Below are 115,343 nucleotides of genomic sequence, written 5' to 3'. Positions count from 1 at the left end.
GACGCGCTCGGGGTGCTTCGACGCCTCGGCGATGCGGCCAATGGGAATCGACGACGTGTTCGTCGCGAAGATGGTGCGCTCCGGCGCGTGCGCTTCGACGTCGCGCACGATGGCGTGTTTGAGCGCCAGATCTTCGAAGACCGCCTCGACCACCAGATCGGTGCGCGACATCCCGGAGAAGTCCGTCGTGGCGGTGACTCGCGCCATCACCTGATCGCGCTCTTCGCGGCTCATGGCGCGCCGCTTCACGCGCTCGTCCAAGAGACCGCGCACGTGCTTGAGCCCACGGCCGGCGCCGAGGTCGTCTCGCTCTTTGATGCGCACCGTCAGGCCCGCTTGCGCCGACACGAAGGCGATGCCGCCGCCCATGAGGCCGCCGCCGAGGACGGTCACGTGGTTCACAGGCAGCGCCTTGATGTCCTTGGCGTCGACGCCACGATCCTTCTTGAGCGCAGTCTGCGCATGGAAGATTTCGATGAGGCGATGCGCCGTATCGCTCACGACGAGCGCGCCAAAGGCCCGTGCTTCGAGCTCGGCGGCGCGCGCCTCGCCGTGTTTCGCGTAGGCCTCAAGGACATCGAGGATTCGCTCCGCGGCCGGGTAGTTGCCGTGCGTCTTCTTGAGGGTCGCTTCGCGCGCCTTCTTGAAGAGCAGCGCCCGACCCATGGGCGTGTCTTCGAGGAACAGCTCCGTCGCTCGTGCCTGGAGCTTCTCCTTGCGCGGCGGCAGCGCCTCGCCACGGGCGAGCTTCTGCGCGATCTCGATGGCGACGCGGTCGAGGACCGCTGCCGGGCAAAGCTCGTCGGCCACGCCGAGCTTCTTCGCCTTGGAGGCGCGGAGGTTTTTGCCGGTGAGACCATGATCGAGGGCGACGGCAAGGCCGGCGCGCTTGGCGAGGCGCACCAAGCCACCGGCGCCAGGGATGAGGCCGAGCTGGACCTCCGGGAGACCGAGCACGGTCTTCTTGTCGTCGGAGACGACCAAGGCCTTGCACGCGAGGGCGATCTCGAAACCGCCGCCGAGCGCTTGCCCGTGGACCGCTGCCACGAAGGGCTTCGGCGATTGCTCGATGGCGAGAAGCAGCGCGGCGCCATTCGTGGCCAATCGCTCCGCGTCGCTGGCGGTCTTCGCGGCCGCGAGCATGTCGATGTTCGCGCCGACGATAAAGCTGTCGGGTTTGCCGCTCTTGAGCACCACGGCCTTCACGGCAAGGTCGTTGGCCGCGCGCGCGACGAGACCGCCGAGCGCTTCGCCGAGAGCCACGGTGAGCGTGTTGAAGACCGCGCCCTTGTCGTCGAGGGTCGCGACGAGGACGCCATCCTTGAGCTCCTCGCGAATGAGAGGGTTCGTGTCGCTGATCACGTTGGCGTCGCTCATGACTCGGCTCCTTCCAGGACGACGGCCACGCCGAGACCGCCGGCGGCGCAGGCGGTGCACAAGGCAAACTGGCCTTTCCGCCGCCCTAGCTCGCGCAGCGTCGTCGTGATCATGCGTGCCCCGGTGGCGGCGAAGGGGTGGCCGATGGCGATGGAGCCGCCGTGGACGTTGAACTTCGCGTCGTCGATTTCGCCGATGGCGGCCGAAAGGCCGAGCTTGTCCTTTGCGAAGGACGCCGAGCCGAAGGCCTCCACGTTGCAGAGCACTTGCGCCGCGAAGGCCTCGTGCATGTCGACGAGGTCCATGTCGCGGAGCGTGAGGCCCGCGCGCGCCAGCGCTTTGGGCGTCGCGTAGCTGGGCCCCATGAGCATCCAGCCGTTCGGATCGAGGGCCGCGTACGCGAACGAGCGGACGTAGCCGAGCGGCTTTCGGCCGAGCGCCTTGGCTTTGCTTTCGCTCATCAAGAGCAGCGCCGCCGCGCCGTCGGTGAGCGGTGACGAGTTGGCCGCCGTGACTGTGCCGAAGCGACGGTCGAAGGCGGGCTTCAGCGCTTCGTAGGCGGCAAGCGTTGAGTCGGTCCGCACGTTGTTGTCCGTGGCGACGGCCGTGTCGTAACGAGGCGCCGGCACGACGTGCATCACCTCGTCGGCAAAGAGGCCGCCCTGCCAAGCACGCGCCGCGCGCTCGTGGCTGCGATGGGCGAAGGCGTCTTGCGCCGCGCGCGTGATCCCTGCCTCGCGGGCCATCTTCTCGGCGCTCTCACCCATGGTGAGGCCCGTCGACGGCTCCTTCAATGCGGGCGGCACCGGCAGGAGGTCCTTGGCGCCGAGCCCCGCGAAAGCCGAGAGCTTCGCGCCCAGGCTCTTCGCCTTCGAGGCCTTGACCAACGCCGACGCCAGCTTCTTCGACACGGTGATGGGCACGTCGCTCGCGCTGTCGGCGCCGCCGACAACTGCCACGTCGTGATGGCCCGCGAGGATCGATTCGGCAGCGCTCGTCATGGCTTGAAACGACGTGGCGCAGGCCCGGCTCACGCTGAAGGCCTCGATGTCCTTGGGGAGGTTGGCGCCGAGGACGATCTCGCGGGCGATGTTCGGCGCCGCGATCGACGGCAACACCTGCCCGAAGACCAAGAGGCCGATCTCTTTGGGGTCGAGCTCGGTCCTTGCCACGAGCTCGGCCACCACGAGCTTGCCGAGGTCGAGCGACGACAGATCACGAAACTCGGTGCCCGAGCGAACGAAAGGCGTCCGCAGGCCCGCCACAATGGCGACGCGATCGCTGGAGACTGGCTTCATGGGTGGCTCCCGCAGGTGCTGGAATGAATGGCCATTCAGTTTGTGAGGGTGGGGACCAAGACGCGCTGCGTCAAGAGTCGCGGCTCGAAAGGTGGCCCGCAACTGCTCGAATCTCCTGTCAGTCTTGTCCTCCGAGCCCCGAAAGTGGTAATCGGCACTTCCCCCGGGTCTCGAAGAAGCGGGCGACCGCGCTTTCGCCTGGGAGGGAGGAGTAGCCCATGTCGACACTCGGAGAGATTCTCGAGGCAAAGAAGCCGGCCGTCGTGGAGGACTGCCTCCACATCATCGAGGCCGAGGTGGACGACAAAGGTGGGCTCTCAGGCTTTGCCATCAAGGCCGGCTACAAGACCGTCAAGGGCGTGAAGCCCGGCTTCATCAAGCAAGCCGTCACCGACCTGCTCCCGGAGTTCGCGACGGCGCTCGACCCGCTCTTTCAAGAGGCGAAGACCAAGGGCTCACCCGTGGGCGACTTCTTCAAGGCGCAGTCCGACCGTGTCGCTGACGCGCTCCTCGCGATCACCGACGCGAAGGCCGAGCGCTCCAAGAGCGCCGTCGTGAAGGGCACCTACGACAAGCTCCGCTCGAGCGCGAAGAAGAACGTCGAAGCGGCCGTGCCGCGCCTCGGCGCAATGGTTCAGAAGTACGCGAGCTGAGCGCTCGCGCTGACAACCTCGCTGACAAGCCTGGCAGCGGCGCCGGTTAACTTTCCACCTCCGCGCGGAAGCAATCCGGCCCTTCCGTTGCGGAGGTGCGACCGCCTCGTCAGATGGTCCCAGGCGGGCGCGCATCGTGAGCGCCTCGCGAGAGGGGTCATCCATGATGCGTGGCATTCTGTTCGTGTCGGTCGCGGCGCTCGGCGCCTTGTTGGGCGGCTGCTTGGCCGAGGACGGCGGTACCGGCGACGACGGTGCGACAGAGTCAGAGCTCTCGAGGCGAAAAGCCAAGGATCCCTGCACGAAGCATCCATGGCCCATGGTCTACGGATGCCGCGACCGACAAGGGCGCTCGACGGCGGTGGGGCCGACGGCGCCGAAGCTCGCTTGGCAAACTCAGCTTCCATCGAGCTGTGCGCCCCGTCATCTGGTCGTCGACGCGACGGGACGAGCTTTCGTTTCCCAGGACGCTTGCCGCGACAATGTGTTTCACGCCGGCAGCGCCCGCGTGAGCGCTGTGAGCGCCGACGGCGCGGTCAAGTGGACGGTGGCGTTGAACGGCGAGGTGCATGATCTCGCCATCGGCGGCGACGACGCGCTCTACGCGTACGTGACATCACGAAGGCCCGTGGGCGCCTTCCAGTCGGCGCTGGTGCACGCCTTCGTCCGCTACGACAGCGGCGACGGAACGAACGCGCTCCTCTTCTCCGAAGAGGTCGGCACAGACTTGTCCCGTCGCCTCCTCGTGCAGGCCGACGGGCGCGTCGTCTTTGGCGCACCGGAGGAGGTCGCGGAGGCGAACCCAACGGCGCCCAAGGCCGCCTCGAAGGTGTACGACCCGACGACGAAGGCCCTCTCGGCAGGGCCGCCGTTCTACACACCCTGGCTCCGCTCGGAGGTCGCTGGTGGTGGCTGGCTGTCGGCGGGCACCCGCTACGACGGCACGGCACTCAAGCGCGAGTTCTGGGTAGACCGTCGGACGACCTCCGGCGGCCTTTCGTGGACGGCGGCCGACGCGGCGCTGCTCGGCATCGGCCCCGGCGGCACGACCTTCGGCGTGCTCCCGAACAGCGCGCAAGGTTCGAGCGGGTGGGGTCGACCGGCGCTCTTGCAGCCGGGCGGTACCAAGGTCGCGCTCGCGGCCGCCGACTCCGCGATATCGCCGTACTCGCTCGCCATCGGCGCCGACGACTCGCTCGTTCTGGCGCTCACCCAAGGCTCCGCGCACAAGGTTGCAAAATACACAAAAGCGGGCGCGACCGTCTTCGAGGTGCCCGTGTCCCTTCAGGGAGGCAACGTCGTCGTCGACGGCGCCGGAACGATCTACGCCGGCGGCACCGCCTTCGATGCCCAAGGGACAAGGCTATGGACGTCTTGGTCGACGGGCAGTTGGCTCCCCGAGCTTGACCTCATCGCTCCAGCGCCGAACCGGACGCTCTACGCGGCGTGGTCACGCCCCGTCGGGGCCAACGGAAAACTGTTCGCGCTCCGCGACGCGGCGCCCTAAGGCAGACTGAAGCGGTGGCGCGCCCCGTTACCCCCGTTGACCAATTTGCGGTCGATGGGCGGCTAAAACCGACAAGCGGGGCCTTTGCCGCTTGCGGCGATGGGCTCATTTCGTAAGGCAAAGGCATCATGCTTCGCCGCGTCACGCTTGCGGGCCTCTTCGGGGTCGCGTTGGTCTTTGGTTCTCCCGCATGCTCCAGCGACGCGAGCCCCGCCGGCGACACGGGCCCCGCCAATGCGGCGCCGACCTCGTCCGCAAGCAAGGACGGAGGCACCACCGCGACGAACGACGGTGGCGCCGGCGATGGCGACGCGAAAGCCACGCCGACCGACAGCGACGGCGTTCTCATCGGCGGCCCCGGGCCTCTGCCCGGCGCCATCGCAGGCATCGCGTACAAGTCCGGCAAGTTCGAGGGCACGACCGACGCGAAGGGTACGTTCCACTACGAAGTCGGCGGCACCATCACGTTCTCCATCGCCGGCGTTGCGCTCGCGACGGTCCCCGCAAAGGCGAAGCTCTCACCCTTCGCGCTCGCCGGCGGCGCATGCACCGCCAACGACGCGCTCCGCCGTGTGCTCGTGACGCTCGAGACGCTCGACGCCGATGGCAAGCCCGAGACGGGCATCGCGCTGCCGCCCATCGCGGCCAAGGCCGGCGAGACACGCACCCTCGCGGCCATGCCGAGCGGCGACTACGACACGTGGCTCGGCGCCCTCAGCCAAGGCAAAGCGAAAGCCGACGAGACCGCCGCGCTGACGCGCTTCATCGAGCAGGTCGACGGCGAAGCGTGGGCGACGCCGGACCCGTTGGCCTTCGATACGGCGACGTCGGCGACGCGCTCGCAAGGCGTCGTCTTCGACGGCAGCGGCTACGTCTTCTCGTGGACGCTGGGGCTTCAGCGGACGGACACGAACCTCGCCGTCACGGTCAACAAGACCGCCGCCATTCCCATCGACATGCTCATCGGCGGCTCTTCGCACATCGGCGACGTCGACCTCCACCAAGGCACGCTCTACGCGCCCATCGAAGACAAGAAGTACGAGAAGCCGACCATCGTCTTGTTCGACCCGATGACGCTGAACGAGAAGGGCCAGCGCTTCGCGATTCCAACCTCGATCCTGTCGCAAGGCGTTCCATGGATCGCCGTCGACGGGAAGAAGCAGGTCGCCTACCTCTCCCAGTGGGATCCCATCCCGGCCATCGAGGTGTTTGACCTCGCCACCTTCGCCCACAAGACGAGCATCCCGCTGAGCAAGCCGATGGGGCGCATTCAAGGCGCCAAGGTCTCTGGTAGCTCGCTCTACACGGCCAGCGACGACGCGGAGAAGTCCGTGCACAAGATCGATCTCGACACGGGCATCGTGCTGCCGAAGCTCTTCGACTACGGCGGCGCGGCTGTGGTGAAGGAGCTCGAGGGGCTCACGTTCATGCCGGCGGCCGCCGGAACACCGGCGAAGCTCCGCGTGCTCGGCGTCGCGGGGACCGGCTCGAGCGTCACGTTCTTCACGCACGCGCGAACGCGCGCGCCGCTCCGCGACGACGTCTGCGGGCCGTAAAGACGCGCTCTCAGGCACTTCCACGGGCACCCCCGCCGCGGCGCACCGGGATCCCTTGGCGCGCGCCCGCGCTCCCGCTAGGAAGGGGCATGCACCTTCGCACGACCGTCTCTGCGTTCGCCATGGCCGCGGCCCTTTGCGCCACCGGCTGCGGCAAAATTCAATCGATGCTCGGCAAGGGCGACGCCGACGGTGGCTCAAGCGGCGGCCTCTTGAGCGGCCTCTCGAAAGACGACGGCCTGGCGTTCTTGAGCGCCTTCGAGGGTCAGATCGACATCGCCGTGAAGGGCAAGATGGCCAGCAAGGCGAGCCCGCAGAGCCCCGACGGCATGAACCTCGCCCTCATGGTGAAGGAGAAGAAGTTCCGCGTGGACCTCCCAGCCGCGCCCGGTCCGATGGGCCCCATGAAGGGGTTCGCCGTCGTCGACGCGCCGCAAATGAAGGCGTTCGTCGTGACCGACGTGCCGGAGAAGATGGCGCTCGTGTTCGACCTTAACAAGGCCGGCGAGCAACTCAAAGGCGGCGGGCGCCCATCGTTCGCCGGCGCACGCGAGCCGAAGGAGGCCGTGAAGCCGCCGAAGGTCACCAAGACGGGCAAGAAGGACAAGGTCGCCGGCTACGAGTGCGAAGACTGGGAGATCCAGAGCGACGACTCCAAGGTCAACGTGTGCGTCGCCCAGCAAGGCTTCTCGTGGTTGAAGATTCCGCTCCTCGGCGCGCCGGCCGAATACGCGTGGATGGGCGAGCTGATGGACGGCACGCACTTCCCGCTGCGCGCCGTCATGTTCGAGCGCGACGGCAAGGAAGCCGGCCGCCTCGAGGTCACCAAAATCGAGAAGAAGACGCTCGCGGCGAACCTCTTCGAGATCCCGGCCGATCACCCGCAGATGACGCTGGAGCAGATGATCGGCAAGGCGATGGCCGGCATGGCGGGCCGCATGCCCCCCGGCGCGATGCCTCCGGGCGCCTTTCCGCCCGGTGCGTTGCCCCCGGGGGCGATTCCGCCGCCGGCGCCCAAGGGCGCGAAGACCACCAAGCCGACCAAGTGAGCGACCCCCTAGCTCATGATCCCGCGCTATTCACCGGCTGAGTTCGTCGCCCTCTGGTCCGACGACACGAAATACAAGAAGTGGCTCGACGTCGAGCTCGCGGCCTGCGACGCCATGGAGGACGAAGGCCTCGTCCCTCGCGGCGTGGCGGCGCGCCTTCGCGACAAGAAGCTCGTCCTCGACGCGAAGCGCATCGACGAGATCGAGCGCACGACCAAGCACGACGTCATCGCGTTCTTGACGCACGTCGAGGAGCTGGCCGGCGCCGACGCGCGCTGGCTCCATCGAGGCATGACCTCCAGCGACGTCCTCGACACGTCACTGGCGCTCTTGCTCAAAGACGCCACGGACCTCTTGCTCACACACTGCGATCGATTACTCGACGCGCTCACGATCCGCGCGCGAGAGCACGCCGAGACGCCGCTCATCGGCCGGAGCCACGGCATCTTCGCCGAGCCCATCACCTTTGGGCTCGCCTTCGCCGGACACCACGCCGAGGTCGCTCGCGGCCGAGCGCGGCTCGCGTTGGCCCGTGACGAGATCGCGGTCGGCAAGATCGCGGGCGCCGTGGGCTCCTACGCGCATCTCACGCCCGGCCTTGAGGCGCGCGCGCTGGCGAGCCTCGGCTTGCGCGGCGAAACGGTCTCGACGCAAGTCGTCGCGCGCGACCGCCACGCGGCGCTCTTCTCCGCCATGGCGCTCTTGGCGAGCAGCGTCGAGCGATTCGCGACGAACGTTCGTCACTGGCAAAGGTCCGAGGTCGGCGAAGCGGAGGAGGCGTTCACGAAGGGCCAAAAGGGCTCGAGCGCCATGCCCCACAAGCGAAACCCGATCTTGAGCGAGAACCTCTGCGGCCTCTCGCGCATCGTGCGCAGCGCCGTAACGCCCGCCCTTGAGAACGTCGCATTGTGGCACGAGCGCGACATCTCGCACTCGTCCGTTGAGCGCATGATCGGGCCCGACGCGACCACGACCTTGGGCTTCATGCTCGAGCGCGCGGCCAGCCTCGCCGCGGGCTTGGTGGTCTACCCAGAGAACGCCAAGCGAAACCTCGAGCGCGCCGGGGCCCTCTACTTCTCCGAAGCGGTGTTGCTCTCGCTCGTCGAAGCTGGCATGGCGCGGCAAGACGGCTACGTGCTCGTGCAGCGAAACGCGATGAAGACGTTTCACGGCGAGGGCACCTTCCACGAGAACCTCGCCGCCGACGCGGACATCACCGCCAAGCTCTCGCGCGAGAAGCTCGACGCGTGCTTTGACTTGGCGCACGCCCTTCGTCACGTGCCAGCGCTCATCGAGCGAGCGCTGGCGTCGTAGTCGCGGCGGCGGCGACTCGGGGTGGACGCGGCGGTCGCTCAGGCTCATCGCTGCGCCGTGGGCACGGGCGCAGGTGTTGGCTGAATGGCGCGGGTCCGGATGATGCGGGGCTTCATGGCGTCCGTGAGGCCCACTTCGGTCCAGGGCACCACGTAGCCCGCAAAGCAGGTGTGCGGCCGCGCGTTGGGACATTGCTTCTCGGCGACGGCGTCGCCGATGGCGACAGGCATCTTGTTGGTGAAGTCGAAGTGGAGCCCCTCGGGCGTCATGGCGAACTCGCCGTCGAGGATGGCGATCTGCGCCCAGTCCTTCATCTCGCCGACGGTCGCGGGCCCGATGTCGCCTTTCTGCGTGATGATCTTCGAGAGCGAGCGCGCAAGCACCGTGGGGTCGCCGCCGACGAGGTCGCGAAGCGTGACTGGCTTGAGCGAGGCGAGATCAATGTTCTTGAAGGACGCCGTCAAGTTTCGCTGCGAGCCGAGCGCCTGAGCGCGCGTCGTGTCGACCTTCACCGCGACGGAGAGGAAGTCGGCGCTGAGGTACAGGCTCTTCGCCCCAGAGGCGACCGTCGCCGGCTCCTCACACGCGGCGCCACGTGCCGCGCTTTCGCCTCCGCTCATCGGTGCGTTGCCTTCGACGCGGAGGAGCTCGTTTAGTTGAGCGACCATCTTGGTCTGGTCGGCGTCGGCACGGCCGTTGTACTTCGCCGTCGGGACCGACAGGCTCCAGGTGCATTCGGTCATCTCGGCGCTCGGCGCTCCCGCGTCGGGATCGGCGGAAGCGAGAGCGTTTGACTTCGTGGCCCTGGCCGCCCCTGAGACGACCGCAATGTCGACCTTGACCTGATCCCCCGCGAGTCCCTTGGGCCCGCTCGCGTTGGTCGCCGCGCCCTCATCGGTGTCGACGTTCCCGTCCGCGCCCGCGGAGCAGCCCACCACCATTGCCAACCCGAAAATCAAAGATGCGGTCTTCATGATCATCACTCCTTGGTGAGAGTGACAGCACGCCGTGTGCCGGACGTCGGCCTGCCCAAATGGGCCAATTTCACGGCGAATGCTTCACGTCGCCAGCGGGACCTCTCGTCCCGCAGGGCCACGATGAGCGCGCCGGTGCTCGCAAAAACGGGAACGGTGACGGGGCCTGCACAAGATGCGCAACGTGCGCGCGACCTAGGTCCCGCTGGCGACCGCCTGACTCAATCGGCGCAGCAGCGGAAGCCCGTCGAGTAGTCGTGGTACGTGGGGCCGTGAGCGACGGTCTTGTAGCGGCAGCCGTCGCCGTTGAGCTTCGTGTCCAAGTAGTAGCCGCCGAGGAACGTCCCCTCGCGATCGGCGACCCATTCGTGGAGGTTACCCATCAGGTCGAAGACGCCGTCTTCGCTGGCGCAACCCTCGTGACTGCCGGTCGGCGCGACGGTGCCCGACATCTGGTTCAAGCGCGGGTCGTTCATGGCGCCCCATTGGTCGGAAGCGGCGTTCGGCAACGAGTAGTACGACGCGAGCGGCGCCTTTCCGCGGTCGTTGCACCTGCCGGGACGGCGCGACGTGCCATAGGGGAACTGCCGCTTGCTCGCGCCCATGCACGCGCGCACCCACTCGGCTTCGGTGCAGAGGCGCTTCTTGGACCGGCCGCAGGCGGCCTCGGCTTCGTTGCGTGAGATATAGCCTTGCGGCACGGCACCGGCCTTTGAGACCGCACGCACGACGCGTTGGCCGACGGTCTCGTAGGGAGAGAAGTCCGTCTCGCGACCACCGGCACCGATCTCCACGAGCGACGCCTCGTAACGATCGATGCAGAATCTTCGCGGGCCGTCTTGCACTTGCGCCATACCCGCCGGGCACCCGCCCGCCACCACGGGAGGACGCGCCGCGCACGCGGAGGCGCCTGCGATCAGCGGCGCAGCGACCGCAAGACGCACGACGAGAGCCATGGCTCGCTCGACGGCGCTCGGCATCGCTCGACACTACGCGGCTCGCGCGGTGAACCGCAAATCTTGGACGCCTCGAAAGCGTAAATCGACGAGCCCGTGAACGTGCGTTCGGCGCCGCGCGTGAGCGGACGTTGACGCCTGGCGGTGGTGGCGGCGCCCTTGCGGAGAAACGGGCCTCTCGTTCGCGGTACGCACCTTGCTCGTGGCGGCGCGAACTACGAGGTCCCATGGCTCTACATTCTTCGCTTCAAACGCCGACTCTCTACGGACTATTTGTCTCCCTCATGCTCGCCGCGTGCGGCGGCGGGACCGACGGCGGCGCCTCGGGCGGCGACGGCGGCAGCACCCAAGGCACCGCTGCGCCGGCGGGCGACGGCAGCGCGACGGTCGCGAAGAGCGGCGACGCGAACGCTCCCGGCAATCCAGACCTGCCGACCGGCGGCGCCTGCGAGGTCACGACCTCTACGTTCTGCCGGCAGGCGGGCGCGTGCAACGGGGGAGCGCCGCTCTTCGCGTACCTCTACCAAGACAAAGTCGTGGCGACGGAGGACCATCACTCCGTGGCCGACTGCGAGAACTACTACAAGTTCATGGGGTGCTCGAAGATGACCGGCGTCAACTTCGACCAGTGCAAGAGCGACCTTCTTACGGCGCTTTGCCAGCAAACCAACAAGGGTACGGCGCTCGGGCTACCGGACTCGTGCCGAGCGAAGTAGGCGCAGACGGGCGCGCGCGAGCAGCCACGCGATGCGCGCGACGTGCCACGGCCTGATGCCGCTCGGCTCGCCGCGATAGATCGGTTCGACGAACACCTCGCGCACGGCGATGTTTCGCTCGGCGAGCTGCGCGAGCAGGTCGTTTGGGTAGCCGTAGCGAGGCCAGAGCGCGTCCAAGTCGAGCCTCTCGCAGGCGGCTCGACTGAGCGCCGTGTAGCCGCATTGGCTGTCGCTGATCGAGAGCCCTGTGACGCGCGACGTCGCATAAAAGAGGAATTCGCCAACCGCACGGCGCGCGAACGGCATGGGTGTCGCCGCATCGCGAACGCCGAAGCGGTTGCCCTTCACGTAGCCAACCTCGCCGCGCACCACCGGCCCAGCCACGGCGGGCAAGTCGCGTGGCGACATCTGGCCGTCACCGGCCATGACGACGAAGCCGTCGCGCGGGTCGCCCACGTCGGCGAGCGCCGCGCGGTAGCCGGTCACGATGGCCGCCCCCACGCCGCGGGTCTCCTCATGACGAACCACCACGGTGCGCGGATCGCCCGGCTCCCGGGCCGCGTCACCGGTACCGTCGCGGCTACCGTCGTCGACGACAATGATGCGATCGACCAACGGTGGCATCGAAGTCACCACCTTGCCGATGCGCGGGGCCTCGTTCCGCGCGGGAACGACGACATAGATCCGAGCGCGAGGCGGCATGATCGCTCGCGCCTATAGACTCGATGGCCATCCGTGACTACGAATTCGTCCGTGACGCGCCGCACCGCACTCGTCATCGCCGGCGCCGCCGCGCTTTCCATCGGCCTCTTGGCGCTTCGAGCGTTCGTTCGCCCCTTCCCTCCCGACACGACGCCAGACGGCGCCTACCTCCGCATCGCTCTCGCGCTCTCCGAGCACCGCGAATCGGCCATCTTCGCGTACCTCGAAACCGACGCGCAGTGGGCGTCGTTCTCGGTGCGGGACATGCGGCGCGAAGCAGCGGGACTCGTCCGCTCAAGTTATCCGGACGGCGAGAGGCAGAAGCTCTTACCCACGCTCGAAGAGGAAGCGGCGGCGAAAGACGGCCCCGAGCTCTTCGCGCTCATGGCGCAGCGCAAGGGCTTCGCCGCGCGCCTCAAGAAGGACCTCTCCGGTGTGCAGGCGGTAGAGATCCAAGGCGACCGCGCCAGCGTGGTGACAGCACGCGGAACGCGCTACCCGTTTCGGCGCCGCGAAAACGGGATCTGGGGCCTCACGATCTTCACCGCCGAGCTGGTCGCCGAGCGAAACCGCGCGGCGCGCGACCTAGAGGTCATCCGCACCGCCGCGGAAGACTACGCGCGCGCCGCGAAGCGCGACGGGAGGCGCCAATAGCCGCGGGCTGCCCGAGTCGCGCTCAGTCGGCTTCGACGGGAAGACCTTCAGCCAACCACCCCGTCTCGACGACGCTGCCAAAGGCGTCTCGCACGCCGTCCCAGCCGGCGCGGCACACGGCGAGGTTCGCGTAGCCCTCGCGAAGGAGAGCTTCCGCTGCGCTCGCCGCGCGACCGCCGGAACGACACCCGACGACGATGCTCGCGTCAACGTCGAGGCGAGCTTTCACCGCCGATGCGAAGTCGGGATTCTTCTCGAGGCCGCGAGCGGCGAATCGAAGCCACGGCACGTTGACGGCGCCTTTCGGGCGACCCTCGGCGAACTCGGGCTCGCTGCGCACGTCGAGGTAGACGGCGCCTTGCGCCATCCGGTCCAAGGCCTCCTTGGGCGTGACGGTCACCATCGGCGGCCCGGCGACGGGCTCGTGGCAACCTTCAGCGGCATTGGCTCGGCTCCGCGATGGCGGCGGTTGCGGCGTCGCGAACCGAGGCCTTGCTCTCCTTGGACAGGAGCGGAGCAAGACGTCGCTCGAGATCAGCCGGATGAACGGCACCAAGCGCGCGCACCGATGCGATGCCCAAGTCGAGGTCGACCCGCTCCGGGTAGGGCAAGGTCAAGCGCCGCGCGAGCTTCGTGAACAGGTCGAGCGACGACGCGTCGCACATGCGACCGAGCGCACCGATGGCACGCGAGCGCACGTCGAGGTGCTCGCGGTCGTCCTCGGCGCGCTCCCGAACCGGCTCGGCGAAGGAGAGTGCTCGATGGCGCCCTAGGGCCTCGAGCGCATCGCCGCGAACGCGGTGAGACGCATCCGCGAGCGACGCGACGAGCGTGCGGTCGATGTCTGGCGCGGCTGGCATGGCGCCGAGCGCGGCGGCGGCGGCGGAGCGCACGAAGGTCCAAGGATCTTGGGCGAGAAGCGCGCCGACGCGAACGGCGGCAGCCGACACGCCGCGCTCCTCCACGGCGCGAAGCGCGGCTTCGCGGACGCGAGGTTCTTTGTCTGAAAGCGCTCGCAAGAGCTCGCCGTGCGCCGCCGGCACGGGTCCCGCGAGGGCGGCCACGCGGGCGCGCACGGGCCAGTCGGCGTCACCGCCAAGCATCGCAACGAAGCGACTCGTGGCCGCCATGTCGCCGGCGCGCGCCAGCTCACCGAGGGGCTCGGCGGCGAGGTAGCGCGCGGGAAACGAGCCGTCCTTCTCGAGCCACTCGAGGGCCGCCAGCGACGCACGTTCGCGCGCCTCTCCGAGCCGACCCGACAGAGCGCGGAGCAACTCCGACCTCGCCTCGCGCGGCACCTCGTCGAAGAGCGCCACCAACTCCCTCGCATCGGCGCGTTTTGCGGCCCGCGCCAGCGACGCACGCAAGAGAGCGCGATCACGCGCGGCGCCTTGCCCAAGCTTCAGCGCGATGGGTCGAAGCGCTCGGGACGGCGCCACGAGCGAGAGGACCGCCGCCACCTTCGCCCGCGTGGCTGCGTCCTCTTGGTCGAGCGAGACGAGCAAGGGCGCCGTCGCCGCGGAGCCGCAGCGGAGCAGGCCCTTCTCCGCTCGCTTTGCGACCTCGGCCGACGAATCAACGAGCGCGCGGACAAGGGCGCGCGCTCCGCGGTCGCAGCCACCGGCAGCCATCGCCACGTCGAGCGCGAGGAGGCGGCCGGCTCCATCGAGCGCGGGCATCTCGTCGGCAAGCGCGTCGACGGCAGGGCCGCCGGCGCGCTTCAGGATCTCCGCCGCAAGTTGCGCGTCGGCTCCGCCCGTCTTGAGGCTCCGTGCCAGGTCGCCGAGCGACGCGCCGGGCACGTCGAGCTCGCTGTAGGCGACGAGCTCGGCGATGGAGACCTCCGGCCTTGCGAGGCCGCGCGCGTAAGCTTCGTCGAGCACTACCGCAAGGCACGCGCCTTGGTGAGCCTCGGGCAGAATGATTTCAAAGGTGCTCTTCGTCTGCGCAGCGTCCTCTGGCAGCTCGACGAGGTAGAGCTTCTTCTCCGTGGCCAAGTAGAACGATTTAGGCGCGACGGCGGGCGATGGCTCGCTGCTCTTGGGCTTCTTGTCGTCGGCGGCGACGGCAGCAGCCGGCACCGTGACGACCGCGAGCCGCTTTACGGGGACGCGGCTCGGAGTTCGAAGCATCACCGCCTCGCCGGCGCCGCTACCGGAACGCACCTCGCTCCAACGGGTCCCGACGTCGCCGTCGACCATCATGGCGATGGCGGTGCGCGGATCGGTCGTGCCTTGAGCCACGAGGAGCTTCCCCAAGGGGGGCGCGGGCGGCTCCTTCTTCGCACGCGCCACGAGCTTCACCGCTGCCGCGCGACGCTCCGGCGAGAGCTGCTGGACGCTGGCGGAGCGGAGCGTCATCGTCTGCGGGTCAAGCGCGCGCGGCGCGACGAGCGTTCGCGGCTCGCCACAAAGGGTGGCGCTCTCGCTCACGTTGCCAACGACCAGATAGCGACCTTCGCCGCGCGCCCGGGCGAGCGAAACGACCGCTTCGCCACGCCGCTCGCCGGACTCACCGGCTGTGAAGCCAGTGGCACCGGCAAATAGGAGCTGACTCCCTGCGCCGCCCGCGGCACCGCCGACGCCCGGGGACGAGGGCGCCACGAGCGCTTCCCAGGTCGCTTCGCTCTTCTTGTCCTTGACGACGACGTGAAGCACTGCGCGTCCTTCGCCGAGCGGCACGTTGTCGATGCGGACGGCGGCGTCGGTGACGCCCGGTAGCTCGAGCTTGATGCGAGCACCGCCGGCGGCGTTGCAGGGAGCGGCCGCGCAGGCGCGATGCTCGAGGCTGCGCGACGCCCAATCGACGCGCGCGGCGACGGCACCGGCGCCGGCCGACGTGGCTTCGGCACTCTCGGCCGCGACCGCTGGGAACGCGGCGAGGGTCGCGGCGAGGAGGGGCACGACGCTTTCGACCTTCATCTGGTCCAGTTTAGGCGCGCCGATGGGCACGAGCGAGGGTCGAAGTGCTAGCGCGCCGGTTGATGCCTTCGTCGGCGAGACGACTCGCGGACGTCCGCGTAGTCCTCCGCCGATAACCAAGCCCAATGTGCGCCGTGAACGGTCGGTGCCGGGGTGCACGATTCGTTCACCCCCGCCCTCCGGTAGCCTATGGCAGCGCGGCGTGCTGCCTTTTCCAGGCTTTCCCGCATCCGAAGCGAGCCCTTCGCGGGTCGCCGTCGGCCCGATGGAACCGGCCCTGCTGGCCTTCGTCAATCCGCGCGTCGGGCACATCGGTTGCGTAGCCCTCCTCGGCGGAGGAATCGATGAGCAAGCGCACGCAACTCTCAGGGACGAAGGCGTCCGTTCGAACGAAGACTCGGTGGACGAGGACGGTGTGCACGAGGAGGGACCCTCGAAGCGCTTGGACGACGATGGCGGTCGCCGCACTCGGGGCGTTCGCGGCCGCCTGTTCGCCGAGCTACGACGAGCACGAATTCTCCAAGTCGCTGGTCTACGGAGCCGGCAGCGGAAGCGCGGGACAGGCGGCCGCCGGCCCCACCGGGCCCGCGCCGTCGCTGCCGTCGTATCCACCATCGTCGCCTTGGCCCGCTCCGTCGGGCTCGCGCAACGCCTCGCCGCCGCCGACGGCCTCCGCCGCGCAGCCGCTCGTGCCGCTCACCGTGTCGTTTGCCGGCAACAGCGGCGCGCGTGTGCACCGCGTGTGCAGCGACAACGGTGCGATGCGCGCCCGCGCGTCGATCTACCAGGCCACCGGCCTCGCCATCGTGCCGGTGGCTACACCGACTGGCTCGATCTCGCCGCTCGTCACGGACTCGGCATACTCCGATGCGCGCCCGACCCCGGTGACGCTCTCCCAGCTCAAGGGAAGCGTCTCGACCTCGGGCCAGATGACGTTCCCCGTGGACGTTCGCTACATGACGACGTCCCCAACGCTCTACGCCATCGTGGCGACGGGACCCGGCTTCGGTTCGCCTGCCGCGAGCGGCACAGGCATCGCGCTACCGCAGGACGGCGACGCGGAGAGGTTCCCGGAGAACAGCGGCGTCGTGGGCTACCTCGAGGCGCACTTCGACATGGGCTCACAGATGGTCGTCGCGACAGCGCGCTCCCAGCTCCTCTACGCCGCCAATCCGAAGGTCGTGAAGCGCGATTCTAGCGAGTGGGACGGGCCCGGCGACGGGTGTGGATGCGACGACTACGACTCGCCGCTCGTCTTCGATCTCTCGCCGTCGCGACGCGGCGTCAGCCTTGCGACGCCGGCGAGCGATCTTTTCGACATCGACGGCGACGGCACACGCGACCGATTGCCCTGGGTCTCGTCGGCCGAGACGCCGCTCCTTGCGCTCGACGCCAACGACAACGGTGTCGTCGACGGCATCGACGAGCTGTTCGGCAACCAAACGCGAGGGCCCAGCGGGCGACGCGAGAGCAAGAACGGCTTCGACGCGTTGGCCCAGCACGACGCAAACGGCGACGGTGTCATCGATCGCGCCGATGCGGTGTGGAGCCGCTTACGCCTCTGGTTCGACCGCAATGGCGACGGCCGCACCGGGCAGGGCGAGCTCGAGCCGCTCGCGGCCCGCGCGATTCGCTCAATCCCGGTGGGCTATGTTTCGGTGAACGAGAGCCTCGTCAGCGCCGGGGAAGTGCTGGGCGCGATTCGTCAGCGCGGCGCGGCGTACACGAGCGATGGAGTGGCGATTCCGGTGGTCGACGTGTGGTTCCGTCGCTGAGACGCGAGCGAGGAGGAGCGGCTCGTGAGCGTCCGTTGGACGGCCACGCGCTGGGAGCGCGCAGCGGGGGCCGGCGCCCCCGCGGCAGCCGATAGTTAGCATGCACAGTACGTAGCTCCGGCGCCGGCCGCCCCCCGCCCCCGCCCCCGCCCCCGCCCACGGCCCACGGCCCCGCGTCGCGACAGCCGCGTCATGGGGCTCCCGCGACGACGCGCAGGTGGTTCGAGCTTTCCTCGTGGCACGAGAGCTGCTGCGATAGCCCCTCATGCTGCATCGCTCCGTCGCTGCTTTGGCCGTGCTGGTCTCCCTCGGAGCGACGGCGTGCGTCGTCACCTCTTGCGTTGCCGAGGGCACGCTCGTGGAGACCCCCACAGGCCCGCGGCCCATCGAGGCGCTCGCCGTCGGTGACGAGGTCATCGTGTGCGATCCGACGACCGGCGAGACCGCGGCACGGCGGCTCTCGTCAGTTCTCCGACACGAGCTTCGACCGACGTTCGTCATCGATGCGGGTAGCGCGCATTTGCGCGTCACGGCTGAGCACCCGATTTGGGTCATCAACAAGCGCGCGTGGGTGCTCGCCGCGTTGGTTTCCGTCGGCGACGTGCTGCTCGTTCTTCACGGAGGCGCTCTGCGCGAGCGACGCGTGGAAGCTCTCCGCAACGACGAGCTCTGCGTCACCGTCTACGATCTCTCCGTCGATGGCGACGAGCACAACTTCTTCGCCGACGGCGTCCTCGTGCACAACAAGGAGCCGGGGTGCCAGCCTGACTCGGCTTGTGGTGCGTCGGGGCCGCGGACTCCGATTCTGGCCGATGCCAGCGTCGTCGACGACGCCAGCGTCGATGGCGCCGCGAAAGGTGCGGCGGACGCTGCGCGCAACGACGGAGGCATCGAAGACGCCGCGACGGGCGATGGGTCGGCCGATGGCCCGGCCGACGCTGCGGCCGATGGCCCGATCGACGCGGGCCCGGGTTGAGCTAACCAGCGTCGCCGCAAACTCGCTCGGACGGTCTTGGGCGGTCTCGGGGCGGCACCTGCACGCCACGGCCGCGCTGCGCTCGCCACGATGCACGTCGTGTGCAACGCGAGCCGACGCGCCAGCACGGTCGCGCCGCTTTCTCAGCAACGGAAAATTGCAGGCACACGGTCTGCGTCTTGCACCAGGGCTCGTGGCTGCGCGCTTCGCGCGCCAATGCGAGGGTCAGATGGACAAGCAGCGTGTTGGGCTCCTTGGGGTCTTGTGCACGGCCGGACTCGTGACGCTTGCGGCGGCGTGTTCGAGCACGGCGGCCGAGCAGCCGGCGGACTTCGAGGACGGCTTCGCGCGCTCCGCCGGCGACTCTGGCGCGGGTGCAACGCGCTTCGGCGAAGGCGGCGTTGGGTCAGCGGACACGAAAGCGTGCACATCGAACGGCGACTGCGGCTCCGGCGAATGCAACCCCGCGACGCGAACATGCGCCTGCGGAGGTCAGTCCGTGGCCGCCACTCGCGTGCAAGCGAACCTGCTCGTGGTGCTCGATCGAAGCTGCTCGATGACCGACGCGATCCCCAGCGGCGGCACGAAGTGGGCTGCCTCCGTCGCGGCGCTCTCGCAACTCATGACGAAATACGAGGCTGACATTCGCTTCGGCCTCACGTTGTTCCCCGACAAAGCGGGTGAGAACTGCTCGCAGGGGACCATCCCGTTCCCCGTGGGCTCGGCGGCACAGACGATGCGCACGCGCCTCACGCAAACGCTCAACCAAGGTGACCCGCTCTTTCCCAACGGGCCGTGCGTCACGAACATCGACACGGGGATGCTCCAGGCGAAGACCGACCCGTCGCTCTTCGACAAGTCTCGACCGTCCTTCGTGGTCCTCGTGACCGACGGCATCCAATCTCCCGACTGCAGCGCCGGCGGCGCTAACCTCGGGACCCTCAAGGCGGTGAAGGACCTTGCGCTCGCTGGCGTCGGCACATTCGTGGTGGGCTTCGGCGCCGGCGTCGACAGCTCGTTCCTCGACAGCGTCGCCTTGGCCGGTGGGCACGCGCGGCTGGGAGCCCCCCACTTGTATTTCGACGCGTCCGATCAGGCGTCGCTCGACGCGGCGCTCTTGGCCATCGGCGGCAGCACGCTCTCCTGCGAGCTGAAGCTCGCGACGCCGCCGCCTGGCGCCAACGCCGACGACATCTACGTGTTCTTCGACGGCAAGCCGACGCCGGTGCCGCGCGATCCAGCACGGAAGAACGGGTGGGACTACGACGGCACGACCCAATCGGTTCGGTTCTTCGGGGCGCCCTGCGATCTGCTGAAGAGCGGAGCCGTGCAGAAGGAATCCGTCGTCCTCGGTTGCGGCGCCGGCGTGGCGCCAGCACCGCGCTGAGAGACGCGCTCCGCTGGAACTACGCAGGTCGGAGCCAACGGTCGGCGTCGGCGTGCTAGTCCAGCGGACCACTCGTCAGCGTACGTCGGCGAGGCGCAGAATCTCGGCGGTCGGCGTGAATGCCAGCGCTCTCGGCGGCTTGCCGGAGGACCGCCCGGCCCGATCCGCAAGGAAGGTTCCGACGCGCATGCCGATCCAGCGCCTGCCGTCGGGGTGCCGGATCATCCATTCATGGAGAACCGCCGCGTCGGGCTGCCGGAGAACCTCGCGCGTCCAGGCCATGGCGTCGTCTGGAGGCTCCCCCCACGGCACCGCGACCTTCGCCGTGTCGCGCTCGAACGCCGTTGCGAGCCCCTCCGTGACGACGTGATCGAGGAGAGACGTCGTTTGCACACGACTGGCTCGCGCCAAGTGGTGAAGCTCGTGGAGAAGAGTGGCCCGCAGTTGCGTACGCACGATGGCGAGCGCGTCGCGATCGGGATCGAGGGTCCACCCAACGTTGCCGGGATACGCGGCCGCGCCAGTCTCACCGGTCTCCGCGATTACATCCTTGCCCCATCGGACAATGAGCGTGACCTTCGCCGGGAGCCCGTCGAGGTTCGCGCGGGCTTCGCGGAATGCTGCGTCGGCGACGCGCTGGAGCTCCCGTCGCTCCGCGCGCGTGAGTTGACGTCCCGATGCGGGGAATTCGACGTCGACCTCGCGCCGTTCGCAGGCCAGCAGCGTCGATGTGAGAATGAGCGCGCCGACGACCGCTCGGGCGCGACGTCCACCGCAGGTCAAGCGCGGAAGCTCACCTTCTCTGCCTTGCGTCATGGGCGCGCCCCATTGTCCCCTCACCCCGAGCGGCAACGCAGCCAATTTCCTCGAATGACGCGCTCGCCCCGGCCGTTTGTTTGGCCCAGCGCTGCCGACCATGCAATTCCCCTTGGCGAGGGTGCGCCGTCGCGTTCCCCGCACGTCCACGAGATCGCAGATGCTCAACACCTTCCACAACGAGGCGGTCTAACTCATGCGCCGATGGGTTTGGGGCGCGATCTCCGTGGCGGCCGCCGCCGCGCTCTTGTCACTCAAGCGTCCGTCGTCGGGCCTTTCCGTGCAGAGCGCAACGGCCGGTGAGATGCCTGGCTTGACCACCACGACCGAGGGCGTGGTCCCCCTGGCGGCCCGCCTCACGACCAGCGAAGCGGCGCCGTCGGCGCCGAGCCTCGCGGGCCTCGACCTGAACAAGGTCGGCGTCGACGACAGCGGCGTCATGGCTCCGCTCGCGGGCGGGCGCGTCGCTCGCCTGACGCTCGAGCCGGAACTCCAGCAGACCGCCATTCGCCTTCTCCGCGCGTACAAGCTGCCGGAGGCCTCCATCGTGATGGTGAGCCCCGAGACCGGCGACGTGCTCGTTTACGCGAGCCACGTCGAAGAGGGAAAGTCGCGCGATCTGGTGCTCGAGGCATCGGCGCCGGCGGCGAGCGTCTTCAAGGTCATCACCGGCGCGGCGCTCGTGGAGCAGGCGGGGCTCACGCCCGACACGCGCCAGTGCTTCTCCGGCGGCGAACACGACATTCGGCCCATCGATCTTGAAGACAACCCCCATCGCGATCGTTGGTGCACCTCCCTCTCGGGCGCCATGGGGCGCAGCGTCAACACGGTCTTTGCACGGCTCGCGCTCAAGCACCTGAAGACCGCCGGGCTCGAAGAGATGGCGAAAAACTTCGGCTTCGGCGAGCCGGTGCCCTTCGACCTGCCGGTCGCGCCCAGCACGTTGAAGTTCCCCCCCGAGCCCGTGGGCTTTGCGCGTACGGCGGCCGGTTTCTGGAACACCACGCTCTCGCCCATCGAGTCGGTTTGGATCAGCACGATCCTCGCGCGCGGCGGTGAAGCGCCACGCCTCCGCCTCGTGCGAGAGGTCGTCGCCGAGGGCAAGAGCGTCTGGACGGCACCTCCGGGCGGGCCCGCGCTGCGTCGCGTCGTCTCGCCCGAAACGGCGCGCGCCGTCACGACGATGATGGAACACACCGTGTCCGAAGGCACGTCGTACCGCGCCTTCCGGGATCGGCGCGGCGCGTCCTTTCTTCCGGACATCGCCGTGGCCGGCAAGACCGGCACGCTCACCGATCCGCAGACGTCGCGCTTCTACACGTGGTTCACGGGCTTCGCTCCATCGAGGCCGCACGGAACGACCAAACAAGTGGCTATCGCCGTGTTGGTCGTGAACAACCCCACGTGGAAGGTCAAAGCCAACGTCGTGGCGCGTGAAATGATGCGCGCGTATTTCGCGACTCAGAAGGTCGAGCGCGTCAGCAAGCCGAAGATCGAGCTGGTCGCGCGCCGCTGACTTAGCCGGCGTCGGCCTGCTCGATGACGCCAGCGACGAAACATCGGCGGCAGCGCGCCTCGTAAGCGGCGGCGCCTCCCACGAAGAGCTGCCCTTCGCTGGCCACGAGCCTTTGTGACCGGCTCGCCGTACCGCCGCAGGTGCTGCAGACCGCGTGGAGCTTCGTCACGAACTCGGCGATGGCCATGAGCTGCGGCATCGGGCCGAAAGGAAGGCCACGGTAGTCTTGGTCGAGGCCCGCCACGATGACGCGGATGCCGAGGTTGGCGAGCCGCTCGACAATCTCGACGACTTGCTCGTCGAAGAACTGCACCTCGTCAATGCCCACGACGGCGACGTCGCTGGCGACGCATTTGGCGAGCTCTTCGGCGCTCCCCACGGGCAAGGCGTCGGCGTTTGCCCCTTCGTGGCTCACGACCTTCACGGCGTCGTAGCGGTTGTCGACACGCGGCTTGAAGAGCTGGACTCGCTGGCGGGCGAGCCGGGCGCGCTTCAAGCGCCGGAGCAGCTCCTCGGTCTTGCCGCTGAACATGGAGCCGCACACGACCTCGATGCAGCCTACGCGCTGCTTGCCGAACGCAAGGTGCTCGCCACTTTGAATCATCGGCGCGGGGCTTAGCCCAATCGCGCGGCGCGGAAAAGCGACAGGGCTGCGCGGGGCGTGGCTCCCTGCCCCCCGCGTTTGTTTGCCCAGTCGCGGCGCCAAAAACGGAGCGGGCGGCGAGGCCATCGGCCCGCCGCCCGTAACGCCACCCCCTCCAGCCATCGCGGCAGGGAGCGGCGCGCCACCGCGCCTTCGGTGGTCAGCCAGTATTTTCGGCTACGGCTTCTTCGCGGTTGCGAACTTCGAGCCGGTACCGGCTATTGATGGTTTCGATGTAGAAGACCTCACGGCCCGCAAGGCGAAGGACACGCTTGACGGGAGTCGTCACGTACTCGTGCATCCCATCCGGGAACTCGATGACGACAACCGAGCCTTTGCGTGGCGCTCGAACGAGTCGACCAGCAACCGCCCTCGACCCCTTGCCTAACTTGCGCAGGACAACGTCCACACAGCGAGGCTAGCATCCTGAGTCCGTCCGTCTACTGGCGATGCGCTCCGTCGATCAGGTGTGGAGGACAAGAGACGACCTGTCCGCGAACGGTCTTGGGCTCGCCCGATTCGGCAAGCGTGGGGGTCTTTGCCCTCACACCACGACGCTCGGGCGTTGACGCGGCGGCCCATTCAGAGGCAATGTCCCGCCTCAGCTTTTTGGACGTAAAGAGAGGCCTCGATGGGGAATCACGACCGCCGTAATTCGATGAAAATGAAGCGCCGCAAGTCTCAGGCCAAGAAGAAGGCCCGGCTCAAGCGCCGCGTGGAGACCGCCAAGAAGGCCGGCACCGCCGCGAAGAAGACCAAGAAGGCCGCCGCGAAGGCGTGAAGCCTGGCTCGTGCGCGGACGAATCGCCGCCGCCGAGCCCAGCGCCGATTCGCCGCCGCGGGCCACCTCCGGCGCACAAGGAAAGCATTCCGGATCGGGCTGAAGTCTCAGCCTGGTCCGGGGTCTTGGCGTGGGCGCGGCTCGGGTCGCGAAAGACTTCCCGCTACGGAATCCGAATCGTCGGAAACTGCGCCGTCTCTCTAGGCTTGGGTGGCGCCTTGGGCGGCCCGTCGCCGAAGAGGCCAACGTCACCGTCGACGCGCTCTTCCGAGTCGAGGAGCCAATCGCCTCGCCGCGCCTTCCACTTCTGGCGCAGCACGGTGCCGCGGAGTTCTTGCTCGGTCACGTCGTACCAAGACACGCTGACCATGCTCTCCGCTTCCGTGTCCGCGTACTTGAGGCCCACGAGCTCCGCGTCGGCGACGCGCACGCGGGTGCCCCAGCTCCGGTGACGTTTCACGAACTCGTCCTTGTAGCCGTTGGTTACCTGCTCGACGACCAGCTCCATGCGGCCGAAACGCGCGTTCATGTTCAGATCGCGCGCCGTCTCCTGCATCTTCGCCGCGGGCGTTTGCCCCAGGCAGCCGGTGGCGAGAATGGCGCCGAGCGCCGCGACGATGAAAGCGTGCCTCATGGCCGGGAGGCTACGGGCCAGGGCAAAAGAGAGCCAAGTTTCATGCCTCCGCGCGTCGACGCTCCGCTCGTGAACGCGCTTCGACCTCAGTAAGGAACGGCGGCGACGAAGTAGAGCTTGTCGAGGCCACCGCTGGCGAGGCCACGCGCGTAGCCGAGGCGAAAGATGAAGCCCACGACGTGCGCGAGCGTCGTGTCGAACGCTAGCTCGCCGCCGACGCCCGTCTTGAATTTCGCCGTCTCGAGCTCGTTGAACGCGCTTCCGTAGTCGACGAACGCGGCGCCGCTGATGCGCTGAAGGAACACCGGCAACGTCGAGAGGCCGCGATCGACGTCGACGATGGGGAAGCGATACTCCGCGTTGAAGAGCGCGTTCGAGCGCCCGACGAGCGCCACCGGCGCGTAGCCGCGCAGGAGCACGCCGCCTTGTATGAGGACGTTGCGGACCATGTCGACCACAGGAAAGTCGACGAAGCCACCAACGAAAAACGGGCCCTTGCCTGGGAACGTGCCGCCGCTCGTGCCGAGGCTGCCGTGGAGCGCCACCGAGTGGTGACGAAGCCACGGCATCAGGAAATACATCGCGTGGTTCGCCGACGCGGCGAAGCCCGTGTAGTCGCTGGCGAGCCACGGGTTCGTGTAGGACACGTTCGCCGACGTGGAGAAGCCCTTCTCTGGTCCTACGGCCATCGCGAAGCGTTGCGCCGTCGAGTACGACCAGCCGACGTTCAGCGCACCGATGAGGCCGCGCACCGGCACCGTGGGCGTCTCGTAGGGGTCGAGCTTGCCGCCGGGGATCGGCAGCTCGCCGTCGATGCGAGAGGCCGAATACGAGAAGCCGATGCTGTGGCTCTCGAAGGCTCGAGACAGCGGGATCGATACCGCGGTGTCGATGCCGAGCGCCTCTTGCGCCCAGACCTGCTTCTCCGGTCCGACGCCGTAGCCCCCCCGCGGCGTGATCGAACGATAACCGCGCCAGCTGACGTCGAAGGGCAGCCGCCCGTACGTGTAGCCAACGTCAAACTGCAACGTCGGCCGCTCGACCTCCACGGCGAGGCTCGCGATGAACGCGTGGTGGCCCGCGATGTCGGAGCCGTCGGTCCCGACGGCGAGCCGCTGGCCGTAGTTGCCGGGCGTCGTCTGCAACGAGTAGCGCCGCGGCCTGAGCGTGTGGAGCGGACTGTAGGGTTTCGGCGTGAGCGAGAGCTTCGGCGGCGGGGGCGGCGCCAGCGGTCGGTCGTCGATGTACGGTTCGGCGAGCGGCGCGCTGTCGGGGGCGAAGGGCATCGCGTAGAGATCGAAGCCGTCCTTGGTGTAGCCGACGTACGCGAGCGTCTTCCCATCGGGCGAGACGGCCGGCTGGTAGGCGCCGCCCAAGACGTTCGTGACCTGCACGAGGCGGCCCGTCTTCGTTTCCCAGGCGAACACGTTGACGATCTTCGTGCGGTCCGAATGAAAGAGCAGCCATCGGCCGTCGGCGGTGAACGACGGCCCGCTGTCGATGGCGCGATCGCTCGTGATGTCGACGTACGTGCCCGCCAAGACGTCGACGTACCGAATGTCGCGATAGCCTCCATGACGCCAAACGCTGTACGCCACGTGGCGGTTGTCCGGCGACCACTCGGCGTGAAACACCTGCTCCTGGGGCGCGCTCGCCACGAGCGGCCGGATGTTGGTGATGCCCTCGGGGCCGAGATCGCCGAGCTGCATCGTCGCCGTGCCGCGCGTCTGCGTGGAGAACACGACGCGACGCCCGTCGGGAGAGACCGCCGGCGAGCGCGCGCGCATGCCTGTCGTGAGGCGCTCGCGCGCGTCCTCGAGGCCGCCCGTGCTCGTGACGCCGGCGGGAAGACGGAAGAGATCGCTGAAGTTGTAGAGCCGATTGGAGACCGCCACCGACTCGAAGACGAGGCTTCCATCGGGCGCGAAGCTCGCCGTGCTGGCGTCGCTCGTGCGCACGAGCAGCTCCGCCGAGCCCTCCGCCGGCTTTGCCGCGCCGCTCGCGTCGCGCTCGAGGTGCACGCCGTAGAGGCCCGCCGTCGAGTGCAGATCATCGCGAAAATAGACGAGCTCGCCGGCGTAGTCGGAAAAGCCGTTGGCGGGCACCCAGACGGGGTGTTCGGCGTTACCGCCGCGGTACGTGATGCGACGCCCCTCGCGGAGGCCCTTCTTGCGAACGGCGTCGACCTGCTTTCCAAAACGCGACCGCAAGCTCGCGACCCACTCGGGGTAAAGCTCCTCGTAGGTCTTGCCGGTGGCGCGCCGCACCGATCGGTTGAACCCGAAGGGCACGACCTGTCGTCCGTAGTCATCGATGATCGCCCGAAGGGCCTTCTCACCGTAAGTCTCGGCGAGCCACTGCAGGAAGAACGACCCGTAGAGGTAGACGATGTTCCCTTGAGGCCAGCGCCGCGGCGTCGACGAGAAGACGTCGAGCGGCGCCAAGTTGTTCTCGAGCACATCGGCCCGCATGAACATGTTCCATGTCGCTGAGCGGAGGCGCCCGCCGCTCGTACGCGCGCTCTCCATGTAGGTCGCGAGGCCTTCGATGAACCAGCGCGGCTGCACCTGGTTTGGCGCTGCCGTCTTGCCCAGGACTTTATTGTAGAGCGCAGGCAATCCGCGAATCTGGTCGATGTGGAGGGTGTGCGTGTACTCGTGCGTGAGGAGCGCCAGGTACCAGTCATCGACGTCGCCGAGCGGCGAGAGGTCGTCGGGCGCCGTCATGAACAGCTGGATCTCGTTGTAAGGCACGATGCCCGTGAGACCGTTGGCGCTGTCGGTGCCGTCGGTGATGGCGATCTCGACCTTTTCGAACGGCTCCCACCCGAGCGAGGGCGAGAGCCGCTCGTGAATCGCCTCAGCAACCTCGGCGACGTGAGCAGCGGCGGGCCCAGCGCCGTCGACGTAGCTGATGCGGAAGTGGCGCGTCTCGATGGCCTTCCAAACGACCCGCGGATCGGCGAGCGCCTGCGCCGAGCGCTCGTGCAAGACGAGGCTCACGACGACGAGGACTAGGAAGAAAAGGCGGAAAAGCCGGGCCACGCGAGGGGCCGAGAGTCTAACGCAAACGCGGGCCCCGGCCCGGGCCCAGATCATCAGCCGGCGCGGCGAACTTCAGGGGCCTTCGGTGACCGTCGACGTGGGTCCCGCGAGGACCGGCGCCGACCAATCGGGGTAGTGCACGCGAACACCGACTGGCTCGAGCCTGATGCGCGCCCTCATGATGACAGGGTATTTCGGCTCCTCGCGCAGCTGCGCATACGCGCCGTCTTCGCCGCGAGCGAAGAACGCCGTGCGCTCGCCTCGCTCGGCCATCAAGATCGTGGGCTTCACGGTCGACATCGTGCCGAGGAGCGTGAGCTTGTCAGCGCGGAGGCGCCGCGCGAACTCCGCCGGCGGCGACCCCGGCGAGAGGAGGTTCCACGCGGCGATGGTGAAGGCCTTGTGGTTGTCGCGAATCGTCTTCGCGACGAACGACTCGTTTTGCGCATGGACGAGGTTGGTCAGGCGACCGCGAACGAGCGGCACGACGGCATCCGGCGCGAGGCCGTCGAAGCCAGCCTCGACCGTGATGTCGCTCTCCTTCGGGTGGGCCATCTCGCGCTCTACCGCGAGGCGCGCCGAGCGAGGCTCGTCGAAGCCGGGCTTCTCGACGTAGCCGCTGGCGGTGGCGTCGAGCACGAGCCGATCGATGGCGCCGATATCGACGGCCGGCAGGGAGAGCACGTCCGACACGGAGCGAAACCAGCGCGGCGAGCCGTCCCGATCCTTGCGACCTTCGATGACGGCGGCGGCGGCGGCACGAGAGGCCCGCCCGCGTGACGAGCACCTCGGCGGTGACGTTTCGATCGTTGGCGAGGATGCGAACGCCTTCGGCTTCGAGGCTTCGTTCGCTGAGGCCGTTGGGCAAGGTCTCGAGGGCGCTCGCTTGCTCGTCGTCGGCCTCGGCGGCGTTGGCGGCGCACCCAAAGGAGACCGCCGCAATGCCCAACGCGAGAGCCAAGGTAACGGCGCGCATCCGTTTGTCTGACACGAAGGACATGCCCCGCAACCACCCGCCGATGGGTGGAGTTTGTTTCATCCAGCGGAGCGCCGAGGTTTTTCGCGGCGCGCGCTTGGCGGGTCCGAGAAAGTCCTCTCTCGGTCGTTGGTCAACGTCCGCCGCGCGCCGTGCGAAGGATGCGCATCGCGCGATTGATCTCCGCGAGGCGCGACGCGTCGCCGCCCCGATCAGGGTGGTGCGCGAAGACGAGCGCTCGGTGCTTCGCGTTGACGTCCTCCCATCCCGCCCCCTCGGCGAGCTCAAGGACGCCGAGCGCCTCCGCCACGGAGCCGTGCGCCGCGTAGCGCTCCCAAAAGGCATCGAGCATGGCGCGGAGATCGGCCTCCGTCGTCTCGTCGAGGTTCGCTCGATCGAGGTAGTACGCGGCCACCGGGTCGGGCGACGCGAGCGCGTGCACGTCACCCTGCCAAGGCCCGAGACGAATCGAGAGCGTCTCGATGACGAGGGGACCCTCTTGTGCGACGGCAAGCCGCTCACGCATACGGTGCAGCACGTGAAATAGGACGAAATGACTCTGAAACATTCGCATGGAGTCACGAAAGACCTCGCGGTCGAACTCCCGGAAGCCGCGCTTGGCGAGCTCCGCGAAGAGCGCGAACTCGCTCAAGCCCTCCGGATGGTCCAGGAGCAACCCGTGGATGACCTCTAGGAGCGCGGAGGGGTCGCGCTCACCACCGCTACCGCCAGCGCCCGCCGTCACGAGGGGACGAAGCCCGCGCCGCGCGGCTCTTCCGAGGGAACCGCGAGCACCTCGTCGTAGAGCGGAAGGACCAGCGACGCCGCCGGCGCGAGGGACCGCACCTCTGACGCGAATCCATCGAGATCGATGCCCGGCAAGAGGCGGAGGCCATCGTCGAGCGGCGAGAAAAACGCGTCGTGATGCGTGGGCATGATCACGCTCGGCCCGAGCGCGTCGACGAGTCGTTTCAGATAATTTCGCGTGCCGAAGCGCCCGGCGAGGCCGACAAGGAGGACGTCGGCGCGCACGCCCTCGAGCTCCGCGTCGATGAGATCGGCGCTGCCGTTGTGATAGAGCGTGACGCCGCCGGCGCGGACGTCGCGGCGTGGGCCGGCAGCTTCGGCGGTGCGTCGAGCTCACCACCGGCCAGATAGTAGCGACGGAAGACGAATCGCCCGTGCAGGCTCGGCACGAGGGAGAGCTCGATGTCGCCGACCTTCACCGTCTCGCCGAGGCGGGACACCACGCACAGCTGCTCTTCCGGGACGCCCGATGCGCGCGCGAGGTGGGCCGCCGTCACGGAGCCGACGAACTTGGCGCCCGTCGCGAGCGCGAGCGTCGGAGCGTCCATGGCGTGATCGTAGTGCGCGTGACCGCAGACGACGGCGTCGACCTTCGCGGGGAATCGTCTGCGGACCTCGACTCCGTCGGGCACGAGGCGCCGAAAGGCGACGTCGCGCAGCGCCGGCCGCGAGACGAACGGGTCCACGACGACGGTCGTGCTCTTGGTCGAAACAACGAAACACGCCGTGCCGAGCCAACGCACGCGCACGCCGGCGTCTTCCGGGCCGCCGCAGAAGACCGGTCGCCCGAGCGGGCCAGGACGGAAGGTCGGGAGCAGCCCAAAGCGGGACACGAGCTACCGACCTACCGAGCTGCGATCAGAGGTCGTCGTGGAAAAGCGGCTCGCGGTTGCGAACGTAGCGGTAGATGAGCTGCCGCGCTTCTTGCGTCACGTTCGAGAGCTGCGCGCCGAAGCCTGGCGGGGCGTCACTGCTCGCGTCGCGAACGTCGCGGGCCCAACGCACGATGGCGTCGGCCTCGAACTCGTAGCCGCCGGGAAGCGCGATCTTCACGCGGATGGGCGTGCCGATCTTCGGGATCATGTACGTCGACACGAAGATGCCGCCATGATCGACGATGTCGTTGCCGGCGAGGCCTTTGTAGAAGTTGGTCGGGCTCTGCGCGCCGAGGTCTGCCGTGATGACGAGCTTGTCGCTCGCGCCCGGTGCCGGTGCGCCCGGCGCGAAGGGATCGTAGCCAGCCTGAGGTTGTGCGGGACGCGCTTGCGGAGCCGCCTGCGGTGCGGCTTGCGGCGCCGCGTAGGCGGGCTGCGGGGGCGCAGCTTGTGGCGCGAAGGCTTGCGGCGACGCGACCGTCTGCGCCATCGGGGCCGCGTAGGCCTGCTGTTGCGGGGGCGGCGCGTATTGCTGCTGCGGCGGGGCAAACGGCTGCTGCGGGGCACCGAAGCCTCCTTGCTGTGGAGCCGCGACCGTTTGCGCCATCGGTTGGTGGTACGCCTGCGCCGGCTGCGGCGCGGGGGCTGCCGCGACGGCATGGGCGGGTGCGACCGCCGGCGCGGGCGCCGCGAGACGACCGAGCGCGTGCACCAATCCGAGCGACGCGGCGACAGACTCCATGGCAGCCGCGACGGCGGGATGCGAGCCGCCCTGCCCCTGGAGGCTCTGGAGCGCGTGCCGAACGTTGTCGAGCGCGAGCGTCGCGTGGGGGTTCAGCTGCGCCCCGTTGGAGCGCTCGATCTGGTGGAGCGCACCCATGGCTTGAGCAATGGGCGCTGCCAACTCAAGGAGCTGAGGGGGCAGGGAGGGATCCGACTGGAGCGCCGACAAACCTTTTGCCAAAGACTCTCGTGCGCTGCGTGCAGTCGATGCCGGATCGGACACGGTGCCTCCTTCGCGAAAAACTGAGATCGAAAACTGAGTAAAGCGAGGGCGGCCTCGAGAGGCCCGCCGGAAGTGAAACGAAGTCGATGCTATGCGAGTCGCGGACCTTCGGAAAGACGCGCGACGAGGTTCGCCAACTGGCCCTCGTCGAGGTCGATTTCCTGGTCATCGCCCACGAGGCGACCGGCCAGGAGCACGAGCCCGAAGTCGGCTGTTCGGACGACGGCGCGCCCGCGGTGAACGTAGGCGTTGGCCGGCTCGAGCGCCCGCGGCAGGCCGACCTCGACGGCGGCGCGCGTCACGACCACGATTTCGTCCTCCAACTGAAACCAGGCGCCGGGAAACGGCGACGCCGCCCGCACGAGGCGCACAAGCTCTTCGGCGGGCCGGCGAAAGTCGAGCCGCAGCTCCTCCTCCGTGGGCGAGGGCGCCTCCGTCGCGAAAGCGGGGTCTTGGGCGATCTCGCGGGGCGCGTCGCCGCGGGCGAACGCCATGACGACGTCGCGGAGGAGCGCCAGCGACGGCCGATCGAGCTTCTTCGCGAGCGTCCAAGAGTTCCAGTGAGGGGCGACCTCGAGGGTCCGCGAACCGAGCATCGCGCCCGTGTCGTAGTCACGCTCCAACCGGTGCGCCGTCACACCGGTCACCGCATCGCCGCGGAGGAGGGTCCAGAACGTCGGATCGGGGCCCCGATGGCGCGGCAAGAGCGAGGGATGCACGCCCACGGTGCCGAGCGGCGCGAGCTTCAGAAACGTCTCGGGCAACTTGTTGGTCCAATACCAACTCACGACGAGATCGGGCGCCAGCGCGGCGAGCTTGTCTTTGAGCTTGCCGTCGAGGCGCGGCACCCGCGCCACACGCTCGCCGAGCTTGGCCCGGAGGCGCCGCTCCCCAATGGCGGCCTTGCGGCAGAGCCCCGCGTAGACGAGCTCGTGCCCATCGCGGTCGAGGAGCAACGCCGCCAGCGGCAGTCCGAAAAACGCGATCTTGAGCACGCGGGCGAACGGAGGGCGCGCTGGGGTAGTGGCGCTACGCCGTGGGAACGACGAGCGGCGACACCGCTTCGTCGCCGAGCTGCTTAAGGAGCGCCGTGCGCATCGCGTGCTCAACGAGCGTCCAAAGCTGGGCGCGGTCCGTCGCGCGGCCGAGAAAGCCGATGGGAATGCGGAATCCGCCCTTGTCGCGGCGCCCGCCGCCGAAGGCGCGGCCGCGATCGTCGCAGCCGAACGCTTGCTCGAGCCACACGGCCGGATCGACGCTCGCCGAGTGCGTTCGCAAGGACCCCTCGATGAAGCGATCGCCCACGACGCCGTAGACGACGACCGTGTCGATGTCCTCGCGGCGAATGAGAAAGTCGGCCGCTTGCGCGATGGTGTCGCGATCACCTTCCGGCACGAAGCCGACACCCGACATCGCGAAGTTGCGGCGCACGACGAGCGCCGAGAGAGCGCGCGCGATGACGTCCATGGCGCTCGGCGCGATGAGGCGCCGACTGAGGTCTGTGAGCAAATCGCGATCGCACTGCTCGGCGATCTGCGCGGAGGCGCGGAAGTCGATGCCGCGCGCCAAGGTGAAGTCGTCAGTGTCGGTCGACAGGCCGTGCATCAGCGCCGTGGCCACGCGGCGGTCGTCCTCCGAGTCGGCGTCGAGCGGCGCCAGCTCCTGGAGGTACTCGACGAACATCGTCGCCGTGGCGCCGACCTCCTGCCGAATGTCGACGAAGCGAGCCTTGGGCGGGACGTGGGGCCGGTGGTGGTCGACGATGGTCAAGACCTCGATGCCGTCGGCGTGCGAGAGATCGGGGTCGACGTCGTGGGCGTCGACGAGCGAGAGGAAGTCGACGCCCGTCCCGAGCTCGCGGACGCTCTTGATCTTCCGCAGGTCGATGCCGAGCAATTTCACGAGCGCGCGGTTCTCACGATGCGAAAGGTCGTGGCAATAAGCGATGGTCGTTTGCCCCACGCCCAAGCGATGACCGATGTGCGCCTGGGCCAGCGCCGAGGCGATGCCGTCGGGGTCGGGATGACCGCGCAGCACGATGAGGACATGCTTCCCGCGGGCCAACGAGAGCGCCTCCGCGAAGGCCTTCGCGCGATCACCGGGCCCCGGTTGCGGAACCGGGAGCCGTCGAACTGGGTCAGACATCGGGTGATTGTCGCAAAGAGAAGGGCACGAGGTCCAGGTTGGACGCGAGTTCACCTGGTGCCGAGTAGGTCTCGGGCCCCCCGCGGCGCCAACGAGCCAGGACCGGCGAATGGATTTCCTTCATCAGCATCGTGGGTTGCGGTGTCGACGCCGAAGGGTCTGCTCCTTGCAGGTCCGGGCCGGTAGCGGGCGGAAATTGGAGAAGGAGCGACTCGACGAGGGCTTCTGGCGCGTCTAGGGTGCGCCGCTTTGCACGAGTCGTCGGCCCCCGCGGAGACCAAGCTCGGCCCTGTCCAGGCGCTGCTGGAGAGGTTCCTTGGTGCGCGAGCTCCGCTCCTTGCGGTGCGTGGACGACGCCTCGTTGAGCACCTGCGACGCGCGCTTCTCGTTCCGCTCATCGTGGCGCTGGCGCCGCTCGCGTGGGTCATCGACGGCACCGAGCGCGCAGCGCTCACGACGCTCGGTCGCGACCAAGGCATCTTCCAGTACATCGCCTGGGCGCTCCAGCGCGGCGACGTCGACTACCGCGACGTGCGCGACGTCAACGGACCGCTCACACACCTCATTCACATGCTCTTTTTGCGCTACGGCGGCGCCGACGAGCATCGCTTCCGCGTCCTCGATCTCACGGTCACGGGGCTCGTCTTTGCTTTCGTGGGCGGCTGCCTCCCGGGCCTCGTCACAAAGAAGAAGGTGGGGTGGCTCGAGCGCGCAGCCTGGGCCGCTGCCGCGTGGGTCGTCCTCGAAGGCCAACTGCTCCTCTACTTGTATTGGGACCTCGCGCAGCGGGAGACCTTCTTCAACTGGTTCATGCTCGCGAGCGTGGCGTTGCAGTTGGTCGCGCAGCGCGCCCTCTCCAAAGACGGGCGCGAAGGGCGCGGCGGCGCAGCGCTCATCTTGTTGGTCTTGGTCGGCGCGCTGAGCGTCGTGCCATGGTTCGGCAAGCCCACCTACGCCGTCTTCACGGTGGTGCAGCTCGTGACGTTGCTCGTCGATCGCGACCTTCGGCCCGGTCGCGTCAAGGCCGTCCTGTGGTTCACGGTGGGCGGTGCGCTGGGGGCCATCACGCAACTCGCGTTCCTCTTTGCCTACGGCGACGCGCGCGCCTTCTTGCGCATCTACCTCGTCGACGTCCCCACGATGTACCGCTTCATGCTGCCGCGCTCGGCAGCGGAGATCCTGGCGCTCCAGTGGGGCGGCGCCACGGCGGCCTACGCCTTCGTCACGAGCCTCGTTCTGCTAGGCCTCATCTGGGATCGGCAGTTGCCTCGGCGCGCGCTCGCTGTGGCGCTCGTGCCGCTCGCTGGCCTCGCGAGCGTGCTCGCGCAGCGAAAGGGCTTCCCCTACCACTTCCACCCTGTCACGGCGGGCATGCACGTGCAGTGGCTCGTGCTCGTCGTATGGCTGTGGGAGCGCTTTCGCGGGGTCGGCTCCAAGACCGACGACGCGACCGACGCCGTCGGACCGTTCCGATTCCTGCGCTTCGTGCCGCTGGCGGCTGCCGCGCTCTTGGCCATGAAGGTCGCCATCTCAATGACGACGTCGCCACACATCACGAACGTGTGGATCTTGGGTAAGGCGCAGACGAAAGAAGACCGCGAGAGCCACGACTACCTCGTGTACTTCCGCGATCACGACTTCTTTCCGTGGGAGATGCGCCAAACGGCCGGCTACCTAAAGCGGAACACGAAGGCGACGGACCGCGTCCAGATCTACGGCATGGACCCGTACGTGCTCTTCCTCGCCGAGCGGCTAAGCGCCACGCCGTACATCTACGCGTACGATCTGAACCCCGACGCGGCGCTCGGCGGCTCCTGGATTCCAACGGGCCTACGGCCCAACGGCCCCGAGGCCGATCGCATTCGTGCTCTGCATCGCGAACACGTCGAAGACTTCACCGCGCGTGTCTCCAAAGCGCTGCCGGCGGCGTTCGTCTTTTTCGACAAGTCGCCCCTCATTTCCAATGAGAGCGCGCTCGTGGACTTCACGGAGCAGTGCCGCAAGGTGGCGGCGCTCGTGAATGAGCACTACGTCGAGACGGCGGCCTTCGGCGAGATCCACGTTCACCTGCGCAAGGATCTCGCGAAAGACGTGTCGGGCGGCGAGTAACGTGCGCCCGACGGGGGCGCGGTTGCTGCGGTCTGCCCCCCGCAACGTTGAGGCAGCGATGCAGCACCGTTTGGGGTTTCTCGCGGCTAGTGTCGAACCTCGGCGTGGCCTGGTTCGTGCTGAACGCTCGCCCATGCGACGCACCTTCCCCGTCCTCCTTTCGCTCTTCCTGTTCGCTTGCGGTGGTCCACTCAAATACGAGGTCGCCTCTTCAGCCAAGGCGCCCGGCGCCGACGCGAAGGTCGTGGCCGACGTGAAGAAAGATCAGAACCAGACGCTGCTCGAGGTCGAAGTAAAGAACCTCCCTCCGCCGGAGCGTGTGGCAGACGGCAGCTCGGCGTTCGTTGCTTGGTACCGCAAGGGCTCAAGCGCCCAATGGGCGCGGCTCGCGAGCCTCAAGTACGACAAGGACGATCGAAAGGGCTCGCTAAAGGCCAGCGCGCCCGAGACGAGCTTCGATTTGCAAATTTCCGCCGAGAAGGCCCCCGACGTGGCCTCGCCATCGAGTGACATCGTCTTCTCGCAGCGCGTGAACTGACGGCTTCGTTTTCACAAGATCATCGCGGACAAGCCGCGGACGGCGCCAAAGCGTCCGTGGCGCGTCGCCCTCTTGCATCGTTGGCGTCTACTCGAAAGAGCTTCTGACGCTGCGTGACGGTGGCACCCATGGAACGCTCATCGAGTCGGTGACCGTGGTGGCGGTCCGCGACGACCCGCCCAAAGGCCTCGAGGCCGCGCCGAGTGCCCACGAGAAGCCCATGGTGGCGCCGCCGCCGGTCAAGGGAATCGCGCCTCCCGAGCGGCTGACGCTGGCCGCGAGGCGAGCGTTGGCCTCGACAACGAGCGAGATCGGGCCGGCGAGGTGTGCCTTGGCTCCGACGGCGAAGGTGCCCGCCAAGAACGTCGCGGTCGACGAGGCGTTTCCGAGCGCTCCGCTCTGAAAGAGCAGCTCCGGCGCCAGGGTTAGCTGGGGGCAGATTGCGCGACTAACACGACACAAGCGTAGGCCAAGAGGCAGACCTAGACCGAACGCGGTGTGCTTCGTGACCACGCTTCCGGTGTGCGGAGTCGCGAGCTCGAGGGACGAAGCATCGACCGTTGTTGGCGCCATCTCGTGGCCCGTCGCGCGAAGGGCCAGAGCGAAAGCCCCAAATGAGGAGGGCTTGCTGACGGAGGCGCTCACGTCGAGGCGGCGCCCCACACCGACCGCGACCGCACTGATGCCCGCGGCGACGTCGAACTCGACGCGGGCGCCCGGAGTTCCGTTCACGGCAAAGAGAGGCGCGCCATCCAGAGGGCGAGCGGTCGTCGAGACCGCGTCATGACCGTGCACCCTCGCGACAACAACCGCATCCTGGCGCGCCTCGGCGCCTTGCGCAGCGACAACGTATTCGCCGCCATCGAAGGGCAACGCGAGGAGCTTGTGCGCCGTCCCGAAGACGACGACCTCGCCTGCGACCGGGCGCAGCAAGGGACCGCGTCCGTCTTCAAGACGGAACGCCAGGTGGGCCGCGTCAAGCCATCGCGCACGCAGGCGGAGCGGCGGCGCGAGAGGGCTCGGCACGGGAACATCCAGCGTCCCGCCACCACGCATCGCATCGGTAGAGCAGCGGACGACGTGCGCCGCGACGTCGGCGAACCGAAAGGGCTCCGCCACTTTGGAGAGCGCGGCGCCATCAGCGCCGCAATAGAGTTCGCCCTCGGGAACAGACAGCGTGAGCTCGCCGCGTTCTGGACGACGAAGAGAAGTCCCCACCACGAGGCGCATCGCTGGGGCAAAGGGCCCCTCAAATTGATCCGCGTCGATGGCGCTAACCTGCGCGAAATAGACGCCTGGCGGGAGATTCTGGGCCTCGAGACGACGCACGCTTCCATCGACTTGTGCGTCGAGCACGAGGTCGTCGAAACGTGCATCTCGCGCAAGCTGGAGATGAAAGCGCGAGGACGCTGGCCCCACAGTGAAAGGTGTGTAGCCGATAGCGAGCGAAGCGACGCCGCCGGCTGGTGCAAAGGCCAGGGACTTGGCTTGAGCCTCCCATTGCGGTGCGCCCGGTAGCGGTGCGGGCGCGGTAGGCGTCTCGCCCTTGACGGCCTTCGAGCCGAAGCCTGCGGGCACGGGGACCTTCTTCTTCTTCGCCGTGATGCCGCTCCGCTCGCCGCTGTAGACGGCGAGCCGAGTGGCCGCACCCTCGTCGACAGCGACCTGCGCCTCACCGGCGCCGAGGTCGACTTGCGCCCCAGCCGTTGTCACCCGAGCCGCTTTCGCGGGACCGCCGGCGAGCTCTCCGAGACGCGCGCGCAAGTTGCCTGTCACAAGCGTCGTGTCGAGGCCCGTTGCCGGGGCCGCTGTCGACGTCGTACCGAAGATCACCACCAGCGTTCGCTCGCCCAGCCGAAGCTGCGTCTCGTCGCGAAACATGAGGCGCGCCGACGACGCGCCCTCGGTGCTCACCTTGTGGCCGCGAAAGAGCGGGTCATCGAGGTGGGCGCGGCGGGGTGCTGGCACGTGCACGTCGACGCGGTTGCGGAAGAACGCGACGCGCGCGTCAGGGCCCGATGGCGCGCCGGTGGCGACGCGCGGCAACCACAGCGATGTGCCTGGCGCAAGCGAGTGCGGCACCGGTCCCATCCCCGGATTTGCGATGTGGATCAGGTCCACGCGAGCCGAATCGCCGAAGAAGCGCGCCGCAATGCTGCGGCACGTGTCGCCCGGCTGAACTTCGTAACGGAAGCGTGACTCTTGTTCTTGCGCCAGCGAGGTGGACGCGGAGAGAAGAGCCGCGAGGGCGAGGACGCCGGAGCCGGCAACGTACTTCATGCGGGGTTCACCTTGGGGCGAGGGAGGAGGCGCGAAACCTTCTTGAGGAGCTGCGGCTCGTCGGCCTCGCCCAGCGTGACGTCGGACGCGCCTTCGCGAATCAACGCGGCCGTCTCGCCGATGCCGCGGCTGTCGAGCACCAATACGGGGACGGTAGAGAGGTCGCGACGCATGACGCGAAGGCGTGCCGAACCTTGATCGGTGGCGATGACAATGCAGACGTCGTGCGACTCCGGAACGTGGTCGCCGCTGTGGAGCGTCACCTCGAAGCCGTTTACGGAAAACAGATCACGGAGCCTCGTGGCGCGCGCCGTGTCGCCGGTCCACAGCACGAGGCGGTGTCTCGGACCATCGCTCTCTGGCGTCGGATGCTCGATGACGCGCTTGGTGATGGAGCGCTCGCTGCGGGAGAGGCCAGCGGCGCGGGCACGAGCCTCATCCGCGGCCCGACGCAGCGACTCCGGGTCTCGCCCACCCAGGACGAGCGCCAGCGATTCTCGCAGCTCGGCGGCCGACGGCCGGTCTTCGGTTCTCTTCGCGAGCGCCGCGCGGACGAGCCCGTTTAGCGCCGACGCGGCCCCAGCGAGCGGCGGGGCGCAACGAACATGTGTTGCGCCATCACGCTCGCCCGGTCTTCCCCCTCGAAAGGCAGGCGCCCCGCGAGCGCCTCGAACAACATGACACCAACGGCATATACGTCGGTCTTCGCGCCCACGTCGACCCCCCGACACTGCTCCGGCGACATGTACCAGGCCGTCCCCTGCACCCGGCCCGTCTCCGTGAGCTTCTCTTCATCGAGACCCGCCGTGATACCAACCAGTCCGAAGTCGAGGACCTTGACTCGCTCGCCGTCGGCCGTATCGGTCAGCATCACGTTGTCGGGCTTCATGTCTCGGTGGACGAGGCCAAGCCCGTGGGCGGCCTCGAGGACCGCAAGAATCTGCTCGAACCACGGGCCAGCGCGGTGCGGCGTGAGCGGTGCGAGTTCTAAGAGCCGCTCCGAAAGCCGGCGGCCTCGAACAAGCTCCATGACCATGTAGAGAGCGCCGTCGGATTCCCCGAAGTCGAGCAGTGAGACAACGGCAGGGTGGCGCAACCTCGCAAGGGCGACAGCTTCCCGGCGGAAGCGAGCGCGGATCTCACCGATAACGGCCCAGTGCTCGTGCAAGAACTTCATGGCGACGGGCTCGCCAAGGTCGAGATGGGTCGCTTGGTAGACAACGCCCATGCCACCGCGACCGAGGGCTCGTTCGATGCGGTACTTGCCCGCAACCACGCTGCCGATACGGACGTCGGCGGGCGCGCGGCCGCAGCTCTCGCAGGGCACGACCGGTGGGGCGCCGAAGTTCAACGAGCGCACCTCCGTTGCCACGGCGCTCGCACCACAAACGGGACACACCTTGGTCATAGCGTCACCTCGTGGATCTCCAGAGGCTCCGGTTGCCCTCGCACCGCATGGCGCCCAAGCGCAATGGTGGCGATCTCATCACCGAGCGCTGCGGCGACGGCAGCGGTCACGAGCGTCTGCCCCGATTGCGCCATCGACTCGAGTCTCGAAGCAACATTCACCGCGTCGCCGATCGCCGTGTATTCCATCCGTGCTTCACTCCCGAGATTCCCGACGACCGCCGGGCCCGTTGCGATGCCGATGGCGAGCCCAACCTCGAAGCCGTACTTGGTCTTCCACGCGGGCCGGTGCGTCTCCACGAATCGGTGCATGTCGCGGGCCGCGAGGACGGCGCGCTCGGGACCGTCGGCGCCCTGGAACACCGCCATGAGGCAGTCGCCGACGAACTTGTCGAGCATGCCCTGGTGACGAAAGACGACTTCCGAGAGCAGCGAGAAGATCTCGTTCAGGAGCTTGGCAACGGCTTCTGGTTCGGCGGTGGCCACAAATGACGAGAATTGGGCGACGTCGGCGAAGAGCGCCGTGACGTACCTTCGGGCGCCGCCGAGTTCGAGCGTATCGCGACCGCTAACGATTCGCGCAACCACCTCGGCTGGCATGTAGCGCGAGAGCGCCGCCTCGGTGCGCGCCCGCTCCGCGATCTCCAGCTCACTGCCCAAGAGAGCGCCCGCCATCTCTTGCATCGAGGCCCCCAGCACCTCGAGCTCGTCGCCGCTACGTACGGGGTTGGCTGCGGCGAAATCTCGGCGCGCATACGCGCGCGTCAGTGCGACGAGCTCGCCGATGGGGCGGACCGTTCGGAGTGCAAGCAGCGATGCTGCCAGAAAGGCCACCGCTGCCACGAGCGCCGTGGCTAGGACGAACGCGCGGCGCGCCCGGTGCAAAGACGCAAAGGCTTCGCTCGCTGGCCTGGCGACGGCGACGAGCCAGCGGCGATCGGGAATGGTGCGGACGGTCCCCACCATCGGCTCGCCCCGCGACACGAACTCCGTCGTGAGGCCAACCGGTTCACCGAAGGTCGCCGGCAGAACATTTAACGCCGAGAGGGCTTCGGCGACGAACGTGGGGCTCTCCCCGAAGAGGGAGCCGAGCGACTCGTCGACGACCACGACTCGGCCTGGTGCGGCGAAGCGCGCAACCGAAAGCTCATTGATCCGCCGTCCGAGTACGTCGACATCGAGGTCACCGCGAACGTACCCGGTCGTCTCGCCGTGGGCATCAAGGCGAGTTGTGAACGCAGCCCGGACAGAGCCGCCGCGGCGGAGCGTCGTCCAGCCGCCCCGCGGTGACACGGGGAGCTCTGCCACTGGCAAGTCGGCGCGGTCAACGCCGGGACGCCCGCCAGCGTTCCGCTCGAGGGCGTCGACGAAACGCCCTTCTCGATCGAAGACCGAAACGCGCATGAGCGATTCGACAGAGGCAAACGTGTCGCTGGCGAGTGCGAGGCGAGCTTCCTCAGCAACGCGCCTATCGACGAGGAGCGCCGCCACGCGCAACGTGCCCTCGCGAGCGCTGTCCATGGTCGCTTGGACGGACGTTGCGGTTTCGTCGACAACGGCGACTTCAAGCGCCTTCTCGACGCTCAAGAGGCCGCGCCTCAAGATTGCCGTGACGACGACAGCCACAAGCAAGAGCGGCACAAGGGCCACCACCAGAACAAGCGCAAGCCACTTGGCGCGGAGCGAGAAACGCCGCGGTGGCGCGTTCACGGGCGCCTCAAAAACCGGGGGCCCGCAAACATGACTATTCCACGGATCCCGACGAGCGGAGCCCGTAGCGTTGCACGAGGCGGTGCAGGTTCATTCGGTCCATGCCCGCTTTGCGGGCCGCGCGGCTTACGTTGCCCTGCGCTGCGGCCAAAAGCGCCGTCAAGTAGCGGCGCTCGAAGTCGGCGATGACGCGTTCCTTCGCGTGGCGGAACGGAAGCTCCAACTCGCTCTTGCCCGTACCGGCCACTGGCGAGGCCTCAACGGCATCCACGCCGGGAGGCGCCGGATCGCGAAGGATCAGCGCACGGTCGACAAAGTTACGCAGCTCGCGAACGTTGCCGGGCCACGAGTGGCGCTTCATGCCTTCGATGAGCGCCGGCGTGAAGATCTGCGCTGAATCGGCCGCGTCCTCGGCCGCGAGGAAGACCCTGAGCAAGAGCTCGATGTCTTCGACACGATCACGGAGCGGCGGCAGGCGCAGCGTCACCACGGAGATGCGGAAGTAGAGATCTTCGCGGAAGCGGCCCTGATTGACCTCGCGCTCAAGCCGCCGGTTGGTCGCGGCAATGATGCGAGCTTCGACGCGGCGCGGCTTGGTCTCACCAACGCGGCGAAACTCGCGGGCTTCAAGGACGCGCAGGAGCTTCGGCTGCATGTCGAGCGGCAGCTCGCCGATTTCGTCGAGAAAGACCGTGCCATCGAGCGCCGCTTCAAAGGCCCCGATCCGTTCTCTGTCGGCCCCCGTGAAGGCGCCTCGCGTGTGACCGAACAACTCGGACTCGATGAGGGTCGGGGAAATGGCGCCGCAATCGACGACGATGAACGGCTTGTTGGCCCGCGCGCCGCGGCGGGTGATTTCCGCCGCCACAAGCTCTTTGCCGGTGCCGCTCTCGCCTTCGATGAGGACTGTGCGATCGCTTGCGGCTAGCTTTTCCATTGTCGCGAAGAGCTGCCGCATGGGCACCGAGGTGCCGTAGAGCTCTCCGTAGTTCGGTTGGTCGAGGAGCTCCAAGTCGACCTCCGCGGCCAGCTCCCGCAGGCGAACTCGCGTATCGCCCAGCTCGAGAAGGCATTCTGGCGTCGGAAGGTCCGCGTCACGCAGCCGAACGCCGGCGATGCGGGTCCCGTTCAGCGATTCGTGGTCGATAATTTTCCAAGCCGAACGGCCGCGCTGAATCGAGCAGTGGAAGCCAGAGACGAGAGGATCGGTGATGACGAGGTCATTGCTCTCGTGGCTCCCGATACGGAAAAGTTCCCCATCGAGCGTCACGCGGCGGTCCGCGCGCTCTCCGGCTTCTTGCTCGACGCACAGCTCCCAGCGCGGCGAGCGCATCGTCACCACGTTTCGCGGCGCGGTGGGCCCGGGCCGCCCCGTCGGCGTTCGTGCTCCCGTCATCTCCGCGCAGATAGCGCGTTTTGCCGCCGGCCTGAACTGCGAACCGTCGCGCGCCGCTGCTGCCCCCAGGCAGCAGTTCGCTGTCGCAAGCCCTCAAGGGTCAAAGAAGGGCGCGCGATCGCGCCCACGTGGTAGAGGCGACGCGTGGCCCGGCGTTTGCCAGGCGCACCCGCGGGGGTTGGAGGACACATGAGTCGGACCGTAAGAATCGGTATCTTCGCTTTCGCCCTGACCCACGCCGCCAGTGCAGCCGCACAGGACGCCGCGCCGCCGGCGCCGACTGGTGCGCCCCCAGCAGACGCCAAAGCGCTCGCCGCAGGCCCCAAAGGTCCCGCCGATGCCCCGGTGATCGGAAAGCCCAGCCCGGACGGAACCACGGCGACGCTCTCGGCCGGTGGGATGCAGACCACGGGAAACTCGCGCACGCTCGCCCTGACGGGATCGGGCTCGATCGACACGCGTTTCGACAACAACGGCGTCGGTGGCTCGATCTTGGCCAACTACGGACAAGGCGCCGCCCCCGGAAACGCCATCGTCGCGACCGCGCAGAACATCCAGGGCCGCGTCCGATACGACCGCTACATCATCGACCAGGCCAGCCTCTTTCTCATCACCACCGGTCGCCACGATCGCTTCCAAGGCCTCGACTTCCGCCTCAACCTCGACCCCGGCTTCAAGTACCTGTTCATCTCCGACAAGGCCCAAGCGCTATGGGGTGAAGCAGGCTACGACTTCCAATACGACGTGCGGCGGGACGCATCGCGAGTGGTCCTCGACGCGAACAAGGCACCGGTGCTCGATCCGGCGGGGAACCCAAAGCTCCTCGACAAGACGGCGACGGATCACTCGGCTCGTCTCTTCGCCGGATACCGGCAAGCCTTCAACAAAGAGGTCACGCTGTCTTTGGGCGCCGAGTACCTGCAGAGCGTGGTGGAGACGCGACGCTGGCGCATGAACTTCGACGCGCTCTTGGCGGCGAAGATCGCCGGCGGGTTGGCCTTCGGCGTCGGCTTCAACGGCCGCTACGACCACGATCCTTTGCCGGGCAAAGAGACCTTCGACTCAACGATCAGCGGCAACCTGATCTACGCGTTCAGCGACGTGCCCGAGAAGAAGGAGAAGACCTGTCCGTGCCCGCCCGAGCCGCCGCCTGGGGCAAATCCGCCGCCGCCGGCCGGCGACGCACCGATGAACTCGACCGCGCCTTCGGGCCAAGTTCCTACGCAACCTGCGCCGACACCCGGTGGCCCCGCTGTGACGCCGGCACCAACGCCGGCTCCCGCACCGACGCCCGCCCCCACACCGGCGCCGTCCCCCAACCCCGCGGGCCTCTGAGCGCTTGAGCCCATGGCATTCGTAGAAGACTTCAAGAAGTTCGCGTTCAAGGGCAACGTCGTCGACCTCGCCGTCGGCGTCATCATTGGCGGAGCCTTTGGGAAGATCGTGTCGGGCCTCGTCGACAACGTCATCATGCCGCTCGTGTCGCTGGCACTGCCGGGTGGCAACTGGCGCGACGCGGGCATGTTGCTCAAGGCCGCTCCCGACCCGAAGAACAACGTGATGCTCAAGTACGGGGCCCTCATGGGGAGCATCGTCGACTTCCTCGTGGTCGCCCTCGTGCTCTTCATCATCGTCTCGAAGGTCGTCAACGCGAAGAAGGCGCCGGAACCGCCGGCGGAAAAGAAGCCGGAAGAGAAGATGGTCGAGCTCCTCGCGGAGATTCGCGACGGCATGAAGAAGAGCTGACGCGCGCGCTCGTTTTGTCAGCTGACCATTGCTGAGTGTCTCCCGAAGCCCAGGCCACCTGGGCTTCGGAGTTCAGGTTGATCACGCTCATTCATCGTGGGCGTGTGCCTTGGCGTTTCACACGGCGACATCATGATGACCCATCTCCCCAAAGCACTTCTAGTTCTGTCGGTAGCCCTCGCGACGGCGCCGGCGTTTGCCCAAAACGCAGGCTTCGGCGTGAGTCGTTTTGAACCCGCGGAGCGCGGGAGCGATTGGTTCGCGACCGACTCGCTCGACCTCTCGGGTCATGGGCGCCTGACGGTGGGGGCCGTGGGCGAATACCAATACCGGCCGTTGGTCATCTACAACGCCGACGACTCGGTGCGGGCGAGCGTGGTGGAGCACCTTCTGCGCATCCACCCCGGTGCGTCGTTCGTTCTTTGGGAGCGCTTGCGCCTCGGGGCCAATCTTCCCGTGGCGCTCTATGCCGACGGCGACGGCGGCAGCCTCCAAGGCGTTCGCTACTCGCCCCCCGGCAGCGCCCAGAGCCTCGGGGATCTGCGCCTCGGCGCCGACGTGCGCGTGCTCGGAGAAAAGGGCGACCTGGCGACGGTGGCCGTCGGGACGCAGCTTTGGCTGCCGACGGGAAACCGCGACGCGTACGCCGGTGACGGACGCGTGCGCATCGCCCCGAGGGCGATGCTCGCCGGCGAGGCAGGCGTCTTCGTCTATGCCGCCCAGGTCGGCGCGCAGTTCCGCCGCAACGCGACTTATGCGTCGGCGCCCGTTGGCAACGAGCTGACCTTCGCGCTTTCCGCCGGTGTGCGTTCCGACGACAAGAAGCTCGTCATCGGGCCCGAGCTCTTTGGCTCGACGGTCTTCGACGACGCCTTTGCACGGAAGACGACGCCTCTCGAAGCGCTGCTCGGCGCCCACTACCTCTTCGGTGAAGTGAAAGTCGGTGGTGGCGTGGGCACCGGACTCTCACGCGGTTACGGCACGCCCGTGGTGCACGTGCTCGCGGGCCTCGAATGGGTGCCCGCCCTGGCGAAGGTGGAAGCACCTTCCGACCGCGACAAGGACGGCGTCTTGGACGCCGACGACGCGTGCATCGACGTGCCCGGCGTCGCCTCCACCGATCGCGCAAAGAACGGTTGCCCACTCCCCCTCGACCGCGACAAAGACGGCATCCTGGACGCCGACGACGCGTGCATCGACGTGCCCGGCGTCGCCTCCGCCGATCGCACAAAGCACGGTTGCCCGGTCCCCGCCGACCGCGACAAGGATGGCGTCCTGGACGCCGACGACGCGTGTCCCGACGTGCCCGGCAACAGGACCAACGATGCGAAAACGAATGGCTGCCCCGACCCCGACCGCGACAAGGACGGCATCGCCAACGCCGAGGACGCTTGCCCCGATGAGGCCGGCAAGGCTGACCCCGATCCCAAGCGCAACGGCTGTCCGAAGGCCTTCGTGCAGGCGGGACAGATCCGGATCTTGGATCAGGTGAAGTTCAAGACGTCGAGCGCTGAGATCTCGCCCGGCAAGGACAGCCAAGAGGTCCTGGACGCGGTCCTTGGTGTCCTTCAGAAATTCCCGGAGATCAAAAAGGTCCGCGTCGAAGGGCACACCGACAGCCGCGGCAACGCCGGATTCAACAAGCAGCTCAGCGCGAATCGTGCCGCATCCGTCGTCAAGTGGCTCATCGGCAAGGGCGTTGCCGCCGACCGCCTGACGAGCGCGGGCTTCGGCCCCGAAAGGCCCCTTGATACCAACGAGACGGACGCCGGTCGCCAAAACAACCGCCGCGTCGAGTTCCACATCGCCGAGGAGAACAAGCCGTGAAACGCACCTTCATCTTCTTTGCGGGCCTCTCCTCGCTTGCGTGCGGCTGCGGCACGCCGGACGAAGGTCCGGCGGGGACCGCAGCACCGACCACCGGCTTCGTGACACAAGCCATCGAGGTCTCGAATGCCGCGTGCTCCGATGGAAAGGACAACGACCTCGACGGGCTGGTGGACTGCGTCGACCCTGATTGCAACGCGCTTCCCGCGTGCAACGCTGCCTTCTCCTGCGACCGGACGCCACGACTCTTCGTCACGTCGGGCGCGACGAGCGCCTTGACGCTCGTGTCGGCAGCGACGAACCCCTTCACGTTCACGGGCGTCGGGAACCTGGGCTTCACCATCAACGCCGTCGGGTACAACTTCCTCGATGGCCGGTTCTACGGCTATCGGCAGTCGGACAATCACCTTCTTCGCATCGTACGAAACCCCGCCGCCAACCCACCGTTCACGGTGACCGACATCAGCGGCACGAACGGCGACCCCACGGTCATCAGCTCCTTCGCCGCGGACGTCGATGACAACGGCAACATGTGGGTGCGCAACGGGACTTCCCTGTCGCGCATCGTCTTGGCAACCAAGGCCGTCACGACGACCGCGAACGCGGGCACGATCGGCGCGGACCTCGCCTACAACCCTGACAACTCGCGCGTCTATTCCTACGGTCGCGTCGGCGGCAACGGCGTCGTTTCGGTGTTCAACACGCGGACTCTCACCGATGAGACGGCCGCTGCGAACATCTCGTTTCCCGGCGGCTTGACCGGCGAGAACAACGGAAACTCCGCCTACGGGGCCCAGTGGTTCGACACCGGCGGCTACCTCTTGCTGATGCGAAATGGCGACGGCGCCGTCTTCGGAATCAACCTGGTCACCAAGACCTTCGCATTTCTTGGTACCGGACCCGCTTCCGCGGGCAACGATGGCGCCAGCTGCTCGTACATCGCCTCCCGCCTCGAGGTGTGCGGCAACGGCCTCGACGACGACGGTGACGGGCAGACGGATGAGTCCACGTCCGGTAACGGGTGTCTCGCCGTCCCCGACACCGACGGCGACGGCTCCGTCAACTCGTTCGACCTCGACGACGATGACGACGGCATTCCCGATGTGCTGGAGCGGGGCGACACGGACAACGACGGCATCCCCAATCGCCTCGACAAGGACAGCGACAACGACGGCATCCCCGACGCCGTTGAGGCGGGCCACGGCCGCGGGGTTGCAGCCAATTCGTCGATCGCTTGCAATGGCTCGGCGGCGACGGTGGGCGCCAACGGCGTTTGCAACGTAGTGGAGTCGGCAGCCGATTCCGGTGAGCTCAACTACGCACTCCGAGACACCGACAACGACGGCACGCCGGACTTCCTCGACACCGACAGTGACGGCGACGGCAAGACCGACGCGGCAGAAGTGGCGTTGGGGCGCGACGCGAACAACGACGGGCGCTACGACTGCGTTTCGGGTGTCGGGGCCAACGGGCTCTGCAACAACGCCGAGACCGCCGCCGACAACGGGGTCGTCACCTACGACGGGAACAACACGGGGCCCGACGCGCCGCGCGACGCCGACGGCGACGGCGTCCCCGACTACCGCGATCGCGACAGCGACAACGACGGCATCTTGGACGCGCTCGAGGTCGGTGACACCGACGGTGACGGCATCCCTGACTACCGCGATCTCGACAGCGACAATGACGGCATCCCCGATTCCGTCGAAGCGGGGCACAACGCCTCGACCACGGGTCAGGCGCGCGCTTGCGGGCCCGCGAGCGTTGGCGCCAATGGCGTCTGCAACAACGTCGAGACCGCCGTCGATTCGGGGATTCTAAACTACGCGCTCCGCGACACCGATGGCGACGGTGTCCCCGACTACAAGGACACGGACAGCGACAACGACGGCGTCACCGACGCGGCCGAGGTCGCCGACGGCAAGGACGCCAACGGCGACGGCCGCTACGACTGCGCCGCTGGCGTTGGCGCGAACGGCCTCTGCAACAACGCCGAGACGGGGGCCGACACGGGCATCTCGGACTTCGACGGTAACGCGCAGGGCCCGGACCTTGCCCGAGACACCGATGGCGACGGCATTCCCGACTACAGGGACCTCGACAGCGACAACGACGGCCTGAACGACGTGATCGAGGCCGGCGGCGTCGACGCCAATGGCAACGGCCGCATCGATCCGCTGGACGCGGTCCCCGACGCCAACGGCAACGGCCTCGTCGATCGCGTCGACGCGGCAGAAGGCGGCGCCGCGCTGCCACGCCCCGACACCGACGGCGACGGACGCCCCAACTTCCGCGACCTCGATAGCGACAACGACGGCTGGAGCGATCTCTCGGAGGGCGGCTCTGGTGGGACCGACGCCAACAAGGACGGCGTCGTGGATGGGCCCGACACGGACAAAGATGGCATCGCAAACAGCGTGGACGGCTTGTCGGGCTTCGGCGACGCCGCCGGGCCTCCGGTGCCGGACCAGGACGGCGGAAACTCGCCCGACTACGTCGATGTTGACCGCAACGGCGATGGCATCTTTGACGTAGTCGGCGCAGGCCATGGCGCCAAAGACCAGAACAACGACGGCCGCATCGACAATGCCGCCGACACCGACAAGGACGGCGTCGCCGACGTCATCGATCAAGCGGTGGGCACCTTCGGTGGCATTGCGACGCTCGACTCCGACGGCGACGGCATCACCGACGCCATCGAGACGGCCAACGGCACCAACCCCAACGACGCCGACAGCGACGACGACGGTGTCCCCGACGGCAAAGAGCCCGGCTGGAACACCGATACGGACGGCGACGGCCTCATCGGCGCCCTCGACCCGGACAGCGACAACGACGGTCTCTACGACGGCACCGAGCTCGGCCTGGGGTGCGGTGGCGCAGGCACGGACATCTCGAAGAAGCACTGCATCGCTGATGCGGATCCGGCGACCAAGACCGACCCGCTCGACGCCGACACGGACAACGGCAGCGCGAGCGACGGCTCCGAAGACGCCAACAGGAACGGCAGGAAAGATCCCGGCGAGACCGATCCCACGGCAACCCACGGCGCCGACGATTCATCGGTCATCGACACCGACAAGGACGGCCTTTCCGATGCCCTGGAGACGGCCATTGGCTCGAATCCGAACGACCAAGACAGCGACGACGACGGCGTCTTGGACGGTCAAGAGGCGAACCCGGCCGACGACACCGACGGCGACGGCCTCTCGAACGTGCGTGACCCGGACAGCGACAACGACGGCCTCTACGACGGAACCGAACGCGGTCTCGACTGCACGAACGCCGCAACGAACATCAAGCTGGGCAAGTGCCGCAGGGACGAAGACCCGGCTTCGAAGACCAACCCGCTCCTTCGCGACACCGACCGCGGTGGCATCATCGACGGCGCCGAAGACGCGAACCGTGACGGCAAGAAGGACTCGGGCGAAACGGATCCCAACGTGACCGCCGATGACACGCAGGGCGGACAGAACAGCGACACCGACGGCGATGGGCTCTCCGACGCGCTCGAAGTCGCGCTCGGCACGAACCCCAACGACGCCGACAGCGACGATGACGGCGTGCCCGATGGCCAGGAGCCCAACTTTGCCGACGACACCGACGGCGATGGCCAGAAGAACGCCCTCGATCCCGACAGCGACAACGACGGCCTCTTCGACGGAACCGAGCTCAGTTTCGACTGCAGCGGCGCTGGCACCGATACGTCGAAGGGTCGTTGTGTGAAAGACGAAGATCCGTCCACCAAGACCCATCCGCTGTCGCGTGACACCGATCGCGGTGGCGTGAGCGACGGTTCGGAAGACGCAAACCGCAATGGTAAGAAGGACCCGGGCGAGACCGACCCGCTCTTGACCTCCGACGACACGCAAGGCGGAGCCAACGTCGACACCGACGGCGACGGTTTGTCGGACGCGCTGGAGGCGACCTTGGGCACGAGCCCCAACGATGCCGACAGCGACGACGACGGCCTGCTGGACGGTCTAGAGCCGAACCCCGGCGATGACCAAGACGGCGACGGCCTAAAGAATGCGCTGGATGCAGACGCCGACGGTGACGGCCTCAAGGACGGCACGGAAGCTGGCAAAGACTGCTCGAATCCAGCCACGGACTCGGCAAAAGGCCAGTGCGTCGCGGACAGCGATTCGAGCACGACGACGCTCGTGCTCGACGCCGACACCGACGATGGTGGCGTCAAAGATGGGGACGAAGACGCGAACCACAACGGCAAGGTCGACGCGACCGAGTCGGACCCGAACGTCACGGCCGACGACAAGGCACCGGCGTGTCGGGCCGACGACGATTGTGGCAATGCGACCAGCGGCCAGATCTGCGAGGGCGGCGCGTGCCGGGCTGGATGCCGCGGAGCGGCGGGCAACGGATGCCCGTCCGGTCTCCTGTGTTCCTCGACCAGCGCCGTCGCTGGAACCTGCGGGCCAGCAGCGCCCGTCGTCGACGCAAGCCCCGTTGCGCCAACACCAGACGCGGGCGCCCCCGCGGCGCCAGCCGATGACGGCAGCCTCGAAGGTGGGGGGCTCGGGTGCGCGCTCAGCGGTGGCTCGGGCGGTAGCTCGGGCGCCTCGGGTCTCGCGCTGGCCCTCGCCGTGGTTCTTGCGCGTCGCCGCCGGCACCGGCACCTGCTGCTGCAACGGTGCATCGAAACCGCAATGACTTGAGGCCGCGAAGCCGCAATCGCTCCGCTAACCCATTGAAAGGTGGCGGAGGGCGCTTTGCGTACGACTATTGCAGCAGGTGAAGGTGCTTGCGCATCTTGCTCGTCGACGATGAAGTCACTCTTCTGCGGGCCTTTGGCCGGGCGCTCGGGAGGAGCAGTCTAGTCGCCTTGGCGCACTGCGCCGCCGCAGCAAAGGAGGCTCTAGCCGCGGCCACCTTCGATGTGGTCGTGACCGACTACAACATGCCAGACGTAGACGGGATTGCGTTGCTCACTTTCGTCGCCGAGTTCTATCCGGCGACGCGTCGAATCCTGATCTCCGGGCGCCGGCCACCGACTTCTCCAGTGGTGGAGGCGTTTCTCGAAAAGCCGCTGGGCGCGGACGCTCTTCTGAAGGCCATCGCCGCGCTGCCACCGCGCGGCGTATAGGCCCTCGCTTCAGCTCACTTGGGCGCGGTGAACTCGCCGATCTCGACGGTGCCGATGGAGTCGTCGCCGTCGACGTGACCCGCCACCGAGTAGATGTAGCGCCCGAACATCGGCGTCTGGTGCACGTGGGCCCGACCTTGCGCGAGCTTCTGCGGAAGCACGGCAAAGGCTCCAAGCACGCCGTCCTCGCCGAGCGGCGCGACGTAGATGTTCTTCGTGTACGAGTGCCCGCCGGGAAGCCCACCCATCACGTAGACCTGGCGGCCGAAGAGCTCGGCCGACGTCACCGCGAGACCGCCCCTCGGCAACGAGCCGGCGGGCTCCCACTCGCCGAGCGAGCCGCCCTCGCCAAAGGCGGCGCGAATGACGTCGGTTCGGTTCGGAGGGTTGTCGACGGGGTCGCCGGTCATGCCGCCGAACAAGTAGACGTGACCGTTGCTCACGAACGTCATGTGGTGACTGCGAGCTTCCGCCAGCGGCGCTATGGCCTCAAAGGGACCGGGCGTTCCGTCTGCCGCGAGGCGTGAGCGGAGCACTTGGTTGACGCTCACGCCCTTCGCATTGCCGCGACCGCCGAAGACGAAGAGGTAGTCTCCCTGAACCACCGCCGTGTGGTGCATGAGCCCCTCGGGCATCTTCGGACCTTCTACAAAGTCGCCAAGGCTGCCGTCCGCCTTAAGCGTCCCGACCTCCGTTGTTGCGCCGATGGTCACGGAGGCTCCGACGGGCGTCGAACCTCCGAGCACGATGATCTTGTCCTTCGCGCGCACGGTCGTGTGCCCGGCTCGCTTCTTCAGCAACGTGCCGGCCGGCTGGAACGACGCGATGGAACCGTCGGCGTTGATCTTGGCTCGCTGAACGTCGCCGTAGATGCTGCGCCAGGAGAGCGTGCCGCCGATGACGTAAAGGTACGGCACGCCCGACACCTCGAAGACGTGCGTCGTGTGATGATCCCGCGCCGGTGCGATCTCCACCTTCGAAGGCGTGAGTGTCAGCGTCGTCTGGCACGTGCCGTCACGCTCCCGCGTGCCGTCGGGGCACGCCTCGCGAGCCGGCGCGGCAGCATCGAGACCTCCGTCGACGACGCTGGCCTGCGAAGGCTCGGTCGCAGCTGCGCTTGAGCACCCCATCGCGCCAGCGAAGAGGGGAAGGAAAACGGCGCCTAGGGCGAGCGAGCGAGGGGGCATGCGCGCGCGCAAGCAAGGGCCACGCCGTGCACGACAGGCTGCGAAATGTCGCGCACCGAGACCCGCCGTGCGCGGGCTAACGGCGCCGCTCTCATGGGAGCGAAGAACTTTTCGGGAAGCCGTGCGTAGGAACGACTCCGAGGCGTAGCCAAGGCGAAGGCCGCGGCCGTGTCGAAAAGCAATTCCGCCGGCGGCCACGCGCGCGAGGAGCGCCATGCGCGGCTGCCGCTGGCCCAACCAAGCTCGATGGAGGCCCGCATGCGCAGGCTCTGGCACTCGTTCGCTCTCTTTTCACTCGCGGCGACTCTCGGATGCTCACGCGCTGCGCCGCCGGCACCGCTCGCGGGAAACGCGGGACTCGAAGGGCGAGGCGCTGCCTCGGCCGAGCGGCCACCTCTGCCCGAAGTGGCCGTCGCGGCTGGCGATGGACTCACGGTGGATGCGCCGCGGAACCTCGGCGACCTGTCTCTCTACGTGCTCCGCTCCAAGAAGCAGACGGACCCGGGGCCCGTCGTCACCTTGGAAGACGCGCTCAAGAGCGGCGGCGCTGAAGTTCGTGAAGTGGCGAAGGAAGGAGTCGCGCTGGTGAATGACGGGCCTCAGCACGGCCCGCACCAAGGAAGGCGCCTCGCGCGCACCGCCGGAGGCGCCACCGTTGGCACGCTCGTCATCGAGAACAAGGGCGACACGGCCATCTTCGTCATGGCCGGCACCGTCGTGAAGGGCGGAAACCAGGACCGGCAAATCAGCCAGGACTTCGTCATTGAGCCCCGCGCGACCACGCCCGTCGACGCGTTCTGCGTCGAGGCCGGTCGCTGGCAGGGCACGCGCGACGGCCAGTCGACGGGGGGGAAGTTTGGAGCCACGCAAGTCGTCGCCACGTCGAAGGTTCGGGCGGCTGCACAATACAAGCAAAATCAGTCGGAGGTTTGGGAGAAGGTCGCCGAGGCCAACCTCGCCAACAAGAAGGGCGCCGCCACCGGGACCTTCATGGCCACGCTCGACGACAAGGACATCAGCCGACGGCGTGAGGAGCTCGCGGCGGAGATCGCCCGGCAGGTGAAGGGAGCAACCCCTGGCGAGGAGGTCGTCGGCCTCGCCTACGCCATCGACGGTCAGATCCGGGGCGCCCGCGCCTTCATGCACCACCGGCTCTTCGCCATGAACGAAAGCAAGCTCGCCCAGAGCATCGCCCTCGAGGCCATCACCGCGAAGGCCGAGCGCGAGCAACAGGGGCGCGCCATCAAAGGAGGTCCGCCACTGCCGGCGAGCGACGTCACCGGCTGGATGAAGGAAGTCGACGACGCGCCCGAGAGCGAGCGACGCGACACGGCGGCGTCAAACGTCAACGAATACAAAGCCAGCAGCCGCGCCTACGGCTCCAAGACCCGACTCAAGCCGAAAGCTGGCGCGCCCTCGCCGCCGGCGGCGCCGCTCAGCGTCGACTTCCTCGCGAAGTGACTCGCCGGTTCGGGCCCCGCTGCAACTCTTCGGAGCCGCACGAATCCATGTGTCTCCCACGGGAGAATCGAAGCTCGCAACCGCGTCTCCACGGCCTCGGCAAATGGCGCGGCGCGCCGGTCCACGCATGCTTCATGACAAGGAGCCTGTCTTGTCTGAAGGGATGTCTGAAGCGACGCGCCCGCTGCGCCTGACGTCGAGACTGAGCCGCGGTCTCGCTCGCATCGCGCGTCCGGGGAAGGTCGCGCTGCTGACGTGGCTGCTGTCGAGCCTCGCCTTCGGATGCGCGGGCGAGCCCGCGCAAAGTGGCACCTCGGCCTCGGCCATCGTCGGCGCGACCACCGCGAGCGACTATCCCGAAGCTGCGCTCATCGACATGCCCGGCTCGGCTTGCTCGGGCGCCGTCATCGCCCCCTACGTCGTGCTCACCGCGGGCCATTGCGTCGAGGGGCGCTCGAGCTGGACCGTCACCGCGCCCTACGCGAACGGGCAACGCGCCGAGGTCGCGAGCTTCGAGGTCTACGATTACAACGACCCCGGCGAGCAGGTGAACCCGAACCAACACGACATCGGCCTCTTGTATCTCGCGACGCCGATCCGCATGGCTCGTTACCCAAAGCTGAGCGCTGCGCCCATCGCCGAGGGAGCGGCGTTGGTGAACGTCGGCCGCATCGCCGACGGCCAGCTCTCGACGACCGATCTCTTCGTGGGTGCTCCCGTCGCCGCGCAAGACGGCGCGGCTACCGGGTTTCCCTTCGCCTACGCGACGGCGGAGCTCATCGAATCGGGCGACTCAGGCGGCCCCGTTTTGGTCGCCGGCTCCCAGGACCACGAGATCGCTGCCGTGAACTCCGGCGGCGGCGGAGGCTCGCAGATCTTGGCGCGCGTCGATCTGCTCCACGCGTGGATCGAAGAGCGCGTCGCGGCGCACGGCGGCCGGGCGACGACGCCCGCAGCAGCGGCCGCGGCGGCCCCCACAGCCGGCGCGCCACCGGCCTTCGACGCGGCGGCACCTTGTGCGGCGATGGAGCGCGAGCCGAATGACACGACGGCGTCGGCGTCGCCACTGGGCCAGTCCACCTGCGGGACGTTGACGGCAGGCGACGCCGACTGGCTCTCCTTCGCGCTCTCGAGCGGCAACATTCGCTACGCCGTGGAGCTCGCGGCGCAGGGTGACGCGGTCATGGTGATCTGGAAGCAGACACAAGACGGCGCGTGGCAACGGCTCGACCGCGATGGACGACGCGTCGAAAACGTCTCGAGCTATGGCGGGCGCTACCTCGTCGGCGTGTCGTCGCCGACAAGGCAAGCGCAGGCCTATCGCGTGGCGCTGAGCGGCACGCGCCTCTGAGGCCACCCGACGCCGCGCTAAGGGCGCAACGTTCCGACGGCCACACCGAGGCCCAAAGAGCCGGTGAACGAGACGCCGGCCATCCACTGCGCTTCGCGGGACGCGGCGGCGAAGAAGCCGACGCCGGGCTTCGAGCGAAAGAGGGCGTTCGGGTACAGGTTCGCGTGCACGAAGTAGTCGGACACGTCAGACACCTGGAGCGACGCCAAGAGCGAGTCGTTGCGATCGAGGAAGAGCGCGCCGCTGGGCCGCGACGCGATGACGTTCGCGAGCGACGTCGTATCCGAATTCTGAAGAGTGATGATCTTCACGCCTCCGGCCGCCGAGACGGAGAGGCCGCGGCCGACGCGAAGCGAGAGGCCACCGAGCGTCGAGAAGCCTACGTAGCTGAAGAGCTCGAGACGCGGCACGTAGGGGACGGGGAACTTCACGGCGTAGTAGTTGCCCACGTTGTGAAGCTCGCGGCGCGGCGCCGCGAGGGCCGGCTGCAAGGACCAGTCGCGCACGCGAAGGCGAGTCGAGAAGAACTCGGCGACGGGATCGACGCTGAAGAGCAAGATGCCGGCGAGGTCGAAGATGTAGAGGTCCGCGAGGGCGTCCGTGTTGGGGCCGACGAAGTTCTTGTTCTCGAGCGCCTCGTTGACGGTTGCCGCTCCGTAGAGCGTGAGCGCCGAGAAGAGCGCCGGCACGGGGACACCTTGCCCGCGAAACCACTCCCACAGAGCACGGTAGGTCACGCCGCCGCCGATGACGTGCAGGCCGTAGTTCGGGGCCCATCGCGCCGACTCCGTGGTGAAGCTGAGGGGGAAGAGCTCTTGGACGATGAAGCGCTCGGTGCCGCGTGCCTCGATGGTATGGAGCGGGTCGGCCAAGCTCCGACCCACGTTGTCGAGGTTCGGGCCGTATCGCTGGTCGAAAGGATCGCGGGTCTTGGGCCTAAGCTGCAGGACGTCGAAGCCGCGGTTCAAAAAGACGCTCGCGGGCCCGAAGAGCGCCTCCGAACCGTAGTCGCGACCTTGGTAGAAGTAGCGTCGATAGGGCGGCTCGTCGGGCTCACTCCGCGCTTCGGACGCGCACGCGAGGAGAGCCAGAGCGCACGCCGAGCCAAGGACGGTACGCCTCATGGACGTCGCCATGGTAACGCGGCGACGCCTCGGGCGTGTCTCCGAGTGGCGACGCGTGTCTCTGAAATGTGGCGCATTTTGGCGGTGAAATGCCGTTGCTCGCGGAGGCCTCAATGCTACCGCCCCTCTGTCGGGAGGAACGCGATGCAACGCAGACGATGGACCCACACAACGGCGACCGGTGCCGCGGCCTTCGTCGCGACCATGGCGGCGTGCGGTCAAGGGCAGCGCGACGCATTGAAGGCGTCCGATCGACACGTCGACGTCGCCGACGAAGCTGGTGCGGCGGTCATCTCGGGAGGTCCCAACGACGATCGCTTGTGCCCCAACGCCCCGACGACCATCGCGGGCATCGTCAAAGATCCGAGGGGCATGACGCCGCTCTACAACGTCCTCGTCTACGTTCCGACGGAGGCCGTCGAGCCGATGCCGCCGCCGGGACCGTCGTGCCTTCAGTGCGGCACGCCCGTCTCAGGAAAGCCCGCCGTCAAGGCGCTCACCAACACGGCCGGAGAGTTTCGCCTCATCAACGCTCCCGCCGGCAAGGACATCCCACTCGTGATTCAGGTGGGCAAGTGGCGAAGGCAAACGGTCGTCAAGAACGTCAAGCCCTGCCAGGAGAACTTCGTCGGCGACTTCGAAGAGACCCGCCTGCCAAAGAAGCAGAGCGAGGGCGACATGCCCCAGATCGCGCTCTCCACCGGCGGCTTCGATCCGCTCGAGTGCCTGCTTCGGAAGATCGGCATCGACGACTCGGAGTTCACGAGCAACCTCGGCAACGGCCGCGTGCACGTCTTTCAGGGCGCCTTTGGCTCGCAAGCCAAAGACGCGGCCCCCGACGCGCGCTCCCTGTGGAGCCACGAGCCGACGCTCGCGAAATACGACATGGTGATGTTGGGCTGCGAAGGCGACGTGCCCTACGCCGACTCCGGCGACGGAGCCGGCGCGCCGTCGGCGAAGCTCCTCTACAACTACGCCAACGCCGGCGGCCGCATCTTCGCGACGCACTACCACTACTATTGGTTCGAGTTCGGGCCCACGGGCCCGCTCGGGAGCTTCCGCGACGTGGCGACCTGGACTCCGTCCACGGCGACGACAGGCGTCGGCGGCATCTACAACGTCGACATGTCGTTCCCCAAGGGCAAGGCCTTCGCCGAATGGCTGAAGGGCGTCGGCGCGAGCCCCATCGCCGGAGTCATCGGGTTGCAAGACGTGCGCGAGGACATCGGCGCGGTGAACGCGGCGCAGGGAACGCAGCGCTGGATCTACCAAGGCAACTCGACCAAATACCTCTCGTTCAACACGCCCATCGACAAGCCCGCCGACGAGCAGTGCGGGCGCGCCGTCTTGAGCGACGTTCACGTCTCGAGCGGCGACGAAACGGGCACGACGTTCCCGAACGGCTGCAAGTCGACGGTCCTCTCCGCGCAGGAACAAGCGCTCGAGTTTCTGCTCTTCGATCTGTCGGCGTGTGTGCAAGACGACAAGAAGCCGCCGGAAGTGCCTCGGTAGCGGCGACCGCCACCGGGCCGCAGGGTCCGGCGCGCGTCGTTCCTTAAGGGAGCGGCGCGATTGCCGTACCGATCGGTTGTGGGGGCGAGGCCATTGAACGCGGCAACAGCGCAGGCGACCGGCGGCCCGCGGCTCGCCATCGACGAGCTGGCTCGGCTCCACATCTTGAGGCGCGTGGCCATCGAGTCGGTCTGGGGCCTCCTCGAGCACTGCCCGGTGCGAACGCTCGCCATCGGCGAGCTGCTCATCGAGGCGGGGCAGTCGAACCAGACCCTGTACCTGGTGCTCGCGGGACGCCTCAGCGTTCACCTGACAGCGTCGGGCACCGACGCCATCGCCTTCGTGGACGCGGGCCAGTCGGTGGGCGAGCTCAGCGTCATCGATGACAACCCTGGCTCCGCGTGGGTCGTCGCCGCCGAACCGGCGCGTCTGCTCTGCGTCGACGAGGACACGTTCTGGCTCCTCGTCCGCGCGTCGCATGAGTTCGCCGCCAACATGCTCGTGTCCTTGGCGGCGCGCTTGCGGTCCAGCAACCGAACCATCGTCGACAGCGCCCAGCAGCGCGCCAAGTTCGAACGCGACGCGCTCGTCGATGGCCTAACCGGCGTCTACAACCGTCGATGGCTAACGGATCGCTTGCCCCGCCTCGTGGGCCGCGCGCGACGCGGCGGCGAGCCCCTCTCCGCGATGGTCCTCGACGTCGATCACTTCAAGCGCTTCAACGACACCTTCGGCCACGCCGCCGGCGATCGCGTGCTCACCAAGGTGACCCAGACTCTCGCCCTCGCCGTCCGGCCGACCGATCTCGTGGCGCGGTACGGCGGCGAAGAGTTCGTGGTGCTCCTGCCCGGCACGAACGTCGAGGGGGCGCTCGTCGCGGCCGAGCGCGTTCGCATGGCGCTCGCCGATAGGCCCGTGGAGATCGCCGACGGACGGCACCTGCCGCCAGTGACGGTCTCCGTCGGTGTCGCCGAGCTCTCCGGCGACGAAGACGGCTCCGCGCTCTTGGCGCGTGCCGACGCGGCGCTCTACGAGGCGAAGGGCGCCGGGCGCAACCGCGTCGAGGCGGCGCGCTTCGTTCCGCCAACGCGCTAACGCCTGGGTTCGGCGGTCACAATACCTCGATGATCTTGGTGCCGGTGAGGCTGCGAAACTTCTGCTTGCCAACAGAGCCGGCGAAGGTCGGATCCGTGGGCGGCACAGCGAGGCGTACGAAGGTGACCTCGACCTGTGACTTGTCGATGGTGGCGAGCGCATACCCGTACGCGTCGCTCGCGGCGAACCGCAGGTGAGGGTTCGTCCCCTTGAGCGCCGCGTCGGCGCCGGCAGCCCAAGCTTCGGCGACGGGCCGGAGCGTCGAGCCCGGTGGCACCGTCTTGTCGACGAGCGTCTTTAGGGAAGCGGAAGAAATGCCCGCCGTCACGAACTCGATGCCGCAGGACTTTGACGATGGGTTGTCGAAGTCGACGCGCAGCTCCGAGGCGAAGAAGGCATGGATGTCGCCGGTCAATACGAGCAAGTTCTTGGTGGTGAGTTGCGAGAGGATCTCCGCGCGCTCGCTGCGAAAACCGTCCCATTGATCGGTGTTCACGTAGACCGTGTACGTGAACGCGGGCGGCATGCCCGGCAGCTGGGAGAGCGTCAGCGCCATCTGCCACATTTGGACTTCGTTGGCCCAGACCTGCCACGTGGTGGTGGACTTCTTGATCGCGTCGGTCAACCACGCCTTCTGCGTGGTGCCGAGGAGCGTCGGCTTGGCCGACGACTCACGAGGATCAAAGGCCGACTTCCGAACGAAGTAGCGCGAGCCGATGGAGCTGTTGGCGGTGAGCTTTCCGATGGCAGCGTCAGCGGGGCCTTCGGGGATCAGGTGATCGTCGCGGTAGAGCCTTTGATCGGTGAGGAAGAGATCGACGTGCGCCCCGAAGCGGAGCTGCCGGTAGATCTTGATGTCGTCGGGGAAGGGCGCCCCCCGCGTGTAGACAATCTCAACGGGCTGGTACTCGGAGAAGGCGCGGTTGGCGGCCTGCCTCCGCGCCGTGTTCTGCTCCGACGTGAAGGCTTTGGTGACCGGGTCGAGCTCGTTGTAGCTCGTGGAGTGATCCTGCCAGCAGTCGTCGGCAAACTCGTGATCGTCCCAGATGACGACGAAGGGAAAGCGCCGGTGCACTTCCTTGAGCAGCGGATCGGCGCGGTACGCCTTGTAGAGCGCACGGTAGTCGGCGAGCGTGCCGGCGGCGAGCCGCGAGCCGTCTTGCGCCTCCGACGTGTCGAGACCGTCGGGGAGCGTGATGTCGCGCCCCGGCACCGACGACTGAAAGCGCGCGTCGTTCACGCTCTCGTAGATGTAGTCGCCGAGGAAGAGGATGAAGTCGAGCTCTCCAGCTTGATCGAGGAGCGATTGCCACGAGTGCCAATAGCGCCCGATGCGATCTTGGCAGGCGCAAAACGCGAGGTTGATAGCGACGTCGGCGGTCTCCGGCGGCGCTGTCTTGGTTCGCGCGACGCGCGTCGTCTTCTGCTGCACCTCGAAGCGGTAGTAGTAAAAGCGCCCCGGTTCGAGCCCCGTGGGCGAGACGCGAACGGTGTGGTCGGCGTCGGCCTGGGCCACCACGCTGCCGTGGGCGACGACGTCCAAGAGCGCTTCGTCCTTCGCCACGACGAAGTCGACGGTGACGTCGTCGGTGGCCGCCTTGCCCACCTCGCCCGGCTCGACGCGACACCAGAGGATCACGCGATCGGGACGCGGATCGCCGGACGCGAGCCCCTGCGGGAAGACGCGATCGCTGTCTTCCGGTGACGAGGTTGGAGAAGCGCGAAAGGCCGCTTCGCCGGGCGCGTCGGACGGCGCATCGGCGCCCGCATCGGCCCGCGCCTTGGGGGCCTCGGAGGTGGTGCCGCGAGCGCCTTCGCCGCAAGCGACGTACACGACGCTCGCCACCGCTCCGACCACGAACTCGCGCCGCGCAATGCGCTTTTCCACGCCCCGAGGCTGACACGAATCGGCCAGCGCCGCGAGGCGAAGGAGCGGGAATTGACGGGACCTGCGTCTCTACGCCGCGCGTCAGGGTCGATAGATCGCCACCGTGTTGGTGGGGCCGTTGACGCCGCCCATGACGACCAACTCGGAGCCGGTCCAGATGCCGAGCGGACGGTAGTGGCGCCCCGGAAGCGCGCCCTCGCTAGGCATGCAATGCCATGTGTCTGTGGCCGGATCGTACGAAGCCCCCGAAGCGCCGGTGCCCCAGACGATCACGCGATGGCCCGTCCATACGGTGAGGGGAAGCGTGCGCGCCGACGGTGCGCCCAAGGACGCTACTGGGCGCCACGTATCCGTCGCTGGGTTGTAGAGCGCACCGTCGCCGCGGTACTCCCCGTCGGCGCCGTGGCCACCCCATACGAACAGTTCGCTGCCGGTCCAGGCCATCCCGTGGCCCACGCGCGCGTCGGGCGCGCCCACACCGCTCATCTTGGACCAGCTGTTCGACGTGGTGTCGAAGATGAAGCCGTCGTTGACGTAGCCGCCAAGCGTGCCCGGCTTGGCGTCTCGGTTGCCGCCCCATACGGCGAGTCGCGAGCCGCCGATGGGCACGAGCGACGTCGAGGAGGCCTCCACGGCACCGGGCCCTGCCAGCGGTGAGACGGGCACGGACCTCAAGGCTGCATCCACGATCGTCCCCGTGGCCGCGGGTGAGAGCCAGAACCCGGAGCCCGACCATGTGACGGCCTTGGTGCCGACCGCGGCGAAGAGCGGCGCCACCGTCGCCGTGACGGAAGGCCCCTTCCACCAGGGCGTCCAGACATCGGTCACCGGATCGTAGGCGGCGCCCATGAGCGGTCCGCCCTTGGCGCCGTCGTAGGCGTGCACGAGCATCTTCGAGCCAGTCCACACCGACACCGGGTACCAGCCTCCTGTGGGCGCGTTCACCATCGAGATCTTTGTCCACGTCTTGGTGACCGGGTCGAATTGACCGCCCGAGAACGAGCCCGTCCCGCCGCCCCACGCAATGACGCGCTTGTTCCGCTCGGACCAGACGGCGGTCGTAGGGCCACCCGTCGTGCTGGCGCTCGAGCTGAAGACGGGCCCCTCTCCTTCCCCATGACGCCAGGTGCCCGCGGCGAGCGAATACGCGAAGTGGTAGCCGTCGTCGAACATCGACCGGCTCGGCGTGCCGTATTGAACACCACCGTGCACGACGACCTCGTCGCCCACCAACGCGGCGGCGTGCCAGCGGCGATCGCGGGGCGCGTCGGCCGTTGTCGCCGCCGACCACGTGTTCGCTTGGGCGTCGTAGATGGAGAGCTTCATTGCGCCAGAAGTGCCGTTGGGAACGACGACGAGCGTCGACCCCGCCACAAGGACCTTTTGGTCGGAGGTGGCGGTCGGGAGCCCCGAAGGGGGCGCTGCGCTCCAAGCGCCCGCCGTTGGGTCGAACGCGGCCTCGTTGCCTCCGAGCACCATGAGCCGGCCAGCGACGAAGCCGAGCGAAGCGAGTCGCCGCGGTGCCGGCGCGTTGACCGTCGGTAGGGGCGACCAAGTCATCGTCGCGAGATCGAGCCGCGCACCTTCCGAGTGAGCCGCTGCACCCCAGCCGCCGTGACCACCCCAGAGGTAGACGCTCCCGTCGCCGAACGCGCCGGCGCCGCAGCAACTCGCGGGCGGGGCGCCGAGCGAAGGCGTGGCCGTGAAGACGTCGGTGCGCGCGTCGTAGTCGGCACCGGTCCGGGTCGACGGGTTCCAAAGAAAGACGCCGTGCGCCGTGGGTACGTAGACGACGTAGGGATCGCCGCTGAGGGCGCGCTCGTGAACCCTCGTCTTGGCCGACGCGCGCCACTGGTTGGCCGTGAGATCGAACCGGTACGCTGCCCCGCCGCACATGATCAAAACGAGGGCTTCGGCTTCCAGGTAGCTCGCACTCTCGCAGTACGACACGTCGGGCCCGCCCTTTGGCAGCGGCGTTTCGACGCCGGACTTCGGATCGTAGAGCGACGCCCGCAGCACCGACGCGCTGTCGCCGTCATAGCCGCCGAAGAGAAACACGTTGGAGCCAACGGCGAGGGCCGTGTGATTGCTCCGAAGCTTCGATGGGAGCCGCTCCCAGGAGCCGTTGGCACACGACGGCGCCGTGACCGGCGGAAGGGCGGCGTCGACGGTCGGCACAGCCGCGTCGATGTAGCCGGGCGTCGCTGCGTCGACGATGCTGAGCGGCGCCGCGTCAACGGGCATGGCGCCGGCGTCGCGCTCCCAGGCCACGTCGGCGCGAATCGGCGGAGATGGTTCGGGGGTCACAGGCGTGATGACTTCGTCGGCGGCCACCGGCGCGAACGCGACGCAGCGGCCGCGGTAGAATTCGCCCTCGCGCGTGAGCTCGCACCGCGCTCCATGAGCGCAATCGGTGTCGCTCCGGCAACCGCGATCGCAGGACCCCGAAAGGACGCCGTCGCAACCCCGCTCGAAGGTGGCCGCCCCGTGAACCTCATCGACGCGCGCCGTCGCGCTTCCATCCGCGCTTTCGCAACCGAGATGAAGCGTCGCCGCGACGGCGAGGGTGAACGTGGATAGGAACGACTTGGTCATGGGACACAAGACGCGGGTGGCTCGGGCGCGATTCAGGGCCCGAGGCAGATGACTCGCACATGATCGGCGGGAGCATCCCTCGCAAGCGTTCGAGCTCGCTCACGAAGGAAGGGTGATCGGTGAGAGCATCGCGGCGAAGCGTCGCCAATCCGTGCAAAGCACAGGCAAAAGCCGGTACGTCGTCACCTATGCGCGCGCCGATCACTCCCTGTTCGCGAGGGCTTTTAGGCACGTAGCGGCGCGGCCCGCGGAGTGCAGTGACGTGGGTCATGGCCCAGCCCGCCGCGCTCTTCGACCTCGAGTCGTTTCTCGCTTCACTCCCGGACCTCCTCCCCCTTGGTCCTGACGACGAAGAAGAGGAGAGCGCGGCGGGCGGGCCATCTCTACCGGCGGCGGCGCGCATCGGCGATCCCGTCGGCCACGCCGGCGGTCGCGCCGGGGCCCACGGAGGCATCGTCGGCATCATCGCCGCCGTCGGCCGCAGCGCGCTGCCGGTCGTCGGAGCGCTCGTTGGATCTGCGCTGGGACACGGCAACGCGGGAGGCGGCGGACCTTCGAAGCACGGGCACGTTGGTGGCGGAGCGCGCGGCGCTGGCGGTGGCGGAGCGAGCGGTGGCGCTTCGAGCGGTTGCAGCACGATCGTGGCGGGCTCACCCAACGTCTTCATCGAAGGGAAGGCCGCCGCGCGCGCCAACGTCGACCCGAACGTTCACAAGCAGCCTCACGTGCTCATGGAGGGCAGCGCGACCGTGTACGTCAACGGTCAGCCGCTCTCGCGCGTCGGCGACGCGTCGCGCTGCAAGGGCGTCGTGGTGGCCGGCGCCGCCCGCACCTTCGTTGGGTCGTTGGGCGGCGGGGCAGCCGGCGCGCGAGAGACGATTCCGCCGCCGAGCGGGAGTCGTCCCGTCGCGCCGAAAGGAGGGCCCAGCGTCGAAGCTTTGATGCGAGGTGTCTCGGCGGCGCTCGACGTCGGCCGCGGCGCGATGCCCGCGGAGGTGGCTCGCGCCGTCGGCATGAGCGGTGCGTCGTGAGCGGCGACGCGGGAACGACAAACGCGGGGGAGCCAGGCATCGGCCACAACGGCGGACCTCGCATCGAGGAGCCGCTGGGTTGCACGACGTGCTCGGCCTCGAAACTTGATCCCGAGCTGAAGAAAGCCATTGACCGCTTGCAGGCCGGGGACGCCATTCGCCTGCCGCCAGGAGGCAAGAGCGGCCTGCTCGACTACCTGAGCCGCATGGGCGTCGAATACGGCATCTTCCGCGACGCGAAGGGACTCTACGTGACGACGCAACTGGACCGGGGCGGCGTGGATCCGCTCCGTCCCGGCGACAAGTTGCGGTTCCACAACCATCCGAGTGGCAACCCGGGCTCTACATATCACCCGGGAACGGAGACGATTCCGCCACGTTCAGACGCACGGGCGACGTACGCCTTTCCTGGGCACGCCTGACGACGGCGTCATGCGCAAGGCGATCCCGAGGGCCGAGGACTTCGCCAAGCTGGATCGATTCCTCGACGGGCTCGGCCCGAAGGACGCCGGTCCGTTGCCGCCACGCGAGCCAAGAGGGCGTCCGAGACGTGCACCACCGACATGCCCGGTTCCGAAGTGCGCGACGGCAGAGGTTGGCTCGTCTCCTGGGCCGGGGCCGAAGCGGCAGGCGCTGCACCGCTGCAAGGGCCGCCCAGCGAAGACATCGTGAAGCGCCGCGCCGCCCACAGCCGACGCCGTCGCTTCGCGCGGAACGACGGGCACTACTACGACGTACCGAGCTGGGCCGTCGACGCGGTGAAGCGTGCCTTCGCCAGCGAAGCGCGGAGCGCGTGGGAACGAAACGCCCAAGACGCGCGCGATTTTGCCGCCTACATCGCAGCCGAAAAGGCGGCGGGCCGGCCTGGCTCGATCCTCGAGTGGACCTACGCGTGGGAGCAGGCGCGCGAAGCGGATCGTCGACGTCGCGTCGCCGAGGTCGTCGAGCGCGAGCGCATCGCAAGGGGCCGATAGGCGCCGGCTGGCGACTCCACCGCGCCGTGGAGCACGACGCCGTCGTCACCGACGATCCACACGTCGGAGAAGTTGGTCCCCGAGATGCTCCAGAGGTCGCGGGCGCCGGCGGCCGTCTTCAAGATCGACACCCCGTCGCTGTCGGGTTTCTCGCGAAAGACGATGAGTCGGCCGCCGGTGCCCACGGCGAGAAAGTCGCGCTGGCTCGCGCCCCAAATGCCGTTGATGAATTGGTTGGCGCGAAGCGGATCGCTCCGTTCTTCGTGGAGGATCGACGTGGGGATCGGCTTACCGTTCGCGTCCTTCGCGCCTTTGAACCGCCAGAGGCCGTAGTAATTGGCGCCGATGATGACGTCGAGGGCGTCGCCCGGCGGTCCCCACACGGACCGAAACGAGCGCGTCTTGTCGACGTTCTCGGCGAAGGCCTTCCAGTTTTTGCCGTCGTAGCCGAACCAGCCGCCAGGCCCCGCCGCGGCGATGACGTGGCTTCGCGAGTTGCCGCCCACGGACGACATGATCGGCGCAAAGAGCGTGTTCGGCGCTCCCGCGATGGGATCGTTCTGCACGCCCTCCTTGAAGGGCGACCTCTCGTAACCGAAGTAGGCGACGCCGTCGTGGCCCGAGGCCATGCGAAACGTGCCCTCACCCCAGACGCTTCGAAGGCCGTGGGGAACCGTTGCAAGCTGCACCCATGTGCGATCCTTGCGCGTCTTGAGCATGATGACGCCGGTGTTCGTTTGCTTGAAGGTCCCGACAGCGTACATGTATTCGCCGTCGCCCCAGACGCCGTGGAGCTCTGAGCCGCCGACGACCGTCACGTTCCAGGAACCGTCGACGTAGTCGAGGATGGTCTCGTCGCCGACGATGGCCACGCGGTTCGGGCTGACAGCCCAAACGCCGCGATAGTTGACCATGGGCAGATCCGGCACCTGAAGGAGCCCCTTGGCGCGCTCGTCGGGCACGATCACATCGGGCGCGCCGGCGTCGACGAGCGCAGCGGCGTCGGTCTCCTCGGTGGCGCCGGCACGGAAGTCCGGACAGCCGGCGAGGGCGAGCACCGAGAGCGCGAGCAAGGCCGAAGAGCAGCGCGAAAGCATCGAAGGCCACCGATTGTAGGCGAACTCGAGGCGGAACGCGCAGGCGCGAGTCGGTCCGCCCAGGCGGGGCGCGTGGGGTCAAGGCTCGCCCCGTGGATCGCTGGCGATCGGTTTTGCGTGGTCCATCGCGGCTCAGCGGCCATAGGCGACATCGGCCCCGAACGGGGCGAACCGGGCCCGCTCGAACGCAGCCCCAAGACATTCCATCCGCGCGGCTCTCTTGACTGGAAAAAATCCGACGCAGGAGGAACACCGCGGGCGGCCCGGCCCTTGCCCCGTGAAGCCCATGCCGTCCACGGAAACGCCTACCCGCGAAGCGTACAACTCAGGCCTCATCGATCTGATCGCCATCGATCGAGACGCTCGGGCCTCCCAGAAGAAGGCCGAGGAAGCCGCCGCCGCGGAGCGTTTCAAGTCGTCCACACCGCCGCCGGTCGTGCTCGCGCCGTACGGCGGCGCCAAGGCGAGCGAGGACGTCGACGACTTCGCGCTCGCGATGCAGAGCCCTTGGCAGAAGATGTCGCGCGCGAAGAAAGCGCTCGCGGTGGCCGGTGCGTTGGGTCTCGCCCTTGGGATGCTGGCCCTCGCGACGAGTGGTGGTGACAGCACGGCGAAGACGACGGCGGCCAAGAGCGAGCCGATGGCGACGGCCGTCGCGGCGCCGCCGCCACCACCACCGCCGCCCGCGCCGGCCCCCACGACGGAGGCGAGCGTCGCGAAGGTGGCTCCCGCGCCGATGGCGGCGCCGCCGCCGGTGAAGAGCGGAGCGAAAGCCGGACCGAAAAAGGCGCGAGGCGGCGGACCGAAGCTCGTCAAGGTCCAGAGCGGCGGCGTGAGTTAGACGTCACTCGGTGGGCGCGTGCCGACGCCCTACGGACTCACGAAGTGCATGCTGCTCAGTTCGTAGCGCTTCCGGTCGGCGCAGAAGCGCTTCACGTCGGCGACGGTCTTGGCCGTGTCCTCGGCCGGGTATTGCTTTGCCTTCGGATCGCCGCTCGTGTCGTAGAACCACTCGACGACCAGCGAGCCGTCTTCGTTGGTGGCGTCTTGGGCGCAGCCGCCGAGCGCCTTCTCGCGGGGGCACGTCCCGTCGACGTATTTTCCCGCGAGACGGTTCTGGCAGTCTTCACGAAACTCGCGCAGCGCCACCGTCTCGATGATCTCCTGGCAGAAGGGCTTGGGCTTCTGCACGACGGCGCGCCGATCGCAGCTTCCGATCTCGCCGGCGCCGACGACGCCGCACGCCGATGCGCTCGCCCCGAAGAGCGCCAGCGCAGCCGTGAGTACGACGTTGCGAAAGGGGGGGAGCGTCATCGCGGCGGAGCAAGCACGGCGTGTGCCGTCACTATTCTGTCACACGGCGCGCACGATTCAGGCATCGGGTCGACAAAACGCAGGCACGGCGACGCGCCGGCGATCATGCCCGCGGCACGGGTTGGCACGAGGGAAAGCGCGCGGACCCCATGAAGGAGGATAGGATGTCGCTCCCGCTATGGAACCGACGACACCGGTCCCCCTTCCCGTCACCACCAGCGCGGAGCGTCCCTCTCCTTCCGTTCCGCCAGCGCCCATTTCCTCGGGGTCAGCGATTCCCGGCGGTTCGATGGCGCCTCAGCCGTCGAGCCTAGGACCGCTCAACCCCGAGGACCTGCACTCGCCGGCGCTCTACCTGAACCGCGAGCTGTCGTGGATCGAGTTCAACGCCCGCGTCTTGGCGGAGGCCGACAACGAGAGCGTTCCCCTCCTCGAGCGCCTCAAGTTCCACGCCATCGCGGCGTCGAACCTCGACGAGTTCTTCATGGTGCGCGTGGCCGGGCTCAAGCAGCAGCTCTCCGGCGAGGTCGGAGACATCCCGCCAGACGGCATGACCCCCGCCGAGCAGCTCGCGGCGATCTCGCAGCGCGTGCACGAGCTCGTGGCGCATCAGACAGCTTCTCTCCAGGTGAACCTGCTGCCAAAGCTCGCGGAGCAAGGGATCCTGCTCGCGAAGCCTGAAGAGCTGATGCCGGAGCAACGCGCGCAGCTCGACGCGTACTTCCAGAACGACGTCTTTCCTATCTTGACGCCCATCGCCATCGACCCGGGGCACCCGTTCCCGCACCTCCGCAACAAGAGCCTCAACCTCGGCGTCATGCTGCAGCGCGACGGAGACCGCGAGGCCGGCTTCGGCGTCGTGCAGGTCCCGATGATGTTGCCGCGCTTGCTCGAGGTGTCGGGCGCGCGCATGCCCGACGGCTCGGCGGCCCGGCGTTGCTTCGTGCTGCTCGACGACCTCGTCGCGCGGCACGTCGGTGCCATTTTTCCGGGCGTGCGCTTGCAAGGCGTCTACGCGTTTCGCGTCATGCGCAACTTCGACCTCGAGATCGACGAGGAAGAAGCCGAGGACCTCTTGCAGACCATCCAGCAGGAGCTCCGAAGGCGCGAGCGCGGCGGTGCCGTTCGCCTCGAGGTCGCCGGCGAGCCGACACCGCAGTCGCTCTCGAAGCTCGTCAAGGCGCTGAAGCTTGATCCCGAGCGAGACGTCTACCGCACCAAGGGCATGCTCAACGTCGCCGACCTCATGCAGATGGTCGGCCACGAGGATCGGCGCGAGCTGCGCGACGAGCCCTTCGTCCCACAGGCGATCCCTGCCTTTCGCGACGCGGATGATCCCTTCACGGTGATCCGTGAAGGCGACGTGCTCCTCAATCATCCCTACGAGTCGTTCGACGTCGTCGTCGACTTCATCGCCCGCGCCGCCGACGACCCCGACGTGCTGGCCATCAAGCAGACGCTGTACCGGGCCGGCGGCGATTCGCCCATCGTGAAGGCGCTGGCGCGCGCCGCCGAAGCCGGCAAACAGGTGACGGCCATCGTGGAGCTCAAAGCGCGCTTCGACGAAGAGTCGAACATCGTTTGGGCGCGAACCCTCGAGCAGTCGGGCGTGCACGTGGTCTACGGCTTGATGGGCCTCAAGACCCACGCGAAGTGTTTGCTCGTCGTGCGGCGCGAGAAGGGAAAGCTGAGGCGCTACGTGCACCTCTCGACGGGCAACTACAACCCGTCGACGGCCCGTCTCTACACCGACATCTCGCTCTTCTCGGCCAAGCCCCAGCTCTGCGAGGACGCGTCTTCGCTCTTCAACCTGCTCACGGGTTACAGCGCGCCGCCGCGATGGAACACGCTCATCGTGGCGCCGCTTGGCCTCCACGAAGCGATCTTGGGCCTCATCCAGCGAGAAACGGACCACGCACGCGCGGGAAGACCGGCGCGCATCGTGGCCAAGATGAACGCGCTCGTCGACGCCGACGTCATCGAGGCGCTCTATCGAGCGTCGCAGGCGGGCGTGAAGATCACGCTCTTGGTCCGAGGCATCTGCTGCCTAAGGCCCGGCGTTCGCGGCGTGAGCGACACCATCGAAGTGCGCGCCCTGGTTGACCGCTTTCTTGAGCACGCACGGGTCTTCCACTTTCAGAATGGGGGCCGCGACGAGGTCTACATCGGCAGCGCCGACTGGATGCCGCGAAACTTCCATCGCCGCGTCGAGATCGTGCTTCCCGTGGAGGAAGAGAAGCAGCGCTCTCGACTCATCGAGATGCTGCAGCTCCAGTGCACCGACAACGTGAAAGCCTGGGCGCTGACGACCGAGGGCACCTACGTGCGCGTGCCGGCAGGTCCGGCGCCGCCGGTGCGCAGCCAAGCGCGCTTCATGGAGCTCGCGCGTGACAAGGTGAAGGCGGCCGACAGCTTGCCGCGCAATTCGAACCGCTTCCAACTCGTCCCGATGCGCCCGCCCCCGGCGCCGCTCGACGACACCAGACCGACGCGGCGGCGCCGCGAGCCTCCGAAGAAGGCGTGACGCGACGGATTTACGGCGCGACCTTCGGTTAGGCACGGGCGTTGCTGGTGGGGAGGCGTGCGCGAACGTCGCCTCGCTCTTCACTTCGTTTGCCTCACGCTAACCGCCTGCGGTGCGGCGCGTGACGCGGAGACCTCGGCGGCAGAAGACGCCATCGTCGGCGACGCTCGCGCCGACCACGAGCGCCCTGAGGTCGTGAACCTCGACGTGGAGAAGGACGGGGCGTTGTTCACGTGCACCGGCACCCTCGTGGGACGGCGCACGGTCCTCACAGCGCGCCACTGCATCCTCGGGCGCGTCGACGCCGCGGGAGCGTGCCCCGTCACGGCCCTCGTGGATCGCTTGGGGCGGGGAACGCTTGACCCATCGGTCGAGCGTTACGCAGCCATCCGCTGCGACGTCCGCGACACCGGCGCGCTGCTGGAGTCGCGCGAGGACTTGGCGACGCTGAGGCTCGACCGTGCCGTCGTTGGGGCAAGCCCCGTCTCGTTGGCGAAGAACGACGCGCCGAGTGGCCGCTACACGGTCTACGGATACGGCTCCTTCGGCCGCGGCCCATCCATCGGAACGAGCTGCGAGCACCGCGGCGACGGGCACAAGCGATCGGCCCACTACGTCGGGTCGCTGTTCTTCCGCTTCGGTCAGGCGACCTGTCCTGGCGATTCCGGCGGGCCGCATTTCGTCGAAGGGACGTCGGTGCTCGCCGGGGTGACGAGCGCCGGCGGCTCGCTCTTGGCGGCCTACGAAGTGAACACAGAGGTGGCGCCGCACCGCGCGTGGATCTTGGAGCGTATCGCCGCGTACGGCGACGCGCCCGCTCCGTAGCCCCCTAACCCGGCGCGACGAGGCTGCGGGAGAGGTCAGCGCGGCGGCGGATGCAGGATACGGAGCTCCATTTCGGCCCTGTCAGCCTCCGTGTCCCGTCCGAGCGTCCGCAGGGCGCGCACCTCGAGCGTGAGCGCTTCGCGCTCGAGCTGACCGTGAAGCTCCCGCGCCTTCCGCGCCCGCGCTAGCCCCCGCTCGCCGTCGCCACTGAGCAGCGCTTGCCGCGCATCCACCACCAAGGCCACCTCGCGACTCAGCACGTCCACGACGGTCGCCTTCGGCGTCGGTGGAAGGAGACGCGCGCGCTCGCCTTCGGCGACGGCAGTTGTGAGCGGCGCCAGCACCGACGGCGAACGCTCGCCACTCTGCGTTTCATGCGAAAGCGCCACGGGAACCGTTTCTTCGAGCGTCGGCGCGGGACGAAGGGCCACGAGGACCAAGACCGCCGTGAGGACGCTGCCCAGTCCACCGCCCAAGAGGCCAGCCTTGAGCACCGCCGAGGAGGCGACCTTCGCGGCCCCGGTCCCCGCGAGAGTGGGCCCGCCGAGACTCGCGGCCGCAGACGCTCCGGCCGACTGTGTCGGGCTAGCGGCCTCTACGAGCCGCGTGCCGGAGAGAGCAGCGACCGGCAGCGCGAGCCCGAGCTGCGATTCGAGGTTGCCCCACATCGCGTCACGCTTCGGCTTGGACGGTGCGTCGCCGCGAGCGGCGGCGAGTAGCGCGCGCGTTTCGTTCGACGTCATCGTGCCACCGCCTTTTGCCTAGCCGCCTGGCTCACGGCGTCGCCGCGGAGTGCCAGCTCGAGCTCGGCTCGTCCAACGCGGAGGCGCGAATAGACGGTGTTGACCGGCAACTCGAGGATCGCCGCAATCTCGGGGGCGCTCATCTCCTCAATCTCGTGCAGGACCAAGACGGCGCGACGGCCCACGTCGATGGTCGAAAGCGCGCGGTCGAGTTTCTCGAGGGCCTGGCGCCGCTGCGCCACGTCGCAAGGGTCTTCCGCGCGCGAGGCCAACTCCGTGCCCGGGTCCGTGCCGACCTCTGCCGCCGCGTCTTCGGGGTGGCGACGCCGATGCCGTCGCGCCTCCGAGGCAACGCGGAGCAGGATTTGGTAGAGCCACGCACGGGCACCAAAGCCGCGATCTTCGAAGGTGTCGAGGCGGCGAAACGCTACGAGAAAGACCTCCTGCGTTCGGTCATCCAGATCGGCAGGCGCCACACCCAAGCGGCTCAGGTTGCGCCACACGAAGTCGACGTTCTGCTCGTAGAGCGAACGAAAGTCGACGGGCTCACCAGCGACGCGAACGCCACTTGGAGCGGGTGCGAGGACGACCGGTCCGGCCGCAGCGGCCGTCGTCTCGTCCAACGCGTCGTCGGTGAGCAGGTCCGTCAAGGCGCCCTCCAGGTGAGCCCGAGATCACCGCGCACCGCGACAAGCAGGCCATCGACGTTGGGCCGCTCCGCGGCGGGGCCGCCGACAGGCACCGAGAAGCCGCCGCCCAAATCGAGAGCGAAGGCCCGCGACAGATCGCCGTGGATGGTGACGGAGGGACCGAAGGCGCCGTAGACCTCGCGGGCCAAGAGGCCCACTTCGCCGCCGGCGCAGAGATCGAGCACCATGCCGCGAAAGCGCGCGTAGCGACCGGGCACGCGACGGCAGCCATCCATGCGGTATCCGACCGCGAGCGTCGGGTTCACGGCAGCCGAATAGGCGAAGGCCGCACCGCGTGCGACGAACGTGTCGCCCAGGCCAACGGTGACGCCGGCGACGCCCCCTACGAGCGTGGCCCGCGACAAATTGCTAAGAACCGACGAGAGCACGTGAAACTCCGGCCCCGACGGCTCCGCGATGCGGCGCCCGTCGCGATCCACGTCAAAGGGGACGTCGAGCCCGCCGCTGGGTGGCAGCGCCTCCACGGCAACGGGCACACCCTTCGGGGCTTCCGGGGAGCGCGGCGCGGGGGTCTCGAGCGGTGGCGCCGCCCTTGACGGAGCAGGCTCGGCCTCAGCCCAGTCATCCATCCGAACCGAGATCCACGCGCCCATGGCGCGTGCAAGGGGCGCGCAGTCCTTCCCCGCCGTCGCAAATGTGCGCTTCTCGGTCGCGCCATTCGGAAGGCGCAGCGCCGCTGCCGCGTCGAGGCCTGCCCGCGAGGGGGAAACGGTGACTCGCACGTGAACACCGCGCGCGAGGGCGAGCGACGCCCCCGCTTCAAAGACGGATGCCGCCTGCGCCGCGTCCCGGCAGACCTCGACCCTGTCTACGACAACCGGCGGTGCGTCCAAGTAACCTCCTCGGGCGAATGGCCAGCCTGAAGCAAGTCCGTCACCAAAAAGGTCTCGCGCCGGTCTCGTCGAACACCGAGGAAACTGGCCTCGGCACACATGGGAGCCGAGCCGTCTCGGGTCCATCTGCGACGCCTCGACGCAACACCGCATGGAACGGGCGCCGGGGGCGATTCCTTGGGCGATACTGGCGTGCATGAGCCTGAAATCGCCCGACTGGGACGTGCCGCCGCTTCGCTCGGCGAAGTTGGCAGAGTTCCTTCCGGCCCCGCGCGACGGCGTCCTGCCCGAGGGCTTCTTCTCTACGAGCAACCTTCCGACGTACGTGCGCCTGGAGGCCGGTTGGACGCTCGCCGAGCGACCGCGCATGGACGCGGCGCTCGTCTTGCGAGGAGCACGCGTCGAGACGTTGGAGGGCCGCTTGGTCCGTGAGAACGATCGCGTCGTGGTCGCCATAGCCGAAGACGGCAGCGAGGGCGTGTTCGTCCACTCGGAGGCCTTCTTGAGCGGCGATGGGGGCGCCGGAGGCGAGTTTCAGTTCATGGGCTCCGACGTAAGCCGCGAGCGACCCGTCGACTACGCGGCCATCGCAGCTCACCTCGTGCGCGAGCGCACCTCGGGGCACATCGTATGGGTCCTCGGGCCCGCCGTTGTTCACGCGCGCGCGCGCGCCGACATGGTCTGGCTCGTCGAACGCGGGTTCGTGCACGCCGTGATGGCGGGCAACGCCGTGGCCGTGCACGACATCGAGGCTTCGCTCTTTGGAACGACGCTCGGAATGGACGGACGGGGCGTGCCACAACGCGGCGGGCACGCGCTCCACATGCGCGCCATCAACAAGGTCCGAGAGGCCGGCTCCGTCGAAAGCGCCGTCGGTAGCGGCGCCGTTTCATCGGGAATCATGCATGCGCTCGTCAGGCACAACGTCCCCTACGTGCTCGCCGGCTCCATTCGCGACGACGGCCCGTTGCCGGGCGTCTTGACTGACGCCCTCGCGGCACAAGAAGCGATGCGCGCCCACGCCGAACGAGCCACCTGCGTGGTGATGGTCGCGAGCGCACTCCACTCCATCGCCTTCGGCAACATGCTGCCGGCGTTCCAGAAGCGAGGGTCCGAGGACGGGACGGCGACGCTTGAGCCGATCGTGACGGTCGCCGTCGACCAGACGGAGTTCGTCGTCCGTAAGCTCAAGGACCGCGGCACGCACCAGGCCTACGCCGTCGTGACGAACGCGCAGGATTTCGTTCACGTGCTCCGCTCCTACCTACCGACCGGATGACGCGGGCACCGCACCAACGGCTGCTCGCTCCCGAGAGGGCGCGCCCTCGACGGGAGCACGGAAGCCCGCCCCTAAGCTTCTGCTCAATGGCAAACCGCGATAGAGTCGAACCGTGATTGGGGGTGCCAACCGCGGCGAGCTGGCCATGACGGCCTTCATCTTCGGCCTCATCTATGGGGCCGCCTTCCTCGCGCGCCTCGGGAAGCACCTCGACCGCTGGCTCGCAGACCGACGGAGCCGCGAGCGCTGATCATGGGCGGGGACAAAGATCCGAGCGAGCCGCCGGCAGCAGCGGCCCCCGCGTTCCCTTCGCTACCGCCGCCACCACCACCGAGCGTGGTGCCGCGGGTCGCGATCTTCATCAGCGACCCCTCGGCGGAAGCCGAACACGTCGCCGCGAGCCTACGAGGCCACGGCTACCTCGTCGTCGACGTTCCACTCTCGATGCTCGTCGCGCGCGTCGCCGTCCAACGGCCGCGCATCGTGCTCGTCGACGCGGACGCCGACGGCGCCTACGCGGCCGTCTTGCGCATGCGTGAGCTACCCGACGCCGACGCCGTCGACGTCTTGTTCCTCGGCCGAACGACCGAACCGTCCGCCGATTCGATGGAAGATGCAGGCAATTTTTTTGCGCGCCCCGTCGACGTCGGCGATCTCATCCAGCGCATCGAGACGTTGACCAGTGAGGATGTGTCGTTCAAGCCCAGCGCGCCACCGGTCGTCGGCGCGCCCATGGTGCCGCCTGGCATTCTGCCGTCGCCAAGCATGAGGCTCGACCGACCGAGCGTGCCGCCGCCGCCGTCGCGTTCGTTTCACAGCCAGCCGCCGCCAAGCGCCGGGTCGATGGCCCGTCGCGCGGCCGGCGGCGCCCTTAGCAACGAGTTGCTCGACTTGCTCGCCGACGCGGAGGAGCGCGCCAAGGCCCGCGGGAGCAGCGACTCGACGGCCCCGACCCCCGAAGAAGAGATCGAGGCGGTCTTGCCGACGGACCTCTTGGCGGCCCTCGACGAACCGCTGGAGGAGCCGGAGCCCGTCGAGGAGGAAGAGCGCGGACGCCAGACGACGTCGTCGGGCGGGCGTCGCGCCACGACCGGCAACGAAGCGCGAGCCGAAGCGGCGCCCCCACACGAAGCGGTGCCCGCGGCAGAGATGTCACAGCCGCCGACGGTGCCGCCGCCGCGACGCGACTCGACCCCACCGGGCGCGCGCGACGAGCCACCCGCGACGGTGTCGCCAGCGAGCATTTTTGCGAGCACCATGAGCGGCGAATCTTTGGGCCACGTCTTTGGCCCAACGCCAACGACCGACGCCGGCACACAGGGCACGGGGACCGACGGCGGGACCAAGACCGACGACCGTCAAGAGCGCGCGCGAACGTCGCCGGGCCCCTCTCTCTCGCCCACGGGCATCGGGTCGATGCCGCCCTTGACCTCACCGGGCGCGTCGCGACCGGCCCCACCGACGTTTTTCTCATCGCCGCAGTCGGGCGCCGGACCCCGATGCGAGCGCAAACGACCCTCAAGCGCTCGCGATGACCCAGACCGGCGCGGTGGCAGCGTTCACGCAGACCGGGGCCACGGCGGCCTTCGCGCAGACCGCCGCTCAACCGACGGTCGCCGTAGCGGGCCAGGCGGGGAGCTTTCCCGCGCCCTCCTTGACGAGCGCCGCGCCAACCCCGGCGGAGGCGGTGCTCGGCCCCGGCGACGCGCTCGATGTCCTTGCGCGCGCCATCGCCACGCGGGTCTCCGGCTCGCTCTCCTTCGAGGCCGATGGTGGCCTCCGGCGCGTTGTGGTCCGCGAGGGCGACTTGATCACCTGCGCATCGAGCCTCGCCGACGAGAGCCTCTTGGCGTTCCTCGAGGGGCGCGGCGATCTCCCAAAGGAGAAAGCGGAGGGCCTCGCGGGACGCGTGCCTCCCTTCGGGCGGCACGCTGGCGCCGCGTTGGTAGCCCACGGCATCTTGCGACAAGACCAACTGTGGCCCATCTTGCGAGCTCACGCCGAGTGGATCCTCGGCAGGTCGCTTCGCATCGCGCAAGGCGTGTTCGTGCGAGAGCCGGAGCCGCCGGGGCGACTCAAAGGCGAGCCGAGCGTGTTCGGCGGCTCGACGGGCGCCGAGGTTCTCGTCGAGGTGGTGCGCCGCGTCGTGCCGGTCGACGACGCAACCCGTCGCCTCGGCGGGGCTGCGACCACCTTCGCGGGCGGCGCCAACGAAGCGCTCTTGGTGGAGTGCGCACTCGACGAACGAGAGACGCATATCGCTCGCAGCGCGCTCGGGCGCCGCCTCGACGACCTCGTCTCGGCACACGGGAGCGACACGCCCGCGTTGCTCTTCGCGCTGTCGGTGATGCGTGTGCTTGAGCCGGTGAGGGCGTTGCCCCTGCCCGTCGGCGTCAGCGCCGACGCGCGAGGAAACGATCCCCTCGATGAAGACGCCATCGTCGCGAAGATCGAAGCGCGCCTCGCGCTCGTCGAAGAGGGAGACTACTTTTCGATCCTCGGCGTCCCGCGCGCGGCCACCGGCTACGAGATTCGGCGCGCGTTCCTGGAGCTGCGTCGAACGTTCGAGCCCGCACGCCTCTTGACGCCGAGTCTTTCGCACCTTGCGTCGGAGGTCTCGAAGATCACCACCGTCATCGAAGAGGCGTTCGACATCCTCCGCGACGACGTGCGCCGAGAACGTTACCGGCGCGCCATCGAGGCGCGGCCTGCCGGTCTCTGACGCGAACGACGGAAGGCGGTCTCCTGCCGCCCGAACCGTGGGAAGCGGGACCTACTTGAGACAAATGGCCTCCGGGGTCTGCCTGCCAGCGGACACCGAGTTTCATCAATGGTTACGAACACTTTAGTGGCGTAGGCAGCTACCGCACAGAGAGCTCAACATTCCGTCACCGATGTAGCTTTACGTCGCCACCGCAATTCTTCTTGTTTGGGTGGATTCCGAATGCTGATGTGAAGCCTCGGGTGCGGCGGCGGCGCGCTCGAGCCCAGGAGGTATTCGAGTGCGAAACGGAGCGGCTTCTCGCGGACGACCGGACGGATTCCGAGCCCCCAACCCGTCGGAGAGCGGCGAACGACTCGCGCCGCGACCGCGCTCCCAGGCCGCGAACGAGTACGAGGGCGAGGTCTCCGATCGCGATTGCACCATGGCGATGCCGGCCGGGTACGAGGCCTTCGGGAGCACCGCCCCGCCCCGCACGTCGCGACCGGCGACGGACACAGACACCACCGTGGTGCGCGGTCGTGGCGACCCCGTCGCCGCCGCGCCAACACCAGCGCCGCGCCGCTCGGCGCCGTCGATCGACGAGATCGAGGCGAACATTAGCCGCGAGCTTCGCCGCAGCCGCCCATCGTTGAACGACGCTCACGAGCTCCGCGAAGCGCGTCCCGTGGCGTCGGCCTCGGTGAGGCCGCCGGCGCCGGCGCCTTTGCCACCGCGCGACATGACGCGTGTTCGACCGATGGATACGGCTCCCGCCATGCGCCCCGTGTCGCGGCCCGCCGCGGCCGAGGTGGCCCCGCCACCGGCGGCGCCGCGCATGTCGATCCCGTCGGCCGGTGAAATCAATCGGCAGGTGCGTGCGAAGCAGAACCGAACCAAGTGGCTCTGGGGCGGAGCCGTCGCGGCCATGACGTTCGCCGGCGCCTCGCTCGTCGTGCTGCTCCTTCGCGGCAGCGCTGCCGAGCGCCCCATCGCGCCCGTGAGCGCACCCTTGCCGCTCGCAGCCGCCATCGCCGCGGCGGCGCCGCCGCCGGCCGCCGTGAAGCCCACGCCCGTCGCGATCACGATGCCTGCCGCGCCTCCCGCTAAGGTGCCTCAAGCGGCGGCGCCTCAGGTGCAGCCGGCAACGCCCGGAGCAGCAAAGTCCAGCGCGCCGTCGTTCCGCGCGCCGAGCCGGTTCGAGCCGCCGGCGCGACCGGCGGCCGTGAAGAAGCCCGCCGACAACAACTCGAAGGCCTTCGAGCTGGCGCAGCAGCAACTCGAAGCCACGCTCTGATCCGTTTGGCTAGCTCGCGCGCTCGCCTGCGCTAGCGCCCGCCTCCGGTCTCGCGACGAAGCTCCGAGAGGGCCTCGGTGTACGGTCTCGCGCGGCGCTCGGCGAAGCCATCGATGAGCAGGCCTACGCCGCCGAAGAAGACGAGCGCGATGCCGACGCCGTTGGCGAGCTCATGGCGGACTGCAAAGCGAAGCAACAGCCCGAGGAGCGCAAAGACGGTCCAGGTCGCCAGGTAGACGGGCCAATTCGCGTTGACCTTTTCCATGCGGGCGCCCTCCTTCACGGCGAAGGCCGCCCGATCGGTGTCGAATTCCTTGTGCAGCGTCGTCACCTGACTCGCTGTCCGAAATCCCACGCCGCCGCCGACGGCCGATAGCACGAGGCCGAGCACGACGAAGACGCCGGCGACGCCCACCACGAACGACGAACGCTCGGCGGCGAGGACGGCGGCGGCGAACGCCAAACACGCGAGACCGAGCGGCAAGATGAAGTAGAGGCTCTCGGCGCGCTCGCCGCGGAAGTACGTGTCGAGAATTTCCAGGAACGGCATGGCTCGATTCGAGCGCTTGCTCGAGCGAAGTTCAAGGCGGTTGGCGCGCGATTGCGGCAGGTGCCCGCGCATCGCGTCACCACGACGCGGGCCACGCTCGGCTAACATGGCGGCGAATGAATCTCTCGACGCCCCTCTCCAAGAAGCTCGGTCTCAAATACCCCTTCGTCGCTGCGCCGATGTTCCTCATCTCCAACAAGGAGATGATCGTGGCGTGCGCCGAGGCGGGCATCCTGGGCTGCATGCCTTCACTGAACGCGCGCACGGCGGAGAAGCTGCGCGAAGACCTCGCGTGGATCCGGGCCCGCACCGATCGCGCCTTCGGCATCAACATCACCATGGGTCTCACGGCCAAAGAGCGCGTGGAAGCCGACATGGCCCTGTGTCTCGAGTTCGAGGTGCCGGTCTTGCTCACGAGCTACGGCAACCCCACGGAGCTCGCGAAGCGCGCCCATGAGCACGGCCGGCTCGTGTTCCACGACGTCATCGGGCTCGCCCACGGAAAAAAGGCCGTCGCGGCAGGCGTCGACGGCATCATCGCTGTCTCCGCCGGCGCCGGCGGTCACGCGGGTCGAATCTCCCCCTTCGTGCTGGTGCCCTGGCTCAAAGCCGAGCTTGGCGTGCCCATCTTGGCAGCGGGGTGCATCTCCGATGGCCGTCAGGTCGTGGCGAGCCTCGCGCTCGGCGCGGACCTTTGTTACCTCGGCACGAGGTTCATCGCGTCGACCGAATGCGGCGCGGCGACGGCGTACAAAGACAAGGTCGTCTCGGCGGGCCCCGAAGACATCGTCTACACGGACGCCGTCTCGGGCATCCACGCGAACTTCTTCAAGGACACCGTTCCCGAAGGCTTCACGCCTGATCACAGCCCCGAAGGCGCAAAGCGCTGGAAGGACATTTGGAGCGCTGGCCAGGGCGTCGGGCTGATCCACGCCGTCAAGCCCATCTCTGAAATCGTCGAAGACCTCGCCCGCGAGGCCCACGACGCCTACCGCGCCATGGGCGCATGACCGTTTAGGTCCACGTGGCCTGACGCAGCACAGGCGTCGGCAACGACTCGGCGGCAAAGAACTCGGCGAGTGCGCGGGCGAGCTCGCCGGCGCGCTCCCGCGGCGGCGAGTGTCCGCAGTTCGCGAAGCGCACGAAGTCGCAATGAGAGAGCGCCGCTGCGAGGCGCTCCCCATGCACCGCGGGGATCGTTCGATCGTCTGCGCCCCAAAAGATGCGAATCGGAGGGAGCTCGGCCACGCGCGCGGCGTGATCGTAGAACGTGCGCGTCTGCCCGCGGAGCCCGATGACGTTGCGCACCGAGCGACCGAGGGCGCGCCCGGTGCCTCGCGCTTGATTGTCGACGAGCCACGAGCGCGCCAGCTTGAGCGGACGCGCCGGCCACCGCGCGAGAACGGCGCGGGCCACCGACACCATCGGATCGAGCGCGCGATCGAGCACCCCGGGCAGCGACGCGATGCGGAGCCAGAGCGCGACATCGGGGCCGAGACCGCCCGACGAGACGAGTGCGAGGCGCCGAATGCGCGCGCGGTTCACGAGCAACAGCCACTGAAGTACTCCGCCGCCGTACGAGTGCCCGGCCGCGTCAACGGGGCCCACGGCAAGGTGGTCGAGCCACTTGTCGAGGCACTCGGCGTTCCATTCCAGCGTGTAAGGCGCGTCGGCTCGCCCCGATTCGCCGGCCCCCGGCAGGTCGACGGCGAAGACGCGGTGCGTCTTGGCGAGGCGACGGGCGACGGGAATCCACACGCGGTGACTGCGCGTGAATCCGTGGACCAGAACGACGGGGGTGCCCTTTCCCGCTTCAACCCAGTGCAAATCGACCCCGCCTAGGCGGGCGCGTCGGCTGAGCGGCGCCCACGTTGCGGATGGTTTCATGGAGGGACTCATCAGGGTCGCGGCGTTGCCACGACTACTTAGTCGGTAGCAGCCCCCGCGCAAGCGGCAGCTCACCTCAAGGCATGCGCGCGAGGCCGACGAAGGTCGGCGACGGGACGCTCGAAACGACGTTGCCGAGCGGCGTCAGGGCGCCGCTCGCGCTGTCGATGCGAAACCCGACGATGGCCGCGGCGACTTGATTCGCCGCGAAGAGGAGCGTGCCGCCCGGGTCGATGCCGAAGCTCCGCGGGCGGTCGCCGCCCGTCGGCACGTTGGCGACGAGCGTGAGCGCGCCGTCCGTCGGCGCCACGTGGAAGGCGGCGATGGAGTTGTATCCGCGCGTCGACGCGTAGACGAACTTGCCGCTCGGGTGAAGGGCGATCTCGGCCCCCGACACCCCCGCCGCTCCCTGGCCAGCCGGTAGCGCAGACGTCGTGCCCTTGGCCGTGAGCTTGCCGCTCGCCTTGTCGAAGTCCATCGCGGTCACGCTGATGGCAAGCTCGTTGATCAAGTAGGCCCACTTCTCCGACGGATGAAAGGCGAGGTGCCGCGGGCCTGCGCCCTTGGGCACGGGGGCCACGCCGTTTGATGTCAGCGTGCCGGTGCTGCCGTCGAGGATGTATTGCGACACGGCGTCGGTACCGAGCGCCGGCACGAAGACGTGAGTGCCCGAAGGGTTGGTGCCAGCCCAATGCGACTTCTCACCGGAGGCCTTGGTGTCGGCGGGGGGGCCCAAGACGCCGGCCGCGTCGATGGGCAGGATGGACATGTTGCCGCCCGTGTAGTTTGCAACCATGACCCAAGTTCCCGCGGGGTCGAACGAGACGTGCGTCGTGCCCGCGCCGCCCGCGGACCGCTCGTTCACCGCCGAGAGGGCGCCGGTCGCTGGATCGAAGGCGAAGGAGCGCACGAGCCCGCCGCTCTCGTCGGTGGCGACGACGCGTCGACGCGAAGGGTCGAACGCGAGGAACGACGGGTGGCCGCCGACGTTCGACTCTCGCTTGAGCGACCAGGCGCCGGTCGTGTCGCTCACGTCGTAGACGCGGATCTTGCCGTCGCCTGCGCCGACGAAACCGAAGAGCGGGCCCTTCGTGGCGGCGTCATCTTGCGAAGCACCGTCGCTGGCGACTCCGCGACCACCGTCGTTCGACAGCGTCGCGTCGCCGGGCGACGCACTCGCATCGAAGGGCGCCGTGGCGGCGCCGCCTGCTATCGTTGACTCCGAGTTGCACGCCACACCCGCGAGCATCGGCGCCGCGCCAACGAGCGCGAGGGTTGCGAGAGAGCGTGAGGACGAGCGGTGCAACCGGGTCATCTTGCCTCACGGTGGCCCGCGCGCCAAGCGGCGCTCGAGAAGGGCCGCCGCTCTCGCGCTGAACATACGCCGCGCCTTGCGACGTCGCTCGTACGCGACCACGATGCGCCTCGCTGGAAACCTCTCCAGCAAGCGAGGTAAGCCCCATGGCGATGCTCAGGCGTGGACTCTCGGGAGAGCCCGTTCGGATCCTTCAAGGCAAGCTCGGCGTGAGCGCCGATGGCATCTTCGGTCAGGGGACCGAAGCGGCGCTCATTCAGTACCAGACCGACAACGGACTCTCGGCCGATGGCATCGCGGGCCCCGACACGTTCACGCAGATGGGGCTGCACGAGCTCGTCTTGCTCCACAAGGGCATCCGCGGTGAGATGGTTCGGAAGCTTCAAGCGGGTCTCGGCATCGAGGCCGACGGCGCCTTCGGTCCGGGAACGGAAGCGGCGCTGAAGAAGTTCCAAGGAGAAAACGGCCTCGACGTCGACGGCCTCGCGGGCCCCAAGACGCTTGCCCTCGTGCCTGGCTTTCAGGAGATCACGGTCGAGCACATCGAGGCTTCTGTCGTCACTGAGGCCACGCCGGAGGTCGACGCGGCGGCCCTCGAAGCGGCGCAAGCGGAGCCCGCGCCGGCCGCGGACCCCTCCTTTGTCGCCAAGATCGGCGACGCCATCAGCGGCACCGTTCACTCGGCGGGAGAGGCTGTCTCGAACGTTGGCAAGTCGATCTGGAGCACGGTGAAGAGCATCTTCTGAAGCGACCTCCGGAGCAGCGGGGCGGTCGCCAAAGCGGTGACCGCCCGCGACTCCGTCTCGCAGAGCTCGTTCTACGCCGTCGCCTTGGCGGCGCGCGCGATGTCGACGACAACGTGCCCACCTTCGACGTCGAGCAGAACGACGTCGCCGGGGTTCGTGCGCCCCTGCAAGAGCAACTCGGAGAGCGGCGCTTCGATGAGCCGCGTGATCGCGCGCCGCATCGGCCGCGCGCCCAGCGTGACGTCGAAGCCTCCCTCGTCGAGGAGCGCTTCGATGACCGCGTCGGCGATGTCGAGCCGGAGACCGCGGCCCTCGGCGAGGGTGTCGGCCAAGCCCGCGAGCATGCGGCGGGCCACCTCGCCGACCTCGCTGCGGAGGAGCGGTCCGAAGGACAGGACCTCGTCGATGCGGTTGTAGAGCTCCGGCGGAAGCCCCTCGCGCGCCGCTTGATGCAGCGTCGCCTTCACGTCCGCCGCGACCTGCGACTCGCGTTGCGGGGAGAAGCCGATGCCGCGCCGAGCCGACGACGGACCGATGCGCTCGGCGCCGAGGTTCGACGTTAAGACGAGCACGGTGCTGGTGAAGTCCACCGTTCGGCCGCGCCCGTCGGTCATGCGGCCTTCGTCGAAGACTTGAAGGAACGCTTCGAGCACGTCGCGATGGGCCTTCTCGATCTCGTCGAGCAAGATCACTTGATACGGGCGCTTCCGCACCGCTTCCGTGAGCTGCCCGCCGCTCTCGTGTCCGACGTAGCCAGGCGGCGCGCCAAGCAGCCGCGCGATGGCGTGAGGCTCGGCGTATTCGGACATGTCGAGGCGTGTCATGGCCAGCTCGCTGTGGAACAGGCTCTCGGCGATGGCCTTCGCGGTCTCTGTCTTGCCCACACCGGTGGGCCCCAAGAGGAGGAACGTGCCGATGGGCCGTTTGCCGCGAAGACCCGAAGCGTTGCGGCGCAGTACGCCGGCGATCTTCTGGAGCTCGGGCACGTGACCCACGACCCGCTCGCCAAGGAGCGCGTCGAGGCGAAGCATGCGATCGCCGTCGGTCTCAAGGAGCCGCTCGCGAGGGACGTCGGCGAGCTCGCACACCACGTCGGCCACGTCTTCCGGAAGAATCTCTCGCTCGCCGCGGCGCCGGACGCGCGCTCCCGCGAGGTCGAGGATGCTGATGGCTTTGTCGGGAAGGGCGCGTCCGGTCACGTAACGAATGCTCCAGCCGATGGCGCAGGCGATCGCCTCCTTGGAGTAGGCCGCTTCGTGGTGGCGCTCGAAGGCCGGCACGACGGCTTCGATCGAGAGGAAGGCGTCCTCGCGCGATGGCTCTTCGATCTCGATGACCGAGAAGCGCCGGAGCAGCGTGGGGTCCGACTCGATGAAGCGGCGGCACTCCTCGCGCGTGCAGGCGCCGATGCAAACCAGCTCGCCTTTCGCGAGCGCGCTCTTGAGCTCCGTGGCACCCTCGTCGGACGCGTCGGCAAAGAGCGTGTGGATCTCGTCGAAGAACAGGACGACCCGCGAGCCCGTCGCCTTGATCTCGTTCTTGAGCTGGACGATGCGCTCCGCCAACGCGCCGCGAAGGCCGGTCCCCGAGACCAGCGCCGAGGCTTCGATCTCAATGACGATGCGGTCGTCGAGCCCTGTCACGGCGTCGTGGGCGAGGTTCGCGATCTTCGTGGCGAGGCCCCGAACGACGCTCGTCTTGCCGACGCCGGGAACGCCAACGAGGCAGGGGTTTCGCGCGTCGCGCTTGGCTAGCACGTCGAGAATGCGTTCGATCTCGTCTTCGCGACCGACGACCGGATCGAGCTCGCCGCGCGCCGCGAGGAGCGTCAGGTTCTTGCCGAGCTGCGTCAGCAGCGGGGCGATCTTCGCGTCGATGGCGAAACGCGCTTCGTCCTTGATGACCTTCTTGGCCTTTGCCGCGGAGGCCTTGGCCTTGCTGCGAGGGTGCGCCTCGCGGGAGTGAACGGGGGCCGGAGCTTTCGGCGGCGCCGCGACGACGACCGACGAAGGGGGCGGCGCCGACGCGGCGTCCACGGGCGGCGCGCCGAGCGGCCAAGGCGCCTGGACGACGGGCACGCGCGATGGCGGCGGCGCGGGCCGCACGACGGGAATCGGCGCTCTCTGCGGCGCCTCGCTCCTCAGCAACGAAGTCGGCGCGAAGGGCGCCCGCGGTGCGCTCGTCTGCTCGCGCGCCGAGGGCCGCCGCGGCGCGACGAGCCCCATGGCGAGTTGCATCGCGCTCGCGCGAACCTTCGAGACGTCGACGCCACATTGCTCGAGCGTGCGGTAAGACGCGGTGCCGCGCTCATGGCAGAGCGCGAAGAGCAGGTGCAGCGCGTTCGGTTCGCGCGTCGTCGAACGGAGCGCAAACGCGCGCGCACGCTCGAGGGCCCGACCGACGGCGCCCTCTCCGTCGTCGGTGAGGACGCGCGCCGCCTTGAGCAGCACTTCCCCGTCAAGACGGCGCTCGGCGAGAAGATCGCTGGCCATTCCCTCGGTCATGGCCACGGCGGAGAGGAGGTGACCGGTCGTCGTGCGTTCACCACGCGACGAGGCGAGATCATCCGCGAGGCGGCGCAAGAGGGAGAGAGCGCCGTGGCTGCCAGAAGCCGGACTGCCAGGGGTGGGCGGGACCGTCAGACGATCTTTGGTTCGCATCATGGAGCGCGTCGACCCTCGCATGGTGGGAGAAGGTGGGCCAAGAAGGCGGCACCCCTCGCAACCTCATGAAGATCCCGCAGGATCCCACACGACCGACATTTTCGTGGCGCACTTATCAGGCGTGACTCTGGCTCTATAGAGGAGCCCACGCGGGCGCCGCCGACCCTTGCCGCAACAGCCGACAGCCCCAATAATGACTCGCCGGTCAATTAACCATGGCCCGAACCGCTGATCCCAACGCGCGAATCGCTCTCCTGACGGCGGCCGAGGCCGTCTTCGCCGAGCGCGGCGTCGCAGCCGCAAAAGTGGAAGAGATCGCGCGCCGCGCCCACGTCTCGAAAGGCGCGTTCTACCTGCACTTCGACAGCAAGGAAGACGCCCTGCGCGCCGTCGTCGAGTCGTTCCTGGCGCGCTGCGCCGCCGTGGTGTCGGAGGCCTGCGACGTCGACGAGTTGCCGAGCGAAGCCGACGACGTCCTTCAGGTTTGCCTCGACAAGGACATCGAGCTTTTTGAGTTCTTTTGGCAGAACCGCGCCACCTTGGCGATCCTCGGCGGATGTCAGGGCCCTCAGGCGTACCTCCTCGAGGCCTTTCGCAAGGACGTCGAGACGCGCACCGCCCAGTGGATCGACGCACTCAAGGGCGCCGAGGCGTTTCGCGCCGACGTCGACTCCGAGTTGGTCTCCGTGCTGCTCTGCGGCGCCTACCACGAGCTGGTGCACAAGCTCGTGGCGAGTCCCAAGAAGCCGCCCATCGCCACCTGGCTCCTAGAGACGCAGGCCGCCTTCGTGCGTGGCCTCGGAACAAGTTCGTACCAAGAGGCGTCGGAACGACGCCAAGCGGCAGAGAGAAACCCGTCGGTCACTATCAAAGGCCGACCGCGAGGACGACATGAAAGCGTTTGATGCATCGAAGGCCGAAGGCGCGGCCACGCAACCAGAGGCGTCCGGTGTGGCGGGCAGCGAGGCCCCCAGAGGTCACAAGCGAATCGTGGCGATCGCCGCCGTGGGCTTGGGCGTGGCCTTCGCGCTCGCCCTCGGCGTCCGCGTGAAGCAGGCAAACGAGAAGCAGGCCGCCGTCGCGAAAGAGCGCGTCACCGCCCAGGCGGCCTCGACGCAGAAGCCCACGTCCAAGACGGCCCGCCCGGTTCCCGTCATGGTTCGACCGAGCGTCGAGGTCACCGGCTCGCTGCAGCCGTGGCGCAGCGCCGACGTCGGCTTCGAGATGGGCGGCAAGCTGTTGCGCGTGAACGTCGCCATTGGCGACGTCGTCAAGAGCGGCGCGAGCCTGGCCGTGCTCGACGGCAACAGCGCGGCCGCGCAAGTGGGGCAAGCGGAGGCCTCGTCGCGCGCCGCCGAAGCGAGCCTCGCCATGGCGGAAGACAACCTCCGGCGCACCGACGCGCTCGTCCGCTCGAAGGCGCTCCCGGAAGCGCAAGGCGAACAAGCCAAGCAACAGGTCGCGCTCGCGAAGGCGCAGCTCGAAGCGTCCCGCGCCACGGCGCGACTCGCTCAAACGGGCGTCGGCAACCGCGTCATCACCGCCCCCTTCGACGGCCTCATCACCAAAGCGCCCACGTCGCCGGGCGGCGTGGTGGGCGGCGGCGCGCCGCTCATCAGGGTCGAAGACCACGCGCGCTTCCGCCTCAGCGTCAGCGTGTCGGAAGACGACGCGCTCATCATCAAGACGGGCATGCCCGTCACCGTGACGATGCGCGACCGCACCGTCACGGGGAAGGTCACGACGCTCGTTCCGTCGCTCGACCAGGGAACGCGCCGCGCTCCCGTCGAGGTCGAGGTGCCCAACGATCCGAAGGCGCCGCTCTTGGCCTACGCGTTCGTGCGCGCGAAGATCGACGGCGGCGCTGAGGTCTCAGCCCTCAAGGTCCCCGCCGCCGCGCGGCGCCCCGGCTCGCAGACCGAGGTCGTCAAGCTCGAGGGAGGCCGCGCGCGCTTCGCGCGCGTCGTTCATGGGACCGACACGGAAGGCAACTGGCTCGTCCGCGAAGGGCTCGCTGCGAGTGACGTGGTCATCGTGAACGCCGACCCGGAGCTCAAAGACGGCGACGTCATCGAAAAACACGAAGCCGAAGTCGCGAAATAAGGAGCGGCCATGAACCTCTCGGCCATCGCCATCAAGCGGCCCGTCTTCACCGTGATGGTGACCTTCGCCCTCATGGTCCTCGGTTACGTGGGCTTCACGCGGCTCGGAACGGACCTCTTTCCCGACGTGAACTTCCCCGTCGTGGTCGTGAACATCGCGTACCCAGGCGCGTCGCCGAGCGAGGTCGAGTCGCTCGTGACCCGTCCCGTCGAAGACGCCGTCGTGTCGCTCAACGGCATCGACCGCGTGCGGACGTTCTCCCGCGAAGGCATGAGCCAGACGCTCATCATCTTCAAGCTGGGACGCGACCTGCAAGAAGCAGCAACAGAGGTCCGCGAGCGCGTCGCCCAGACGCGGTTCCGCTTGCCCCAGGAGGTCAAGGAGCCGGCGGTGAACCGCTTCGACGTCGGCGCGGCGCCGGTGCTCACCTACACGCTGGCCGGCGGCGGACGCTCACTCCCGGAGACCGCGAAGTTCGCCAAAGACGTCTTGAAGCCAGCCCTCGAGCAGGTCGACGGCGTCGCATCCGTCGACGTGAAGGGCGGCGCCGAGCGTGAGGTTCAAGTCGACCTCGACCTCGCCAAGATCGACGCCTTGGGCCTCAGCCCGATGGCCATCATGGCGCGCATCAAGGCGCAGAACCTCACGGTGCCAGCCGGTCGTTTCGACGAGGGCGTGCGTGAAGTCGCCGTGCGGACCGTCGGCGAGTTCAAGAACGTCGACGAGATCCGTGCGCTCATCGTGGCCACGACAAAAGACGGCTCGGCGGTTCGTCTCGGCGAGGTCGCCGAGGTCGTCGATGGGTACGAAGACCTCAAGACCCGTATCCGCTCCAACGGTGAGCCGGCCGTCGCATTCGACATCGTCAAGCAGTCAGGCAAGAACACCGTCGCGGTCTCCGACGCCGTCAAGGCAAAGCTCGCGATGGTGGAGAAGACCTTCCCGGCTGGCTACAAGGCGAGCCTCATCATCGACCAGTCGCAGTTCATCCGCGAGAACCGCCACGAGGTCGAGACGGCCATCGTCTTCGGCGGCGCCATGGCGATCTTGGTCATCTTGCTCTTCATGCTCGACCTCCGCTCGACGCTCATCAGCGCCGTCGCCCTCCCGACGAGCGTCGTGTCGACCTTCTTCGTCATGTACGTGCTCGGCTTCACGTTCAACATGATGACGCTCTTGGCGCTGTCTCTGGCCATCGGCCTGCTCATCGACGACGCCGTCGTCGTGCGCGAGAACATCTCCAAACACCTGGAGCGCGGTGTACCGCCGCGAGAGGCGGCGCTGCGCGGCACGCAGGAGATCGCCCTCTCGGTGCTCGCGACCACGCTCAGCATCGTCGCCGTCTTCGTGCCCATCGCGTTCATGGACGGCATCGTCGGGCAGTTCTTCCGGCAGTTCGGTCTCACCATCGTGGTGGCCGTCATGATGAGCCTCTTCGTGGCCTTCACCCTCGACCCGATGCTGTCGAGTCGTTTCTCGAAGGCCCACGACAAGAACGCGGTCGATCCCTTCGCAAAACTCAAGGCGCCGTTCCTTGCGTTCTTCGCCGCGCTCGAAGGTCTCTACCGCAGCTCCCTCGGTTGGGCCGTGCGCCACAAGCTCATCGTCGGCGGCCTCGCCATCGCCTCCTTCGTCGGAATGGGTCAGTTTATGGGTCTCATGGGCAACGAGTTTGTTAACGCCGAAGACCGAAGCCAGTTCGTGGTCGACGTCGAGCTCCCCGCGGGCACGTCGCTCGAGGAGTCGATGCGCTTGGCGGCGCCGGCGGAGAAGCAATTGCTTAGCGACAAGCGCTTCTTGACAGTCTTTTCGACCTTGGGGCTCGACGGCGAGAGCAACAAGATCAAGTGGCGCATCGTGACGGTGAACAAGCGTCAGCGCAAAGAGGGCATCGTCGCCCTCAAGGCCGTGGCTCGTGAGGCCGCGCGCTCCATCGAAGGCGCTGTCGTGGCCATCTCCGATCCGCCGTTCGTGGAAGGCGCCGCCACCGAGGCGCCCATCATGGTGCAGGTGCGCGCGTCGACCTACGAAGAGCTGGCGCCGCTGGCGCGACAGTTCGGCGACGTCTTGAAGCGCACGCCCGGCATCGTCGACGTGGCCGTGAAGTACACGCCCGGAAAGCCCGAGCTCAAGGTGGCCATCGACCGCGACCGCGCGGCGCAAGCCGACCTGCCCGTCTCGCAGCTGGCCATGACACTCCGCACCGCCATCGAAGGCGAAGAGGCCTCGAAGCTTCGTCAGGGCAAAGACGAGATCCCGATTCGCGTGCGCCTCTTGCGCACAGACCGCGCGACGGCCGCGGACATCCTGAAGATGACGGTGTGGACGCCGAAGGGCCCCGTTGCCTTGAAGGACATCGCCTCCGTCGATCGTGGCGAGGGCCCAAACGTGATCGAGCGCGAAGATCGCGAGCGGCAGATCGTCATCTGGGCCTTTCCGCTGAACCGGCCCTTGGGCGACATCCAGAAGGAGATGATGGCCGAGTTCGCCAAGATTCCGATGCCGCCGGGTGCGAGCTTCCACTTGGACGGCCAAGTGCGCCAGATGAACGAGTCGAACGAGAGCATGGGCCTCGCCCTCGCGCTCGCCGTGGTCTTCATCTACATCGTGCTCGGCTCGCAGTTCGAGAGCTTCATCCACCCGCTCACGATCATGCTCACGCTCCCGCTCGCCCTCGTGGGCGCCATCGTCGCGCTGTTCATGGCCGGCGTGACCATGGCCATGGGCGCGATGATCGGCATCATCTTGCTCATGGGGCTGGTGACCAAGAACGCCATCTTGCTCCTCGATCGCGCGCTCGTTCGCGTGCGCGAGCACGGCGAGACCCCCATGCAAGCCGTTCTCGAGGCCGGCCCGGAGCGACTCCGACCGATTCTGATGACCAGCGCCGCCATGATCCTCGGCATGTTGCCGACGGCGACCTCGAACGGAGATGGCAGCGAGTTCCGCGCGCCCATGGCCATCGCGGTCATCGGTGGCGTCATCAGCTCCACGCTCCTGTCACTCATCGTCGTGCCCGCGTTCTATCTGGGCATCGAGGGTGGCAAGGCGCGGCTCGCGAAGCTCTTTGGTCGCGGCGCTGGCGCCGCGAAGACGCCGAGCACGCAGCCTGCCGAGTAGCCAATAGGGCTGAAGCGGAAGAGGAATTCCAACGGCGGCGAGCTTCGCCTATTCTTCCCCGACTTCCCCTTGTCGTCGCAAGTGCCCAATCAATCCTGGCCCGATGGCGTGCCGCGCGTCGGCGAGACGCTCGACGGGAAGTACCGCATCGACCGAATCGTTGGTGAAGGCGGCATGGGCATCGTCTTGGCGGCCACGCACTTGCATCTCGACGAGAAGGTAGCCATCAAGGTCCTCTTGCCAGAGCTCGCCAAGGTGCCCGAGGTCGTCACACGCTTCGTGCGCGAAGGCCGCGCAGCGGTGAAGATCAAGAGCGAGCACGTGGCACGCGTGCACGATGTCACGACGCTCGCTTCCGGACAGCCTTACATGGTCATGGAGCTTCTCTCGGGCGTCGACCTGGGGGCCTTGCTCGCCTCTCACGGCCGCCTCCCCGCCGAGGACGCCATCGGCTACGTACTGCAGGCGGCCGAAGCGCTCGCAGAGGCGCACTCCAAGGGGATCGTTCACCGGGACCTCAAGCCGGCCAACCTCTTCCTCGCGAAGCGCGAAGACGGCACGCTCGTCGTCAAGGTCCTCGACTTCGGCATCTCGAAGCTCCTGGGCGCCGGCGACGAGCACATGTCGATGACCAAGTCGCGGAGCATGTTGGGCTCGCCGCTCTACATGTCACCGGAGCAGCTCACGGCCGCTCGCGACGTCGACGCGCGCGCCGACATCTGGGCCCTCGGGGTTATTCTCTTCGAGCTCGTCGCCGGTGAGCCCCCCTTCGATGCGAACACCGTTGCGGAACTCGGCGCGCGCGTGCTCGGCGGCGGCGGAGCGCCGACGCTCGCTTCCGTGCGCCCCGACGTCGATGAACGGCTCTCGGCGGTGGTCGCCCGCTGTTTGGAGAAAGAGCGGGGGCGGCGCTACGCGTCGATCGGCGAGTTGGTCGAAGCGCTCGCACCGCTCGCGAACGAGGCGCACAGAAGCCAAGCGATGCGCCTCGCTCGACGAAGCTCCGCGGCGCTGCCCGACAGCACGCGACTCGCCACGATGACGGAGCCGGCCGCCGCGCCTGCGGCTGCGTTGGGAGAGGCGCCAACGCAGGCGGCAAAGACTGGAGGCGCGTGGTCTACGGGCGCCGGACTCCCGGCGCGACGTCGGCCGCTGGTGCTCGTGGGCGCTGTCCTGGCGGCGGCAGGCTTGGTCATCGTCGCCGCGTCCGTCGTAAGCTCGAGGAGTCCCGCGGCGGCTCACCCAGAGCCCGCTAGCCCCTTGAGCGCGACGGCGGCGGTCGACGCGGCCGCGACCCCCGCGACGACCGCAGCCGCAGCAGCCTCCGTTGGCACGTCGAGTGAGTCGCCGAGCCCTAGCGGCATCGCCTCCGAAATTGTGCTTGATGCCGGTCCCACGGAGACCGCGACGCCAACGAAGCGCAAGGAGCCAAGGCGGGGCCCGCGCCCGGCTAGGCCGGCGACCTCAGACACTCCAATCGCAGCCCCCGTCGTGCCGCCGGCACCCTCGCGAAGCGATCGGTTCGACTGATGAAGGCTTTTGAAGCAGGACCGTGGCGACTCCAGGCAATCGCGCTTTGCGCCTTGTTGTTGCCGAGCCTGAGCCACGCCCAGAACGCCGCGCCGCCGCCCGCCGGCGGTCGCGCAGAGCAGTTGTACGAGGAAGGAAAGAAGCTCGCCGCTGAAGGTCAAGCGATGCAGGCGTGTCCCCTCTTCGAGGAGAGCCAACGCCTCGAGCCGGCCATCGGGACGCAGTTCAACCTGGCCGACTGTTACGAGAAGACCGGGCGCGCGGCGTCGGCGCTGGCGTTGTTCCGCGAGGTCGCCAAGGTCGCGCAGCTCAGCAACAAGCAGGAGCGCCTCCGCGCCGCCACAGAGCGCGCTGACGCGCTCGAAAAGCTCGTCCCGAGGCTTCGCATCGTGTTTGTCGCGCCTCGCCCCGACCAGCGGGCGCGCCTCGACGGCCGCGAAGCGGCCACCGAGGGCCCCGGCCTTCCCGTCGACCCGGGGGAGCACGTCGTGCGCGTGGAAGCTCCCGGCGCAACAGCGCATGAGGTCAAGATCGCGATCGCGGCCGACGCAGGCGTCACCGACGTCACGGTCCCTGAGCTCAAGGTGCCAGTGAAGGAGGTGGTTCGCGAGGTCGACGCGCCGCGCCCCTATCGTCCGCTGGCCATCGGGCTCGTGGCCGGGGGGGTCGTCGGTCTTGGCCTTGGAACCGCCTTCGGCCTCGTCGCCGTGGGCAACAAGAGCGACGCCCACTGCGAAGGTGTCGATTGCAGCGCCGCCGGCGCCGACGCGAGCAAGCTGCGCGATGCGCAAACGGCGGGCACCGTCTCGACCGTGGCCTTCATCGCAGGTGGCGCGCTCGCTACCGCAGGCATCGTGCTCTTCGTGGCCGCGCCCCGCGGGAGCGCGGCGAAGTCGCTCACGTTGGGCTTTTCGTCGCAACAGCTCCGCGTGACGGGCGCCTTCTGATGGGTCGGCGACCCTTCGCGCGGGCGGCCTCCGCTTCAGCCATACTCCTGGCTGTCGCTTGCAACACGCTGCTCGGCATCGACGGCGACGTCCGCGAGCCGGCGGCAACCACGGGCACCGACGCCAGTGCCCCGCAGCAAGACGCTCCGGGAGCCGTGGAGGCAGGCGTCGAGGCGTCGGGTCTCCTCGTCGTTTCAACCCTCGAGCTAGGGGCCATTGCCCAAGGCGGCGCAGTGGAGGTGGGCATCACCCTCCGCCGCGTGGGCTACACCGCGAGCACGCCGCTCGGTCTCCGGTGGTCGTTGCCCTTCGCAGGGCTTTCGCTAGTGGAGGATCTCTCGAACGACGCTGGCGCCCTCCCGCCGGGCGCCCTCGTTGACCTGACGGAGGGCCAGGAGAAGCGCTTTCGCGTCGCGACCTCCAGTTTGACGCCCCGCGGCGCCGCCGACTTCAAGATCATCGCGGAGGACGGAGACCGCCGCAAAGAGCTCGTCGTCGCGAACCGTGTGACGGGACACATCGACACCTCCTACGGCAAAGGCGGCCTCGCACAGTTGGGCATCGGTCCACTCGGTCTAGGCGCGCCAACGAACACGTTTCCAGTGGGCAACTTGCTCACGGGTGAGGGTGCGGATCTCGGCGCAGCGCTCGCCGATGACGGCCACGTGTACCTGACCGTTGGCGACACCTTGGCGCGGCGCCAGCTCGATGGTGGCCCTGCGTCGCCTTCGACGATGGGCATCGGTGTCATGTTCCGCCACGTGGCTGTCAGCGATGCGGGTGTGGTCGTGGTGGGCCAGAAGGCGTCGCGAGCCTACGCAGCCTTGCTCGACGGGGGCGCCTTGATCGAGGCGCAAGCCGACGCAGGGATTGGGCCCGCGCAGACGGCCGTGTGGAGTGGTGACCGGGCCTTCGTGCTCAGCACCGACAACGACGGCGGCACCGCCGCCCGCGGCACCGTGATGACCTTCAGCGATGACCCCGTCAACGGCGCCGTGGTTCAGACGTTGGGCAACTTCGCGCCTTTCGGCGCCACCGCCGACGTGGGCGGCGCCATCCTGGTCGCCGGCGTCACGAAGAACTTCAACGTCGGCTTCGTACAGCGGCGCTTGCCGACAGGGGCGGCAGACCTTGCCTTCGGAGACGCGGGCGTCGCCCTCTCCAGCAGCGGCGGGACGGTGGCACGCGTCGTCCACCGAGGAGCCGCACGCATTCTTGTGGGCGGGACGCGGAGCGGAGCGCCAGCGCTTTGGAGCGTCGACTTCGCAGGCAAACTCGATAGTGCGTTTGGTGCCTCGCCGGATGGCGGCGTCAGCCCGCTCGCCGCAGCGATTGGCCCCGGCGCCGTTCGCGCCATCGTCGAGCTTCCGAGCCAGCGGATTCTGGTGGGCGGATACTCGAAGGCGGGGAGCTTCATCGGACGGCTCACGGCCAGCGGAAGCGTCGACGAAAGCTTCGCGCCGCCGGTGGGGTTCGTCCGCATCCAAACCATCGGCGAGTTTGATCTTCGGTACCTGTTGCCGCTCCGCGACGGCAGCGTCCTCGCCATCGGGGCCTTGGCGTTTGGTGGGCAAGACAAGCGGGACATCGTCTTCTTGCGCCTGGTTGAGGTAGACCAATGAGGGTGCGCGGTGGCCCGAGCCCCGCTCCTTGTGCACGGACGCGTCGGATGCTGGGTCGTTGGACAGCCGTAGGACTGGTGACCGTTGCGGCCCTCGCCGCGCTGGCCTGCACCACGCTGCTCGGCATCGACGGCGACGTCGTGGAAAGGCGCGCCGACGCCGCGGCGACCGGAGGGGACACCACGCCGACCGACGGTGCGCCGAGCGACAGCGCCTCAACGGGCCTCGTCGTCGCGTCGACGCTCCAGGACGGCGTGCTGCCGCAGAGTGGCTCCGTCGACGTCGCCATCACCTTGACCCGCAGCGGCTACACGTCGACCACAGCGCTCGGATTGCGGTGGTCGGTCCCCGTCGAATTGCAGGAATCGGTCGCCGTCAGCGATCTCACCACCGACGCGGGCGCGATGCCGCCGGGCGTGCTGGTGCCCATGGTGGAAGGTCAACCGAAGTCCTTTCGCGTCTCCGCCACGGCGTTAGCAACGCTTGGTCCAGCGGTGCTCAAGATCATTGGGGAAGACGACGAGCGGCGGCGAGAGCAGGTCGTCGTGAGCACGATCACGGGGCACATCGACACGTCGTTCGGCAAGGGAGGTGTCGCGCAGCTCGGGTTAGGAGACGGCGGCGCGCCGGGGACCAGTTTTCAACTCGCCGGAAACGTCTCGCGAGACGGAGCGGACCTCTCCGCCATTCGCGTGGGCGGCCTGGTGTACCTCACCTACAACGACACGTTTGCTCGGCGCCATCTCGACGGCGGCGCCGCACTCCCTGACTACCCTTACACCGATCGCGCGCTGCGAAAGATCGCCGCGAGCGACGCCGGCTTCCTGGTCGTGGGGCAGACGCTCGATGGCGGCGCTTTCGCGGCCACCACAGCCACCGGAGCCAGCTACACGCCGGCGCTCGTTGACGCGGGAGTCGGGCCCGCGCAGGCGGCGGTCCTGACGGCCGGTCGCGGCTTCGTCTTCAGCACGGAGAACATCGGCAACAACAACTCGCACGGCACGATGATGCGGTTCCCGGAAGGCGACATCGGCAGCGCCGTCGTGACCTCGCTGGGAAGCCTGGCCCCTCTCGCTGCCGCTGAGGACCCCGACGGGGGCGTCTTCGTGGCTGGCGTCACGCGAAAGAACGACATCGCCTTCGTGCAACACCGCTTCGCATCGGGGGCGCCCGACACAGCTTTCGGGACGGACGGCGGCGTGAGCGTTGGCGGGAACAACTCAGCGGCCCGCACTCTCCTTCGAACGGCGGGCCGCCTCATTCTTGGCGGCACGACCGGCGGCTTTCCGAGCGTGTGGAGCGTGTCGCTTCCAGGCGGCGCCGTGGACCCCACCTTCGGTGCGCAGCCTGATGGAGGGTCGGCGCTGGCGGCGGCCGTGGACAACGGCGGCGTGCGCGCCATCGTGGAGCTGCCGAGCAAGCGTATGCTCGTGGCTGGCCACGCGAGACGCATCGGCATCATCCTGCGCCTGACCGAAAGCGGGGACATCGACGCTTCCTTCGCCCCGCCGACCGGTATCGTTCGCGTCGACCTGAAGAACGATCTCGACATCCGCTACCTCCTGCCGCTGGACGATGGCAGCGTGCTCGCCGTCGGCGCCATGGAGGCAGGCTCCGCAGGGACCAAGCGCGACGTCGCCTTTCTTCGCCTCGTCGACGTCGACAAGTGATGCGCGGCGGCACGGGAGCGCAACTAAACGACGCCACGCTCCACGCGGCGATCATGGCGTCGTTTCTCCAAGACCAGCGCCCCCCCACCGTCGAGGCGCTGGCGCTCAAACTTGCGTGCGACGAGAAGGCCGTACGGCAAGGACTTCGCTCGCTTGCCGATCACCATGGCGTGGTCCTTCACCCAAACAGCGACGAGATCTGGGTGGCGCACCCGTTCTCGGCGGCCCCGACGACCTTCGTCGTACGGACCGGACCCCGAAGCTGGTGGGGCAATTGCGCATGGTGCTCACTCGGTGTCGCCCACCTCGCGGGAGGGAGCGCGACCATCGAGACGAGGCTCGGCGCACTAGGTGCCGCCGTTGAGGTCCGGATCGAGGATGGGCGCATTGTCGAGTCCGACTTCGTCGTCCACTTCCCGATTCCGATGCGGCGGGCCTGGGACAACGTCCTATTCACGTGCTCGGTGATGCTGCTGTTCCGGGACGAGTCGGATGTCGACGCGTGGTGCGCTGTTCGCGGGGTCGCGAAGGGTGACGTGCGACCGATCGAGCAGGTCTGGGCGTTCGCGCGCGAGTGGTACGCCCGCCACGCGGACGTCACGTGGACCAAGTGGTCGACCCGTGAGGCCGCTGCCATGTTCGCACGACACGGCTTCGCGGGGCCCATCTGGTCGCTCGCCGACGAGCCTTCGCTCTTCTGAGCGCAAGTCGCAGGCTCCGCGCGAACTTTCTGCCTAGCCCAGCGTCTGCCCACGGCGTCGCGCCTGCTGTCCACGGCGTGGACAGTGAGCCGACGATTGCAGCCAATCCAAGCGGCCATCCCGTGGCGCGCGGTGTGCAGGACTCCATGGCGGAGGCGTCGCCATGACCCCGCGCACCATGCCCTATCGCTACGTGGACGAAGCCGCCGAGGCTCCCGCCCTAGGCGCGCAGCTCGACCTCATCTACCGCGCCCGCGTCGCGCGCGCCGCGGCCGGTGCAGTGCTCGGCCTTATGGCCGCCTTTGCCATCGGAAGCGCCCTCTTCAACCGGGACAGCTCGGCGCAACGTGACGCGTTGCCGCTTCATCTCCTCCTCGCCGCTTGGCCCCTCGCGCTCTTGACCTACGCGCTCGCGCGCGCCGCGGGCCGACTCTCAGCGCTCGTGGCGCCAGCGGTCGAGACCTCGGCAGCCCGCACGGAGCAGCGCCTCTACCACGTCGAGGTCGCGAGCATCGCGCTTCCGCTCGTGGGCCTCGCCTTCGCTGCGCCGCTCACGCTGCACGCGGGCGTGGCTGCGCTCTTCGGCAACACGTCCGGCTTCGGCGCGTGGATGGCGCTGAGCGGGATGATCGTCGGCCACGCTCATCTGGCGCTGGCGGTTCACGGCTGGTTCTTCGCCCGAGCCCTTCACAGAAAGCCAGCCAACGTCCCCCTCAGGGACGGGCAAGGCGCCGCTGGCGCGATGATCCTCCTCGGCCTCTGCGGGACCGTGCCGGGCGTCGTTCTCCTCGCCATCCCTCCGCTGCTGGTGCTCGTCACGGGCACGTTGTTCGTGCCCCTCGCCTACCGTGCGGCGCGCCGCACCATGGAACGTGAGCGCGCCGACGTGGCGCGGGCCCTCCGAGCGTCGTGACCTTCCTCAGGAGGAGAGCCACTGCGCGGTGAGCCACGTGAGCGCTTCGTCCTTCTTTTCACGGAGCGCGCGGTCCACTTGGCGAGCCGCTTCGTCGGGCGCCGCGTCACCGTAGGCGCGCGCATAGAGCACCCAGTTGGACAACTCGTAGCGATGGAGCAGCGGCGCAAAGCGATGAGCGTCGAAGGCCGATAGCGCCTGCATCGCCTCCTCGGCGGAGGCGCTCGCGAAGAGCGCGGAGGTGGCGTCGAAGAGCAGCTCACGCAGCTCCTCGAAGGCGCGTTCCGGGGCGTCCGCCATGGCCTGAACGAGCGCCTCGAAGTCACTCTCCGGTAGGCCGGCGCCCATCGCGGCCTCCGCCATGGCAGGCACTTGCGTGGCGAGGAAGGACGACTTCGGCGCAGCCAAGAGGAGGCGCCCAACGAGGTAGACGTCGAATGCGCTGGCGATGGCTTCACCCAGGAAGAGGGCGTCGACGGACGGAGCGCGCCCCTTGGGGAGCAGCGCCTTGGCCGCGAGGTGATGCCACGCGACGTGCGTCACGACGTCGGCGGCGAGGTCTTCCGAGAGGACATCCCCGCCCTCGTTGGCGCCCCAATACGTCAGGTTGAGGAGGAGGGCTCGATCCCAGCGGCCAGCGAGCGCCTTCGGCAGCATTCGAAACGGGTAGCGATCCTTCTGGAGGACGCCCTTCAAGTCTTCGTAGAGCGCGATCCCTCGAAAGGAGCGCTCGTCTTCCACGCGAAACTCGTCAATGGTTCGCGTCTCGAACATCAACGGCGCACGGGGCTTCATGACGCGACCCTACCGCAAGCGCCGCCGGATGGGGGAGCTCAGCGGCGACGATAGCGACACAGCGTCCGCGACGCGCCGGTTCGCGGCCAGTCGTAGCGGGTCGTCTCCTCGAGGTCGAAGAGCGGGTCAGTCGGCGGCTCCTCGCGCGCGAGGAGCACCAACACGGCGCCGCCTGGCGTAACCGTCCGGCCACCAAGGGTGAGCCAATCCTTGGGTGGGAGCGTCGCTCTGGAGAGCGCGACGTCGAAGGTCTCGGTGAGCGTCTCGCCCTTCTGCGACAAGACCTTCACGTCCTCCCTCTCCAGCTTGCCGAGGACGACGCGCAAGAAGCTCACGCGCTTCACGAGCGGCTCGACGAGCGTGATCACGAGGTCGGGCCTCATGACCGCGAGCGCGAGGCCAGGCGCGCCGGCCCCCACCCCGACGTCGACGACCGACCCGCCATGCGCCACCGCCTTCGACAAGACGAAGGCGTCGGCCAGCATCAGGTCCAAGAGCTCGTCGTCGGACCGCGCCGCGGTGAGATCGTGAGTCCGATTCCAAAGTCGAAGCTCGTTCAGCCACAGCGCGAGCGCGGCGCACACGCTCCGACTTGGCTCGCACCCGAGGGGCTCCGCCACGCTGAAAATTGCGGCCTCGGTGAGCGCTTCGTTTGCCGTTCGGGAAGCCACGTCGGTCGGGGGTGTGATAGCACACAAGGTCCCGGGCGCCGGTCGCCCGGTGTGATTGAGGCGGTGGCCCCCGCGCGCCGCGACAGGTCCCGATGTCCACGCCGAATTTCGAGGCTCTCACCAACTTGTTGGGGCGTCTTGGCAAGGCCGCCAAGAGCGTTACGCCCATGCCCGGCGGCGCCTCCACCCGCAAGTACTTCCGCCTCGACCTCGGGGGCGACTCCGCCGTCGCGATGTTCTTTCCGGAAGGCGGCGCGCCCGAGGAAATCCAAAAGGCGACGCCCGGTCGCCGGTGGCCCTTTCTCGAGGTGCAGAGCCTCTTGGCGGAGAGCGGCGTCGACGTGCCTCGCATTCACGCCGAAGACACGCACGCTGGCTGGATCGTCCTCGAGGACCTCGGCGACGACACCTTGGCCAACTGGCTGCTCGACAACCCAAACGACAAGACGGCCCTCTACGAGACAGCCGTCCGCGATCTCGCGAAGGCCCAGGCTCGCCTCGGGTCGCGACCGGGAGACTCGATCGTCGCCGCGCGCGCCTTCGACGCCGATCTGCTCAAGTGGGAGATCGAACACTTTCGCGAGTGGGGGCTGGAGGCGCGCGGCCTGTCGATGTCGGCGACGGACCGCGAGCGCTTCGACGTCATCGGCACGCGCTTGGCGGATCGCATCGCGGCGTTGCCGCGCGGGTTCGTTCACCGCGACTACCAGTCGCGCAACTTGATGGTTCGCAGGAACACGAGGTCGCTCGTGTGGATCGATTTCCAAGACGCGCTCCTGGGCCCGCGCGTCTACGACCTCGTCGCGCTGCTCAACGATAGCTACCAGGAGTTCGATCGCTCCTTCGTTGAAGCGCGCCTTTCGGACTTCGCCGAGGCTGCGAAGCTCGACGACGCCTCCCGCAGCTCCCTCGTGACCCAGTTCGACCTCGTGACGGTCCAACGTAAGCTCAAGGACGCGGGGCGTTTCGTGTTCATCGATCGAAAGAAGCAGAACAGCGGGTTCTTGCGATTCGTCGAGCCGACCATCGAGAAGGTACGGAGCTCGCTCGGTCGCCTCGCACCAAGCGACGTGGACATGGCCGAACTCGCGGGCATCCTTGACCGAGCCCTCGCGTCGGCGCCCGTCGCTTCCACGGCTCTCGCGTCTGATCCGGAGCGCTGAGACGTGACGGAAGCGGCGCCCCCGAACCGACGCCCCAAGGGTCAACGCTCGGTCGAGCCAGTCCGCGCGGGGTTGTCCCTCGCGGAGAGCGAGGGGCTGCCGCGCGAGACGCTGCCGCTCTACGCCGGTGCGATGCACTACTGGCGGCATCCACCGGAGGAGTGGGGTCCAGGCCTCGACGCCATCAAGTCGCTGGGGCTGCGCGTCGTCGACACGTACGTGCCGTGGGCCGCGCACGAGCTCGACGACGGCACCTTCGACTTCGGCGAACGCGAGCGCCGCCTCGACGTGGGACGTTTCTTGGCCATGGCTCACGCGCGCGGGCTCTACGTCATCGCGAGGCCCGGACCGCACATCAACGCGGAGCTGACCTTCTTCGGCATCCCCGAGCGCGTCGTTTGGAACGCCGAGGCACAAGCGCGCACGCCCAAGGGCAATCCGGTGATGTTGCCGATGTTGCCGCTTTCGTTCCCCGTGCCCAGCTACGCTAGCGAGACGTTCCACGAGGAGACGCGGCGTTGGTTCGAGGCGGTCGCGCCGGTCCTTGCGCCGCATGTGTACCCCTCCGGCCCCATCGTGCTGCTCCAAGTGGACAACGAAGGCGCGCTCTATTTCCGCGACGGGCCTTTTGATCAGGACTACCACCCGGACGCGGTCCTTCTCTTTCGGGACTTTTTGCGCAAAAAGTACGGTTCCTCGGAGGCCCTCGCCCACGCCTGGAGCGACGCCTCGGTAGAGCTCGACACCGCCACGCCACCGGTGCGATTCGACGCGACGAGCCTCGACGAGCTGGTGCGCGCTATGGATTGGATGGAATTTCACGAGCACCTGCTGGCGGTCGCCATGGAGCGAATGAGCAAGGCGCTCCTCTCGGCCGCGCCGCTCGACGTGCCGACGATGCACAACTTTCCCATGGGCGAGGGCGCCACGCCGCTCAACCCGGCGCGCATGACAAGCATCGACTTCGTGGGGCTCGACTACTACCAGCGGGCGCATCCCATCGATCACCTCATCGTGATGCGGCGCACCTCGGAGCTCGCGACGCGATGCGACGGACAGAACACCCCGGCCTTCGGCGCTGAGGTTGGCGCGGGATTTCCGCCGTTCTTCGCTCCCCTTTGCGAAGGCGACTCGCTCTACACGCTGATGGCGGCGCTTGCGTACGGCCTTCGTGGTTTCAACCTCTACATGGCTGTCGAGCGCGATCGCTGGGTCGGCGCGCCCATCGATTCGGGCGGCCGGCGGCGGCCCTTGGCCGATCGCTACGAGGCGCTCATCGCCGCCTTGGAGCGCACCGCGTTTCATACGCTGCGAAGACGCGCCCCCGTGCGTCTCGTCATCCCGCGTTCGCTAAGGCGCATCGCTCGCGCGACGCACGCCTTCGGCTCGGCTACGCCGGCGTTGTTCCACGTGCTCGGCGCGAGTCTCAAGGAGAGCTGCTTCGAAGAGGGGTATTGCGAGGGCGAGGCGCCGCCGATCGTGGCGGAGGGTTTCTTGCGAGCCTTCGAGCGCGCTCTGTCGCAACGCGGCGTGCCCTTCGCGTACGTCGGCGGCGAGGCGCTCGACGTCAGCCTCGATGGCGCCACCTGGATCGTCTGCCCGACCGTCGGCGGCATCAAAGGCGAGGTCTTGGAGAGCCTTCGGCGCGCAACGAAGCGCGGCGCGCGCGCCACCATCGGTCCCGAAGTGCCCACGCGTGACGGCAACCTCCGGCGCCTAGCGGCCCCCCACGACGCGAGCGGCCTCGAGGTGGAGCCTCTCTCGGATTTCGCCCGCGTCGACGCGCTCGTCTCGCACCGCATCGACGAACTCTCGTTGCCGACGTACCCCGTCGACCCGGAAGGCGCCTCCTTCGCCCTTCACGAGGACGCGGCCGGCGTGCCGCGCGTCTGCTTCGTCATGAACCCCACCGACGACGCGCTCGTCGTGCGCCTCTCCTTCGACGGGGCGAGGGCCTTGGTCGACGCGCTCGACGGCAGTGTCGTCGTGAAGCGCGCCGCGGGCGGCTTCGAGGTGCCCGTGAAGGCCAAGACCGTGCGCATGTTCACCGTCGGGCACGTGACGTCGCCCGCGCTCGTCACCGGTGCGCGCCCATCGACGCACGAGACGTGACGGCTCTCTTCGTCGCCCAGTGCTCCATCGCTTCGACGAAGCGAAAGCGCTTCGTTTGGGCCGTGTGGACGAGCGGGCCGCCGCGCGTGTCGCCGTTCCGAAGGCCCGACCTCTCGGGCGGAGGTGAACCTTCTCACGAAGCCGCGCTGGCGAAGGCGACCGCCGCGGCAGGTGGCACCGCGGCGCTCATCGAGCCCGAGTGGGCCCGCGCATGGCTCCGCGTCATGCGCGGCCATGCCGCTTGGCTGGGAGAGGGCAGCATGCCGGGCGCGCGCAGCCGAGAGGCGCGCGACACCGAGCCACGAGGCGACGCGGAAAGCGTGTGGAGCGTCCTCGGCGTCCCCCAGAGCGCGAGCCGCGACGAGCTGAGGCTCGCCTTTCGGAGGCGAGCCCTCCTGGTGCACCCCGATCACGGCGGAACGAACGAAGCGTTCCGCAACCTCGTCCTTGCCTACAAGGAAGCGGACCGGCGCGCGCGGCGACCGAAACCCCAGCGGTAGCGCTCGGGGCCCGGTCGCCGGGAGCCGCTACTTCTTGATGCCACCCTTGGGGCGCGCGTCCGGCGTGAGGTCGGCGTTCTTCCAGTAGTACTCACTCTTCTTCTCGGTCGCGTCGGCGAAGCCCACCATCGGAAACTCAGCCTCGATGGCCGCTGTTCCCTCGGGCACGTGTTCCTTCTTCACGCACGAGAACCACAAGACGGCCTTCTCGCCGCCCTTCATGACGCCGCCGAACATGTTGCCGGAGCATTGGTGATACGGCGCGGGCTTCGAGGGGTTGGTGGCGTCCTTGACCTCGAGCTGCTTGCCGGCCTTGTCGTAGAAGTAGACGGCGATCTTTCCGTAGAGGATGACCGCGGTGCCGTTGTTCTTCACGCGAAACTGCGGCCCCTTCTCGTCGGTCTTACCCGTCCAGGCGACCTCCATCATGCGAGCCGTGCCCTTCGCCTCGCAGGGCTTCGCGAAGGTTGCGTCGCCCGACGAGCCCTTGGGGCACTCGTGGATCGGTCCCGACGGAGCCGGCGGCGCGCTGGCGGTCACGCTTGGCGTTGCCGTCGCCACGGGCGCCGATGCGGCGGGCGCCGCGCTCGCGCTCTTCGCCGGAGCCGCCTCAGTTTTTGGTTCATCCTTGGAGCATCCGGCGAGCGCGACGACCAAGCCGACGACCCCTGAGAGCCGTCCCAAATTGCGCGTATCCATCATTTGCCTCGTGTTGGCCCCGCGCGCGTTCCTCGTCTGGCGGCGCGGAGCGGCGATCACGGTAGAGCAAAGGCGGGAGCAATGGAACGCGCTCGCGCTTCGGCTCGCGAGGGCCAACACGGGCGGAACGCTGCCCGAAGCCGCCTCAGAACGTGTAGCGCAAGGTCAGCGCGCCATCGACCATGAGCGGCGTGTCGCCCTTGCCGTAGTTGCGCTCGAAGCCCGTCGCGAGTCGCGGGCCGCCGGCGAGACCAAAGGCCATGTGACGGTCGACCTGGTACCACTCGACGCCAAGGCGGCCACCGAAAGACGGGGCCAGCGACTCGGTGTCAGGAAAACCCAAGACGCCGAGCGCGTTGGCGGGCACGTCCGCCTTCATGAGACCGACGCTGCCTTGCGCGAAGAGCCCAACGCGCGCCGTGGGACGCACCGTGAGCCGAGCCCCGCCGTCAAACCCCCAGAGCGGAAACGCGCGCGTCTTGCTCGTGTCTTGGCCGACGCTTGTGTCGGTGAGCGCGAGCTCGCCGCCGCCAAAGACCATGAGCCAACCGAAGAGCTCATAGCCCACCTGGACACGCTGCATGAATGCGGTGCTCGCGAGGCGCCGGAAGGCGCCGAGGTAGCCGAGCGCCCCGAGCGAACCTTCCACGACGAGGCCCTTAGACCAAGGCCTCGCGGGGGGAGCCTCCGGCGGCGGACCGCTGTCGATACCGAGGGCAAGCGCGTCAGGCCTCTGCGCCGAGACCGAGACGCCGCCGGTCGCCGCAGGCGAAGGCGCGGCTGGCGTCGGCGCTTTGGGAGCTTCCGCCGGCGCGTCGTCGTCTTCCTGCGCGAAGGCCACGCTCGGCCAGAGGGCGCAAGGCGACGCGAGCATCAGCGCGGCGATAGCGGCTACGAAGCGCAAGGGAGCCTCAGCATACACGGTGGTGCGAGCGGACGTTACCGAGGGGCGGCCGTCGTCGCGCAAGGCTCCGTCGCGCCCGGTGAGGGCGACCAAAGCTCGTCAGCATCGATGGGTAGCCATTTGCTGCCGGTCGCCAGAAAGACCGTCGCGCTCGCCGGCAGCGTCAGGAGCAACGCAGTCACGACGCACAAGAGCGCCACGCGGTCGCGCGGCGCCAGAGGAGCACGGCCTCCGAAGGCGCGCTGAACGACGAGGCGCGCCAGCGCGAAACAGGTCGCCGCGGCGAGCACGAGCACCATGAGGCCGCTCACGGGAACCCCGCCGATGACGGACGAAACGGTCCGCTCGAGCGACGCCCACGCCTGCCGAGGGGGTGGCTGAAAGGGCACCGCGGCGAGCAGCAAGGCGAAGAGCCCGGCAAAGGGGGCGAGGAGCCGCGCCGCCAGCGCGGGCGACGCTGGCGGCGGCGCAAAGGCCCGAAGCAAGTGGGGCGCCGCCAAGAGCGGCACGAGGACGAGGACCAGGAGCCGCGGCATTCGCGCGACGGCGCGGACGAAGGTCTCCGTCGACACGGGCCCGCGCAACACGGCCCAAGACAACGCCGATGCCAGGACGACGAGCCCCAATAGCCCCGCCGTTTCGAGCGACCAAGCCGCGCCGGACCCGTAGCCGCGAGGCGCGTTCGTCTTCTCTTCTTCCAGGGCCATGTCGATGCGAATACGATCCATGCCGCCGTGGGAAAAAGGAAGGGGAAAGCGCTCCTCGCTGCCGGGTTCTTGACGGCCTTGGCCGCGTGCGGTGCGGGCCGAGGTGCCCGCGACACACCGACCCCCTCGTTGGCGACCAGCGCCGGCGCGTCCTATGAGCTCGCGGAGATTCGCGCCGCGTGGCGCACGCGCACCCTCGAGGGTCGCATCGAGCTCCGCGATCGCCTCGAGCGGTTCCTCCTAAGGTTCCCTTCCGACGGCGCTTCGCCCTTGGCGCGCGTGTATCTCGCGCTCGTCTACCTCGACGCGGGCGATCTTCAGCGAGCGGAACGCGAGCTGGTCGCGCTCACGAAGCTGCCAACGGGCGCCACGAGAGACTTCGCCGAGGTCGCGCGGGCCGAGGCCGAGCGGGCCCGCGGTCGCCCCGGCGACGCCCTCGAACGATTGCGACCGCTCGCCGGCAAGATGGCGGATCGCGACGCGCGGGAGCGAACGGACGAAGCCATCGTGCTCGCGGCGCTGGAGGCGCGGCGCGAATACGAAGCGCTCGCCTACATGGACGCGTGGATCCGCAACGCCGAACCAGCCGACAAGGACGCCGTTCGCGAGCGCGTGCGAGCGAGCGTCGCGCGCATGAACGGCGCGGTGCTCGTGCCTGCGCTCACGGCCATGCGGCGCAAGGACGCGCCCGCGGGCTACGGCCGAGACCTGCAGCGCCTCGTGACGGCGCGCGTGGCCGAGTTTGCCGTCGAACAAAACGACGCGAAGCTGGCCCAGTGGCTCGTTGACGCCAACGCGGGCGCGGTGCTCGACGACAGCACCGAGATCCTTGTCGCCGAGCTGGCGACGCGGCAGGCCGGCGGGACGGCGTTCATCGGCCGCACCGTCGGACTCGTGCTGCCGACCTCATCGTCCTCGCTTCGCGACGCCGCCGGCGACGTGGCGCGCGGCATGGCCTGGGCCCTCGAGCTGCCGCGAGCCTCCGAGACCTCGGGCGACGAAACACGCCTCGCCACTCGCGACGACAGTGGCAAGCGAGGCGAGCTCGAGTCGAAGCTCGAAGAGCTGGCGGCGGAGGGCGCCGGCGTCATCGTGGCCGGCTTCGACGAGGCCGCGGCGGAGCGGGCCGTCCGCTGGTCGGAGGCCACCGGCGTCGTCGTTATCGCGCTCGCGGCGCCGTCGAAGACGAAGCCTCGCACCAGCTCCTTCGTGCTCGGCGAGCCGGTGGAGCGCGTCACCGAGCTCCTCGCCAGTGCGCTGGCGGCTCGGCGTGAATCGAAGATCGCGATCGTGTCCGACCGCGCCAGCCTTGGAGCCGTCGCAGCCACGCTCGCGAGTCGAAAGAGCAAGTTCGAGCTGTTCCAGCCTGCCCCGTGCGAGATCGAGGAAGCGCAAGGCGCCGACGCGCGCTTCCCCGTCGACGCTTGGGAGAAGGAGAAGTTTCGCACTTGGCTCGTGGCGGGCCCCGACTCTTGCGGCCGCGCGCTCTTGCGCGAGATCGGACACCTCGACGGCGCCCTTGTCGCCTTCACGCTCGAAGCCACAGGCCGAGTCGAACGCGGTGCTACGGCGGCCAGCGTGCTCAGCGCCGGCGCCGGGTTCATTCCTCTCTTGCCGAGCACCGGGGACGGCGCCTCGCGTACGCTGGTTCGACCGCAAGCCGGTGGCCTTATGACTGGCGAGCGGGAACGCGAGCGCAAAGGCGCCGGACGCGTTCGCCGACCGGGCGCCTCCGCTCGCGCCGACCTCGACGCGTTTGTGGCGACGCTCGGCAGCGTGCCGACTTGGCGCGTGGCGCTGGGCCGCGACGCGGGCTTGCTCGCGCGGCTCGCGCTCCGAACGCTCCCAAAAGACGCCGCAGCCACGGAGGAGGAGGTCTTGAGGCGAAGGGACGTGGCCCGTCAGATCATCCTCTCCACGAAGGAGACCTTTTGGTCGTCCGAGGCCACGAGCGTCGATCACGTGACCCACACGTTGCCGCGCACGCTCCGCGTCGTCGACCTCCGGTGAACAAACGAGCGGCGGTTCGAGAGTGATTTGACCTCCCGCCGTTCGTGCTCAACGCTGTGGCCATGAAGAGTCGCTTCGCTTGCCTCTTGATGGCGGCCCTAGGTCTCGCGTGCACCAAAGACGCGGCTCGGCCGCCGCCTTTGACCAACGAGCCGGGCGGCGGGACCGTCGGCGGAGGCGGCACGTCGTCCCCCCCGGTCGGTGACGCTGCAACGACCCCGCAGCGCGCCATCGTGACCGCACCGTCAACACTTCGCGGCCTCGTGGTTGCGGCGAGCGAGATCTACGTCGTTTACGTGGATTCACCGGCCGACGGCGGGGTCTCCACGGGAGTGCTCGCGCGCGCGCCACGGGCAGCGGCGGTTGCGACGGCGCTTGCGCCGCTTGAGCCCGTCGCCCTTGGTGGTACGTCACCGCGCGACCTCGCGCTCTTCGGCGCGAGTCTCTACTGGCTCGACGACAACGGAACGTCATCGTTGGTGCGGTTCAGCGCGAACGCGGCGGAGGTCGTTGGCGCTGGCTTTCCGACCGCCAGCACCTTCGCCGTGTCGACGACACCGGCCGCCACGGTCGTCGTGTCGACGAGCTTGGGGACGCTCAACGTCGACCGCGTTTCGGAGACCGACGCCGGCGCCTCGCAGTCGCTCGGAAGTTTGCCTGGTGACTTCGCGCCGGTTCGCTCCATCGTCAAGGACGGCATCGTCTACATGCTCGTGAGCCAGACCACCGGCGGGGGCCTCTACAAGGTGCCCCTCGTGGGGGGCGTCCCGGAAAACGTGTGGTCTGCAGCTAGCGGAACGCCTCGCGATCTCGTCCTGGTGGAAGGACGCGCCCTCGTGGCGCTCGACAGGCCGGGAGACGGCGCCATCGTGTCGATCCCCCTCTCGGGCGGCGCTGCCACCGAACAAGTTACGGGCGTGCCGGGGCTCGCACGACTTGCCACCGAGGGGCTCGATCTCTTCTTCGCCACACTCTCGGGCGACGTGAGCCGCGTGCCGGTGGCAGGCGCGGGCGCGACGACGGTGCTGGCGGAAAAGCTCGGCACGCCGACCGCTATGGTGGCGGCCGACGCGGTGTACGTCGCCGTGGGCCCGTCGGTCATTCGGCTGGCGCGTTGATTCGCGAACGGGGCCCCTCGTCTATCCGTTCGTCTAACCGGTCCTCGAGCAGCTCGGCATGCCGCCGGCCCGGCGCACCGGGCGCACAGCCCGTGACCCATCGTTCACGGCCGGGGCTGGCGTTGTGCCTTTGTCCGCGAGAACCCTGAATGGCATCGCGCTTGCTCCTGGGCGGGCCGTGAAGAACTTCCTCGCCCTCACCGCCGGCGTCGTGGCCCTGCTTTCGTCGCTCTCCGCTCAGGCCCAAGAGACGCTGCCGGCGCTACCGCCGGCGGCCGCACCGGCTCCCCATGCCGCGCCGCAACCCGTCGTCACCCGAGTCGACGCCGCCCCGGGCAGTGGCGGACTCACCGTCATCACCCCCGTCGCGGGTGGAGGGACCATGACGGCGGTGGGCTGCAGCGCCGTCACCGTGCAGGGCCATTCCACGGAGGTGCGCGCCGGCGGGCAAGCGCTCGTCATGGGTGCGCCCTGCGTAGCCCCAGCCGTTGCGCCTCAAGAGCGCTACGCGCCCGACGGGGGCCGCAAGGCCGCGCTCATCGCAGCGCCCATCGTCTACGGCGTGGGCATGGCCTACTCGGGGATGTCGTACTTGATCAACAGCGGCCATTCACGAACACACTCCGATGCGACCGCCTCGCTCGTGGGGTACACGGCCATCAGCACCATCGTGCCAAGCATTCCGCGCCTCGTCGTTGGCGATACGACGCGAGGCCTCGTCTACTCAGCGGCCCGCGGCGCCTCCATCGGCGTCGCCATCGGCGTCGACTGGGGAAAGAAGGACGACGACCTCATGGGTCCGTTTCTTTTTGGATTCGCCGCACCGCTCGCCCTCGCCATCGTTGACATGGCCACCACGCCCCACCGCGAAGATCTCGTCGACAGTTCGAGCGACACCCCGAGCGAACCCAAGGCCAGCCGCGATGGCGCCCGCATCACGGGCATCAGCCCCGTCGCGTTGCGTGACCAAGAGGGCAAGACGCGAGGCGGAGCGGTCACCCTCGGCGGCGCATTTTGAAACGGACTGGGAAGCGCTTTCGGTGAACGGCCCCGACGTGCCGGGTTGACGTTCGAGGCGCCCGCGGGCCGTCGGGACCGCAAGGGCGGGCATGAAGCTCGGACTCGGCGCTCCCTCGCCCATCTCCCGCGCGGCGCCGCGATCGCGTTAGACTCCACGCCTTGGGGAGAGCAGGGCGCACGCGCATGGGTGTCGTGGTGGCGTCGCTGGCAGCGGCCGGCGCCGCCATGACCGTTGCGTGCGCCGGCCTCTTGAGCATCGAGGAGCTTCCCTTGCGCGGAATGGGCGACGGCGCCGCGCTGAGCGACGCCGGCCCCGCGACGGACGCGTGCACCGTCGCGCCGGACGCGTCGTTCTGCGCGACGCTCTGCCCACGAGCCGACTTCTGCGACGACTTCGAAGGCGAAGGCGACGACCTCTCGCGATGGAATGGTGGAGGTCTCGGCGCCGGTGGCGCGGCAAACCGCCTCGTCGATTCGCCAGAGAACACCCTTGGTATCGTCGACGACGAGCGCAACTCAAGCCGTGTGCTTCAGTCGACCGTCATTGCGCGCGACACCGGCACGGCGTTGGCCTTTGTGGCGCACGAGCTCCACTCCCCGGAAGGGCAGCTTCCGCGCGGGGTTCGCGTGCGGGTCCAGTTTCGCGTCATGGACCTCAACTTCAAAGACGTCGACGCAGCGCGCGAAGAGAAGTTCCTCTACGCGATCGGCTTCGGCGACGGCGCACGCGGCGAGGGCATCGGCCTCATCCTCGTTGAAGGAAAGAAGCACGGCGACTACGAGGTGACGCTGCAACAGCGCACCGTGGTGTCGGGCGCCAAGAAGGTCGAGCTCACGTCGCTCCTCGATCTCGACCAGGCCACGCTGAAGAACAACTGGTTGGGACTCGAGTTCATCCTCGCACCGAGCTCGGTGCTCGATGCGATGGCACAGTCGTGCGCCTTGGTGGACGCCAACGGCGATCCGCTCGATGCAGCGAGCCTCGCGTTGCCGGGCGACGCGCTGCGGCTCGTCGTGCGCGTCGGCCCCGTGTCCCGCTGCGTGGCGGCGCGGGACGAGTTTGCGAGCGGCGACTGGTTGCGCTCCGTGCAAGTGCTCTCGGGCGCGGCCGTGGGGGGCCCGGCGACGGCGTCCGTGCGCACCGACAACCTGGCCGTGTCGCTCCTCTACTGACCGCGTCAGCGCGTGGCGCTGCGGTGCGGTTCGTCGGCGCCCTCATCGGAGACGGCCACGAAGGCCGCGGCGACGAGCAAGTTCGAGACGATGAGAAGGACAACGAGCTTCATGGGACGCTTCTTCTTACGCCCGACGAGCGGCCCTCCTTCCCACGGAGGCCCCTTTCGCGCGACGCATGGGAGCCCAAGCAACGGCCGCGCCCAGACGGGGTCCCTCCGGGATCAGGCAAACTCTGCGGCGGCGGCGGCGAGGGGCCGCACCTTCACTCGAACTGTGATCTCGAACGCGGAAGCGCGCGGCGGAGTGGGGGAAGCTTTTTGCCTGAAACGGTGGCGCCGCGCCCCGGCACGAACTGTGCTGACCGTGTCGGCATGCGCATCCGAACGCTTCTCGCTTGCCTCACCTTCTTCGTGCCCGCGTGCTCCACCTCCGCCTCCGAAGACGGCGTCGACGAAGGCGAGACCCGCATTGACCCGACGGGGACCGACTCGCCCGGTAAGTTCACGGTGAAGCTGCCCTCGGGCGCGGCTCACGAGACGAAGGTCGCTTGGAACGGCGTCAAGAAGAGCGCCGGCGAGCTCTTTGACCCGGTGCCCGTCGGCGTGCAGGCCTACACGATGACGAGCGGCAGCGTCACCTCGTCGGGCAACGTCAAGATCGAGGCCGGCAAGACCACCACCGAGCTCGTCGCGCTCCTTGCAATTGATGCCGCGTCTGGCCCCCGTACGCTGGGGCTCCGCACCGACACGACCGGCATGGGCTTGCGCCTCACCACGGACGGGCGCTCCTCGCTCGGCGGCTTCCCGGAGAGCGTCGCCGCGAGCCCTTCGTTTGCAGTGCTTGGCAGCGCCAACGGCTACGAGCTCAACTTCGGTCTCAACGCAGCCGACGGGATCCCGGTCAAGCTCGCCCCCGGCGAGTCCAAGAAATTCGTCCTCGCCGATCCGACCGCCCGCAGAACGGTGCGCATCAAGGCGCCCAGCGACCGAGAGATGGCGAACGCGACGTGCGGCACGCCGGCGACCAGTGCGACGGTCCGGTATGAGCTGACCCATAACCTGCTCGGAGCCGCGAGCGCGGGGTTCAGCCTCGACAAGAGCGCTGAGATCGATGTCGGTCTTGCGCCGTCGCAGTCTGATCAGTCCGTCTACTACCTGCGCGCAGACGCCTGGCGATCTTCGGTCCCATTGCCGATGCCGGTGCGCGGCGCTCCCATGGGGCAGTTCGCGCTGGGACGCGTCGACGTCAACGACGTGCTCATCAACGCCACGCAGCCGCGCGTCCCCGGGACCTACCGGATCTACAAAGCGACCGCGCAGGGCCAGGCCTCGACAGAAGAGGTGTTGCGCTGCGCCGCTCCGACGAACACGGGCGTCGATTTGCCCGCGGGAAAATACGTGGTTCGCGTCAGCTACCCCTCCGTCGAATCGGGCACCAAGGTCGACGAACACGTGCTCACAGTCCCGTAAGGAGCGTCGCTGCCCCATCACTGGCAGTTGCCTGATGAGCGCGCGGCGCCCTCGTGGTTCAATGGCGCGGTGGACCTGCCGACCATCCGAGGGCTCCTCGCGGGCGCGTGGATCGCAGCGGAAGGGACGACGCTCCGCGAGGAGGACGAGAAGAAGGCGCTGGAGTTGGTGGGCTTCCTTCGCGAAGCCGCGCATTTGCTCCGGCCGTCGGCAAAGCGTCGAACCGTCGTCGATGCCGCGGCAGGGAAGGGCTACGTTGGCCTGCTGCTCGCGCGCCTTGGACACCGCGTGACGCTCCTTGAGCGAGACCCTAAGAGGGTCGAGAGGCTCTGTGAGGCGGCCTCGCGGCTGGACGTAGCCTCGCGCGTCGTCGCCAAGGCCTGCGACGTCGCCGACCTCGCGGCCTGGCCGGAGGCGCCATGGCTCGTCGCGTCGCTTCACGCGTGCGGCGACGCCACGGATCGCACGCTCGCGGGTGCCATCGCTTCCCGCGCGCGGCACGTGCTCGTGGCGCCCTGCTGCGTCGCCACGCAGCTCGACGCGGCAACGCGCGCCAGCGCCCATGCAGAGCGGCTCGGCATCGCGCACTTCTCGGAGGCGAAGCGGCGCGTCGTCGAAGGCATGGTCCTCGGTGAGCGGGCCCTCGTTCTTGAAGCCGCGGGGTACAAGGTCGAACCCGTGGCGTTTGTGCCCCCTACCGTCAGCCCCTACAACGTGGCGCTGCGCGGGACGCGCGTCGATGAGCCCGCGCGACGCGCGCGCGCCGAGGTGGCGCTCCGACACCTTCGCTCCCCCGGCGCCCCAGCCGATGACTCCTGATGCAGCGCGGCGGTGGAACGCTTGATAGACTTCAGACGAGCTTGCGATCGTTGTCAGTTGCTCGTCGGGCGCTTCTTCTTCTGCCGCTGACCTTGGCCGCCGCCGGCTGGGCCTGTCAGTGGGTTGTTCCGCTGGGCGCCGACGTCAGCCCCGCTCCCGCCGACGTCAGTCCCGCTACCGCCGACGGAGGAGCGGACGCTCCGCCGCTCCCCCCCGGCCCCTGCGATCTCGCACTGCCACCCTTGGTGCCGAGCCGCGGCGGCGTGGAGAGGGGGACGCTCTTCGCCGCTCGAGCCCTCGACTTCGGGCCGCGGCTGCCGGTCACTGGGGTAGGCACGCTGCGCTTCGACGCGGGCGGTCTCTTGTGCCCGAACGCGGCCCTCGACCTCGACGGGATCGAGACGACCTGCCCGGCCACCGCCGGCCTCGCCAAGTGCGTGACGAAGAGGGGCGCGTGCGACGAAGACGGCGGTCGCGACAACGCCTTTGCGAACGTGTTGGCCCTGCTGCAAGGCGTCAAGCCGGGGAACCTGTCGCTGTCGGCAGCGATGGAAACGGGAGGTCCCACGTTGCTCATCCAAGTCGTCGGCTACAGCGGCGAGGCGAACGACGATGCGGTGGGGGTCTTCTTCTACGCCGCCACGGGCACCCTCGAGGGGCCCGACGGTGGACCGTCGCTGCCAAGGTGGGACGGCACAGATACGTGGAAGGTTGAGCCGCGAAGCGTCATCCCATCGAGCGCCGGTGACGTTCCCTTGCGCTCCGCGAGCGAAGCTTGGGTCGCCAATGGCGTCCTCGTCGCAAAGCTTGACCGCGTGGACCTGCCCATCCTCGTCGACAAGCAGCGCGCGTTGCTGCCGCTGCGCGGTGGCTTCGTAACCGCAAACGTCACGCAGGTCGACGGTCGGTTGCGCCTCGACCACGGGCGCCTTGCCGCGGCCGTCGCTGCTGACTCACTTCTAGCGAACCTGGCGGCCGATGGCGGAGTGTGCGAACGCACGGGAGCGTTCGATACGCTCCGGAGCATTCTTTGCTCGGAAGCCGACCTGACGACGACGTTTCCGACCGAGGGCCCCGCGGCGGCCCCTTGTGGAGCTCTGTCGCTCGCCATCGGCTTCGTAGCCGACGCCATCTCGAGCAGCGTAACCGACCGCGCCGACGTGCCCTACGGAGTGCCCTACGCGACGCCCTGCGGCGAGGCCGATGGCGGCCCGCTCTTCGTGGGCTGCGGCGCGCCGTGATAGGCCATCGCCGGCCGAGCGGCCGCGCGCGTGCCTGCGACCCCGTCGATCGGCGGACGCTGCCATCGATGCCGCAGTGCCCACGCGGAGCGCGAGGAAGAATTTCGGGGTCACGACGTAGGACTCGTGGCCATGAAGCTTTCCGTCCTCGTCACCCTCGTCATCGCCCTGACCGGCTGCAACACCATCAAAGAGAAGCTCGCCGAGAAGCTGGCCGAGAAGGTCGAGGAGAAGGTCGCGCAGGTAGCCTCTAGCGCCTCCATCACGTCGGCTGAGACGGCCGCGCCGAAGGCGGGTGCGGCCTCGCTGCCGCTCCTCGGAGCGGAGGCGCCACCCTTCAAGCTCGTGGAAAAGCCCGCCGCGAGTGACGCTCCCTCGGGCAAGGTCCAAGGCTCCGCCAACGGCCATGCCTTCGACGCGCGCGCGATCTACTTCGAGCCCTACCAGGATCATTGG

Annotated in this window: 96 protein-coding genes and 1 pseudogene (2 of these 97 running past the window's edge); 55 read left to right on the top strand and 42 right to left on the bottom strand. The window is 68.3% G+C overall.

The features are described 5' to 3' along the window. Positions 1-1,377, bottom strand: partial view of a fatty acid oxidation complex subunit alpha FadJ gene (fadJ, locus tag IPG50_35910; protein ID MBK6697533.1) — the 5' portion only. The gene continues 834 nt to the left of window position 1, outside the view; 1,377 of the gene's 2,211 nt are visible here — the first part of the coding sequence; its start codon is at positions 1,375-1,377; its stop codon lies beyond the left edge, outside the window. After that, a complete protein-coding gene (fadI, locus tag IPG50_35905; protein MBK6697532.1) occupies positions 1,374-2,675 on the bottom strand; it encodes an acetyl-CoA C-acyltransferase FadI in 1,302 nt (433 codons plus the stop codon). Before fadI ends, fadJ begins: the two co-directional genes overlap by 4 nt. 218 nt (positions 2,676-2,893) lie before the next feature. On the opposite strand from fadI, the gene IPG50_35900 reads away from it, so the two are divergent. From IPG50_35900 to IPG50_35880, 5 genes are all read left to right on the top strand, one after another. Then, positions 2,894-3,328: a hypothetical protein gene (locus IPG50_35900; GenBank protein ID MBK6697531.1), complete on the top strand. Its 435-nt coding sequence runs from the start codon at positions 2,894-2,896 to the stop codon at positions 3,326-3,328. Between the two features lie 163 nt (positions 3,329-3,491). Then, the gene (locus tag IPG50_35895) at positions 3,492-4,835 is read left to right on the top strand and encodes a hypothetical protein (protein MBK6697530.1); all 1,344 of its coding nucleotides are present in this window, start codon (positions 3,492-3,494) and stop codon (positions 4,833-4,835) included. 128 nt (positions 4,836-4,963) lie between these two features. Further along, positions 4,964-6,391: a hypothetical protein gene (locus IPG50_35890; GenBank protein ID MBK6697529.1), complete on the top strand. Its 1,428-nt coding sequence runs from the start codon at positions 4,964-4,966 to the stop codon at positions 6,389-6,391. A gap of 89 nt (positions 6,392-6,480) precedes the next feature. After that, positions 6,481-7,440, top strand: coding sequence for a DUF4412 domain-containing protein (locus IPG50_35885; GenBank protein MBK6697528.1), 960 nt, complete (start codon positions 6,481-6,483; stop codon positions 7,438-7,440). A gap of 15 nt (positions 7,441-7,455) precedes the next feature. Beyond that, positions 7,456-8,754, top strand: a complete 1,299-nt coding sequence (locus tag IPG50_35880) for an adenylosuccinate lyase (protein MBK6697527.1) — start codon at positions 7,456-7,458, stop codon at positions 8,752-8,754. 44 nt (positions 8,755-8,798) lie between these two features. Here the strand turns inward: IPG50_35880 and IPG50_35875 are convergent, their stop codons facing one another. Both IPG50_35875 and IPG50_35870 read right to left on the bottom strand, forming a co-directional pair. After that, positions 8,799-9,728 carry a hypothetical protein gene (locus tag IPG50_35875; GenBank protein ID MBK6697526.1) on the bottom strand — a complete coding sequence of 310 codons (930 nt, stop codon included), beginning with the start codon at positions 9,726-9,728 and terminating at the stop codon, positions 8,799-8,801. 221 nt (positions 9,729-9,949) lie between these two features. Further along, a complete protein-coding gene (locus tag IPG50_35870) occupies positions 9,950-10,708 on the bottom strand; it encodes an SUMF1/EgtB/PvdO family nonheme iron enzyme (protein MBK6697525.1) in 759 nt (252 codons plus the stop codon). Between the two features lie 203 nt (positions 10,709-10,911). Between IPG50_35870 and IPG50_35865 the strand changes: the two genes are divergently transcribed. Further along, complete coding sequence (locus IPG50_35865; protein MBK6697524.1) at positions 10,912-11,400, top strand: hypothetical protein; 489 nt, start codon at positions 10,912-10,914, stop codon at positions 11,398-11,400. On the opposite strand, the gene IPG50_35860 is transcribed toward IPG50_35865, so the two are convergent. Beyond that, the gene (locus tag IPG50_35860; protein ID MBK6697523.1) at positions 11,374-12,102 is read right to left on the bottom strand and encodes a glycosyltransferase family 2 protein; all 729 of its coding nucleotides are present in this window, start codon (positions 12,100-12,102) and stop codon (positions 11,374-11,376) included. The genes IPG50_35865 and IPG50_35860 overlap by 27 nt on opposite strands. Before the next feature lie 51 nt (positions 12,103-12,153). Here IPG50_35860 and IPG50_35855 point away from each other — a divergent pair, with 51 nt between their 5' ends. Then, positions 12,154-12,756, top strand: a complete 603-nt coding sequence (locus IPG50_35855; protein MBK6697522.1) for a hypothetical protein — start codon at positions 12,154-12,156, stop codon at positions 12,754-12,756. A 22-nt stretch (positions 12,757-12,778) separates the two neighbouring features. Here the strand turns inward: IPG50_35855 and IPG50_35850 are convergent, their stop codons facing one another. After that, a complete protein-coding gene (locus tag IPG50_35850; protein ID MBK6697521.1) occupies positions 12,779-13,159 on the bottom strand; it encodes a rhodanese-like domain-containing protein in 381 nt (126 codons plus the stop codon). Between the two features lie 31 nt (positions 13,160-13,190). Further along, positions 13,191-15,677 (bottom strand): hypothetical protein, encoded by a 2,487-nt coding sequence (locus tag IPG50_35845; GenBank protein MBK6697520.1) that lies wholly within the window; start codon positions 15,675-15,677, stop codon positions 13,191-13,193. Positions 15,678-16,129: 452 nt separating this feature from the next. On the opposite strand from IPG50_35845, the gene IPG50_35840 reads away from it, so the two are divergent. From IPG50_35840 to IPG50_35830, 3 genes are all read left to right on the top strand, one after another. After that, on the top strand, positions 16,130-17,452 hold the full coding sequence (locus IPG50_35840) for a hypothetical protein (protein ID MBK6697519.1): 1,323 nt from the start codon (positions 16,130-16,132) through the stop codon (positions 17,450-17,452). Positions 17,453-17,717: 265 nt separating this feature from the next. Further along, positions 17,718-18,428: a Hint domain-containing protein gene (locus tag IPG50_35835; protein ID MBK6697518.1), complete on the top strand. Its 711-nt coding sequence runs from the start codon at positions 17,718-17,720 to the stop codon at positions 18,426-18,428. 229 nt (positions 18,429-18,657) lie between these two features. After that, on the top strand, positions 18,658-19,815 hold the full coding sequence (locus IPG50_35830; GenBank protein MBK6697517.1) for a VWA domain-containing protein: 1,158 nt from the start codon (positions 18,658-18,660) through the stop codon (positions 19,813-19,815). A 75-nt stretch (positions 19,816-19,890) separates the two neighbouring features. Here IPG50_35830 and IPG50_35825 read toward each other — a convergent pair whose 3' ends face one another. Next, complete coding sequence (locus IPG50_35825) at positions 19,891-20,631, bottom strand: hypothetical protein (protein ID MBK6697516.1); 741 nt, start codon at positions 20,629-20,631, stop codon at positions 19,891-19,893. Between the two features lie 160 nt (positions 20,632-20,791). Between IPG50_35825 and IPG50_35820 the strand changes: the two are divergent. Continuing rightward, positions 20,792-22,147, top strand: a pseudogene (locus tag IPG50_35820) (penicillin-binding protein). A gap of 1 nt (position 22,148) precedes the next feature. On the opposite strand, the gene IPG50_35815 reads toward IPG50_35820, so the two are convergent. From IPG50_35815 to IPG50_35800, 4 genes are all read right to left on the bottom strand, one after another. Then, positions 22,149-22,751 carry a thymidine kinase gene (locus IPG50_35815; protein ID MBK6697515.1) on the bottom strand — a complete coding sequence of 201 codons (603 nt, stop codon included), beginning with the start codon at positions 22,749-22,751 and terminating at the stop codon, positions 22,149-22,151. A 983-nt stretch (positions 22,752-23,734) separates the two neighbouring features. Further along, positions 23,735-24,205 (bottom strand): hypothetical protein, encoded by a 471-nt coding sequence (locus IPG50_35810; GenBank protein ID MBK6697514.1) that lies wholly within the window; start codon positions 24,203-24,205, stop codon positions 23,735-23,737. 86 nt (positions 24,206-24,291) lie between these two features. Then, the gene (locus IPG50_35805; GenBank protein MBK6697513.1) at positions 24,292-27,207 is read right to left on the bottom strand and encodes a PD40 domain-containing protein; all 2,916 of its coding nucleotides are present in this window, start codon (positions 27,205-27,207) and stop codon (positions 24,292-24,294) included. A gap of 114 nt (positions 27,208-27,321) precedes the next feature. Next, positions 27,322-27,942: a hypothetical protein gene (locus IPG50_35800; protein ID MBK6697512.1), complete on the bottom strand. Its 621-nt coding sequence runs from the start codon at positions 27,940-27,942 to the stop codon at positions 27,322-27,324. Positions 27,943-27,988: 46 nt separating this feature from the next. On the opposite strand from IPG50_35800, the gene IPG50_35795 reads away from it, so the two are divergent. Beyond that, positions 27,989-28,237 (top strand): hypothetical protein, encoded by a 249-nt coding sequence (locus tag IPG50_35795; protein MBK6697511.1) that lies wholly within the window; start codon positions 27,989-27,991, stop codon positions 28,235-28,237. A 121-nt stretch (positions 28,238-28,358) separates the two neighbouring features. Here IPG50_35795 and IPG50_35790 read toward each other — a convergent pair whose 3' ends face one another. The 6 genes from IPG50_35790 to IPG50_35765 all read right to left on the bottom strand — a co-directional run bounded on the left by IPG50_35790 (position 28,359) and on the right by IPG50_35765 (position 33,058). Further along, a complete protein-coding gene (locus IPG50_35790) occupies positions 28,359-28,970 on the bottom strand; it encodes a molecular chaperone DnaJ (GenBank protein ID MBK6697510.1) in 612 nt (203 codons plus the stop codon). Further along, complete coding sequence (locus IPG50_35785; GenBank protein MBK6697509.1) at positions 28,967-29,161, bottom strand: hypothetical protein; 195 nt, start codon at positions 29,159-29,161, stop codon at positions 28,967-28,969. The genes IPG50_35790 and IPG50_35785 overlap by 4 nt, the downstream gene beginning before the upstream one ends. A 35-nt stretch (positions 29,162-29,196) precedes the next feature. Continuing rightward, positions 29,197-29,865 carry an MBL fold metallo-hydrolase gene (locus IPG50_35780; protein MBK6697508.1) on the bottom strand — a complete coding sequence of 223 codons (669 nt, stop codon included), beginning with the start codon at positions 29,863-29,865 and terminating at the stop codon, positions 29,197-29,199. Between the two features lie 25 nt (positions 29,866-29,890). Continuing rightward, positions 29,891-30,787: a PilZ domain-containing protein gene (locus tag IPG50_35775; protein MBK6697507.1), complete on the bottom strand. Its 897-nt coding sequence runs from the start codon at positions 30,785-30,787 to the stop codon at positions 29,891-29,893. A gap of 215 nt (positions 30,788-31,002) precedes the next feature. Beyond that, positions 31,003-31,908 carry a hypothetical protein gene (locus tag IPG50_35770; protein ID MBK6697506.1) on the bottom strand — a complete coding sequence of 302 codons (906 nt, stop codon included), beginning with the start codon at positions 31,906-31,908 and terminating at the stop codon, positions 31,003-31,005. Between the two features lie 34 nt (positions 31,909-31,942). Further along, a complete protein-coding gene (locus IPG50_35765) occupies positions 31,943-33,058 on the bottom strand; it encodes a DHH family phosphoesterase (GenBank protein ID MBK6697505.1) in 1,116 nt (371 codons plus the stop codon). A 249-nt stretch (positions 33,059-33,307) separates the two neighbouring features. Here IPG50_35765 and IPG50_35760 point away from each other — a divergent pair, with 249 nt between their 5' ends. Further along, the gene (locus IPG50_35760; GenBank protein MBK6697504.1) at positions 33,308-35,167 is read left to right on the top strand and encodes a hypothetical protein; all 1,860 of its coding nucleotides are present in this window, start codon (positions 33,308-33,310) and stop codon (positions 35,165-35,167) included. A 133-nt stretch (positions 35,168-35,300) separates the two neighbouring features. Continuing rightward, a complete protein-coding gene (locus IPG50_35755) occupies positions 35,301-35,705 on the top strand; it encodes a hypothetical protein (protein MBK6697503.1) in 405 nt (134 codons plus the stop codon). Between the two features lie 87 nt (positions 35,706-35,792). On the opposite strand, the gene IPG50_35750 is transcribed toward IPG50_35755, so the two are convergent. The 5 genes from IPG50_35750 to IPG50_35730 all read right to left on the bottom strand — a co-directional run bounded on the left by IPG50_35750 (position 35,793) and on the right by IPG50_35730 (position 42,435). Continuing rightward, positions 35,793-37,985, bottom strand: coding sequence for a FecR domain-containing protein (locus tag IPG50_35750; GenBank protein MBK6697502.1), 2,193 nt, complete (start codon positions 37,983-37,985; stop codon positions 35,793-35,795). After that, positions 37,982-38,317 (bottom strand): hypothetical protein, encoded by a 336-nt coding sequence (locus tag IPG50_35745; protein MBK6697501.1) that lies wholly within the window; start codon positions 38,315-38,317, stop codon positions 37,982-37,984. The genes IPG50_35750 and IPG50_35745 overlap by 4 nt, the downstream gene beginning before the upstream one ends. Before the next feature lie 230 nt (positions 38,318-38,547). Further along, positions 38,548-39,393: a serine/threonine protein kinase gene (locus IPG50_35740; protein MBK6697500.1), complete on the bottom strand. Its 846-nt coding sequence runs from the start codon at positions 39,391-39,393 to the stop codon at positions 38,548-38,550. Beyond that, on the bottom strand, positions 39,390-41,102 hold the full coding sequence (locus tag IPG50_35735; protein MBK6697499.1) for a HAMP domain-containing protein: 1,713 nt from the start codon (positions 41,100-41,102) through the stop codon (positions 39,390-39,392). Before IPG50_35735 ends, IPG50_35740 begins: the two co-directional genes overlap by 4 nt. A gap of 34 nt (positions 41,103-41,136) precedes the next feature. After that, positions 41,137-42,435 (bottom strand): sigma 54-interacting transcriptional regulator, encoded by a 1,299-nt coding sequence (locus tag IPG50_35730; protein MBK6697498.1) that lies wholly within the window; start codon positions 42,433-42,435, stop codon positions 41,137-41,139. A 408-nt stretch (positions 42,436-42,843) separates the two neighbouring features. On the opposite strand from IPG50_35730, the gene IPG50_35725 reads away from it, so the two are divergent. The 5 genes from IPG50_35725 (at position 42,844) to IPG50_35705 (ending at position 51,175) form a co-directional block, all read left to right on the top strand. Continuing rightward, positions 42,844-43,833, top strand: a complete 990-nt coding sequence (locus IPG50_35725) for a DUF481 domain-containing protein (GenBank protein ID MBK6697497.1) — start codon at positions 42,844-42,846, stop codon at positions 43,831-43,833. Positions 43,834-43,845: 12 nt separating this feature from the next. Beyond that, the gene (gene mscL, locus IPG50_35720; GenBank protein ID MBK6697496.1) at positions 43,846-44,244 is read left to right on the top strand and encodes a large conductance mechanosensitive channel protein MscL; all 399 of its coding nucleotides are present in this window, start codon (positions 43,846-43,848) and stop codon (positions 44,242-44,244) included. A gap of 132 nt (positions 44,245-44,376) precedes the next feature. After that, positions 44,377-46,071 (top strand): OmpA family protein, encoded by a 1,695-nt coding sequence (locus IPG50_35715; GenBank protein ID MBK6697495.1) that lies wholly within the window; start codon positions 44,377-44,379, stop codon positions 46,069-46,071. Then, complete coding sequence (locus tag IPG50_35710; protein ID MBK6697494.1) at positions 46,068-50,747, top strand: hypothetical protein; 4,680 nt, start codon at positions 46,068-46,070, stop codon at positions 50,745-50,747. The genes IPG50_35715 and IPG50_35710 overlap by 4 nt, the downstream gene beginning before the upstream one ends. Before the next feature lie 86 nt (positions 50,748-50,833). After that, a complete protein-coding gene (locus IPG50_35705) occupies positions 50,834-51,175 on the top strand; it encodes a response regulator (GenBank protein MBK6697493.1) in 342 nt (113 codons plus the stop codon). A 14-nt stretch (positions 51,176-51,189) separates the two neighbouring features. Here IPG50_35705 and IPG50_35700 read toward each other — a convergent pair whose 3' ends face one another. Then, positions 51,190-52,362, bottom strand: coding sequence for a hypothetical protein (locus IPG50_35700; GenBank protein MBK6697492.1), 1,173 nt, complete (start codon positions 52,360-52,362; stop codon positions 51,190-51,192). A gap of 258 nt (positions 52,363-52,620) precedes the next feature. Here IPG50_35700 and IPG50_35695 point away from each other — a divergent pair, with 258 nt between their 5' ends. Next, positions 52,621-53,823, top strand: coding sequence for a hypothetical protein (locus IPG50_35695; GenBank protein ID MBK6697491.1), 1,203 nt, complete (start codon positions 52,621-52,623; stop codon positions 53,821-53,823). 163 nt (positions 53,824-53,986) lie between these two features. Then, positions 53,987-55,174, top strand: coding sequence for a trypsin-like serine protease (locus IPG50_35690; protein ID MBK6697490.1), 1,188 nt, complete (start codon positions 53,987-53,989; stop codon positions 55,172-55,174). Positions 55,175-55,191: 17 nt separating this feature from the next. Here IPG50_35690 and IPG50_35685 read toward each other — a convergent pair whose 3' ends face one another. Further along, on the bottom strand, positions 55,192-56,298 hold the full coding sequence (locus IPG50_35685; GenBank protein MBK6697489.1) for a hypothetical protein: 1,107 nt from the start codon (positions 56,296-56,298) through the stop codon (positions 55,192-55,194). Positions 56,299-56,442: 144 nt separating this feature from the next. On the opposite strand from IPG50_35685, the gene IPG50_35680 reads away from it, so the two are divergent. Next, entirely contained in the window at positions 56,443-57,810 is a 1,368-nt protein-coding gene (locus IPG50_35680; protein ID MBK6697488.1) for a carboxypeptidase regulatory-like domain-containing protein, read from the top strand. 93 nt (positions 57,811-57,903) lie between these two features. Next, entirely contained in the window at positions 57,904-58,905 is a 1,002-nt protein-coding gene (locus IPG50_35675; GenBank protein MBK6697487.1) for a diguanylate cyclase, read from the top strand. A 16-nt stretch (positions 58,906-58,921) separates the two neighbouring features. Here IPG50_35675 and IPG50_35670 read toward each other — a convergent pair whose 3' ends face one another. Together IPG50_35670 and IPG50_35665 are read right to left on the bottom strand one after the other, a co-directional pair. Further along, positions 58,922-60,793 (bottom strand): alkaline phosphatase D family protein, encoded by a 1,872-nt coding sequence (locus IPG50_35670; protein MBK6697486.1) that lies wholly within the window; start codon positions 60,791-60,793, stop codon positions 58,922-58,924. Positions 60,794-60,874: 81 nt separating this feature from the next. Continuing rightward, on the bottom strand, positions 60,875-63,388 hold the full coding sequence (locus tag IPG50_35665; GenBank protein ID MBK6697485.1) for a hypothetical protein: 2,514 nt from the start codon (positions 63,386-63,388) through the stop codon (positions 60,875-60,877). A gap of 269 nt (positions 63,389-63,657) precedes the next feature. On the opposite strand from IPG50_35665, the gene IPG50_35660 reads away from it, so the two are divergent. From IPG50_35660 to IPG50_35650, 3 genes are all read left to right on the top strand, one after another. Further along, complete coding sequence (locus tag IPG50_35660; protein ID MBK6697484.1) at positions 63,658-64,419, top strand: PAAR domain-containing protein; 762 nt, start codon at positions 63,658-63,660, stop codon at positions 64,417-64,419. After that, positions 64,416-64,841 carry a hypothetical protein gene (locus IPG50_35655; GenBank protein ID MBK6697483.1) on the top strand — a complete coding sequence of 142 codons (426 nt, stop codon included), beginning with the start codon at positions 64,416-64,418 and terminating at the stop codon, positions 64,839-64,841. The genes IPG50_35660 and IPG50_35655 overlap by 4 nt, the downstream gene beginning before the upstream one ends. A gap of 141 nt (positions 64,842-64,982) precedes the next feature. Then, the gene (locus tag IPG50_35650; GenBank protein ID MBK6697482.1) at positions 64,983-65,393 is read left to right on the top strand and encodes a hypothetical protein; all 411 of its coding nucleotides are present in this window, start codon (positions 64,983-64,985) and stop codon (positions 65,391-65,393) included. Here IPG50_35650 and IPG50_35645 read toward each other — a convergent pair. Then, the gene (locus tag IPG50_35645) at positions 65,306-66,490 is read right to left on the bottom strand and encodes a hypothetical protein (GenBank protein MBK6697481.1); all 1,185 of its coding nucleotides are present in this window, start codon (positions 66,488-66,490) and stop codon (positions 65,306-65,308) included. The genes IPG50_35650 and IPG50_35645 overlap by 88 nt on opposite strands. 286 nt (positions 66,491-66,776) lie before the next feature. Here IPG50_35645 and IPG50_35640 point away from each other — a divergent pair, with 286 nt between their 5' ends. Beyond that, complete coding sequence (locus IPG50_35640; protein ID MBK6697480.1) at positions 66,777-67,331, top strand: hypothetical protein; 555 nt, start codon at positions 66,777-66,779, stop codon at positions 67,329-67,331. A gap of 29 nt (positions 67,332-67,360) precedes the next feature. Here the strand turns inward: IPG50_35640 and IPG50_35635 are convergent, their stop codons facing one another. Further along, entirely contained in the window at positions 67,361-67,804 is a 444-nt protein-coding gene (locus tag IPG50_35635) for a hypothetical protein (GenBank protein MBK6697479.1), read from the bottom strand. A 178-nt stretch (positions 67,805-67,982) separates the two neighbouring features. On the opposite strand from IPG50_35635, the gene ppk1 reads away from it, so the two are divergent. Both ppk1 and IPG50_35625 read left to right on the top strand, forming a co-directional pair. After that, positions 67,983-70,328 (top strand): polyphosphate kinase 1, encoded by a 2,346-nt coding sequence (gene ppk1 / locus IPG50_35630; GenBank protein ID MBK6697478.1) that lies wholly within the window; start codon positions 67,983-67,985, stop codon positions 70,326-70,328. A 57-nt stretch (positions 70,329-70,385) separates the two neighbouring features. After that, positions 70,386-71,153, top strand: a complete 768-nt coding sequence (locus IPG50_35625) for a trypsin-like serine protease (GenBank protein ID MBK6697477.1) — start codon at positions 70,386-70,388, stop codon at positions 71,151-71,153. 35 nt (positions 71,154-71,188) lie between these two features. Here the strand turns inward: IPG50_35625 and IPG50_35620 are convergent, their stop codons facing one another. From IPG50_35620 to IPG50_35610, 3 genes are read right to left on the bottom strand one after another with little or no spacing between them, the layout of a single operon-like run. Continuing rightward, complete coding sequence (locus tag IPG50_35620) at positions 71,189-71,896, bottom strand: hypothetical protein (GenBank protein MBK6697476.1); 708 nt, start codon at positions 71,894-71,896, stop codon at positions 71,189-71,191. Then, positions 71,893-72,546, bottom strand: coding sequence for a sigma-70 family RNA polymerase sigma factor (locus IPG50_35615; protein ID MBK6697475.1), 654 nt, complete (start codon positions 72,544-72,546; stop codon positions 71,893-71,895). The genes IPG50_35620 and IPG50_35615 overlap by 4 nt, the downstream gene beginning before the upstream one ends. Continuing rightward, positions 72,543-73,439 carry a hypothetical protein gene (locus tag IPG50_35610; GenBank protein MBK6697474.1) on the bottom strand — a complete coding sequence of 299 codons (897 nt, stop codon included), beginning with the start codon at positions 73,437-73,439 and terminating at the stop codon, positions 72,543-72,545. Before IPG50_35610 ends, IPG50_35615 begins: the two co-directional genes overlap by 4 nt. 196 nt (positions 73,440-73,635) lie before the next feature. On the opposite strand from IPG50_35610, the gene IPG50_35605 reads away from it, so the two are divergent. Both IPG50_35605 and IPG50_35600 read left to right on the top strand, forming a co-directional pair. Beyond that, positions 73,636-74,718 carry a hypothetical protein gene (locus IPG50_35605; protein ID MBK6697473.1) on the top strand — a complete coding sequence of 361 codons (1,083 nt, stop codon included), beginning with the start codon at positions 73,636-73,638 and terminating at the stop codon, positions 74,716-74,718. Positions 74,719-74,830: 112 nt separating this feature from the next. Continuing rightward, the gene (locus IPG50_35600) at positions 74,831-74,968 is read left to right on the top strand and encodes a hypothetical protein (GenBank protein MBK6697472.1); all 138 of its coding nucleotides are present in this window, start codon (positions 74,831-74,833) and stop codon (positions 74,966-74,968) included. Between the two features lie 562 nt (positions 74,969-75,530). On the opposite strand, the gene IPG50_35595 is transcribed toward IPG50_35600, so the two are convergent. Beyond that, positions 75,531-75,977 carry a hypothetical protein gene (locus IPG50_35595; protein MBK6697471.1) on the bottom strand — a complete coding sequence of 149 codons (447 nt, stop codon included), beginning with the start codon at positions 75,975-75,977 and terminating at the stop codon, positions 75,531-75,533. Between the two features lie 272 nt (positions 75,978-76,249). On the opposite strand from IPG50_35595, the gene IPG50_35590 reads away from it, so the two are divergent. Both IPG50_35590 and IPG50_35585 read left to right on the top strand, forming a co-directional pair. Then, entirely contained in the window at positions 76,250-77,440 is a 1,191-nt protein-coding gene (locus IPG50_35590; protein MBK6697470.1) for a hypothetical protein, read from the top strand. 280 nt (positions 77,441-77,720) lie between these two features. After that, entirely contained in the window at positions 77,721-78,716 is a 996-nt protein-coding gene (locus IPG50_35585) for a hypothetical protein (GenBank protein ID MBK6697469.1), read from the top strand. A 31-nt stretch (positions 78,717-78,747) separates the two neighbouring features. Here the strand turns inward: IPG50_35585 and IPG50_35580 are convergent, their stop codons facing one another. Next, positions 78,748-79,266, bottom strand: coding sequence for a hypothetical protein (locus IPG50_35580; GenBank protein MBK6697468.1), 519 nt, complete (start codon positions 79,264-79,266; stop codon positions 78,748-78,750). 116 nt (positions 79,267-79,382) lie between these two features. On the opposite strand from IPG50_35580, the gene IPG50_35575 reads away from it, so the two are divergent. Next, the gene (locus IPG50_35575; protein MBK6697467.1) at positions 79,383-80,276 is read left to right on the top strand and encodes a nitronate monooxygenase; all 894 of its coding nucleotides are present in this window, start codon (positions 79,383-79,385) and stop codon (positions 80,274-80,276) included. A 4-nt stretch (positions 80,277-80,280) separates the two neighbouring features. On the opposite strand, the gene IPG50_35570 is transcribed toward IPG50_35575, so the two are convergent. Continuing rightward, the gene (locus tag IPG50_35570) at positions 80,281-81,153 is read right to left on the bottom strand and encodes an alpha/beta fold hydrolase (GenBank protein ID MBK6697466.1); all 873 of its coding nucleotides are present in this window, start codon (positions 81,151-81,153) and stop codon (positions 80,281-80,283) included. Positions 81,154-81,229: 76 nt separating this feature from the next. Further along, positions 81,230-82,468: a lactonase family protein gene (locus tag IPG50_35565; protein ID MBK6697465.1), complete on the bottom strand. Its 1,239-nt coding sequence runs from the start codon at positions 82,466-82,468 to the stop codon at positions 81,230-81,232. A 146-nt stretch (positions 82,469-82,614) separates the two neighbouring features. Here IPG50_35565 and IPG50_35560 point away from each other — a divergent pair, with 146 nt between their 5' ends. Beyond that, positions 82,615-83,214, top strand: coding sequence for a peptidoglycan-binding protein (locus IPG50_35560; GenBank protein MBK6697464.1), 600 nt, complete (start codon positions 82,615-82,617; stop codon positions 83,212-83,214). Positions 83,215-83,285: 71 nt separating this feature from the next. Here IPG50_35560 and IPG50_35555 read toward each other — a convergent pair whose 3' ends face one another. Continuing rightward, on the bottom strand, positions 83,286-85,874 hold the full coding sequence (locus IPG50_35555) for an AAA family ATPase (protein ID MBK6697463.1): 2,589 nt from the start codon (positions 85,872-85,874) through the stop codon (positions 83,286-83,288). Between the two features lie 218 nt (positions 85,875-86,092). On the opposite strand from IPG50_35555, the gene IPG50_35550 reads away from it, so the two are divergent. The 9 genes from IPG50_35550 to IPG50_35510 all read left to right on the top strand — a co-directional run bounded on the left by IPG50_35550 (position 86,093) and on the right by IPG50_35510 (position 98,483). After that, positions 86,093-86,782 (top strand): TetR/AcrR family transcriptional regulator, encoded by a 690-nt coding sequence (locus tag IPG50_35550; GenBank protein MBK6697462.1) that lies wholly within the window; start codon positions 86,093-86,095, stop codon positions 86,780-86,782. Then, positions 86,769-87,980 carry an efflux RND transporter periplasmic adaptor subunit gene (locus IPG50_35545; protein ID MBK6697461.1) on the top strand — a complete coding sequence of 404 codons (1,212 nt, stop codon included), beginning with the start codon at positions 86,769-86,771 and terminating at the stop codon, positions 87,978-87,980. Before IPG50_35550 ends, IPG50_35545 begins: the two co-directional genes overlap by 14 nt. A gap of 9 nt (positions 87,981-87,989) precedes the next feature. Continuing rightward, positions 87,990-91,100, top strand: coding sequence for an efflux RND transporter permease subunit (locus IPG50_35540; protein ID MBK6697460.1), 3,111 nt, complete (start codon positions 87,990-87,992; stop codon positions 91,098-91,100). Positions 91,101-91,181: 81 nt separating this feature from the next. After that, complete coding sequence (locus IPG50_35535) at positions 91,182-92,630, top strand: protein kinase (protein MBK6697459.1); 1,449 nt, start codon at positions 91,182-91,184, stop codon at positions 92,628-92,630. Continuing rightward, complete coding sequence (locus tag IPG50_35530) at positions 92,630-93,577, top strand: hypothetical protein (GenBank protein MBK6697458.1); 948 nt, start codon at positions 92,630-92,632, stop codon at positions 93,575-93,577. Before IPG50_35535 ends, IPG50_35530 begins: the two co-directional genes overlap by 1 nt. Next, the gene (locus tag IPG50_35525) at positions 93,577-95,199 is read left to right on the top strand and encodes a hypothetical protein (protein ID MBK6697457.1); all 1,623 of its coding nucleotides are present in this window, start codon (positions 93,577-93,579) and stop codon (positions 95,197-95,199) included. Before IPG50_35530 ends, IPG50_35525 begins: the two co-directional genes overlap by 1 nt. A 77-nt stretch (positions 95,200-95,276) precedes the next feature. After that, a complete protein-coding gene (locus IPG50_35520; GenBank protein ID MBK6697456.1) occupies positions 95,277-96,869 on the top strand; it encodes a hypothetical protein in 1,593 nt (530 codons plus the stop codon). Continuing rightward, positions 96,869-97,570, top strand: a complete 702-nt coding sequence (locus IPG50_35515; GenBank protein MBK6697455.1) for an alkylmercury lyase family protein — start codon at positions 96,869-96,871, stop codon at positions 97,568-97,570. Before IPG50_35520 ends, IPG50_35515 begins: the two co-directional genes overlap by 1 nt. A 163-nt stretch (positions 97,571-97,733) precedes the next feature. Beyond that, positions 97,734-98,483, top strand: a complete 750-nt coding sequence (locus IPG50_35510) for a hypothetical protein (protein ID MBK6697454.1) — start codon at positions 97,734-97,736, stop codon at positions 98,481-98,483. Positions 98,484-98,489: 6 nt separating this feature from the next. On the opposite strand, the gene IPG50_35505 is transcribed toward IPG50_35510, so the two are convergent. Continuing rightward, positions 98,490-99,278 (bottom strand): hypothetical protein, encoded by a 789-nt coding sequence (locus IPG50_35505; GenBank protein ID MBK6697453.1) that lies wholly within the window; start codon positions 99,276-99,278, stop codon positions 98,490-98,492. Between the two features lie 38 nt (positions 99,279-99,316). Then, a complete protein-coding gene (locus IPG50_35500; protein MBK6697452.1) occupies positions 99,317-99,949 on the bottom strand; it encodes a class I SAM-dependent methyltransferase in 633 nt (210 codons plus the stop codon). A gap of 92 nt (positions 99,950-100,041) precedes the next feature. Here IPG50_35500 and IPG50_35495 point away from each other — a divergent pair, with 92 nt between their 5' ends. The 3 genes from IPG50_35495 to IPG50_35485 are packed head-to-tail and all read left to right on the top strand — an operon-like array spanning position 100,042 to position 103,724. After that, a complete protein-coding gene (locus IPG50_35495; GenBank protein MBK6697451.1) occupies positions 100,042-101,112 on the top strand; it encodes a phosphotransferase in 1,071 nt (356 codons plus the stop codon). A 3-nt stretch (positions 101,113-101,115) separates the two neighbouring features. Next, positions 101,116-103,224, top strand: a complete 2,109-nt coding sequence (locus IPG50_35490; GenBank protein ID MBK6697450.1) for a beta-galactosidase — start codon at positions 101,116-101,118, stop codon at positions 103,222-103,224. Continuing rightward, entirely contained in the window at positions 103,221-103,724 is a 504-nt protein-coding gene (locus IPG50_35485; protein MBK6697449.1) for a J domain-containing protein, read from the top strand. Before IPG50_35490 ends, IPG50_35485 begins: the two co-directional genes overlap by 4 nt. Positions 103,725-103,751: 27 nt before the next feature. On the opposite strand, the gene IPG50_35480 is transcribed toward IPG50_35485, so the two are convergent. From IPG50_35480 to IPG50_35470, 3 genes are all read right to left on the bottom strand, one after another. After that, on the bottom strand, positions 103,752-104,426 hold the full coding sequence (locus tag IPG50_35480) for a hypothetical protein (protein ID MBK6697448.1): 675 nt from the start codon (positions 104,424-104,426) through the stop codon (positions 103,752-103,754). A gap of 142 nt (positions 104,427-104,568) precedes the next feature. After that, complete coding sequence (locus tag IPG50_35475) at positions 104,569-105,327, bottom strand: hypothetical protein (GenBank protein ID MBK6697447.1); 759 nt, start codon at positions 105,325-105,327, stop codon at positions 104,569-104,571. Between the two features lie 35 nt (positions 105,328-105,362). Further along, positions 105,363-106,055 (bottom strand): hypothetical protein, encoded by a 693-nt coding sequence (locus tag IPG50_35470; protein MBK6697446.1) that lies wholly within the window; start codon positions 106,053-106,055, stop codon positions 105,363-105,365. A gap of 6 nt (positions 106,056-106,061) precedes the next feature. Here IPG50_35470 and IPG50_35465 point away from each other — a divergent pair, with 6 nt between their 5' ends. From IPG50_35465 to IPG50_35430, 8 genes are all read left to right on the top strand, one after another. Further along, a complete protein-coding gene (locus tag IPG50_35465; GenBank protein MBK6697445.1) occupies positions 106,062-108,044 on the top strand; it encodes a hypothetical protein in 1,983 nt (660 codons plus the stop codon). Positions 108,045-108,106: 62 nt separating this feature from the next. Next, positions 108,107-109,162 (top strand): hypothetical protein, encoded by a 1,056-nt coding sequence (locus IPG50_35460; protein MBK6697444.1) that lies wholly within the window; start codon positions 108,107-108,109, stop codon positions 109,160-109,162. 178 nt (positions 109,163-109,340) lie between these two features. Then, on the top strand, positions 109,341-110,180 hold the full coding sequence (locus IPG50_35455; protein ID MBK6697443.1) for a hypothetical protein: 840 nt from the start codon (positions 109,341-109,343) through the stop codon (positions 110,178-110,180). Positions 110,181-110,365: 185 nt separating this feature from the next. Further along, on the top strand, positions 110,366-111,355 hold the full coding sequence (locus IPG50_35450; protein MBK6697442.1) for a hypothetical protein: 990 nt from the start codon (positions 110,366-110,368) through the stop codon (positions 111,353-111,355). Between the two features lie 374 nt (positions 111,356-111,729). Next, positions 111,730-112,827 (top strand): hypothetical protein, encoded by a 1,098-nt coding sequence (locus IPG50_35445; protein ID MBK6697441.1) that lies wholly within the window; start codon positions 111,730-111,732, stop codon positions 112,825-112,827. Between the two features lie 69 nt (positions 112,828-112,896). Then, positions 112,897-113,646, top strand: coding sequence for a methyltransferase (locus IPG50_35440; GenBank protein ID MBK6697440.1), 750 nt, complete (start codon positions 112,897-112,899; stop codon positions 113,644-113,646). Positions 113,647-113,696: 50 nt separating this feature from the next. Continuing rightward, on the top strand, positions 113,697-114,887 hold the full coding sequence (locus tag IPG50_35435) for a hypothetical protein (protein MBK6697439.1): 1,191 nt from the start codon (positions 113,697-113,699) through the stop codon (positions 114,885-114,887). Positions 114,888-115,019: 132 nt separating this feature from the next. Further along, a protein-coding gene (locus IPG50_35430; GenBank protein ID MBK6697438.1) for a hypothetical protein crosses the window boundary here: on the top strand, positions 115,020-115,343 show its beginning. It continues 420 nt past the right edge of the window; only the first 324 of its 744 coding nucleotides appear in the window; it begins with the start codon at positions 115,020-115,022; its stop codon lies off the right edge, out of view.

The sequence above is a fragment of the Myxococcales bacterium genome (assembly GCA_016703425.1).
Taxonomy (GTDB): Bacteria; Myxococcota_A; Polyangia; order Polyangiales; family Polyangiaceae; genus JADJCA01.
Note: the sequence above shows the minus strand (reverse complement) of the source record. Positions and strands in the feature narration are given on the sequence as shown.

Coding starts and splice junctions, on each gene's coding strand:
- fadI (MBK6697532.1), bottom strand. CDS start 2,675: ATGAAGCCAGTCTCCAGCGATCGCGTCGCCATTGTGGCGGGCCTGCGG.
- IPG50_35900 (MBK6697531.1), top strand. CDS start 2,894: ATGTCGACACTCGGAGAGATTCTCGAGGCAAAGAAGCCGGCCGTCGTG.
- IPG50_35895 (MBK6697530.1), top strand. CDS start 3,492: ATGATGCGTGGCATTCTGTTCGTGTCGGTCGCGGCGCTCGGCGCCTTG.
- IPG50_35890 (MBK6697529.1), top strand. CDS start 4,964: ATGCTTCGCCGCGTCACGCTTGCGGGCCTCTTCGGGGTCGCGTTGGTC.
- IPG50_35885 (MBK6697528.1), top strand. CDS start 6,481: ATGCACCTTCGCACGACCGTCTCTGCGTTCGCCATGGCCGCGGCCCTT.
- IPG50_35880 (MBK6697527.1), top strand. CDS start 7,456: ATGATCCCGCGCTATTCACCGGCTGAGTTCGTCGCCCTCTGGTCCGAC.
- IPG50_35875 (MBK6697526.1), bottom strand. CDS start 9,728: ATGAAGACCGCATCTTTGATTTTCGGGTTGGCAATGGTGGTGGGCTGC.
- IPG50_35870 (MBK6697525.1), bottom strand. CDS start 10,708: ATGCCGAGCGCCGTCGAGCGAGCCATGGCTCTCGTCGTGCGTCTTGCG.
- IPG50_35865 (MBK6697524.1), top strand. CDS start 10,912: ATGGCTCTACATTCTTCGCTTCAAACGCCGACTCTCTACGGACTATTT.
- IPG50_35860 (MBK6697523.1), bottom strand. CDS start 12,102: ATGCCGCCTCGCGCTCGGATCTATGTCGTCGTTCCCGCGCGGAACGAG.
- IPG50_35850 (MBK6697521.1), bottom strand. CDS start 13,159: ATGGTGACCGTCACGCCCAAGGAGGCCTTGGACCGGATGGCGCAAGGC.
- IPG50_35845 (MBK6697520.1), bottom strand. CDS start 15,677: ATGAAGGTCGAAAGCGTCGTGCCCCTCCTCGCCGCGACCCTCGCCGCG.
- IPG50_35840 (MBK6697519.1), top strand. CDS start 16,130: ATGGCGGTCGCCGCACTCGGGGCGTTCGCGGCCGCCTGTTCGCCGAGC.
- IPG50_35835 (MBK6697518.1), top strand. CDS start 17,718: ATGCTGCATCGCTCCGTCGCTGCTTTGGCCGTGCTGGTCTCCCTCGGA.
- IPG50_35830 (MBK6697517.1), top strand. CDS start 18,658: ATGGACAAGCAGCGTGTTGGGCTCCTTGGGGTCTTGTGCACGGCCGGA.
- IPG50_35825 (MBK6697516.1), bottom strand. CDS start 20,631: ATGACGCAAGGCAGAGAAGGTGAGCTTCCGCGCTTGACCTGCGGTGGA.
- IPG50_35815 (MBK6697515.1), bottom strand. CDS start 22,751: ATGATTCAAAGTGGCGAGCACCTTGCGTTCGGCAAGCAGCGCGTAGGC.
- IPG50_35810 (MBK6697514.1), bottom strand. CDS start 24,205: ATGAGGCACGCTTTCATCGTCGCGGCGCTCGGCGCCATTCTCGCCACC.
- IPG50_35795 (MBK6697511.1), top strand. CDS start 27,989: ATGACGGCGGCGGCGGCGGCACGAGAGGCCCGCCCGCGTGACGAGCAC.
- IPG50_35785 (MBK6697509.1), bottom strand. CDS start 29,161: ATGCCCACGCATCACGACGCGTTTTTCTCGCCGCTCGACGATGGCCTC.
- IPG50_35775 (MBK6697507.1), bottom strand. CDS start 30,787: ATGGGTGCGCTCCACCAGATCGAGCGCTCCAACGGGGCGCAGCTGAAC.
- IPG50_35765 (MBK6697505.1), bottom strand. CDS start 33,058: ATGTCTGACCCAGTTCGACGGCTCCCGGTTCCGCAACCGGGGCCCGGT.
- IPG50_35755 (MBK6697503.1), top strand. CDS start 35,301: ATGCGACGCACCTTCCCCGTCCTCCTTTCGCTCTTCCTGTTCGCTTGC.
- IPG50_35750 (MBK6697502.1), bottom strand. CDS start 37,985: ATGAAGTACGTTGCCGGCTCCGGCGTCCTCGCCCTCGCGGCTCTTCTC.
- IPG50_35740 (MBK6697500.1), bottom strand. CDS start 39,393: ATGACCAAGGTGTGTCCCGTTTGTGGTGCGAGCGCCGTGGCAACGGAG.
- IPG50_35730 (MBK6697498.1), bottom strand. CDS start 42,435: ATGCGCTCGCCGCGCTGGGAGCTGTGCGTCGAGCAAGAAGCCGGAGAG.
- mscL (MBK6697496.1), top strand. CDS start 43,846: ATGGCATTCGTAGAAGACTTCAAGAAGTTCGCGTTCAAGGGCAACGTC.
- IPG50_35715 (MBK6697495.1), top strand. CDS start 44,377: ATGATGACCCATCTCCCCAAAGCACTTCTAGTTCTGTCGGTAGCCCTC.
- IPG50_35700 (MBK6697492.1), bottom strand. CDS start 52,362: ATGCCCCCTCGCTCGCTCGCCCTAGGCGCCGTTTTCCTTCCCCTCTTC.
- IPG50_35695 (MBK6697491.1), top strand. CDS start 52,621: ATGCGCAGGCTCTGGCACTCGTTCGCTCTCTTTTCACTCGCGGCGACT.
- IPG50_35690 (MBK6697490.1), top strand. CDS start 53,987: ATGTCTGAAGCGACGCGCCCGCTGCGCCTGACGTCGAGACTGAGCCGC.
- IPG50_35685 (MBK6697489.1), bottom strand. CDS start 56,298: ATGAGGCGTACCGTCCTTGGCTCGGCGTGCGCTCTGGCTCTCCTCGCG.
- IPG50_35680 (MBK6697488.1), top strand. CDS start 56,443: ATGCAACGCAGACGATGGACCCACACAACGGCGACCGGTGCCGCGGCC.
- IPG50_35665 (MBK6697485.1), bottom strand. CDS start 63,388: ATGACCAAGTCGTTCCTATCCACGTTCACCCTCGCCGTCGCGGCGACG.
- IPG50_35660 (MBK6697484.1), top strand. CDS start 63,658: ATGGCCCAGCCCGCCGCGCTCTTCGACCTCGAGTCGTTTCTCGCTTCA.
- IPG50_35650 (MBK6697482.1), top strand. CDS start 64,983: ATGCCCGGTTCCGAAGTGCGCGACGGCAGAGGTTGGCTCGTCTCCTGG.
- IPG50_35645 (MBK6697481.1), bottom strand. CDS start 66,490: ATGCTTTCGCGCTGCTCTTCGGCCTTGCTCGCGCTCTCGGTGCTCGCC.
- IPG50_35640 (MBK6697480.1), top strand. CDS start 66,777: ATGCCGTCCACGGAAACGCCTACCCGCGAAGCGTACAACTCAGGCCTC.
- IPG50_35635 (MBK6697479.1), bottom strand. CDS start 67,804: ATGACGCTCCCCCCCTTTCGCAACGTCGTACTCACGGCTGCGCTGGCG.
- ppk1 (MBK6697478.1), top strand. CDS start 67,983: ATGGAACCGACGACACCGGTCCCCCTTCCCGTCACCACCAGCGCGGAG.
- IPG50_35620 (MBK6697476.1), bottom strand. CDS start 71,896: ATGACGTCGAACGAAACGCGCGCGCTACTCGCCGCCGCTCGCGGCGAC.
- IPG50_35605 (MBK6697473.1), top strand. CDS start 73,636: ATGAGCCTGAAATCGCCCGACTGGGACGTGCCGCCGCTTCGCTCGGCG.
- IPG50_35595 (MBK6697471.1), bottom strand. CDS start 75,977: ATGGTGCTCGCAAAAATGCTCGCTGGCGACACCGTCGCGGGTGGCTCG.
- IPG50_35590 (MBK6697470.1), top strand. CDS start 76,250: ATGACCCAGACCGGCGCGGTGGCAGCGTTCACGCAGACCGGGGCCACG.
- IPG50_35580 (MBK6697468.1), bottom strand. CDS start 79,266: ATGCCGTTCCTGGAAATTCTCGACACGTACTTCCGCGGCGAGCGCGCC.
- IPG50_35575 (MBK6697467.1), top strand. CDS start 79,383: ATGAATCTCTCGACGCCCCTCTCCAAGAAGCTCGGTCTCAAATACCCC.
- IPG50_35570 (MBK6697466.1), bottom strand. CDS start 81,153: ATGAAACCATCCGCAACGTGGGCGCCGCTCAGCCGACGCGCCCGCCTA.
- IPG50_35565 (MBK6697465.1), bottom strand. CDS start 82,468: ATGACCCGGTTGCACCGCTCGTCCTCACGCTCTCTCGCAACCCTCGCG.
- IPG50_35560 (MBK6697464.1), top strand. CDS start 82,615: ATGGCGATGCTCAGGCGTGGACTCTCGGGAGAGCCCGTTCGGATCCTT.
- IPG50_35555 (MBK6697463.1), bottom strand. CDS start 85,874: ATGCGAACCAAAGATCGTCTGACGGTCCCGCCCACCCCTGGCAGTCCG.
- IPG50_35550 (MBK6697462.1), top strand. CDS start 86,093: ATGGCCCGAACCGCTGATCCCAACGCGCGAATCGCTCTCCTGACGGCG.
- IPG50_35545 (MBK6697461.1), top strand. CDS start 86,769: ATGAAAGCGTTTGATGCATCGAAGGCCGAAGGCGCGGCCACGCAACCA.
- IPG50_35540 (MBK6697460.1), top strand. CDS start 87,990: ATGAACCTCTCGGCCATCGCCATCAAGCGGCCCGTCTTCACCGTGATG.
- IPG50_35530 (MBK6697458.1), top strand. CDS start 92,630: ATGAAGGCTTTTGAAGCAGGACCGTGGCGACTCCAGGCAATCGCGCTT.
- IPG50_35525 (MBK6697457.1), top strand. CDS start 93,577: ATGGGTCGGCGACCCTTCGCGCGGGCGGCCTCCGCTTCAGCCATACTC.
- IPG50_35515 (MBK6697455.1), top strand. CDS start 96,869: ATGCGCGGCGGCACGGGAGCGCAACTAAACGACGCCACGCTCCACGCG.
- IPG50_35510 (MBK6697454.1), top strand. CDS start 97,734: ATGACCCCGCGCACCATGCCCTATCGCTACGTGGACGAAGCCGCCGAG.
- IPG50_35505 (MBK6697453.1), bottom strand. CDS start 99,278: ATGAAGCCCCGTGCGCCGTTGATGTTCGAGACGCGAACCATTGACGAG.
- IPG50_35495 (MBK6697451.1), top strand. CDS start 100,042: ATGTCCACGCCGAATTTCGAGGCTCTCACCAACTTGTTGGGGCGTCTT.
- IPG50_35480 (MBK6697448.1), bottom strand. CDS start 104,426: ATGATGGATACGCGCAATTTGGGACGGCTCTCAGGGGTCGTCGGCTTG.
- IPG50_35470 (MBK6697446.1), bottom strand. CDS start 106,055: ATGGATCGTATTCGCATCGACATGGCCCTGGAAGAAGAGAAGACGAAC.
- IPG50_35460 (MBK6697444.1), top strand. CDS start 108,107: ATGAAGAGTCGCTTCGCTTGCCTCTTGATGGCGGCCCTAGGTCTCGCG.
- IPG50_35450 (MBK6697442.1), top strand. CDS start 110,366: ATGGGTGTCGTGGTGGCGTCGCTGGCAGCGGCCGGCGCCGCCATGACC.
- IPG50_35445 (MBK6697441.1), top strand. CDS start 111,730: ATGCGCATCCGAACGCTTCTCGCTTGCCTCACCTTCTTCGTGCCCGCG.